This window comes from Phaeobacter gallaeciensis, from assembly GCF_001678945.1.
Lineage (GTDB): Bacteria > Pseudomonadota > Alphaproteobacteria > Rhodobacterales > Rhodobacteraceae > Phycobacter > Phycobacter gallaeciensis_A.
The window spans coordinates 3,821,356-3,936,698 of record NZ_CP015124.1; the positions used below are offsets into that span (position 1 = coordinate 3,821,356).

Annotated in this window: 88 protein-coding genes, 2 tRNA genes and 2 riboswitches (2 of these 92 only partly in view); of the genes, 44 read left to right on the forward strand and 46 right to left on the reverse strand. The window is 62.4% G+C overall.

The genetic code is table 11. The annotated features are described in order from the left end of the window. The 3 genes from speB (JL2886_RS18075) to JL2886_RS18085 form a co-directional block, all read left to right on the forward strand. Positions 1-458: the 3' end of an agmatinase gene (gene speB / locus JL2886_RS18075; RefSeq protein ID WP_065273268.1), read on the forward strand. The gene continues 514 nt to the left of window position 1, outside the view; 458 of the gene's 972 nt are visible here — the last part of the coding sequence; its start codon lies beyond the left edge, outside the window; the stop codon is at positions 456-458. Between the two features lie 7 nt (positions 459-465). Then, a complete protein-coding gene (gene speB, locus JL2886_RS18080) occupies positions 466-1,413 on the forward strand; it encodes an agmatinase (protein ID WP_065273269.1) in 948 nt (315 codons plus the stop codon). Between the two features lie 67 nt (positions 1,414-1,480). Next, on the forward strand, positions 1,481-1,918 hold the full coding sequence (locus JL2886_RS18085) for a DUF1499 domain-containing protein (RefSeq protein ID WP_065273270.1): 438 nt from the start codon (positions 1,481-1,483) through the stop codon (positions 1,916-1,918). A 151-nt stretch (positions 1,919-2,069) separates the two neighbouring features. Here the strand turns inward: JL2886_RS18085 and JL2886_RS18090 are convergent, their stop codons facing one another. Next, the gene (locus JL2886_RS18090; protein ID WP_065273271.1) at positions 2,070-2,372 is read right to left on the reverse strand and encodes a hypothetical protein; all 303 of its coding nucleotides are present in this window, start codon (positions 2,370-2,372) and stop codon (positions 2,070-2,072) included. An 87-nt stretch (positions 2,373-2,459) separates the two neighbouring features. Here JL2886_RS18090 and prfA point away from each other — a divergent pair, with 87 nt between their 5' ends. The 3 genes from prfA (at position 2,460) to JL2886_RS18105 (ending at position 5,273) form a co-directional block, all read left to right on the forward strand. Further along, positions 2,460-3,515 (forward strand): peptide chain release factor 1, encoded by a 1,056-nt coding sequence (gene prfA / locus JL2886_RS18095; RefSeq protein WP_065273272.1) that lies wholly within the window; start codon positions 2,460-2,462, stop codon positions 3,513-3,515. A gap of 34 nt (positions 3,516-3,549) precedes the next feature. After that, positions 3,550-4,365: a peptide chain release factor N(5)-glutamine methyltransferase gene (gene prmC, locus JL2886_RS18100; protein ID WP_082996180.1), complete on the forward strand. Its 816-nt coding sequence runs from the start codon at positions 3,550-3,552 to the stop codon at positions 4,363-4,365. 221 nt (positions 4,366-4,586) lie between these two features. Continuing rightward, positions 4,587-5,273 (forward strand): DUF4167 domain-containing protein, encoded by a 687-nt coding sequence (locus JL2886_RS18105; protein ID WP_065273274.1) that lies wholly within the window; start codon positions 4,587-4,589, stop codon positions 5,271-5,273. A gap of 177 nt (positions 5,274-5,450) precedes the next feature. On the opposite strand, the gene rsmA is transcribed toward JL2886_RS18105, so the two are convergent. The 6 genes from rsmA to lptF all read right to left on the reverse strand — a co-directional run bounded on the left by rsmA (position 5,451) and on the right by lptF (position 13,027). Next, positions 5,451-6,296: a 16S rRNA (adenine(1518)-N(6)/adenine(1519)-N(6))-dimethyltransferase RsmA gene (gene rsmA, locus JL2886_RS18110; RefSeq protein WP_065273275.1), complete on the reverse strand. Its 846-nt coding sequence runs from the start codon at positions 6,294-6,296 to the stop codon at positions 5,451-5,453. A gap of 70 nt (positions 6,297-6,366) precedes the next feature. After that, positions 6,367-7,344 (reverse strand): 4-hydroxythreonine-4-phosphate dehydrogenase PdxA, encoded by a 978-nt coding sequence (gene pdxA / locus JL2886_RS18115; RefSeq protein ID WP_065273276.1) that lies wholly within the window; start codon positions 7,342-7,344, stop codon positions 6,367-6,369. Next, the gene (locus tag JL2886_RS18120; RefSeq protein WP_065273277.1) at positions 7,341-8,609 is read right to left on the reverse strand and encodes a peptidylprolyl isomerase; all 1,269 of its coding nucleotides are present in this window, start codon (positions 8,607-8,609) and stop codon (positions 7,341-7,343) included. The genes pdxA and JL2886_RS18120 overlap by 4 nt, the downstream gene beginning before the upstream one ends. Next, a complete protein-coding gene (locus JL2886_RS18125; protein WP_065273278.1) occupies positions 8,594-10,756 on the reverse strand; it encodes an LPS-assembly protein LptD in 2,163 nt (720 codons plus the stop codon). The genes JL2886_RS18120 and JL2886_RS18125 overlap by 16 nt, the downstream gene beginning before the upstream one ends. Before the next feature lies 1 nt (position 10,757). Next, positions 10,758-11,891: an LPS export ABC transporter permease LptG gene (lptG, locus tag JL2886_RS18130; protein WP_065273279.1), complete on the reverse strand. Its 1,134-nt coding sequence runs from the start codon at positions 11,889-11,891 to the stop codon at positions 10,758-10,760. After that, entirely contained in the window at positions 11,888-13,027 is a 1,140-nt protein-coding gene (gene lptF / locus JL2886_RS18135; RefSeq protein WP_065273811.1) for an LPS export ABC transporter permease LptF, read from the reverse strand. The genes lptG and lptF overlap by 4 nt, the downstream gene beginning before the upstream one ends. Before the next feature lie 195 nt (positions 13,028-13,222). Here lptF and JL2886_RS18140 point away from each other — a divergent pair, with 195 nt between their 5' ends. Next, positions 13,223-14,698, forward strand: coding sequence for a leucyl aminopeptidase (locus tag JL2886_RS18140; RefSeq protein WP_065273280.1), 1,476 nt, complete (start codon positions 13,223-13,225; stop codon positions 14,696-14,698). A 7-nt stretch (positions 14,699-14,705) separates the two neighbouring features. After that, on the forward strand, positions 14,706-15,164 hold the full coding sequence (locus JL2886_RS18145; RefSeq protein ID WP_065273281.1) for a DNA polymerase III subunit chi: 459 nt from the start codon (positions 14,706-14,708) through the stop codon (positions 15,162-15,164). A gap of 25 nt (positions 15,165-15,189) precedes the next feature. Here the strand turns inward: JL2886_RS18145 and JL2886_RS18150 are convergent, their stop codons facing one another. Both JL2886_RS18150 and JL2886_RS18155 read right to left on the reverse strand, forming a co-directional pair. Continuing rightward, complete coding sequence (locus JL2886_RS18150) at positions 15,190-17,274, reverse strand: putative bifunctional diguanylate cyclase/phosphodiesterase (protein WP_133245345.1); 2,085 nt, start codon at positions 17,272-17,274, stop codon at positions 15,190-15,192. Between the two features lie 273 nt (positions 17,275-17,547). Further along, positions 17,548-19,821, reverse strand: coding sequence for an NADP-dependent malic enzyme (locus tag JL2886_RS18155; RefSeq protein ID WP_065273283.1), 2,274 nt, complete (start codon positions 19,819-19,821; stop codon positions 17,548-17,550). A gap of 161 nt (positions 19,822-19,982) precedes the next feature. Here JL2886_RS18155 and JL2886_RS18160 point away from each other — a divergent pair, with 161 nt between their 5' ends. From JL2886_RS18160 to JL2886_RS18185, 6 genes are all read left to right on the forward strand, one after another. Beyond that, on the forward strand, positions 19,983-21,086 hold the full coding sequence (locus tag JL2886_RS18160; protein ID WP_065273284.1) for a cupin domain-containing protein: 1,104 nt from the start codon (positions 19,983-19,985) through the stop codon (positions 21,084-21,086). Beyond that, positions 21,083-21,475 carry a cytidine deaminase gene (locus JL2886_RS18165; protein WP_065273285.1) on the forward strand — a complete coding sequence of 131 codons (393 nt, stop codon included), beginning with the start codon at positions 21,083-21,085 and terminating at the stop codon, positions 21,473-21,475. Before JL2886_RS18160 ends, JL2886_RS18165 begins: the two co-directional genes overlap by 4 nt. Positions 21,476-21,481: 6 nt before the next feature. Continuing rightward, complete coding sequence (locus JL2886_RS18170) at positions 21,482-22,786, forward strand: thymidine phosphorylase (RefSeq protein WP_065273286.1); 1,305 nt, start codon at positions 21,482-21,484, stop codon at positions 22,784-22,786. Beyond that, on the forward strand, positions 22,786-24,021 hold the full coding sequence (locus JL2886_RS18175; RefSeq protein ID WP_065273287.1) for a phosphopentomutase: 1,236 nt from the start codon (positions 22,786-22,788) through the stop codon (positions 24,019-24,021). The genes JL2886_RS18170 and JL2886_RS18175 overlap by 1 nt, the downstream gene beginning before the upstream one ends. Before the next feature lie 79 nt (positions 24,022-24,100). Beyond that, the gene (gene upp / locus JL2886_RS18180) at positions 24,101-24,733 is read left to right on the forward strand and encodes a uracil phosphoribosyltransferase (protein WP_065273288.1); all 633 of its coding nucleotides are present in this window, start codon (positions 24,101-24,103) and stop codon (positions 24,731-24,733) included. A 150-nt stretch (positions 24,734-24,883) separates the two neighbouring features. Continuing rightward, the gene (locus JL2886_RS18185) at positions 24,884-26,257 is read left to right on the forward strand and encodes an SPOR domain-containing protein (protein ID WP_065273289.1); all 1,374 of its coding nucleotides are present in this window, start codon (positions 24,884-24,886) and stop codon (positions 26,255-26,257) included. A 72-nt stretch (positions 26,258-26,329) separates the two neighbouring features. On the opposite strand, the gene JL2886_RS18190 is transcribed toward JL2886_RS18185, so the two are convergent. From JL2886_RS18190 to JL2886_RS18200, 3 genes are read right to left on the reverse strand one after another with little or no spacing between them, the layout of a single operon-like run. Beyond that, entirely contained in the window at positions 26,330-26,911 is a 582-nt protein-coding gene (locus JL2886_RS18190) for a retropepsin-like aspartic protease family protein (protein ID WP_065273290.1), read from the reverse strand. A gap of 45 nt (positions 26,912-26,956) precedes the next feature. Then, on the reverse strand, positions 26,957-27,583 hold the full coding sequence (locus JL2886_RS18195) for a MarC family protein (RefSeq protein ID WP_065273291.1): 627 nt from the start codon (positions 27,581-27,583) through the stop codon (positions 26,957-26,959). Next, positions 27,580-29,433, reverse strand: coding sequence for an ABC-F family ATP-binding cassette domain-containing protein (locus JL2886_RS18200; protein ID WP_065273812.1), 1,854 nt, complete (start codon positions 29,431-29,433; stop codon positions 27,580-27,582). Before JL2886_RS18200 ends, JL2886_RS18195 begins: the two co-directional genes overlap by 4 nt. Positions 29,434-29,578: 145 nt before the next feature. Here JL2886_RS18200 and JL2886_RS18205 point away from each other — a divergent pair, with 145 nt between their 5' ends. Together JL2886_RS18205 and ndk are read left to right on the forward strand one after the other, a co-directional pair. Then, positions 29,579-30,781, forward strand: coding sequence for a multidrug effflux MFS transporter (locus JL2886_RS18205; RefSeq protein ID WP_065273292.1), 1,203 nt, complete (start codon positions 29,579-29,581; stop codon positions 30,779-30,781). 140 nt (positions 30,782-30,921) lie between these two features. Next, a complete protein-coding gene (ndk, locus tag JL2886_RS18210) occupies positions 30,922-31,344 on the forward strand; it encodes a nucleoside-diphosphate kinase (RefSeq protein ID WP_065273293.1) in 423 nt (140 codons plus the stop codon). A 95-nt stretch (positions 31,345-31,439) separates the two neighbouring features. Here the strand turns inward: ndk and JL2886_RS18215 are convergent, their stop codons facing one another. After that, positions 31,440-31,787: a TfoX/Sxy family protein gene (locus JL2886_RS18215; RefSeq protein WP_065273294.1), complete on the reverse strand. Its 348-nt coding sequence runs from the start codon at positions 31,785-31,787 to the stop codon at positions 31,440-31,442. 123 nt (positions 31,788-31,910) lie between these two features. Here JL2886_RS18215 and JL2886_RS18220 point away from each other — a divergent pair, with 123 nt between their 5' ends. Both JL2886_RS18220 and JL2886_RS18225 read left to right on the forward strand, forming a co-directional pair. Then, positions 31,911-33,137 (forward strand): cytochrome P450, encoded by a 1,227-nt coding sequence (locus JL2886_RS18220; protein ID WP_065273295.1) that lies wholly within the window; start codon positions 31,911-31,913, stop codon positions 33,135-33,137. Between the two features lie 149 nt (positions 33,138-33,286). Further along, positions 33,287-34,147 carry a hypothetical protein gene (locus JL2886_RS18225; RefSeq protein ID WP_065273296.1) on the forward strand — a complete coding sequence of 287 codons (861 nt, stop codon included), beginning with the start codon at positions 33,287-33,289 and terminating at the stop codon, positions 34,145-34,147. Between the two features lie 91 nt (positions 34,148-34,238). On the opposite strand, the gene JL2886_RS18230 is transcribed toward JL2886_RS18225, so the two are convergent. Continuing rightward, the gene (locus JL2886_RS18230) at positions 34,239-34,853 is read right to left on the reverse strand and encodes a response regulator (protein ID WP_065273297.1); all 615 of its coding nucleotides are present in this window, start codon (positions 34,851-34,853) and stop codon (positions 34,239-34,241) included. Between the two features lie 327 nt (positions 34,854-35,180). On the opposite strand from JL2886_RS18230, the gene JL2886_RS18235 reads away from it, so the two are divergent. The 3 genes from JL2886_RS18235 to JL2886_RS18245 all read left to right on the forward strand — a co-directional run bounded on the left by JL2886_RS18235 (position 35,181) and on the right by JL2886_RS18245 (position 38,597). Beyond that, positions 35,181-35,690, forward strand: a complete 510-nt coding sequence (locus JL2886_RS18235; RefSeq protein WP_082996126.1) for a molybdopterin-dependent oxidoreductase — start codon at positions 35,181-35,183, stop codon at positions 35,688-35,690. 12 nt (positions 35,691-35,702) lie between these two features. Continuing rightward, complete coding sequence (locus JL2886_RS18240) at positions 35,703-38,201, forward strand: hybrid sensor histidine kinase/response regulator (protein WP_065273298.1); 2,499 nt, start codon at positions 35,703-35,705, stop codon at positions 38,199-38,201. 321 nt (positions 38,202-38,522) lie between these two features. Continuing rightward, a tRNA-Asn gene (locus tag JL2886_RS18245) sits at positions 38,523-38,597 on the forward strand. A gap of 572 nt (positions 38,598-39,169) precedes the next feature. Here JL2886_RS18245 and JL2886_RS18250 read toward each other — a convergent pair. Beyond that, positions 39,170-39,244 (reverse strand) — tRNA-Asn (locus JL2886_RS18250). A gap of 124 nt (positions 39,245-39,368) precedes the next feature. After that, positions 39,369-40,283 carry an MBL fold metallo-hydrolase gene (locus tag JL2886_RS18255; RefSeq protein WP_065273299.1) on the reverse strand — a complete coding sequence of 305 codons (915 nt, stop codon included), beginning with the start codon at positions 40,281-40,283 and terminating at the stop codon, positions 39,369-39,371. A gap of 89 nt (positions 40,284-40,372) precedes the next feature. On the opposite strand from JL2886_RS18255, the gene JL2886_RS18260 reads away from it, so the two are divergent. Then, the gene (locus JL2886_RS18260; RefSeq protein WP_065273300.1) at positions 40,373-41,692 is read left to right on the forward strand and encodes an ATP-binding protein; all 1,320 of its coding nucleotides are present in this window, start codon (positions 40,373-40,375) and stop codon (positions 41,690-41,692) included. A gap of 120 nt (positions 41,693-41,812) precedes the next feature. Here the strand turns inward: JL2886_RS18260 and JL2886_RS18265 are convergent, their stop codons facing one another. From JL2886_RS18265 to JL2886_RS18275, 3 genes are all read right to left on the reverse strand, one after another. Then, a complete protein-coding gene (locus JL2886_RS18265; protein WP_065273301.1) occupies positions 41,813-43,423 on the reverse strand; it encodes a calcium-binding protein in 1,611 nt (536 codons plus the stop codon). A 150-nt stretch (positions 43,424-43,573) separates the two neighbouring features. Next, positions 43,574-44,359, reverse strand: a complete 786-nt coding sequence (locus JL2886_RS18270) for an EAL domain-containing protein (protein ID WP_237028397.1) — start codon at positions 44,357-44,359, stop codon at positions 43,574-43,576. Between the two features lie 207 nt (positions 44,360-44,566). Further along, positions 44,567-45,871, reverse strand: coding sequence for a hypothetical protein (locus JL2886_RS18275; RefSeq protein ID WP_065273302.1), 1,305 nt, complete (start codon positions 45,869-45,871; stop codon positions 44,567-44,569). A 328-nt stretch (positions 45,872-46,199) separates the two neighbouring features. Here JL2886_RS18275 and JL2886_RS18280 point away from each other — a divergent pair, with 328 nt between their 5' ends. Then, complete coding sequence (locus tag JL2886_RS18280; RefSeq protein ID WP_065273303.1) at positions 46,200-47,207, forward strand: hypothetical protein; 1,008 nt, start codon at positions 46,200-46,202, stop codon at positions 47,205-47,207. Between the two features lie 15 nt (positions 47,208-47,222). Here the strand turns inward: JL2886_RS18280 and JL2886_RS18285 are convergent, their stop codons facing one another. Further along, positions 47,223-48,365, reverse strand: coding sequence for an acyl-CoA dehydrogenase family protein (locus JL2886_RS18285; RefSeq protein WP_065273304.1), 1,143 nt, complete (start codon positions 48,363-48,365; stop codon positions 47,223-47,225). A gap of 5 nt (positions 48,366-48,370) precedes the next feature. Continuing rightward, entirely contained in the window at positions 48,371-49,042 is a 672-nt protein-coding gene (locus JL2886_RS18290; protein ID WP_165832661.1) for a TetR/AcrR family transcriptional regulator, read from the reverse strand. 101 nt (positions 49,043-49,143) lie between these two features. Here JL2886_RS18290 and JL2886_RS18295 point away from each other — a divergent pair, with 101 nt between their 5' ends. Then, entirely contained in the window at positions 49,144-49,938 is a 795-nt protein-coding gene (locus tag JL2886_RS18295) for a TIGR03084 family metal-binding protein (protein ID WP_065273305.1), read from the forward strand. Between the two features lie 64 nt (positions 49,939-50,002). Here JL2886_RS18295 and JL2886_RS18300 read toward each other — a convergent pair whose 3' ends face one another. Continuing rightward, positions 50,003-50,893: a 2-dehydro-3-deoxygalactonokinase gene (locus JL2886_RS18300; RefSeq protein WP_065273816.1), complete on the reverse strand. Its 891-nt coding sequence runs from the start codon at positions 50,891-50,893 to the stop codon at positions 50,003-50,005. Positions 50,894-51,311: 418 nt separating this feature from the next. On the opposite strand from JL2886_RS18300, the gene JL2886_RS18305 reads away from it, so the two are divergent. The 4 genes from JL2886_RS18305 to JL2886_RS18320 all read left to right on the forward strand — a co-directional run bounded on the left by JL2886_RS18305 (position 51,312) and on the right by JL2886_RS18320 (position 56,074). Then, complete coding sequence (locus tag JL2886_RS18305) at positions 51,312-52,391, forward strand: AraC family transcriptional regulator (protein ID WP_065273306.1); 1,080 nt, start codon at positions 51,312-51,314, stop codon at positions 52,389-52,391. Positions 52,392-53,025: 634 nt separating this feature from the next. Further along, positions 53,026-53,661 carry a sugar transferase gene (locus JL2886_RS18310; protein ID WP_065273817.1) on the forward strand — a complete coding sequence of 212 codons (636 nt, stop codon included), beginning with the start codon at positions 53,026-53,028 and terminating at the stop codon, positions 53,659-53,661. Between the two features lie 193 nt (positions 53,662-53,854). After that, a complete protein-coding gene (locus JL2886_RS18315; protein WP_065273307.1) occupies positions 53,855-54,718 on the forward strand; it encodes a CpsD/CapB family tyrosine-protein kinase in 864 nt (287 codons plus the stop codon). Positions 54,719-54,829: 111 nt separating this feature from the next. Next, positions 54,830-56,074: a DUF874 domain-containing protein gene (locus tag JL2886_RS18320; protein WP_065273308.1), complete on the forward strand. Its 1,245-nt coding sequence runs from the start codon at positions 54,830-54,832 to the stop codon at positions 56,072-56,074. A 93-nt stretch (positions 56,075-56,167) separates the two neighbouring features. Here JL2886_RS18320 and JL2886_RS18325 read toward each other — a convergent pair whose 3' ends face one another. From JL2886_RS18325 to JL2886_RS18365, 9 genes are all read right to left on the reverse strand, one after another. After that, positions 56,168-57,535 (reverse strand): oligosaccharide flippase family protein, encoded by a 1,368-nt coding sequence (locus JL2886_RS18325; protein WP_065273309.1) that lies wholly within the window; start codon positions 57,533-57,535, stop codon positions 56,168-56,170. Between the two features lie 295 nt (positions 57,536-57,830). Beyond that, a complete protein-coding gene (locus JL2886_RS18330; RefSeq protein WP_065273310.1) occupies positions 57,831-58,661 on the reverse strand; it encodes a glycosyltransferase family 2 protein in 831 nt (276 codons plus the stop codon). Then, positions 58,658-61,177, reverse strand: a complete 2,520-nt coding sequence (locus JL2886_RS18335) for a hypothetical protein (protein ID WP_065273311.1) — start codon at positions 61,175-61,177, stop codon at positions 58,658-58,660. The genes JL2886_RS18330 and JL2886_RS18335 overlap by 4 nt, the downstream gene beginning before the upstream one ends. After that, positions 61,174-62,106: a hypothetical protein gene (locus JL2886_RS18340; RefSeq protein WP_065273312.1), complete on the reverse strand. Its 933-nt coding sequence runs from the start codon at positions 62,104-62,106 to the stop codon at positions 61,174-61,176. Before JL2886_RS18340 ends, JL2886_RS18335 begins: the two co-directional genes overlap by 4 nt. A gap of 3 nt (positions 62,107-62,109) precedes the next feature. After that, positions 62,110-62,829 (reverse strand): 4'-phosphopantetheinyl transferase family protein, encoded by a 720-nt coding sequence (locus JL2886_RS18345; protein ID WP_065273313.1) that lies wholly within the window; start codon positions 62,827-62,829, stop codon positions 62,110-62,112. After that, positions 62,826-67,415, reverse strand: coding sequence for a MupA/Atu3671 family FMN-dependent luciferase-like monooxygenase (locus JL2886_RS18350; RefSeq protein WP_065273314.1), 4,590 nt, complete (start codon positions 67,413-67,415; stop codon positions 62,826-62,828). Before JL2886_RS18350 ends, JL2886_RS18345 begins: the two co-directional genes overlap by 4 nt. Further along, the gene (locus JL2886_RS18355; RefSeq protein WP_065273818.1) at positions 67,412-68,443 is read right to left on the reverse strand and encodes a glycosyltransferase family 2 protein; all 1,032 of its coding nucleotides are present in this window, start codon (positions 68,441-68,443) and stop codon (positions 67,412-67,414) included. Before JL2886_RS18355 ends, JL2886_RS18350 begins: the two co-directional genes overlap by 4 nt. Before the next feature lie 6 nt (positions 68,444-68,449). Next, entirely contained in the window at positions 68,450-74,971 is a 6,522-nt protein-coding gene (locus tag JL2886_RS18360; RefSeq protein ID WP_082996130.1) for a type I polyketide synthase, read from the reverse strand. Between the two features lie 356 nt (positions 74,972-75,327). After that, the gene (locus JL2886_RS18365; protein ID WP_065273316.1) at positions 75,328-76,791 is read right to left on the reverse strand and encodes a hypothetical protein; all 1,464 of its coding nucleotides are present in this window, start codon (positions 76,789-76,791) and stop codon (positions 75,328-75,330) included. 257 nt (positions 76,792-77,048) lie between these two features. Between JL2886_RS18365 and JL2886_RS18370 the strand changes: the two genes are divergently transcribed. After that, positions 77,049-77,801 (forward strand): WecB/TagA/CpsF family glycosyltransferase, encoded by a 753-nt coding sequence (locus JL2886_RS18370; RefSeq protein ID WP_065273317.1) that lies wholly within the window; start codon positions 77,049-77,051, stop codon positions 77,799-77,801. Here JL2886_RS18370 and JL2886_RS18375 read toward each other — a convergent pair. Beyond that, positions 77,798-78,865, reverse strand: a complete 1,068-nt coding sequence (locus JL2886_RS18375) for a glycosyltransferase family 2 protein (RefSeq protein ID WP_065273318.1) — start codon at positions 78,863-78,865, stop codon at positions 77,798-77,800. The two genes, JL2886_RS18370 and JL2886_RS18375, sit on opposite strands and share 4 nt — an antisense overlap. Positions 78,866-79,047: 182 nt before the next feature. Between JL2886_RS18375 and JL2886_RS18380 the strand changes: the two genes are divergently transcribed. Next, entirely contained in the window at positions 79,048-80,016 is a 969-nt protein-coding gene (locus JL2886_RS18380; protein ID WP_065273319.1) for a glucokinase, read from the forward strand. A gap of 54 nt (positions 80,017-80,070) precedes the next feature. Here the strand turns inward: JL2886_RS18380 and JL2886_RS18385 are convergent, their stop codons facing one another. The 3 genes from JL2886_RS18385 to JL2886_RS18395 form a co-directional block, all read right to left on the reverse strand. Then, positions 80,071-83,442 carry a translocation/assembly module TamB domain-containing protein gene (locus JL2886_RS18385; protein WP_082996182.1) on the reverse strand — a complete coding sequence of 1,124 codons (3,372 nt, stop codon included), beginning with the start codon at positions 83,440-83,442 and terminating at the stop codon, positions 80,071-80,073. A 107-nt stretch (positions 83,443-83,549) separates the two neighbouring features. Further along, complete coding sequence (locus tag JL2886_RS18390) at positions 83,550-85,361, reverse strand: autotransporter assembly complex protein TamA (protein ID WP_065273320.1); 1,812 nt, start codon at positions 85,359-85,361, stop codon at positions 83,550-83,552. A 167-nt stretch (positions 85,362-85,528) separates the two neighbouring features. After that, complete coding sequence (locus JL2886_RS18395; protein ID WP_065273321.1) at positions 85,529-86,758, reverse strand: urate hydroxylase PuuD; 1,230 nt, start codon at positions 86,756-86,758, stop codon at positions 85,529-85,531. A gap of 139 nt (positions 86,759-86,897) precedes the next feature. On the opposite strand from JL2886_RS18395, the gene JL2886_RS18400 reads away from it, so the two are divergent. Next, a complete protein-coding gene (locus tag JL2886_RS18400; protein ID WP_065273322.1) occupies positions 86,898-87,833 on the forward strand; it encodes a LysR family transcriptional regulator in 936 nt (311 codons plus the stop codon). Between the two features lie 12 nt (positions 87,834-87,845). On the opposite strand, the gene uraH is transcribed toward JL2886_RS18400, so the two are convergent. Further along, the gene (gene uraH, locus JL2886_RS18405) at positions 87,846-88,202 is read right to left on the reverse strand and encodes a hydroxyisourate hydrolase (protein ID WP_065273323.1); all 357 of its coding nucleotides are present in this window, start codon (positions 88,200-88,202) and stop codon (positions 87,846-87,848) included. Positions 88,203-88,384: 182 nt separating this feature from the next. Between uraH and puuE the strand changes: the two genes are divergently transcribed. The 3 genes from puuE (at position 88,385) to JL2886_RS18420 (ending at position 91,800) form a co-directional block, all read left to right on the forward strand. Beyond that, positions 88,385-89,800: an allantoinase PuuE gene (gene puuE, locus JL2886_RS18410; protein ID WP_065273324.1), complete on the forward strand. Its 1,416-nt coding sequence runs from the start codon at positions 88,385-88,387 to the stop codon at positions 89,798-89,800. Beyond that, entirely contained in the window at positions 89,797-90,285 is a 489-nt protein-coding gene (locus JL2886_RS18415) for an ureidoglycolate lyase (RefSeq protein ID WP_065273325.1), read from the forward strand. The genes puuE and JL2886_RS18415 overlap by 4 nt, the downstream gene beginning before the upstream one ends. Positions 90,286-90,372: 87 nt before the next feature. After that, entirely contained in the window at positions 90,373-91,800 is a 1,428-nt protein-coding gene (locus tag JL2886_RS18420; protein ID WP_065273326.1) for a uracil-xanthine permease family protein, read from the forward strand. Positions 91,801-92,077: 277 nt separating this feature from the next. On the opposite strand, the gene JL2886_RS18425 is transcribed toward JL2886_RS18420, so the two are convergent. The 4 genes from JL2886_RS18425 to JL2886_RS18440 form a co-directional block, all read right to left on the reverse strand. Further along, positions 92,078-93,064: a type I glyceraldehyde-3-phosphate dehydrogenase gene (locus tag JL2886_RS18425; RefSeq protein WP_082996131.1), complete on the reverse strand. Its 987-nt coding sequence runs from the start codon at positions 93,062-93,064 to the stop codon at positions 92,078-92,080. A gap of 121 nt (positions 93,065-93,185) precedes the next feature. Beyond that, complete coding sequence (locus tag JL2886_RS18430; protein WP_237028399.1) at positions 93,186-93,578, reverse strand: hypothetical protein; 393 nt, start codon at positions 93,576-93,578, stop codon at positions 93,186-93,188. Positions 93,579-93,673: 95 nt separating this feature from the next. Next, positions 93,674-94,504: a bifunctional allantoicase/(S)-ureidoglycine aminohydrolase gene (locus tag JL2886_RS18435; RefSeq protein ID WP_065273327.1), complete on the reverse strand. Its 831-nt coding sequence runs from the start codon at positions 94,502-94,504 to the stop codon at positions 93,674-93,676. 199 nt (positions 94,505-94,703) lie between these two features. Then, complete coding sequence (locus tag JL2886_RS18440; RefSeq protein WP_065273328.1) at positions 94,704-95,480, reverse strand: IclR family transcriptional regulator; 777 nt, start codon at positions 95,478-95,480, stop codon at positions 94,704-94,706. A 179-nt stretch (positions 95,481-95,659) separates the two neighbouring features. On the opposite strand from JL2886_RS18440, the gene JL2886_RS18445 reads away from it, so the two are divergent. From JL2886_RS18445 to JL2886_RS18475, 7 genes are all read left to right on the forward strand, one after another. Beyond that, the gene (locus JL2886_RS18445) at positions 95,660-96,976 is read left to right on the forward strand and encodes an aromatic ring-hydroxylating dioxygenase subunit alpha (protein WP_065273329.1); all 1,317 of its coding nucleotides are present in this window, start codon (positions 95,660-95,662) and stop codon (positions 96,974-96,976) included. 78 nt (positions 96,977-97,054) lie between these two features. Continuing rightward, positions 97,055-98,509 (forward strand): glutamine synthetase family protein, encoded by a 1,455-nt coding sequence (locus tag JL2886_RS18450; RefSeq protein WP_065273330.1) that lies wholly within the window; start codon positions 97,055-97,057, stop codon positions 98,507-98,509. An 82-nt stretch (positions 98,510-98,591) separates the two neighbouring features. Continuing rightward, positions 98,592-98,699: riboswitch (glycine riboswitch) on the forward strand. Positions 98,700-98,702: 3 nt separating this feature from the next. Beyond that, a riboswitch (glycine riboswitch) is annotated at positions 98,703-98,771 on the forward strand. Positions 98,772-98,870: 99 nt separating this feature from the next. Beyond that, entirely contained in the window at positions 98,871-100,010 is a 1,140-nt protein-coding gene (gene gcvT, locus JL2886_RS18455) for a glycine cleavage system aminomethyltransferase GcvT (protein WP_065273331.1), read from the forward strand. 40 nt (positions 100,011-100,050) lie between these two features. Next, complete coding sequence (gene gcvH, locus JL2886_RS18460) at positions 100,051-100,410, forward strand: glycine cleavage system protein GcvH (RefSeq protein ID WP_065273332.1); 360 nt, start codon at positions 100,051-100,053, stop codon at positions 100,408-100,410. Between the two features lie 110 nt (positions 100,411-100,520). Next, a complete protein-coding gene (gene gcvP, locus JL2886_RS18465) occupies positions 100,521-103,370 on the forward strand; it encodes an aminomethyl-transferring glycine dehydrogenase (RefSeq protein WP_065273333.1) in 2,850 nt (949 codons plus the stop codon). 324 nt (positions 103,371-103,694) lie between these two features. Beyond that, the gene (locus tag JL2886_RS18470; protein WP_065273334.1) at positions 103,695-104,471 is read left to right on the forward strand and encodes a transporter substrate-binding domain-containing protein; all 777 of its coding nucleotides are present in this window, start codon (positions 103,695-103,697) and stop codon (positions 104,469-104,471) included. Between the two features lie 254 nt (positions 104,472-104,725). Further along, positions 104,726-106,504: a methyl-accepting chemotaxis protein gene (locus JL2886_RS18475; protein ID WP_082996132.1), complete on the forward strand. Its 1,779-nt coding sequence runs from the start codon at positions 104,726-104,728 to the stop codon at positions 106,502-106,504. 72 nt (positions 106,505-106,576) lie between these two features. Here the strand turns inward: JL2886_RS18475 and JL2886_RS18480 are convergent, their stop codons facing one another. From JL2886_RS18480 to JL2886_RS18490, 3 genes are all read right to left on the reverse strand, one after another. After that, positions 106,577-107,587: a hypothetical protein gene (locus JL2886_RS18480; protein WP_065273336.1), complete on the reverse strand. Its 1,011-nt coding sequence runs from the start codon at positions 107,585-107,587 to the stop codon at positions 106,577-106,579. A 124-nt stretch (positions 107,588-107,711) separates the two neighbouring features. Beyond that, positions 107,712-107,903, reverse strand: a complete 192-nt coding sequence (locus tag JL2886_RS18485; protein ID WP_065273337.1) for a YgaP family membrane protein — start codon at positions 107,901-107,903, stop codon at positions 107,712-107,714. A 110-nt stretch (positions 107,904-108,013) separates the two neighbouring features. Then, on the reverse strand, positions 108,014-109,642 hold the full coding sequence (locus tag JL2886_RS18490) for an AMP-binding protein (protein ID WP_065273822.1): 1,629 nt from the start codon (positions 109,640-109,642) through the stop codon (positions 108,014-108,016). Positions 109,643-109,719: 77 nt separating this feature from the next. Here JL2886_RS18490 and JL2886_RS18495 point away from each other — a divergent pair, with 77 nt between their 5' ends. The 3 genes from JL2886_RS18495 to JL2886_RS18505 all read left to right on the forward strand — a co-directional run bounded on the left by JL2886_RS18495 (position 109,720) and on the right by JL2886_RS18505 (position 112,118). Beyond that, on the forward strand, positions 109,720-110,643 hold the full coding sequence (locus tag JL2886_RS18495) for a DMT family transporter (RefSeq protein ID WP_065273338.1): 924 nt from the start codon (positions 109,720-109,722) through the stop codon (positions 110,641-110,643). Positions 110,644-110,695: 52 nt separating this feature from the next. Continuing rightward, positions 110,696-111,346, forward strand: a complete 651-nt coding sequence (locus tag JL2886_RS18500; protein ID WP_065273339.1) for a sulfotransferase family 2 domain-containing protein — start codon at positions 110,696-110,698, stop codon at positions 111,344-111,346. Positions 111,347-111,455: 109 nt separating this feature from the next. Further along, entirely contained in the window at positions 111,456-112,118 is a 663-nt protein-coding gene (locus JL2886_RS18505; protein WP_065273340.1) for a Hint domain-containing protein, read from the forward strand. A 127-nt stretch (positions 112,119-112,245) separates the two neighbouring features. On the opposite strand, the gene JL2886_RS18510 is transcribed toward JL2886_RS18505, so the two are convergent. The 3 genes in view from JL2886_RS18510 to JL2886_RS18520 are tightly spaced (each overlapping or abutting the next) and all read right to left on the reverse strand, a layout consistent with a single transcriptional unit that may run on beyond the window. Next, positions 112,246-114,450, reverse strand: coding sequence for a 3-hydroxyacyl-CoA dehydrogenase NAD-binding domain-containing protein (locus JL2886_RS18510; RefSeq protein ID WP_065273341.1), 2,205 nt, complete (start codon positions 114,448-114,450; stop codon positions 112,246-112,248). After that, positions 114,447-114,932 (reverse strand): cupin domain-containing protein, encoded by a 486-nt coding sequence (locus JL2886_RS18515; protein WP_065273342.1) that lies wholly within the window; start codon positions 114,930-114,932, stop codon positions 114,447-114,449. The genes JL2886_RS18510 and JL2886_RS18515 overlap by 4 nt, the downstream gene beginning before the upstream one ends. Beyond that, positions 114,932-115,343: the 3' end of an acetyl-CoA C-acetyltransferase gene (locus JL2886_RS18520; protein ID WP_065273343.1), read on the reverse strand. 800 nt of this gene lie beyond the right edge of the window; 412 of the gene's 1,212 nt are visible here — the last part of the coding sequence; the start codon falls outside the window, past its right edge — the gene reads right to left on this strand; the stop codon is at positions 114,932-114,934. Before JL2886_RS18520 ends, JL2886_RS18515 begins: the two co-directional genes overlap by 1 nt.

The window sequence follows — 115,343 nt, forward strand, 5'->3', positions numbered from 1 at the left end:
TCTCGCGCGTGGATCACGGCACCATGTTCTATAAGGCGGTGAAATCGGGGATCGTGGACCCTGCGACCTCGGTTCAGGTGGGCATCCGCACCACCAACGAGGACACGCTGGGCGTCAATATCATCGACGCCCCCACCGTGCATGAGATCGGCCCGGCAGAGACTGCCCGCCGCATCAAGGACATCCTCGGCGACCGGCCCACCTATCTGACCTTTGACATCGACGGGCTGGACCCGGCTTATGCGCCCGGTACCGGCACTCCGGTCTGGGGCGGGCTGACCTCGGCGCAGGTGGCGCGGATCCTGCGTGATATCGCCGGGATCAACATCAAAGGCGGCGATGTGGTGGAGGTTTCGCCTCCGTTCGATACTACCGGCGCGACGGCGATTGCGGGGGCTCATGTGGCGATGGAAATCATCTGCCTTCTGGGCTGGAATATGACAAAGAAGAATGGCTGAGCAGAGAATGGCAGAGTTCAATCAACCCATCAGTGGCAACGATCTGGCGCGGTTCTCCGGGCCCAATACCTTTATGCGGCTGCCGCAGGCGACCTCGCTGACAGGGCTGGACGTGGCGGTGCTGGGCATTCCGATGGACATCGGCACCTCCTGGCGCTCGGGCACCCGGTTTGGCCCGAAACAGATCCGCTCCGAAAGCGCGATGCTGCGGCCCTATAACATGGCCACCGGCGCGGCGCCCTTTGACAGCCTGAACATCGCCGATATCGGCGATCTGGCGATCAATACCTTTTCGCTGAAGGATTCGCTGCGCATCATTCAGGACAGCTATGCGGCGATCCTGACCGGTTCGGCCATCCCCGTTGCCATGGGCGGTGATCATTCCATCACCCTGCCGATCCTGCGCGCCATCGCCGCGAAATTCGGTCCCGTGGCGCTGGTGCATGTGGATGCCCACGCTGACGTCAACGACGAGATGTTCGGCGAGAAGGAAACCCATGGCACCGTCTTCCGCCGCGCCTATGAAGAAGGGCTGATCGTGCCCGACAAGACCTATCAGATCGGCATTCGCGGCACCGGCTATTCGGCACAGGATTTTGCCGAGGCGCAGTCCTGGGGCTTCCAGCATTTCCCGGCGCAGGAGCTGTGGGGGCGGCAGCTGCATAACATGGGTGCGGAAATTCGTCGCGATATCGGCAATAGGCCGGTCTACGTGACCTATGATATTGATAGTCTTGATCCGGCCTATGCGCCGGGCACCGGCACGCCTGAAATCGGCGGGCTGACGACACCGCAGGCGCTGGAGCTGATCCGATCCCTGAAGGGGCTCAATATCGTGGGCTGCGATCTGGTCGAGGTGTCGCCGCCCTATGATGCATCGGGCAACACGGCGCTGACAGCGGCGAACCTGCTGTACGAATTGATGTGCGTGCTGCCGGGTGTGAAGACGAAATAGGCAACCTCAGCCGCGGCGCAGGGCACCGCGGTCTGCGGTGACAGCAAACGGGGCGGGGGGAGACCAGATGGGACGTGTTATGCTGCTTGGGTGGATCGTTCTTGCTGCTGTCGTTGTGGTGCTTGGCTTCATCCGGTTGGCGCCCTCTGATCCCTTGGACTGGAACACCCAGCCGGAACTGTCCGAGGACAAGGAATTTCGCGGTGGTATCTTCCGGGTGGTGAACACAGGCCCGGACGGGCTGCGCCGGTTCGACCGTATCGCCGGGCAGGCGCCGCGCACGCAATTGCTCGCTGGCTCGGTCGAGGACCAGATGGTGACTTATGTTACCCGGACCAAGCTGTTCGGATTTCCCGATTACACCACGGCCCGGCAGGATGGGGAGTTGCTGAAGGTCTACGCTCGGCTGCGCTTTGGCCGCTCCGATCTGGGCAGCAACAAGGCCCGGATCGACAATTGGTTGTCGCAGATGGAGATGGCGGGCGACACTGCTGCGGTGGACTAGGAAACCCGCAGTTTTTTCAACCGGCAGCGATGCTCAACAAGTAGGGGGAGGCGCTCCCGCCCGTCGCAGGCGCATTGTGAAATGCGCCGCTCCCGTTGGGCCGGGCGCCGCACCAAGGTGCGGCGTGCGCGCGATTTGGCTGGTCTTGCGCCTAAAGCCTTGGCAGCGGGTGGTCTGTTTCGGTTTGCGGCAACTGTGCGCCGTTCAGCGCGGCCGAAGGGCAGGCCGACTGGACCTCGCGCCACATGGGTACGTTCAGGGACATCTGGCATTGCGCCATGAAGCTGCGCCCATCGACCGAGAGACAGCGAAACTCGCCTAGCTCGACTCGGCTGCCGGATTTGTCGGTGCAATAGCAATCGAGCACCTTGCCGCCCGGACCGGTGACATCCGCATGCAGGGGCAGGGCGGTGCCGATCAGCGCGGTTGCGATAAGGAGACTGGTATAATGCATGCCCCTAGCATATCACAGGGCGCGGCCCGCGCCAAAGCGCCCCGGCGGCCCATGGCCCGTATGACAAGAACAAAATAGGCGTTCCCGATGGTACCCGAAGATCGGCTGGAGCAGATCCTGCAACGGTTTCAATACCTTGAAGCGGCGATGGCAGATGGTGCCAGCGGCGGCGATATTGCGACCCTGGCCAAGGAATATTCCGATCTGAAGCCGGTGGTTGAGCAGGTGCAGGCCTATCGCAAACTGGTGGCGGATCTGGCCGAGGCCGAAGCCATGCTGGCCGATCCCGATATGAAGGAACTGGCCGAAGAGGAAATCCCGGCGCTGAAGGCGGCGCTGCCCGAAGCGGAACATCAGCTGCAGCTGTCGCTGCTTCCCAAGGACAAGGCTGACGCGCGGCCCGCGATCCTGGAAATCCGTCCCGGCACCGGCGGCGACGAGGCGGCGCTTTTTGCGGGGGATCTGCTCCGCATGTATCAGCGCTATGCCGAGGCGCGCGGCTGGAAGTTCGAGATCCTGGAAGAACAGGCCACCGAACTGGGGGGCATCAAGGAAGTCGTGGCCCATATAAAGGGTGAGAATGTCTTTGCCCGGCTGAAGTATGAATCCGGCGTGCACCGGGTGCAACGGGTTCCCGTCACCGAATCCGGAGGTCGTATTCACACTTCGGCGGCCACCGTCGCGGTCCTGCCCGAAGCCGAGGACGTCGACATCAAAATTGATGCGAACGATCTGCGTATCGACACCATGCGGTCATCCGGCGCGGGGGGGCAGCACGTCAACACCACGGATTCTGCGGTGCGGATCACCCACTTGCCGACCGGCACGGTTGTCACCAGCTCGGAAAAATCCCAGCACCGCAACCGCGAGATTGCCATGCAGGTGCTGCGCACGCGGCTTTATGATCTGGAGCGCCAGCGCATCGACAGCGAACGTTCGGAAAGCCGCGCCAGCCAGGTCGGCTCGGGCGATCGCTCGGAGCGGATACGGACCTATAATTTCCCGCAGGGGCGGATGTCGGATCACCGGATCAACCTGACGCTCTATAAGCTGGATCAGATCATGCAGGGCGATCTGGATGAGATCATCGACGCGCTGACGGCGGATGATCAGGCGCGTCTTCTGGCCGAACTGGGGCAGTGACGTGACGCATTCGGGAAATACCGCAGCGCAGGCCATGGCTGCCGCAGCATCGCGGCTGCGGGCGGCCGGCGTGCCTGATCCTGCACGCGATGCACGGGTTCTTTTGGCGCATGCCGCGCGAATCGAAGCGAGTCGTGTTACACTGATAGCACCGGAAGAGTTGTCTTCTGAGATCGCCGACCGGTATGAGCAACTTGTGGCCCTGCGCGCCGTGCGCGTTCCTGTGTCGCATCTAATCGGCGAGCGGGAGTTCTACGGTCGCCGTTTCAAGGTCTCGGGCGAGGTTCTGGACCCGCGCCCGGAAACCGAAACCCTGATCGAAGCCGCGCTGTCGTGCCCCTTCAAACGGATACTGGATCTGGGCACCGGGTCGGGCTGCATTCTGGTGACGCTGCTCGCCGAACAGCAGGATGCCTCTGGGCTTGGCGTCGATCTCAGCGAGGCGGCCTGCCTGCAGGCCAGCGCCAATGCGGTGCTGCACCGGGTGGCGGAGCGCGCCGATATCCGCCAGTCGGATTGGTTGCAAAACGTGAGCGGGACATTCGATCTGATCGTTTCCAACCCGCCCTATATCGCCCGGTCTGAAATGGAGGCGTTGGACCCCGAGGTTCTGGACCATGAACCGCAGATGGCCTTGACCGATGGCGGCGATGGTCTGGGCGCCTATCGCAGTATTCTGGCCGGTGTCATGCAGCATCTTGTGCCGGGGGGGCGGCTGCTGGTCGAAATCGGCCCAAGTCAGGGCGCGGATGTCGCGGATCTGTTCCGCGCGGCAGGGTTGGAGGCGGTTCAGGTTCTTCCCGATCTTGATGGACGGGACCGGGTTGTTTGCGGGAATGCGCCTGCCTAGGCCGGATCGAATGGGAAAATTCGCACTTTAGAAAGAAAAAAGGTCGAAAAAGAAGCTGTGCCTCTTGTATGGGGGCGCTTAAAGTGGTTACTCAAACTGTCGCACAAAGGTGAGGGCGTTTTTCCTCCCGGCGACATCAAGCCCAAAAATGTCGATGACCCGGCGCTGAGGCGCGCTCGATTGGGTCTACGACGCTTACAATCAAGGCTGACGTTAGGCATATGAGATCGTCAAAATCACGTTCGCGTTCCAAGTCGAACCGAAATCGCCCTGCAAATGGCGCCAATGTTGTCAATCGTGTCTTTGACAGCTCTGGTCCCGAGGGCAAGGTGCGCGGAACTCCGCAGCAGATCATAGACAAGTACAACCAGCTGGCTCGCGATGCGCAGCTGAGCAATGACCGCGTTGCGGCTGAAAACTTTCAGCAGCATGCCGAGCATTACCTGCGCCTTCTGAACGAAGCGCAGCGGGAAATCGACGCGCGCCGTGAAGAGCAGGAGCGGCAGAACCGCGAACGCCAGGCCGAACGTGATCGCGAACGCGCCGAGCGGATGGAGCGTCAGGAACGCGAAGCGGCTCAGGCTAAACCCGCAGCTGATCCCGCCGATGCGCCGCAGCCCGAAGTGATCGACCCGCGCGAAGCTGGCGGTCAGGATCAGGACAGCGGTCTGGTTGAGACACCGGAAAGCGCGAGTTCCGAGGCCGCGCCGAAGAAATCTGCGCCGCGCAAACCCCGCGCGCCGCGCAAGCCCGCCGCCAAGAAGGCGCCCGAAGGGGCACAAGGCGAGGTCGTAGAACCGGCCGTAGCTGAAGGCAAAGAGGATGAGGCCAAGAAACCGGCCAAGAAGCCCACGCGCAGCCGCTCCAAGCCCAAACCGTCAGAAGACACTCCGGAAGCCGCTGAGTAAGGGCTGCAATGGGATTGGGGCAGATGTGTCCCGTTCCTGCGTCCACCCTGTGGTTCAGGTCTTTTGCGAACGAAATAGAGAACCCCGGTCGCCGATGGCGGGCCGGGGTTTTTCTTTTGCTCTGGGCTACAGGTTTGGAGCACCGTCAAATGAGGGCGTTGCCGCAGGGGCGGCGTTTTACGCGACTGGCTTCAGGCTGCGGGCCAGCGCGCAGAAGGCTTCCAGGCTCACTTGCTCGGCGCGTTCTGTTGGGGGGATGCCCGCTGCCTCCAGGTGCGCTTCGATATCCGGGGACACCCCTTTAAGGCTTGCACGCAGCATTTTTCGGCGCTGGTTGAAGGCCGCAGCCACAACACGCGACAGGGTCGCCGCATCCGCCGGGTAGCGCGGTTCGGGTAGCGCCTCCAGATGTACCACGGCGCTGCTCACCTTCGGCGGCGGGGTAAAGGCACCCGGCGGCAGCGACAGTACGATCTGCGCCTTGGCACGCCATTGCGCCAGAATGGCGAGCCGCCCATAGGCCTTGGAGCCGGGCTGCGCCACGATGCGTTCGGCCACCTCGCGCTGGAACATCAACGTCAGGCTTTGCCAGAACGGCGGCCAGTCTTTTGGCGTCAGCCAGCGCACCAGCAATTCGGTACCGACGTTGTAGGGCAGGTTGGCTACCACCCGCACCGGCGGCGTCAGGTATTGCAGCGGGTCAATCTCAAGCGCGTCGCCATTGATCACCTGCAAACGGTCGGGATAGGCGTCTGCGATCTTCTCCAGCACCGGCAGGCAGCGGCTGTCCTTTTCCACCGCCAGCACCCGGCGCGCGCCCTCGGCCAGCAGGCCACGGGTCAGGCCACCGGGACCGGGCCCGATCTCAAGCACATCACAACCAGTAAGGTCGCCGGCCTGGCGGGCGATCTTTGCTGTCAGGTTGAGATCCAGCAGAAAGTTCTGGCCCAGCGATTTACGGGCGGACAGCTGATGCGTCGCGATGACCTCGCGCAGGGGGGGGAGGGTGTCGATCTGGCTCATGCCCTTCCTATGCGGCGAAATACCGGGTCAAGGCAAGGGGCAGCAGGCGCAAAGGCTGGCGGGAGCAGGCTCAGCCAGAGGTCGCCAAGGCCATGCGCTGCGCCATTTTCAACGCTTCGATCATGCTCGACGGGTTCGCCTGACCGGTCCCTGCGATATCAAAGGCGGTGCCATGATCCGGAGAGGTGCGGATGAAGGGCAAGCCAAGGGTGACGTTGACGCCGCGGTCGAAATCCAGCGTCTTGATCGGGATCAGCGCCTGATCGTGATACATGCAGACCGCCGCATCATAGCGGGCGCGGGCGGTCGCATGAAACATCGTATCGGCCGGATGCGGCCCGGTCAGTGTCATGTCCGGCGATTGCAGCTCGGCGATCAGCGGCGCGATCCACTCCAGCTCCTCGCGGCCCATGGCGCCGCCTTCACCTGCATGCGGGTTGAGCCCGGCAACAGCGATGCGCGGCTTGGAAATGCCGAACTGACGCCGCAGGCCCTCGGCGGTGATGGCGATGGTTTCGCGCAGCAGATCCGGCGTCAGGGCGCGGGGGACCTCAGAGAGGGCAATATGGATGGTTGTCGGCACCACCCTCAGCTGGTCGCTGGCGAGCATCATCACCACCCTGTCGCGCCCTACCAAATGGGCCAGGAATTCGGTGTGGCCGGGATAGGCAAAGCTCGCGCCGTCGATCAGCGCCTTCTTGTGAATGGGGGCGGTGCAGACGGCCGAGGCCTCGCCTGCGCGCACCAGCGATATGGCGGTTTCGATTGCGGCGATCACACCGGATGCATTGCGTGGGTCCGGTGTTCCGGTATTGGCGTCCCCGGCGAAGGGCACCTTCAGCACCGGCAGCGCCTGCGGGCAGATCGCTGCGGCATCCTGCGGCTGCGCAACCTCCTGATAAGGCGTGCCTGCAGGAAGGTGGCGCGGATCGCCGAGCCACAGCATAGGACAGCTGGTCCGCAGCTCAGCCCAGGCCTTGGCCGCGATTTCAGGGCCGATACCGGCCGGTTCGCCGCAGCTGATCGCGACGGGGCGCGTATGGGTCATTTTTCTTTGATCTGGGCGTCGGCGCGCAGCTGTTCCAGATAGCTTTCGGACAGGGAATCAACCCGCTGCGCGGTCAGGGCATTGGCGACGGTTTCGCGGCTTTCACCTTCGCCGAGTTCGGCGGTGCGTCCGCACAAGCGCAGCAGAACCAAGGTGTTGCCGTTGTTGCGCGTCACTGCGGTCGAGGTTTCGCCGGGATCGAGTTTCGCAAGCTCGATCGCGATGTCGCGGTCAATCTCTGCCGGGGGCAGGCTGACACGATCCAGAACCGAAGGATCCTGACCCTTTGCCACCCCATAAAGATCGTCGCAGGTATCTGTCTGGGAGATGATGCTTTGCGCCTTGGCCAATGTCTCGGCACTGCGCCCTCCGGGCAGGTAATAGGCGGCGTAATCGATCGCGGCATAGCGTTGCGCACGTCCTGTGACCTCGCGCAGATCGCGCATCTGGAACAGGGCAACCGCGCCTTGCAACGGCAGCGGGTCGGTCACCTCGCCGGGGCTGAGGGCCAGCACGACCTCTTGCAGCTGGGGCGGCAGTTTGGTGATCGGCATCCAGTTCAGCTGGCCACCACGTTCGCGGCTTTGGGCAGCGGAATACTGGCTGGCGGCGGCGGAAAAGGAATCATAGCTGCGCAATTGCGAGACCTGACGCGCCAGATCCTCGACCTGTGCGGCGTTTTGTTCGTTGATCGGCAGGATCAGCTCGGACAGAAGAACCTGAACGCTGCCGGAGCCAGCCTGACCCATGGCGCGGTCGATCTCTGCCTCGGTCGGGCGGGCGCGTGACAAGAAGCGGGCACCGACCAGATCACGCCAGCCCAGCCCGACGCGGGAGAAATCGCGCACGGTTTCCGGATCGACGCCGCTTTCCTGCAGCGCCGACAGGAATTCGTTCAGCGACAGGTTGGCGCGCCCGGCCAGTTCAGTCATGCCTGCGGTGATCTCTTCTTCGCTGGGCTCAATGCCAGCCTCAGCCATGGCCGCCAGTTTCAGGCGGTCATTGATCAGCTCCTTGCGGGCCGCCTTCATCAGGTCGCCCGGAACCCGCAGCACCCCCATGAAACGGGCGCGCTGTTCGAGTTCGTAATATGTAATGACCGAGTCATCGACCGTGATGGCAGGCGAGAACAACCCCTGCGCGGCGCCAGGCACCGGCGTCAGAAGAACGGCGCAGAGCGTCAGGGCCGTGGCCGACTTGGCCGCAAACCGCAGGCCGCGATGGATCAGGGAGGCCGGAGTCCGGAGGGTCAGGTATTGCTGCATGATCGCCTGTACTTTTTGTTGCCGCTGTTCACGGAGAACCCGTTCAACGCGATGGTAAACCCAAAATCGGTCGAAGGCTCAACACTTGTTGTAGATGTATAACGCCGGTTGAGCGAAACGTCGACGGTGACGCATTCATTGCTGTAGGCAAGGCCGATACCAGCCCGCGTGGCCTGTGCATCAGAGATGTCATAGCGCAGGTTGGCGCTGGCGCGCCAGGCCGGTGAAATCTCGTAGGAGCCGTCGAACCACATTTCCGAGGTCTCTTCGCTGCGCCCTTCGGCCGGGTCGGTGCCAAGCCAGAGGTAGGTGCCTGACAACGACCCCTTTTCGTGGCGCCAATCGCCGCGGAATTCCGCCTTGGAAAAGTTCAGCGACCCGTTCAGCAGGCCGCGCGTGGTTAGCGACAGATCCTGGCTCAGCTTCAGCTGCCCTGCCATCAGGATATCTGAGGTGGTGCCGCCGAGGCCCGAGCTCTTGGTGAAGCGGGTGTCCGCATCCTGCCGAAAGATTTGTCCGACGGTGGCAAAGGCTTGCCATCCATTGACCGCGTAATGCGCCCAGTTGACCCCGTAGACCAGGGTCAGCCCGTCTTCGCGCGCATCGACAGCGGGGAAGCGAGACAGGGCCAGAAGATTGCCTTGATCGAATTCGACAAAGCCGCTTTCGTCGCCGGGCACCGCATCGCCGGTGACATCGCTCCAGCCCAGCTGGACGATGGGCTCCAGATAGCTGCGGTTGCCGGTGGCGCTGACCTTGCTCATCGGCAGGCGCAGGGTCAGGGCGCTGCGCGGCGTCAGCCGGGTTGCGGTGTTGTCAAACTTGGCGTCGTTGTAGATCGAAAACGCATCTGTCGCAGCGCCGGCCTGCCACTCGGCCACCAGGCCGCTCGCGAAATGCCATTGACGGCGCCAGTCGATATCGGCGGTCACACGGGCAATGTCCCGGCCCAGCGGCAAGGCGCCGGTACTGGTCTGATCCGACTGTCGACGGTGGCCATGGGCCTCCAGCGTCAGGCGCATTTCGCCACCGATATTCTGCGGGAAATAGCGGCGCTGGAAGGTGAGATCGGCGACGGCCGAGGGGATGAACTCCTGCTGTTCGCTGTCGCGCAGCGTCTTGTAGTGATAAAGACCAGCCCTAAACATCATGTCACGTTGCGCCTTGGTTAGCGTCAGATCCGAGCGGAGCCGGTCAAGATCGTCGAGGCCGTAGTCGGCAAGATAGGCGTCGTCCGAGACGGTTTTTACATCGAACCCCAGGCGGACATCATGGGGCAGATCGAAACTGCCGGTCCCGAAGAAATAGCCGCGACTGTCGCCGGGTTGCAGGTCATCGCGGGTATGGGCGCCCTCGAATGTAATCGTGCCGGTACGGAACGCCTGCCTGTAGCGTGCCTCCAGCGTGCGGGTCTTGCGCGAGACATAGGGCGACAGCGTCAGGTCCCGGTGGTCACCAAGCCGGAAGAAATACGGCACTTTGACCCCGGAGCCGAGGTTCGAGGTTGTGCGCAAAGAGGGGATCAGGAAACCGGTGGCTCGCTTCAGCGTCGGATCGGGCAGGCGGATTCCTGGGAAATAGAACACCGGCACATCCAGAACCCTCAGCTGGGCGTTCTCGAAATAAAGCTGGCGTTCGAGCTGGTCATGGGTCACGCGTTCAGCCCGGATCTGCCAGAGCGGCGGGCTTCCGTCCTCGCAGACGTGACACGAAGTGACGGCGGTCTTGTACAGTTGCGTATAGCGCCCGCTGACTCGCGTCATTTGCAGCGAGGCCAGCTGCAATTGCTGTTGGAACACCATGCGCGCACTGCTCAGAAGACCATTCCGCAGGTCCCGGTCCATTTCGGCAGCATTGGCAAGAATGACGATCTCGCCGCCCTGGTCAATCCGGATCGGCCCCTCGATTTCCAGCGTGCCGCTGCTTTGGTCATAGGTGATCTTTTGTGCCTTGAGGCGGACGTCACCCTGAAAGGCCTCGACATGGCCGCTGGCAACCAGCGTCCGGTCTGGGGCGATGAATACCCGGTCTGCAACCAGCATTGCAGGCTGTCGCGGCGCGTCAGCGGCATTGGTGTCCTGCGCTTGCACGGGGACGGTCAGGCCCAGCCACGGCAGCAGCACGGAAAGCAAAAGGGTGCGGCGCATATTAACCGTCCTCGGCATGCAAAAGCAGGCCCATAGTCAGCAGAATCGCGGCGACCGGTGGAGCCCAGGCGGCCAAGGCCACCGGGATCTGGCCGTTCTCGCCAAGAACCTGCGCAAAGTTTCGTATGAAGTGAAGGCCAAAGCCCAGCAAGACGGCAGTGAGTACCGCCAGACCTGTGCCGCCAAAGCGGGCATGGCGCATGGTAAAGGCCGCACCTACCAGCACCATGGCCACCAGGAACAGCGGCCGGGCCAGTTCGGCCTGATACCAAACCTCGTAGCGTTTGGTGGAGAACCCGGCTTCATCCAGATCGCGGATGGTGGCGGGTAGGTCATAAACCGAGATCCCGTCAGCGGTGCCAAGCGTGTCGCGGATCCGGTCGGTGGTCAGTGTGGTCGGCACCAGTAACACTTCGTGCTCAGCCGAGCTGGTTTCGGGATTCAATCCAGCGGCCAATGGCCAGACCTTGGCCTTGGTCAGCAGCCAGTCGCCGCCCTGCAGCCGGGCGCTTTCGGCGACGATCTGACGGATTGGTGTGCCGCCGGGGGCGTAGTCGAGAATGGTGATGTCGAACAGTTTGATACTGTCGGCATCGCCGTTTCCCAGGCTGGAGTCTTGCTGCTCGCCCGCGTAGCCCGACGCGTGAATCACCGATTGCCCCTGCGGGCTACCCTGACGTAGCCACAGCCCCTCGCCGGACAGCGACAGCGCCGAGGGGCCGCCGTTGCGATAGGTTTCCGAAAGGGTTTTGAAACGGTTGGTCGTCGCCGCGACGATGGGGTTCAGGGTGCTGAGGGCCAGAATGCCGATCAGCGCGGCTACCAGAACCGGCGCGGCCAGCGCCCGAATGCCAGAGCGACCGATGGCTCTGGTCACCACCAGCTCACTGCTGCGCGCGAGCCCAACGAACAGCACGATGGTGCTGAGGATCATGATCAGCGGCAGGAATTCGTCAAAGGCGGCGGGGGCGTTCAACAGTGTCAGACCGATCAACTTACCGGCGCCGAGGTCGAGGCTGTCAAACCGGCGGATCTGCTCGTTGAGGTCGATCAGCACCACCAACGTCATTAGGACGCCAGCGATAACGAGGAACCACTGCGCAAATCTGCGTGCATAATAGAGATCGAGTTTCACGCCAGCTGCTCTCCCGGTTCAGCCCGCCGCCGCCTGCGCAGCAGGCTAGGGTGGCTGGCCAGATGCAGAAACAGCAGCGCAATGGCAAGGCCGCTCAGTGCGGGGAGATAAATCAGCGGCCAAAGATCGGGGTTCTTCAGAACGGGTTCCGAGACGATACCGCGCAGGCCCTCGACCCCGATCAGCAGCGCAAAGGCTATCAGCGCCTGCCGCCAGACCCCAAAGCGCGAAAATGTTCCCAACATCAGCGCGGAAAACCCAATCAGGGCGACCGTGACGCAGACCAGGGCCCGGGCAAACCGCAGATGCAGTTCTTCAGTGAGGGCGCCCTGCGAATAGCCTTCGCTGTCGGTGATCGTCTCTTTTGCGGTCAGAAGCTCAAGGCTGGAAATGGCGCGGATATTGCGGGTCGTTTGACCAATCTTTTGAGTCAGAGAGCTGATATCATAGGAAAAGTCAGAAAAGACGGTGGTCGACATCGTCTGGGGCTTGTGATCCAGCCGCTGCGCCATGCCATCCACCATGATCAGGTGGGCCTTGTCGCCATCGCGCACGAGAAAGGCGCGGGCGCCTGTGTAGGTGACCGATTGCTCCGGATCGCGCCGGTCCGAAAGGAACACGTCGTTGAGAGTGCCGTCAGGGTCGATTTGCCGGATGTAGAAGGTGACGCCCTTGGCTGGGTGCAGGAATTTACCTTCGGTCAGCAGGCGGGCTGTGACATTGCGTGACACCTCCCGTTCGCGCAGCGCAAGCTGGTTGATCGAGGACGGCAACAGGAAATGCGTCAGCACTGACATCATCAGCGCGGTAATGATGCCAAAAGCCAGCGCCGGGCGGGCCATTTGCCAAGGGCTGGTTCCCGTCGCGCGCAGCACCGTCAGCTCGCTTTCATTGTGCAGCCGGTTGGTCACCCAGACCGAGGCGGCAAAGGCGGCGACTGGCAGCACCATGCGGATCAGATTCGGCAGCGTCAGGGCGGTGAATTCCAGGAAGACCAGCGCTGACTGCCCGTCTCCGATCAGCCGGTCGAACAGCACCACGGCCCGGTTCACCCAGAACACAGCTACAAGGATGAGCGCAAAGAAGCCGAAGAACAGCAGGTATTGCGACAGCACATATCTGTCGTAGCGTGACACCTGATCCCCCCAGATCTTGCGGTTGTGATTGCGCCGCAGCTTAAAGGATTTGTCCGGCGGGGAAAACTGCAATCTGCACAGCCGACAGGCAATGATCAAAGCCGGGCGCGGCGTGCAATCCGCAGGGCTGGTCAAGCCGTCAAGCACAGGGTAGCTGTTGCAAAACCATGTAAAAGACCGACAGGAGCCCATGCGATGAGCACTCTGACCCCGATCCGTTTTGATGACTATGATCCCAAGACCCTGGCCGAAATGACTGGCCATGTCGCGGTTCTGGTGACGCCGGAGGGGACAATGGATCAGGCGGCGCGTACCGCCAACCGTCTGGGCAAGGGTGGCATAGCCCGGCTGATCGAATCGGAAGGGTTCAAGAAGGCAAAAACCGGCTCGGTGATCACCATGGCCTGGCCTGCGGGTTTGGCCGCTGAGGCACTGCATGTACTGGTGCTGCCCAAACGCGCCAGCCAGACCGAGGCCCGAAAGGCCGGCGCTGAACTGGCAAAACGCGCAGGCGGCAAGGCGCTTACCGTGATGGCGGGGCCGATGCCTCGGGCGGCAGATCTTGCGTTGGGGCTGGCGCTGCGGGCCTATGAGTTTGATCAGCACAAGACCACTGCCGATGAGGCACCGAAGGGGGAAGTGGTGATCGCGCATAAATCACCGGAAGAGATGGCGACGGCTTTCGCTCCGCTCCTGGCGGTGGCTGAAGGCGTGCATATGACCCGCGATCTAATCAACGAGCCGGCGAACGTGCTGACCACCACCGAGTTCGCGCGCCGGATCGAAGAGCTTTCCGATATCGGTCTTGAGGTCGAGATCCTCGACGAGGCAGCGCTTGCAGAGCTGGGCATGCATTGCCTTCTGTCGGTGGGGCAGGGATCGGACAGCCCGTCCAAGGTCGCCGTCATGCAATGGAAGGGCGGCCCGAGCGATGCCGCGCCGCTGGCGCTGGTGGGCAAGGGGGTTGTGTTTGACACTGGTGGTATCTCGCTGAAACCGGCTGCAGGCATGGAAGACATGACCATGGATATGGGCGGCGCCGGGGTTGTCACCGGTACCATGAAGGCGCTGGCCCTGCGCAAGGCAAAGGCCAATGTGGTGGGTCTGGTTGGTCTGGTCGAGAACATGCCATCGGGCAACGCCACCCGGCCCGGCGATGTGGTGAAGACGATGAAGGGCGATACGGTTGAGGTCATCAATACCGATGCCGAAGGTCGTCTGGTTCTGTGCGACGTGCTCTGGTACGCGCAGGAGCGGTTCAAACCGGCGGGCGTGATCGATCTGGCCACCCTGACGGGTGCGATCATCATCGGTCTTGGCCACGAAAACGCTGGCGTCTTCTCCAATGATGACAGTCTGTGCAACGGTTTCCTGAAATCCGCCGCAGCCGAGGATGAAGGCGCATGGCGTCTGCCTCTGGGGCAAGCCTATGATGATCAGCTGAAATCGCGCATTGCCGATATGAAAAACGTCGGCGGCCGTCCTGCAGGTTCGATCACCGCCGCTCAGTTCCTGCAACGGTTCATTCAGGACGGCATGCCGTGGATCCATCTGGATATCGCGGGCGTCGCCTCGGTTAAGACCGAAACCGCCTATGCACCCAAAGGGGCGACGGGCTGGGGCGTCATGGCGCTGAACCGGCTGGTGCAGGATCGGTTTGAGGCCGAATGACACAGCCATGGGGGCCGCCTATTTCTATCATCTGACGCGCAGGCCACTGCAGGATACGTTGCCGGTGCTGCTGGATAAGGCGCGCGGCGCAGGCTGGCGTATTGCTGTGCGGGGCCAAAGCCCGGATCGCATGGCCTGGCTGGATGAACGCCTGTGGCTGGGGGGCGATGACGCCTTCCTGCCGCACGGGCTGGCGGGCGGTCCGCATGATGCGTTGCAGCCTATCCTGCTGACCACCGAAGCCGAGGCGGCAAACACGCCCAGCTGCGTCATGGCGGTGGATGGGGCAGCGGTTTCACCAGAAGAGGTGCAGGCGCTGGAGCGCGTTTGTATCCTGTTTGATGGTACCGACCCCGAGGCGGTGCAGCATGCCCGTGTGCAGTGGAAAACCCTGACCGATGCAGGCTGTTCGGCGCAATACTGGTCCGAAGAAAGTGGACGCTGGGAAAAGAAGGCCGAGAAGTGATACTTTCCCGCCGGGGCGACAGGATCTAGGAAGCGCGGGACTGTTTGTCCTTGGTCCAGAGCAGGAAGTCGGAGTGCACTGTCACTTCGGCAAAATGGGGCTTGGGTTTACCAAAGAGGTAGCCCTGCAGATAGGTGACGCCGATGGCGTGCAGCAGGCGGGCCTGTTCAACGGTTTCCACCCCTTCGGCCACGGTATGCACACCGAACCGTTCAGCAATCATGACGCTGCCTTCGATGATGGCGCAGCGTTGATCGTCGATCTGCTGAACAAAGGATTTGTCGATCTTAAGCGCCGAAATCGGCATTTCGTGCAAGCGTGACAGCGAGGAATAGCCGGTGCCGAAATCGTCGATGTGTACTTCGATGCCCTTGGCGTGCAGTGAATTTAGAACCGCGATGATCTGGTTTTGATTCCGGGCGTCAAAAATCGTTTCTGTCACCTCAAGGATCAGCGACCGGGCGGACAGGCCGTATTTTTCAAGGTAACCCAGAATGAAGTCTGCGAACCCGGGCACAACCAGCTGCCGCAGCGAGATATTGAGCGCCAGTTTCACATGTGAATCGCGTCCAAGTTCTTCGGTGTAGGTCGAGAGTGCCGTATCCAGCACATATTCGCCGATGCGGACGATCTCGCCGATGTCTTCGGCGATGGGAATAAACTCTTCCGGGCTGACACGGCCAAGGATCGGATTGTCCCAGCGCAGCAGAACCTCGTAGGAATGCAACGAGAAATCATCTGCATGCACGAGCGGTTGAAAGGCCAGGTGCATTTCATTGGCAGGCACCGCGTGTTTCAGGCGCTGGGCAATGATCAGGTGGCGCTCTTTTTCTTCAACCAGCTCTTTGGAGAACAGCAGCGTGTTGCCGCGTCCGGTCCGCTTGATCTCTCCGGCGGCCAGATCCGCAGATCTGATCGCCTCGCTGACGGCGACCGGACGGGGGCGCGAGACGGCGAGACCGGCGCTGAACCCCACGGTGACCTCCTGGCTGGAGAAGATGATGGGCTTTTCGATAATGGCGCGCAGTTGTTCGGTGAATTCATAGCCGATGTCGATGCAGCGCTCTTCAGGCACGGCAACCAATCCTACGAATTCGTCTCCGCCCCAACGACAGAAGGCCGCGTGTTCCGGCGCGGCGTCAGCCAGACGTTCGCCGATTTCTGCAAGGGCGCAGTCCCCGGTGGCATGGCCCATGCCGTCGTTGATCTGCTTGAACCGGTCCAGATCGATGAAGATCACCACAAAGGCATATCCGTCAGGGATATTGGGCTGCTGATCCTCCACCCATTGAATGATGCCACGGCGATTATACAGCTGGGTCAAGCTGTCATGTTCGGCCAGCCGTTTCAGGTCTCGGGTGCGTTTCTTGACCCGGTCTTCCAGCGTTGCATTGAGTTCGGTCAGGGCTTCCTGCTGGACGCGCAGGTCCTGCACCAGTTCGTGATTGCGCAGTTGCAGGCGGATCGAATGGCGTAGGATATTGTAGTTGCGTTGGTGTGTGACCAACATGACGGCCATGAAGACGGCAACCAAAGTGGCGAGAGCGAATTCCGGCACAGGCTGCAGGCACAGTTCAGCGATGATCAGCGTCAGCAGGGTGGCGATATAGATACGGCCCGTGTTTGCCATCGGCGCGAGCACCCCGGTCGCCCCGGAGGCCATGGCAGAGACCACGATGACGGTGAAATACTTCAGGTCCTGATTGCCGCTTTGCAGGGCAGCATGCAGCAGGCCCCCCCAGATCAGACTGCCAAGAAATGTGCCGAGGAAATAACGCCGACTGGCACCGACTGCCAGAGATGAGTCAGGATCGGTTTCCTGCGACAGGTGCCTTTCGTCCCGCGCTGCCAGGATCGTCCGGCCAATGGACAGCGTCAGCAGACAGGCGGTCAGAGTATCGACCAAGGTGCTGCCTTGCCCCGTGTACTGGAACTGGGCGTAGACGCCCAGGACGCAGGCGACGTTCACGAAGAGATTGGACAGATGGTTGCGATAGGCGTGCTTAAGGAGGCTCAGCCCGATCCGCTGTTCCTGCGCTTGACAGTCCCTTTCGGCTCCGGCGGCTCCACCGTCTCCTTCTGGGCTATGTTGCGGAAACTGTTCCGTCACCTCGTCCAACCTTCGCACTGCGCCTTGGCAGACCCTGCCTTGCGCCGGACAATTCCGGACCTGTTACGTCCTGAACCGCCTCCTGTGACCAGCCCGCGTCAATACCGCTTGGCACGGGCCATACCAATGTCTTGCTAAGTGTCGGGGGTTACTTTTGTGTTTATATTCAGCAATTCATATGCGGGGCAGAGCGCAGGCTCCGCATCTGACGTGACGGCACTGGCGCGCCGCTCACCGGGGGGGCGGCGCGCAAGCGCGCTAAATTGGTCGCTATCAGCCGTAGTGGGCGACGGGCGTACCCGCAATTGCCGCCATGTTCAAAAGCCCCCGTGCGGTGATCGACGGGCTGACGATATGGGCGCGGTTGCCCATGCCCATCAGGATGGGGCCGACCTCCAGCCCGTCCGAGCGCATTTTCAGGATGTTGCGCACGCCACTGGCAGCATCCGCATGGGCAAAGACCAGCACATTGGCCGCGCCTTCCAGCCGGGAATTGGGGAAGATCCGCCCGCGCAACTCAGGATCCAACGCGGTGTCGATGTTCATTTCGCCTTCGTAGATGAAATCGCGTGGCTTATCGTCCAGAATGTCTATGGCGTCGCGCAGCCGGGCACCGGTGTCGCAATCGATATTGCCGAACTGAGATTGCGAGCACAGGGCAATTTTGGGCTCGAGACCAAAGCGGCGTACGTGGCGCGCTGCGCCCATCACGGTCTGGGCGATCTGCTCGGGGGTGGGTTCGATCCGCACCTGGGTGTCGGCGATGAACAGCGGGCCGTCCTCAAGGATCATCATCGACAGCGCGCCATGCGGTGCATAGGTGCCGCCGCCCAGAACCTGGGTCACATAGTTAAGGTGCCAGCGGTATTCGCCAAAGGTGCCGCAGATCAGGCTGTCCGCCTCGCCGCGGTGCACCATGATGGCGCCGATGGCCGTGGTATTGGTGCGCATGATCGCCTTGGCCAGATCCGGGGTCACGCCCTTGCGCTGCATCAGCTTGTGATAGCTGTTCCAGTAATCGTAATAGCGCGGATCGTTCTCCGGGTTGACGATCTGGAAATCGCTGCCGGGTCGGATGCGCAGGCCCATCTTCTCGCAGCGTGCCTCGATCACATCGGGGCGGCCGATCAGGATCGGGGTTTCGGTGGTCTCTTCCAGCACCTCCTGCGCGGCGCGCAGCACCCGTTCATCCTCGCCCTCGGCAAAGACGATGCGGCGGGCGGCGGCGCGGGCGGCTTCGAACACCGGTTTCATCAACAGCGCCGATTTGAACACGGTCTGGTTCAGTTGGGCGCGATAGGCGGTCAGATCCGCGATCGGGCGGGTGGCAACGCCGCTTTTCATGGCGGCGCTGGCCACGGCAGAGGAGACAACCCCCACAAGGCGCGGATCAAAGGGTTTCGGGATCAGGTAGTCGGCGCCGAATGTCAGCTGTTCGCCCTGATAGGCCGCCGCCGCCTCGGCCGAGGTGGTCCGGCGCGCCAGTTCCGCGATGCCTTCGACGCAGGCGATCTGCATTTCGTCGTTGATCTCGGTCGCGCCGACGTCCAGCGCGCCGCGGAAGATGAACGGGAAACACAGGACGTTGTTGACCTGATTGGGGAAATCGCTGCGCCCGGTGGCGATGATGGCATCGGGCGCCACTTTGCGGGCCTCATCGGGCATGATTTCCGGCGTCGGGTTGGCAAGGGCAAAGATAATCGGTCGCTTGGCCATCTGGGCGACGTGATCCGGTTTCAGAACATTGGGACCGGAGAGGCCGAGGAACAGATCGGCGCCGTCGATCACATCCTCCAGTGTGCGCAGATCGGTTTTCTGGGCAAAGGCGGCTTTCATCGGGTTCATGTCTTCGGTGCGGCCTTCGTAGACCAGACCATGAAGGTCACAGAGCCAGATGTTTTCCCGTTTGACGCCCAGTTTCATCAGCATGTTGAGGCAGGCAATGCCCGCTGCGCCGCCGCCGGTCGAGACGACCTTGATGTCCTCGAAGGATTTCTTTGCCACATGCAGAGCGTTGCGGGCTGCCGCCCCCACCACGATGGCGGTGCCGTGCTGGTCGTCGTGGAACACCGGAATGCCCATCCGCTCGCGGCAGATCTTCTCGATGATGAAGCAATCGGGCGCCTTGATGTCTTCCAGGTTGATGGCGCCGAATGTCGGTTCCAGCGCGCAGACCAGATCGGCCAGCTTCTCCGGATTGCTTTCGTTCAGCTCCAGGTCGAAACAGTCGATGCCGGCGAAATTCTTGAACAGGACCGCCTTGCCTTCCATCACCGGTTTCGAGGCGAGCGGGCCGATATTGCCCAGCCCCAGAACCGCGGTGCCGTTGGTGACAACCGCCACCAGGTTGCCGCGCGAGGTATAGCGCGCGGCGGTGCCTGCCTCTGCTTTGATCTCAAGGCAGGCCTCGGCGACGCCGGGGGAGTAGGCCCGCGCCAGATCGCGGCCATTGGCCATCGGTTTGGTCGCACGGATCTCCAGCTTACCGGGGCGGGGGAATTCGTGATAGCGCAGCGCGGCGTCGCGCAGGTTCGGGGTATCGGACATGGGGCCCTCCAAAACTGATAGTTTAGCGTTAAACTATATTGCGCCGGAGGGGAACAGGGTTTTCGGGGCGGTCTTGGCGGCGGGCGGATCCTTGCATATTTTATCCAATCGGATCACTCTGCCGGGCAGAACCGCACCAGACCGTCTGAGGGAGAAGAGAGATGGCCGAGACCATCGCAGAAATGCGCCTGCCCACGCAGGAGCTACGCGACGATATTCCGTTTTATACTAAAACCTTGGGAATGAAGCTGGATATGATCTATCCGGCGGACGATCCGCGCATCGGTGTCTTCTCGGGGCATGGCCTGCGGCTGCGTATCGAACGGGGGGCCCCCGAGAGCCCCGGAACCCTGCGCATTCTGACCGAAGACCCCGAGGGATTCGCGGGCGGGGCGCGTAGTCTGACCGCCCCGAACGGCACCAAAATCGAAATCGAAGAGCGTCATCAACCAATTGTGATGCCGGACACGGTGCATTCCTTCGTGGTGCGCAGGCTGAAGGATCAGGCGCCCTGGATCATCGGGCGCGCGGGCATGCATTACCGTGATCTGGTGCCGGACCGCTTGGGCGGCTCGATCATCGCCAGCCACATCCGCATCCCCGATGGCGGGCCAGTGCCGGATATGGTGCATTTCCACCGGGTCGGCTTTCAGCTGATTTTCTGCATCCACGGCTGGGTCGATGTGGTCTATGAGGATCAGGGCGAGAAGATGCGCCTGACGGCGGGCGATTGTTTTATCCAGCCGCCTGAAATCCGTCACCGCGTGCTGGAGGCAAGCGACAACGTGCAGGTGATCGAGATCGGCGTTCCGGCGGAACATGTGACCGAGATCGACCACGAGATGACCCTGCCGACCCCGCATTACCGCCCTGATCGCGAATGGCAGGGCCAGCGGTTTGTCTACAATCAGGCGGCGGGCGCCGACTGGGTTCCTTTCCGTCTGCCGGGTTTTGTCTGCCGCGACACGACCATCAACGACAACACCAAGGGCGTCGCCTCGGTGCAGGTGGTACGCCGCGCGGAGGGCGCAGAGGCGGGCAACAGCCTTTGGGCCAGCCACGACACCGACATCCTCTTTACCTTCGTGATGGAGGGCAGCGTAACCCTGCACGGGGAAGGGCGTGATCCTTATGAGCTGGAAGCAGGCGATGCCTTCGTCATTCCGCCCGGCATGAAAACGCGGCTCAGCGATGGCTCTGCGGATCTGGAATTGCTTGAGGTCAGCCTGCCGGGTACCTTCAACACAAAGCTGGAGGAAGCATGAGACTGAAGGAAGCAGCCATTGCCGTGCGTGAGAACGCGCACGCGCCCTATTCCAACTTCAAGGTCGGGGCCGCCATTCGCGCGGCCTCGGGCACGGTCTACGTGGGCTGCAACGTAGAGAATGTCGCCTATCCCGAAGGCACCTGCGCCGAGGCCGGGGCGATTGCCGCCATGGTGGCAGCGGGCGAGACGCAGCTGGCAGAGGTCTATGTGATCGCCGACAGTCCCGACCCGGTGCCGCCCTGCGGCGGATGCCGTCAGAAACTGGCTGAATTCGGCAGCGGAGAAGTGTCTGTGACCATGGGCACCACCGCAGGGGCCGAGCGGCACGCCACCATTGCCGATCTGTTGCCCGGTGCCTTTGGTGCCGACCATATGGCCGGGGCCTGATCCCCTATGGATGCCCGTGCGATCAATGCTGCCCTGCGCCGGGGAGAGACCCCGGGTGACGCCGATCTGCGCTGGTTTGCCCAAGGGCTTGCCGATGGTACGGTCAGCGATGCCCAGGCCGGGGCCTTTGCCATGGCGGTCTGTCTGCAGGGGCTGAGCACGGATGGCCGCCGCGCGCTGACGCTTGCCATGCGCGACAGCGGTGATGTGCTGAGCTGGGATCTGGATGGGCCAGTGCTGGATAAGCATTCCACTGGCGGTGTCGGCGACTGCGTATCGCTGTTGCTGGCGCCCGCGCTGGCGGAATGCGGTGCCTATGTGCCGATGATCTCGGGGCGGGGCCTGGGCCATACCGGCGGGACACTGGACAAGATGGAGGCCATCCCCGGCGTTACCACCTCAGTGTCCGAGGATCGACTGGACGGTCTGATGCGCGATGTCGGCTGTGCCATCGTCGGGGCAACCGCGCAGATCGCCCCCGCAGATAAACGGCTCTATGCGATCCGCGATGTGACGGCCACGGTCGAAAGCCTGGATCTGATCACCGCCTCGATCCTGTCCAAGAAACTGGCCGCCAGCCCCGATGCGCTGGTGTTGGACGTAAAGACAGGTTCGGGCGCCTTCATGAAATCTGACGAGGAGGCCCGCGCGCTGGCGCGTTCGCTGGTGGACACCGCCAATGCGGCAGGCTGCCCGACCTCGGCGCTGATCACTGATATGAACCAGCCCTTGGCGCCCGCTCTGGGCAATGCGCTAGAGGTGGCTGAGGTGATGCGCGTGCTGACCGGCGATGCCACCGGGCCGCTGGCTGAGATCAGCATCGCACTTGGGGCGGTGCTGCTGGTGCAGGCGGGACTGGAAAAAACTCCGGAAGAGGCCGCCGCGCGCCTGTCGGCGGTATTGACCGATGGCCGGGCCGCCGCCCGGTTCGAAGCCATGGTGGCCGCAATGGGCGGGCCGCAGGGCTTTGCCAGCGACTGGCAGAGTGTTTTGCCTGAAGCCAGCGTCATCCGCGAAGTGACCGCGCCGCAGGCCGGCTATATCTCGGCCATCGACGGTGAGGCGCTGGGCCTTTGCGTGGTCGGCCTTGGCGGCGGGCGCATGGTCGAAAGCGATCTTGTCGATCCTGCTGTCGGCCTGTCGGATTTGTTGCCGCTGGGCGCGCGCGTTGCACGCGGAACGCCGCTGGTGCGCATTCATGCCGCCCGGGAAGAGGCCGCCGACCGCGCCGCGCAGGAGGTTCTGGCGGCGATCACCATCGCAGACGCGGCGCCGGAACTGCCGCCGCTCATTCACGAAAGGATCATCTGATGGCGCGCGCCTTTCTGGTGGTGATGGATTCCGTTGGAATCGGCGGTGCGCCGGATGCGGATCGCTTTTACAACGGCGACCTGCCGGACTTGGGTGCCAATACGCTCGCCCATATCGCGCAGGCCTGCGCCGAGGGCCGCGCCGAGGACGGGCGCAGTGGCCCGCTGCATCTGCCCAATCTGGAGCGGCTGGGACTGGGATCGGCCATGCGGCTGGCATCTGCTGTGCCGTTTCCGGGGTTGACCGCTGAACCTGAGGGGCTGTGGGGCTGCGCCGCTGAAATCAGCCCCGGCAAGGATACGCCTTCGGGCCATTGGGAGCTGGCAGGCCTTCCGGTGCCATGGAACTGGCATTTCTTTCCAGACGAGACACCTGCCTTTCCGGCAGATCTCAGCGCCTTTGTCGCAGAGGCCGCGGGGGCGCCGGGGATCTTGGGCGATTGTCACGCCTCGGGCACCGATATCATTGCCCGTTACGGGGCCGAGCATATGAAGACCGGTGCCCCGATCTGCTATACCTCTGCCGACAGTGTCTTTCAGATCGCTGCGCATGAAGAGAGCTTTGGCCTCAATCGTCTTCTGGACCTGTGCCAAGCGGTGGCGCCGCGCCTGCATGCGATGAAGGTGGGCCGGGTGATCGCGCGCCCGTTTGTAGGCACGCCAGAGAGTGGATTTACCCGCACCACCAACCGGAGGGATTTTGCGATCACGCCCCCGGCCAAGCTGCTGACCAACTGGGTGCAGGACGCCGGGCAGAAGGTCCACGCCATCGGCAAGATCGGCGACATCTTCACTATGAGCGGCATCGACACCCTGAAGAAAGGCCCCGACGCCGAATTGATGCAGCATCTGGCCGAGGCGGTGGAGACGGCAGAGGAAGGCAGCCTGACCTTTGCCAACTTTGTGGAGTTCGACAGTCTTTACGGTCATCGGCGCGATATTTCGGGCTATGCCCGGGCACTGGAATGGTTCGACCATGAAATCGGAAAGATCCTGCCACGGTTGCGGGTCGGGGATATTCTGGTGCTGACCGCAGATCATGGCAATGATCCCAGCTGGCCGGGGACCGACCACACCCGTGAACAGGTGCCGGTTCTGGTGGCCGCGCCGGGCCAGACACCGGGTCAGGCACCGGGCGCCGGATCGCTGGGCGCGCGGGCCTTTGCCGATGTCGGTGTCTCGGTTGCGCAGCATCTGGGCGTGGCCAGCAGCGGCCCGGGGCGCAGCTTTCTGTAGCGGAATGGGCAATCCGGCTTGCCTGCACCGGGCAAGGGCGCATAAGAGAGACCAAATTTATTCGCAGGAGAGTGCCGATATGTCCGAACATCTGACCGTTGTTGATCATCCGCTGGTCCAGCACAAACTGACCCTGATGCGGGACAAGGGCACATCGACTGCCGGGTTCCGGCGTCTGCTGCGCGAGATCACCCAGCTTCTGGCCTATGAGATCACTCGCGAAATGCCGCTGACCACCACCACTATCGACACCCCGATGGAGGAAATGGAAGCGCCGATCTTGGCGGGCAAGAAACTGGCGCTGGTGTCGATCCTGCGGGCGGGCAACGGCATGCTGGATGGCGTGCTGGAACTGATCCCTTCGGCCCGGGTTGGATTTGTGGGTCTCTACCGCGACGAGGAAACCCTGCAGCCGGTGCAATATTACTTCAAGGCGCCCGAAGGTCTGAAGGATCGTCTGGTGATCGCCGTCGATCCGATGCTGGCGACCGGCAACTCCTCGGCAGCGGCCATCGACCTCTTGAAAGAGGCCGGTGCCAACAACATCCGTTTCCTTTGTCTCTTGGCCGCGCCGGAAGGCGTTGCGCGCATGAAAGAGGCGCATCCGGATGTGCCGATCGTCACTGCCTCGCTGGATCGCGAGCTGAACGAAAAAGGCTATATCATGCCCGGTCTTGGCGATGCCGGCGACCGCATGTTCGGCACCAAGTAATTCGTATTTGGTGGCTCTGGGCCCGCTGCCTGCATTGGCAGCGGAGCCGGGGCAACAATTTGCCCGAACGCCGCCAGATTGTGCCCGGCGCCGGGTTTACTAAGATTTGGTTATCAGGCATCGTATGCCCATATGTTGTGGGGCTCTGGTATGAAGATAACAAGAATTGTCGCGCTCGCCATCATTGCAGGCACGCTGAGCGTTCAAGGCGTGGGTCAGGCCGTGGAGGCGCAGACGCTGCGGGCCTCCGGTCCCCCAGCAGAGGTGCCCCCGGCCTCTTACAAGGGTAAGCAATATGTCGACAGCCGCGGTTGTATCTATATCCGCGCCGGGATCGACGGCAATGTGAACTGGGTGCCCCGCGTAACCCGCAGCCGCAAGCAATTGTGCGGCTACAAGCCTACTACCATCGCAGGGGCTGCTAAACGCCAGCCGCAGGCGAACGCGGGGCCTGAAATCATCACCCTGCCGCAGGAACAGCAGCCTGCCGCGACCGCGGTTGCAACGGCTCCCGCCAAAAAGGCGACGCCCACGTCTCGGACGACGGCTCCTGCAAGCGCCCCTGCAGTTGCCGCAACCACCAAACCGCGCCGCACTGCGCAAAGCACCAGTGCCCGCCCCACGCGGGTCACCACCGCCGCGCCCCGGCGTGTCGTGAAACCGGCTCCGGTTGTTCCGGCGCCGCAGCCTGCACCGCAGCAAGTGCGCACGGCGCCGACGTCTGGCGGCTGCCCTGGGGCTTCGGCGATCAGCCAGCAGTACATCAACAAATCCGCAGGCGTCCGCTGTGGCCCGCAGGCCGAAGCGCCGGTGACTTATGGCCGGGACAGGGCGGGCGATCAGAACTCGTCGCTTCAACTGGCGCCCAACACCCGTATCCTGCCCGCACATGTCTATCAGCAGCGCAGACTGAGCACGGGGCTGACGGTGCCGCAAGGCTACCGCCCGGTCTGGGAGGATGATCGCCTGAACCCCCGGCGCGCCGAGCGTACGCTGACAGCGGCCACGCCGAATGGACAGACTGCGGTGCCGCCGGGTTACGTCCGGGTGGAACGGGATGACGACCGCATGAATACCATGCGCGGCGTGCGCAGCGCTGCAGGAGATGCGCAGATGGCCGAGGTCTGGACCGATGGCCTGCCGCGTAAACTGGTGCGCAAACCGCTGGACCGGCAGACGGTCACATTGTCGGGGCGTCATGCCCGCAGCGCCGCCGAGGCGCGCGAGCCGCTGGCATTGCGTCTGTCGACCAGGTCGGACCCCGAGGCGGGAGCGGCTGCATCTGAAGCCACACCGCGTCGCTACGTCCGTGCGGCGACCTTTGCCGATCCGGCGGCGGCGCGCGCTGCTGCGCGGGATCTGGCCCGCAGCACGGGCTTGCCGGTCCGTCTCGGCACGCTCACCCGCAAGGGCAAGACCTACAAAGTTGTTTTGGCAGGGCCTTTCACTGCCACTGGGGCAGGTGATGAAGCCCTGAACGCCGTGCGCGGCGCGGGGTATCCCAAGGCGCGGCTCAGCAAGTAAGCCCAGCAATAAAAATGGGCGTTCAGACTATGGGGCAGCGCGCATCTCTGCCCCGTTGCGTTGCTCCGTAACTTAACGGGTCAGCACAAGGGCGCGGTTCTGGATCTCGATCCGTGACCAGCGTTGCAGATAGCCCATGCCAAGCAGGGATTTATCCATCTCACCGGCGTTGACCCAAACCCGCACATCGCTGTCGGTGATCCCGCCAAGCGACATCTCATCCACCCAGAAAGAGGCGGTGCGCACTTCGCCATTGGCGGTCTGCGCGCGGCCCAGATAGGCCAGTTTGTCGGTGTCGATCCCGGCGCGCTCAGCGTCCGCGTGGCTCAGCACCACCTGACTGGCGCCGGTATCCACCAGGAAATTGACTGGCGTGCCGTTGACCGACAGGGTCAGGTAGTAGTGACCATCCGGCGCCATTGGCACCTCCACCCGGCCTTGTTCGGTGATCACGCTTTGCTGTGGCATTACCGTGCTGCGGATATCACCCCACAGACCATAGGCAGCGATCACCCCAAGGAAGATAAACGCCCAAACGGCGAGCATCTGCACCGTCTTGCCCAGCGACTGCCGGTTCTGCACGAAGACCCAGGATCCTACCGCCACCAGCAGCAGGACAAGATAAATCACCCGGGCATAGTCCATATCGGTCATCAGCGCGCCTCCTGCTTTCTGATGTAGGAAGTTCGCGCCGCGATACTAGCCTGCGGCAAAGCCAAAGGCGCGCAGACCGTCCAGAATGAACTGCACCGAAAGCGCCGCCAGTAGCATGCCCAGAAGCCGGGTCACCACGTTGATCCCGGTCTTGCCCAGAAGCCGCTCCAGCACGCCGGAGACAAGGAACATCACCAGCATCAGCGACAACACCGCCAGAACGATGCTCATCACCAGGGCAAAGCCTTCGATGCCCGGTTTCTGACCGGCGAGCAGGATCACGGTTGCAATCGAGCCGGGGCCTGCGATCAGCGGGATGGAGATGGGAAAGACGGAGGGGTCCTCGACCTCGGTGGCTTCCTCGCCCTGATGCTCGCGGCGTTTGGTGCGCCGTTCGAACAGCATGTCGAGCGCAGTGAGGAACAGCAGCGCGCCACCTGCGACGCGGAAGGCGGGCATTGAGATGCCGACAAAGGCCAGAACCGCCTCTCCGAACAGGGTGAAAAGCGCGAGGATGAAGGTCGCGGTCAGCGACGCGCGAATGGCCACGCCACGCCGCTCGGACGCGGTCATGCCTTGTGTCAGCGCCAGAAAGATCGGGGTCAGGCCAATAGGATCAATAATCACGAAAAGCGTGACAAAAGAGGTGATCATAAAGGCCGTATCGATCATAGGGCTTCGGCTTTTTCCAGTTTCTCCAGCGCCCGCATCCACAGCAGTTCGGCGCGGTCCAGCGCCTCGATGACTTCGGCGTGCTTGCCTTGCCAGACGCGGGCTTCGTCCTTCTTCTCTGCCTCGTAGAGTTCCGGGTCCGCTAGCTTGATGTCAAGCTTGTCCTTCATTGCGGTCAGTTTGCTGACGCGTTCCTCGGCTTTACGGGCCTCCGCGCGCAGCGCCAGCATGGCATCGCGCGTGGGGCGTTTCGGCTTTGGCTTGGCAGCGGCCGGTTTCAACGCCGGTTTGTCCTTTTCCAGCAGCAGCGACCGGTAAGAGGTCAGATCGCCCTCATAGGGTTTCACCGTACCTTGCGACACCAGCCACAGCCGGTCGGCCACAAGGCTCAGAAGGTGCATGTCGTGGCTGACAAGGATCACCGCCCCGGTATAGGCGGTCAGCGCTTCCACCAGCGCTTCGCGGCTTTCGATATCAAGGTGGTTGGTCGGCTCGTCGAGGATCAGAAGATGCGGCGCATCCAGTGTTGCCAGAAGCAGTGACAGGCGCGCCTTTTGCCCGCCCGACAGGCGTCCGACCTCGGTATCCGCCTGCGCGGCGCCAAGGCCAAAGCCCGCAAGGCGTGCCCGCAGTTTCGCCTGACCTTCTTCGGGGCGCTCGCGCTGCAGGTGCTGCAGCGGGGTTTCGTCGATATAAAGCTCGTCGACCTGATGCTGGGCAAAGAAACCGATGCGCAGCTTGCTCGATTGCGTCATCTTGCCGGACATCGGTGCAAGACGGCCCGAGAGCATTTTCGACAGGGTGGATTTGCCTTCGCCGTTCTTGCCCAGCAGCGCAATCCGGTCGTCCTGATCGATGCGCAGGTCCAGTTTGCTGAGGATTACCGTGTCGCCATAGCCCACCGAAACGCCCTCGGTGGCGATGATCGGCGGCGACAGTTCTTCGGGCTCCGGGAAGGTGAAGACTGTGCGTGCTGCGTCTTCGGGCGCGCGGATGGTTTCCATCTTTTCCAGCATCTTCACGCGGCTTTGCGCCTGCTTGGCCTTGCTGGCCTTGGCCTTGAACCGGTCCACGAATGCCTGCAGGTGGGCGCGCTGCGCCTCTTGTTTCTTGGCGGCTGCGGCCTGATTGGCGCGGTTGGCGGCACGCTGGCGGGCGAACTGGTCGTAGTTGCCGCCGTAGTAGATGAGGCCGCGATCCTCCAGATGCAGGATCCCCCCGACCGAGCGGTTCAGAAGTTCGCGGTCGTGGCTGATGATGATGACCGTATGAGGGTATTTCACCAGATAGGCCTCAAGCCAGAGCGCGCCTTCGAGGTCGAGATAGTTGGTCGGCTCGTCGAGCAGCAGCAGATCGGGCTCAGAGAACAACACAGCGGCAAGCGCCACCCGCATCCGCCAGCCACCCGAGAAATCGGCGCAGGGGCGCTGTTGCGCCTCTTCGTCAAAGCCAAGCCCCTTGAGGATGGAGGCCGCGCGGGCCTCGGCGGACCAGGCGTCGATGTCGGCGAGCCGGGTCTGCACCTCGGCGATGCGATCAGGATCGGTTGTGGTTTCGGCTTCGGCCATCAGTTCGGCCCGTTCGAGGTCGGCGGCCAGAACCGTGTTGATCAGCGACACGTCCGAGGCGGGTGCCTCTTGTGCGATGCCGCCGATGCGCGCACGGGACGGCAGCGAGATGCTGCCTCCTTCCAGTGCAAGCTCGCCCTTGATCAGGCGGAAGAGGGTGGTCTTCCCGGTGCCGTTGCGCCCCACAAGGCCAACCTTGTGGCCGGTGGGAATGGTGGCGCTGGCCCCGTCGAACAGGGGGCGGCCTTCGACCGAATAGGTGATGTCCGAAATACGTAGCATGGCCGCGCTCATAGCAGAGGGTATCGCGCCCGACCAGCGCCTTTGCACGCTGCGTCTCAACTGGGTATCAACTGGCCCATCCCCGGAGCACGTGATAGCCAAGGCGGGAATTCGTCTTTCTCCCGTTCTACGTCCGGTGACTGCCATGCGAGCTGCGCAAACGGCCCCTCATATTGCCACGCTGATCTTCGGCACCGCCCTTTCGGTGCTGTCGCTCAACATGTTCCTGCCGTCGCTGGCACGGATCGGAGAGGATTTTCAGGCCGACTATGGTCTGGTGAACCTGTCCATCGCCGGTTACCTGGCGATTTCTGCAGTATTGCAGCTGGTTATGGGGCCTTTGTCGGACCGCTTCGGACGTCGCCCGGTGGTGCTGGTGTCGCTGCTGGTCTTTGCCCTTGCCTCAATCGGCTGCGCGCTGGCGCAATCGATCTGGGTGTTCCTTGGCTTTCGCTTGCTGCAAGGGGCCGTGGTGGCGGGGCAGGTGGTCTCCCGCGCTGCGATCCGCGACATGCACAGCGCCGAAGAGGCCGCCAGCAAGATGGGCTATGTCTCCATGGCGATGGCGCTGGCGCCGATGCTGGGGCCGATGCTGGGCGGTTTTCTCGAAATGGCCTTTGGCTGGCGGGCGGGATTCATCCTTTATACCGTGATGGGCCTTGCGATGCTGGCGCTGGCCTGGGGCGACTGGGGCGAGACGAACGACAACCGCTCGGCCACCTTTGGCGCCCAGATGCGCACCTATCCTGAGCTGTTGGCCTCGCGCCGGTTCTGGGGGTACAGCCTTTGTGTGGCCTTTTCGGTCGGCGGGTTCTTCTCTTTCATCACCGGGGCGCCGCTGGTGGCAGCGGCCTGGTTCGACCTCAGCCCTGCCATGGTGGGGCTGGGCATCGGCATCATCACGAGTGGTTTCATGGTGGGCAATTTCATCACCGGACGAGTGGCGGGGCGGGTGTCGCTGCTGACGCTGATCCTGATTGGCCGTATCAGCGCGACGCTCGGCCCGCTTGGGGGTTTGATCCTGTTCGCGCTGGGGCAGGGCTCGGTTCCGGTGTTTTTCGGCGCCGCGATCTGCGTCGGATTTGGCAACGGTCTCACCATCGCCAATGCCAGCGCCGGGCTGATGTCGGTGCGCCCGCATCTGGCGGGCAGCGCTTCGGGGTTGTCGGGGGCCTTGTCGGTGGCGCTGGGGGCGGTTCTGACCTCTCTGACCGGTGCTTTGGTGGCGCCTGAAAACGCGCCCTTCATGGTGCTGGGAATCATCCTGTGCGCCAGTATCCTGGCGCTGGCCTCGGCGCTGTATGTGCGCTGGGTCGATATACGCGAACCTTTGCCCGAAGCGGGCTGATCGCAGGCCGTGTTGACAGCGTGGATTTGAGCGCCAGGGAGCAACTCAGCCCTTCCCAAGCGAGCGCAGGCATGTTACCCGGCGCGCGATATATCCGGCGCGGGGATTTGCCCCGGCCGAACACTAATGGAGAACGCCCGATGGCACTGGAACGCACCTTTTCGATCATCAAGCCCGATGCAACCCGCCGTAACCTGACCGGCGCAATCAACGCCAAATTCGAAGAAGCAGGTCTGCGCATCGTCGCGCAAAAGCGCATCCACCTGACCAAGGAACAGGCCGGCAAGTTCTACGAAGTGCACGCCGAGCGTCCCTTCTATGACGAACTGTGCGAATTCATGTCCTCCGAGCCGATCGTGTGTCAGGTTCTGGAAGGTGAAAACGCCATCGCGAAAAACCGCGAAATCATGGGCGCCACCAACCCGGCAGACGCTGCTCCCGGCACCATCCGCGCCGAGTTCGCGGAATCGGTTGGCGAAAACTCGGTTCACGGCTCCGACGCGCCGGAAACCGCAGCGGTTGAAATCGCATACTTCTTCTCCGGTCTGGAACTGGTCGGCTAAGCCTGACTTTCCGTGACCCGGATTTCAGGGCCGCCTCGGGATACCGGGGCGGCCTTTTTCGTTCGTCCGTTTCCTTCGGAAGGGGGGAGGAGCGCTTATCCCCGACGGGGAATGACGCCTATGGCGTCTAGTTCGCGCTCCAGTCGCGACAGACCGGCGGCCTCGCTCTTGGCCGTGGTGTTTTCCGTCTTGATCTGGTCGAACCGCTTGCGCAGGGCTTTTTTCTCTTCGCCCTTGCAATCGTTCCACGGACGCCCCTGAAGCCCCATCACCAGCACATAGTACCCGATGAAATGAGGGCGGCTGCCCGCCTGCAGCAGCCGCGCATAGGCCGCATCCGCGCCAAGCTCGCGCAGCTCTTCGGCGGAGTGGATGCCTGCACGGGCAAAGGACTCTTCCGAGGCCGGGCCAAGGTTGCGGATGGATGAGATAGGCGTGGACATAGGGCGAACATATCCGGGGCGCCGGGGGCTGTCACGCTGGTTTCGCAGCGGAATTTTGCGCCGCAGCGATTGACAGTCTCAAAACGACAGCGGACGTTACGGCACGTTCTGGGAGGAGACGACGTGACACAACCGCAAACCGCACCCGATATTCTGAATTTTGATCTGGCAAACCCGCCCGAGGGTTTTGTGGAGGATCCGTTTCCCTTCTACGACGCCCTGCTGGCTGAAGCCCCCATTCTGCAGCAACCCGATGGCTCGGTGCTGATCTGCCGACATGAGGATCTGGACCGGATCTATCGGGACACCACGTCTTTCTCTTCGGATAAGAAGGCCGCCTTTGCGCCCAAGTTCGGCGAAGGCTCACCGCTGTTCGAACATCACACCACATCGCTGGTGTTTTCCGACCCGCCGCTGCACACACGCGTGCGCAAGATCATGACCTCGGCCTTGACGCCGCGCGCCATCGGGCGGATGGAGGCAGGGCTGGTGGAGACTGTTGATCATCTGCTGGACGCCATGGAAGGGCGCGAGGAGGTTGATCTGATCGAGGATTTCGCCTCGACCATTCCGATCCAGATCATCGGCAACCTGCTGGACGTGCCGATGGAGGAACGCGGGCCGCTGCGCGATTGGTCGCTGGCGATCCTCGGGGCGCTGGAACCTGCGCTCAGCGATGAGGAGCTGAAGCGCGGGCATAAGGCGGTGGAAGAGTTCAAGGACTACCTGACCGACCTTATTGCCCGGCGCCGGGCCCAGCCGGGCGATCCGGAAACCGACGTGCTGACCCGGCTGATCCGGGGTGAGGGCGCAGATGAGCAGCTGAGCGAGATCGAGCTGATCCAGAATTGTATCTTTATCCTCAACGCGGGCCATGAGACCACAACCAACCTGATTGGCAATGGTCTGGCGCTCTTGAATGATCACCCGGACCAGCGCGCACGGCTGCAGGCGGATCCGGAGCTGATCAAACCGGCGGTGGAGGAGATGCTGCGGATGCGGTCCCCGAACCAGCTGGGCAACCGGGAAACCACGCGGATGGTGGAGATCGGCGGGCTTGAGATCCCGCGGGGCACCAACCTGCATCTGGTGATCGGCGCCGCCAACCGTGATCCGGAGGTGTTCGACCACCCCGAGCGCTTCGACATCTCGCGCAAGCCGAACCGGCATCTGGCCTTTGCCGGTGGCCCGCACGTCTGCGTCGGGCTGACTCTGGCGCGGCTGGAAGGCAAGATCGCTATTGAACGCTTCCTCAGTCGCTTTCCGAATTACCATCTGCTGCCGGGGCGGGTCTCCGGCGGTCGGATGCGGTTTCGGGGCTATGCGCATCTGCCTGCCTCCTTAGGCTGACCGCCGCCTGGCCTAGCGCTGCCCGCATGGGGTGCGCCTTTGCGCGCGACCTATCCTTTTGGGCGCGCTGCGCAGCCCCATGGATAGGCGCTTTTTGTGTGAAGTTTCTGTAAACCTGTCGGCATCAGTTTACTCCGGCGAGGGTTGTTATGATTTTTCCAGTGGTGATGGCAGGGCAGGCAAATTCTGTGGTTCCGGCAGGGGAAGAGCGCGTTCCGGCGCATTTCTTCGCGGAAGCGATGATCGAAAGCCGGTTCCAATCGGTTATCCGCTGTCTGGATCATCCGATGTTTGCCGCTCCGACGGTGGTCACCTGCGAAGCCAATCAAGGTCTGGCAGCGCAGCAGATGTGCGCGGTGGGCGTAAAGGGCTCCCTGCTGGTCGAGCCGGGGCTGTCGAAATCCGCTGCGGCTCTCGCGGCCGTTGCGCTGCGGTTCCGCGATGTGCCGGATGCGCTGTTGCTGATCATGCCTGCCAGCCATTCCTGCGCCTCCGAAGGCCGTTTGCTTCAGACGCTGGACGCGGCACTGCCTGCGGCCAAACAGGGCGGTATCGTGGCGGTGGCAACCCGTGATCACGGGCCTTATGGTCGTCTCAGAACCTTGTCGCGGCGCCGGGGACAGGAGCCGATGCAGGCATTGTATAGCGCCGGAGTGGGGGGGGATGAGGCCGATCCTGATGTCCTGTGGAATTCCGGCATCTATCTGGTGCGGGCGGGCAGTCTCCTTGCAGCAATCAAACGCCATGCGCCGCGTATCCTTCATGCCACCAAGGCCGCTGTTGCCGGTATCGCGCAGACCGAGATCGTTCGGCGGCTTGTGCCCGATGCCTATGGCAAGGTGAAACAGGAAAGCTTTGAGGCTGCGGTTCTGGGACGGGTGGAGATTGTCGACAGTGTCCAACTGGACCACAACCGGTCGATCTGGGAGGACTGGATCCAGGACATGGCGAATGAAAAGGCCGAAGCCGGTGCGGCCCGCCGACGTGCGAAACGGCAGAGGGCGGCCTGATCAAGAGGCCGCACGGCCGGAGAGGAGGAATGCCGCCTCTTGCCAAAGAACAGCTGAATGCGACCAGTGCGGCGCAGTCTGCGGGCGCGGTTCAGAAAAGACCGGCTTCCTTGGCGGTCAGGGCAGCTTGGGTACGGTTCTTGGCGTCAAGCTTGCGGCAGAGGGTGCGCACATGCAGTTTAATGGTGACCTCTTGCAAGTCCAACTCGCGGGCGATTTCCTTGTTCGACAGGCCGCGGCAAAGGCCGTTCAGGACTTCCAGCTCCCGTGGGCTCAGCCGTTCGGCCAGGGGGTGCGTATTTGCGCTCTCTTCCGCGCGCATCAACTCGACCGGAGCATAGATTTCCCCCGCGCTCATGAAGCGGACCGCGTTCAAAAGCGACTGCGCGCCCATGGTCTTGGGAATGAACCCGATGGCCCCGGCATCGAGCGCCGCCCGGGCAGTATTGGCCGGAGCGCTGCCAGAGAGGATCGCAACGCCCTTGCCGCCATTGGCCGCAAGCGCCTCAGTCAGGCCATCCAGTCCCGTCATTCCGGGCATCTGGTAGTCCAGCAACACCAGGTCAAACGGGCCTTCCGCGGAGATCAGCTCCATCGCGCCCGGCAGATCGGTGGCGAGCAACACCTCTGCGCCCCCCTCGGATTTGAGGTAGGCGGAAATGGTCTCGCGAACCATGTCATGATCATCTGCCAAAAGAATACGCATAGAATTCCTAGAGTCTGTTAGCGACAGCGAAGGTCAATCAAAGTCGACACCTACACGACAAGGGTTTCATAAGTATCAATCCCCGGCTGGACGTGTCTTCCCTCTTGCAGACAATAGTGCCCCGGGCCGGTTTTCAATAAAACATTTAGAAAGATAACTGAATTAAGCTGGAGAAGGACAGCTGAAAAGGTTGGGTTTTAATAACCCATCCGGGAGGCGTCCTATCCTTTGGGATAGGCGCATATCCCGAGGCGTTGGTGCCAGAGGGGGCACAATCTGTCAGTGTCCGACGCGGTGAAATTGGGTATTTTCAAAAGGAGTGTTGTGATGATCCGCTGGATGAATGTTTTGGGCGCGCTGGTTCTGGCGCTGGGGGTGGGCCTGATGCTCGGGCTTGGGTCGTCGGCGCAGGCCGCCAGCGACGACACCGTGCTGCTGACGGTTCAGATCGAAGGGGATGATGCTTCGACGACGACCTTCACCCGCGATCAGCTAATGTCGCTGGGCCAGACCTCCTTTGAAACGGAAACCATCTGGACCTCTGGCACGCAGGCCTTCACCGGCGTATCCCTGAAGGATCTCATGGCCCATCTCGGGGTGACCTCTGGTGTCCTGCAAGCGCGGGCGATCAACGATTACATGGTCGAGGTGCCTCTGTCCGATGCGATCGAAGGGGGGCCGATCATCGCCTATGAACGCAATGGCAAGACCATGTCGGTCCGCTCCAAGGGGCCTTTGTGGATCGTTTACCCTTACGATAGCAATCCCTCGTATAAAACCGAAGCGATCTACTCCAGAAGCATCTGGCAGCTGGAGGGGATCAACGTCCAACGGTAAAGGTGTGGCCCGGTGACCAAAGAAACGGACTGGCGATTTCCACTAGCGTCGCGCTGGGTTTTGGTCGCGGCCCTGATCGTTCTGCCTTTGCTGGTGGTACAGTCCGTGCGCCTGGGTCAACAGGTTCTCCTCAGGCTCGAGGGCCTATCGACGGCCGCGACGGACAACATGCAATGGGTCATGTCGCAGGCCGAGGTCGAGCATCTTAAACTGGATGCAGCAGCCGGTGCAGCGCGGCAGGCAAAGGACCTGCCCCTGCTGCGCCGTCGCTTTGACATTTATTACAGCCGTATTGCGACCTTTCAGGAAAGCCCGCTGTTTCAGGAGCTGCGCGACAACGAGGCGGGCAGCAAGTTACTGTCCGATCTCAGTGCGCGGCTGGATCGCTTGGCCGATCTGATCGATGTCAGCGACGAGCAGTTGATTGAAAACATCTCTCAGGTCCGTTCGGAACTGAATCAGAACGGCGACAAGGTGCGTGAACTTGCCCTGTTCGGGGTGGTGATGCAGGTCGAGGGAACCGAGGCCAAGCGCCTACAGCTGTTCGATATCCTCTACCAGTTGGGTTGGGTCATTCTGGCGTTATTCGCGGCCATTGCGATCACCGCGCTAATGCTGGCGCAGATGTACCGGCGCGGGCGCCAGCTGGCCGAAGAGCGCAGCCGCGCCGCCGCGCAGATGGAGGCGATGATTTCCTCCTCTCTCGACGCCATTCTGGTGGTCGACACCGAAGGCCGTATCCAGGCGTTCAACGGCGCGGCCGAAACGATTTTTGGCTACAACAGCGCCGAAGTCATCGGGCAGAAGATGCAGGAGCTGATCATTCCGATGCACCTGCGCGAAGCGCATGCCCGGGGCATGGCGCGTTTCCTCAATACCGGCCAGACCAAAGTGATCGGCGCCGGCCGGGTCCAGCTTGAAGGGTTGCGCAAGTCCGGTGAAATTTTTCCGGTCGAACTCTCGGTCTCGCTCAGTCAGTCGGGGCAGGATATGGTCTTTGTCAGCTTCATGCGTGACATTTCGGACCGGATGCAGGCCGAAGAAGAGTTGCGCACCGCCCGCGATGATGCCCTTGCAGGTGAACGTGCCAAGGCCAATCTGCTCACCGTCATGAGCCACGAAATGCGTACCCCTCTGACCGGGGTGCTGGGGGCGATCGACCTTCTGGAAGACACCGATCCCTCGGGAGAACAGATGCGCTATCTCCAGGCAATGCGAGTGTCGGGGGAGCTTCTGCTGCATCATGTGAATGACGTGTTGCAGCTGTCGCGGCTCGAAGCAGGGGTGGACCCGGAAAAGATTCGTGTCTTCGACCTCAAGGAGCTGGCCGAAGGTTTGATCGAAAGCCAGCAGGCCACCGCAAAGAGCCGGGGAATCGATCTGTCGCTGCATTGCAGCCTTGGCCCATCCTCGGTGGTGGCAGGGCGGCCCCGCGCCATTCAGCAAGCGCTTCTCAACCTGATCGCAAATGCCGTGAAATTCACCAATGAAGGCGCCGTTTCTGTCGATATCCAGCGCCTGCCGGAGACGGATGTGGTGGACTTCCATGTCGCCGATACCGGCCCCGGTATCCCGCAGGAGGATCTGCAGCGCATCTTTGAAGAGTTCACCATGCTCGATTCCAGCTATCGGCGCGGCAATGAGGGCACCGGGCTTGGCCTGGCGATCACCCGCCGCATCGTGCAGGCGATGGATGGTGAAATCACCTGCGAAAGCGAACTTGGCGAAGGCAGCCTGTTCTCGATGTCGCTGCCGCTGCCAGTGGCCAGCGCGCCCATGGTCAAGGCCGAGGCGCAATCGGATCAGGAACAGGAGACCAGTGCCGTCCTGATCGTCGAGGACAATGACATCAATCGCCTGCTCTTGGAGAAGATGCTGATCCAGCAGGGCCAACGGGTGACCACGGCCGCAGGCGGGCTGGAGGCGGTCAACTGCGCCGAAGCGGGCAGTTTCGATCTGATCCTGATGGATATCAGCATGCCAGAGGTGGACGGGATCGAGGCAATTCGCCGGATCCGCGCGCGGAAACTGGCGGAAGGTACCGACATCGTAGCCCTTACAGCGCATGCCGCCGCCGAAGATCACGCCCGCATTCTGGACGCGGGATTCGCCGAGGTCATCACCAAGCCGATCAGCAAACAGGAACTTGCCGATGTGATCGCTCGTCGGGCAGGGCGAACCCCGGTGCTGCCGGAGGTTAATCAGGACGAAAACATCGTGCAGTTCTTCGATGCGCTTGGCCCGGAACGCGCCCGCGGCTTCCTCGCGACGTATTGCGAGGACGTGGAGCGGCTGAAGGCAGCTTTGGCTGAGGCCGAGGAGCTGACGACAGAGCTGCGCCAGGAGGCACACCGCCTGGCGGGATCGGCAGCGGTCCTGGGCCTGACCCGGTTCCGCGAGCTGATGCTGGAGATCGAACACGCAGAAGGCTGCGACATCACCCAGATCGAACTGCTCGATGAGATCTGGTGCGAGGCCGAGAGCTTTCTGTCCGTCCATATGTGCGCCTGAAGTCGGCGCACCGCGGCACAGGCTCTCCGTGCTGTTGACCAATAACGGGGGAGGGGGCTGGCTTCGGCGCTGAGCCTGACAACGTGGCAATCCGGTCGGGCTTTTGGGCCGCCTTGCTGCTGAAAATGCGTGGACAGAGGTCGGTTCCACAGCGGACCTATCAAGGTGACAGGAGATATCGGCGCGGAGACGAAAGAGGGCTTAAGACCAATATGTTAGGCAGAAAACGCGCTCTGACTTTAGGAGCTGAAAAAAAACTGCAACTAGGAGAGAATTTTCTCTGGACGCGGCACAATGGAACTTCTATACCACGCCTCACATTCCGGCGTAGCTCAGCGGTAGAGCAGTTGACTGTTAATCAATTGGTCGTAGGTTCGATCCCTACCGCCGGAGCCATAAAAAGCCCTCAGGTCGCGCAGACCTGAGGGCTTTTTGGGTGTCGGAGAGTTTGACGCAATAGCTCCATCCTTTTGATGAAAGCCTGCGCTTGGGGGAAGGCACTGCACCTACCTTAAGGGTGGCCAAGCAACCTGAGTTACCAACTGATTACCTCTGGCGTCTGGACTTCCAGATGCACAGATAATTCTTTCCTCTTTATTGGAAATCAAAACGTCTGTCTTTGGGTTTGAGCTCAAAAAGCATGGCGCAAAGGCAGTGCCCCACTGCACTCTCTTTCACATCTCGGAGGACGGCAAGGAACACAAAAAGCTGTCGCATTAAATGGACTAATTGATGGCCTCAAAGGCCACATCCACGGACACAGGGTTCGGACCGCAGAACGCGGACGTGGCGCTTCGCCATTCTGACCTCTAGCGCTCAACTGGAGACCAGAATGTAACTTAGAAGGCCAGCAGGTTCAGAAAAAAGGAGGGGAGTGCACCTCTTGCGCCGATACCCCCGCATCCAATAGCACTCCAGATTCTGGAACCAAAAAAGCCCTCAGGTCGTAAAGACCTGAGGGCTTTTTATGGCTCCGGCGGTAGGGATCGAACCTACGACCAATTGATTAACAGTCAACTGCTCTACCGCTGAGCTACGCCGGAACGGTCCGCGCCGTATAGCGGCCCTGCGTGGGGGCGTCCAGAGGGAGAGGCGAAAAAAATGCAAATAACATCGGATCGCACAATCCGGGACCGAAAACCGCTCTGGGGCAGGGTCGTCCAGGGATCAGCCCAGCAGCCTGAATTCTGCGGTTGCGCTCAGGTCACCGACCGGGGCTACGCGGGATTTTCCCATTAGGTCAATGAGATGGGCCAGAACGTTGCGCTCGGCAGCGAGCAATAGGGCCGCCGGGGTTTCGGTATAGATCCGGGCGGCCAGATCGCCCGGGCGGGCCGGGCCGGAGCGCAGCGCATCAATGATGGCGGCTTCGCGGGCTTCGCGGTGGGCGATCAGCCAGTCGAGACGTCCGGCAGGGTCAGTGATCGGGGCGCCGTGGCCGGGATAGAAGATCCGCCAGTCGCGGGCGCGCAGCTTGCGGCAGGAAGCCATGAAGTCGGTCAGATCGCCATCGGGCGGCGAGACCAGCGAACTGGCCCAGCCCATCACGTGATCGGCGGTGAAACAGGCATCCCCAAAAGCCAGCGCGATGTGGTTGCCCAGATGCCCGGGCGTGTGCAGCACCTCAAGGTTCCAGCCCTCGCCGGAGATCACATCGCCATCTGCCACCGGGATGTCAGGCGTAAACTCGGTGTCGATGCCTTCGCCGCCGCCTGTCATGCCCTGCGCGACCAGTTGCTGCATCGCCGGGCTCCGGCCTGCGCTGGCCGGGCCAAAACCATAGACTGGCGCGCTGGTACGCTGGCTGAGCTCGTCGGCAAGGGGGGAGTGATCCACATGGGCATGGGTGACGATGATATGACCGATACGTTGATCAGGGCCCACTGCGGCCAAAATCGCTTCCAGATGATCTGGCAGCACCGGACCTGGGTCGATCACCGCCAGATCCCGGGTTCCGATCAGATAGGTGTTGGTGCCGCGATAGGTCATTGGCGAGGGGTTCGGGGCCAGAATGCGGCGCACACCCGGTTGCAGCTCTTCGGCACGACCGGGGGCGGGATTGAAATCGTCTGGAGCCTGCATTCGGGTATCCGTTCCTTTTGTTGCTGGCGCGGGGGCAAAAGCCTGCCGGGTGCCTTCACAGCCATGGGGCGACCCTGTAGGCTTAGCGCATGTTCTTGCAAAGGCTCAAACAATATTCTCCACGGAGCCTTTATGGCCGGGCGGCGCTGATCTTGATCGTGCCTATCGTGTCGATGCAGCTTGTGGTCTCCATCGTCTTTATCAAACGAGATCTGGAGGATGTGACCACCCAGATGACGGCCACGGTGATGCAGCAGGTCGCATTGCTGCAACAGCAGGGCGCAGGCGCGGAAAGCCAACAGGACATGCTGGTGCGGATTGCTCCGTTCCTGCAGCCTCTGCAGATGGGGGCACGGTTCCTTGAGGAGGGTGAACCTGACCCGCAGGATCTAGTGGGGTGGTACGAATTCTCTGGCCGCGTTGTCCGGGACAAGTTGCAGCAGGATCTGCCGGGTTTTGTCGCGGCGCAGTTTCCCGATAACCGCGAGGTCAAGGTGTTCCTGGATACCGACCTTGGCAGGATAGAACTGCGGGTGGACAGGCGGCGGTTGACGGCGGCAGCGCCGCATCAGCTGATCGTAACGATGGTTTTCTTCGGCCTTTTCATGGCTTTGATTTCTTTCATCTACCTGCGCAATCAGCTGCGCCCGATCAAGCGGCTTGCAGATGCGGCGCAGGCCTTTGGCCGGGGACGGATGATCCCTTATTCGCCGCGTGGCGCGACAGAGGTACGGGCCGCTGGCAGCGCCTTCGTGGATATGCGCGCCCGGATCGAGCGGCAGATCGAGCAGCGGACCCTGATGCTGTCGGGGGTGAGCCACGATCTGCGCACGCCGCTGACTCGGCTGAAGTTGGGGCTGGCGATGTTGGACGAAGAGGAAGCGGAACCGCTGTTACGTGATGTCGATGAAATGCAGGCGCTTCTGGATGCCTTTCTGGATTTCTCCCGCGGTGCGTCAACAGGCGAGCCTGAACCGGTGGATCCGATGCAAATGGCGCATGCCATTGTCGAGGATTGGCAGCGGCAAGGCAAGGATGTGATGCTGGGAGAGCTGAGCGGGTCTGGCACCGTGATGCTACGCCAGCAATCGATACGCCGGGCGGTGGAAAATCTGGTCTCGAACGCGGTACGATATGGCAGCCGGGCGCGGGTCTCTGTGACTTTGACGGAAAAATCCCTGCGCATCCGAGTCGAGGATGACGGTCCCGGTATCGACCCTGAGCAGCGCGGTGATGCGATACGTCCCTTTACTCGGCTGGATGCTGCGCGCAATCAGAACCTTGGAACCGGGGTTGGACTGGGGCTTGCCATCGTTGTGGATGTGGCGCGGGCGCATGGCGGCACGCTGCGCCTGACCGAAAGCGCCGAACTGGGCGGGTTGCAGGCCGATATCGTGATCGCACGCTGAGGAATTGCAGCTATACCCTGAGGGGCCGCGAAACGGTTGAACGGGCAGGGTACCTGCTGGTCAATATCAGACCAGTCGGGCCTGCGCGATGCAGGCCCGGTGGAAAATCCGATTACACGATCAGAAGATGAAATCGCCCACACCTAGGTCGGCTATATCGACGTCCAGCAGCGTGATCGAATTGCCGTTACCATCCTGAATGAGCACGTCGTCGCCTTCCTGGCTCATGTGATTGTTGCGCAGATCCCGCATGCCGGTGATGCTTTCCACCCCGCTCAGATCAATGTCCTCACCGTTGCGTGTGGCGTTGAAATCGCGGATCTTGTCATTGCCAAAGTCGCCGGAGAACACGAACACATCCAGACCACGACCACCGGTCAGAATATCGTTGCCGCCCTGACCGTCCAGGATGTCGGCATCACTGCCACCGAACAGCCGGTCACGGGCGCCGCCGCCCAGCAGTTTGTCATCGCCGTCGCCGCCGAACAGCTTGTCCCGACCGGTGCCGCCCAGAAGTTTGTCGTTGCCAGTGTCTCCGTCCAGCGTGTCGCGGCCAGCACCGCCCTTCAGGGTATCGCGTCTGCCGAGGCCGGAAATTTCATCATCGCCCGCAAGGCCCAAAATGCGGTCTTTTCCATCGGTGCCGACCAGAACGTCGTCGCCCGCAGTTGGGGTGTTGCTCAGCTCGCTGACAAAGCTCTCTGAGGCGAGGAAACCCTGGTCGATCCCGGCACCACGAATTTCCGCAATATCACCGACAAAGATCGTGTCTTCTGAGTAATCTGCACTGCTGCCTACCGGGACGGTGACGTTCACATAGGTCTGGCCTGCCTCCAGCGTGAAGGCGGCGTCGAAACTGTTGACCGTCTTAGAGTAATCCGCGTCCACTGCGGTGACAGAGACGGTTCCCGTGATATCGCTTTCGGGGGCCTCGGCGATATCAACGCGCAGGGTAACCATTGTGGAGCCACCGCTTTCGGTGGCGGAAATCGTGCCGAGGCTGGCCAGATTGGTCGGTGCGGCGTCCGTATAGCTGCTGATCGTATAGGCGCCGGAGTAGCCGAAATAGGTCCAGGCGGCGAGGTAATAGGTGCCGGAAAGCTCTGGCGAGAAGGTCTTCACTGATCCGTCCCAGGCGCTGGCGCCGCCGGACACACCGTCGACCGGCTCTCCATCCGCGTCGAGGATTTCCAGCCAGCCGCCGGACGTGGCCCCAAAAGGCGAGTCAGCCTGCGCCATGGAGAACCCGTAGTCCATTCCGCCAATCGCGTGGAAGGCATAGTAGTCGGTCTCTCCGGTGCGGGCGCTGCCATTGATGACGCCCGTTATGCTGGATCCGATCTCAAGAGTTGGCGCGCCGCTCATGTCGCCTGCGTCCTCGTCCTCCAGATAATCCGCAGGAAGGCCCTGCATGGTGACGGTGTAGCTGCCGCTGCCAGTGACGCGGATGTTATAATAGTCCGAGGGGTGCTCGGCCGTGTAGGTCATCGTGTTGCCGTCGATTGTTGCCCCGGCATCGGTGCCGTCATCCAGCATCTCAAAGGAAACCCCGTCGCCCTCCAGAGTAAACGTGTAGGGCTGATCATAGGCCAGTGAGACCCGGATCAGATCGCCCGCATCGGCGCCGCCTACGGTACCGCTGACGCTGTGACCGGGTTGGATGTCTGCGACGTTCGTCTGAGTGTAGTCAAAATCGTTGGTCCAGTCGCCGTCTTCGGTCAGTTGATACATGGGAAACCTCCTTCACCGTGCCCGTAAATACAGCGCAATTTTAAGGCCGGGCGTACGCGTGGAACGTGACCAGGATCAAATAGGAGCGGGCGGAGGTGGGAGAATTCGCTCAAAAAGAGGATGACGTGACGGTAACTTTTGGCGTGTGCCTCAGCGTAGCATGCTTTGCTCCATGGACAGGCTGCTGTGGACAGGCCATTGCGGCGCAGGGAGGGACTCAAATCCCGGCTTGGCGAACAGATACCCCTGCATCAGGTCCACACCCAGATCATATAGCGCATCGTATTCGCCCTGGGTTTCAATCCCTTCGCAGACGATCAGGATACCCATTTCCTCAAGCATCCTGATAGTGTTGCGAACAATCGTCTGTTTCGCCGATGAGACATCGATATTGCGGATCAGCCCGGCGTCCAGTTTCACCACATCCGGCTGGAACATCGTCAGCAGTTTCAGGCCGGAATAGCCGGCGCCGAAATCATCGATGGAGGTCTTGAAGCCAAGGCGGCGATAGGTGGTCAGGATTTCGATCAGCTTGTCCGTGTTCACCCGTTCGGTTTCGGTGAACTCAAACATGATCTGGTCCACCGGAAATCCAGTGCGTTTCGCTGTTTCAAGCGTCAGCCGGATGCAGGCCTTTGGATCGTAAACCGCATTGGGCAGGAAGTTCATCGACAGGAGTGCGCCGGTGTCGGCAAGGTTCAGCTTTGCTGCCAGTTCGATCGAGGTGGTGCGGCACTTCTGGTCAAAGGCGTAAAGCGTATCAGAAGTGACATGCGAGAACACTTCGCGCGGACCAGCGCCGTCCTTGCCGCGCAGCAGCGCCTCGTAGGCAAAGATCTTTTCCGCGCCAAGGGCGACCATGGGCTGGAACGCCATGGTGATGGGCAGGTCGAACTTTGCGCCATTCCGGCAGGCCTGACATTTTTCCTGTTTCACCGCTGCACCTCCTGAGGATCCGTCGGCCAGCTGTGTAACCTTTCTTCCTAAAGAAAGGTTTATGCATCAGCGGGATGCACCCTCCTTTTTCGGTGAACGGTTGATCGTCGAAGGGGCTCGGTAATGCTGCTCCTAAAAATCGCCGGAGGCCCCCGTTTGGGGGCCTCCGGTCAATGTCTTCTCGGTCCATGGTGAGGCAGCGTGGCCTCAGACAGCCTCGGCCATCATGTCGTCTTCCGTGTCAGCCGGGTCTTCCGGCATCATGTCATCCTCCGGCGGTAGGGTCATGAGAGACATGACATCCGGTTCGGTTGCGGGTTGGCTAAAGGCGACCGGAAGGGTTTCGGACCAGCTGTCCAGCGTCATGCCATTCACCGCTGCCGGGTCGGTTTCGACCTGCGCCTGCGCTTCATCAGTCAGACCACCGTGCAGCTCCTGCGGATCCCGACCGTCGCTGTTGACCACAATCGACACATTGGTGAGGTCCAAGTCCTGCAGCGTCAGCGCGCCATCTTCGGACCACAGGGTGAAGTTGAGGTTGTTGACGGTCCCTTCGGTGCTGTCCGGTACCTGTCCGAATTGCACGTGGGCGTCATAGTTTTCGGAGACAGTGGCGCCGTTATCCAGCGTGTTCTCAGAATTGGCGGATGCACTGTGGCGGGTCACCGGCAACGCGTTTTCATCCGGGTAGAAGTGCAGTGCATCGGTGCGGCCGTCGTCGCTCAGGTTGAAGAACATGCCGTCGAGATCAGCCTCCTGGCCGTCAAAGGTGGTTGGATCCAGTTTCACGAACAGCTCACCGCCGGGCGTCTGCGTGACGGACACGTCCACCTGGCTGCCGCCTTCTTCGCCTAGGGTGAAAGTGATGGTGGTCTTGCCATCGTCGGTGTTTTCGCCGCCGCCCCCTGTACCACCGGTGCCGCCGGTTCCGCCCGTGCCTCCGGAGCCGCAATGGCCACCGCTGCCCCATCCGCTGGTTCCACCAGAACCGTGAGTCCCGCCAGAACCGTGGGTGCCAACAGAACCATGCGTTCCGCCAGAGCCGCGGGTTCCTCCAGAGCCATCGGACGCGCAATCGTCATCTTCGTTGCGACCATGGTCCCACCAGTTCTTGCCACCGTGGTTCCACCAATCCTTGCCGCCGTGATGGCCTTTCGAGCCGCCACCGGTGCCGCCGCCTGATCCGCGACCTGTGCCTTCTCCCGTGCCGCAGCCGTCCTTGCCACCCGATCCCCGGGCGCCGCCAGAGCCTTTGGTTCCGCCGGAGCCCTTACTGCCACCGGTCCCCTTGCTGCCGCCCGTGCCGTGATCGTCCTTTTCGTCGCGGTCCCACCAGTTTTTATGGCCTTTGCCGCCGTGGCCAAACCGGTCGGACAGATGTCCGTCATACCAGCGCGCGAAGTGTTCGCCGCGCACGCCGCCATTGTGGTAGCTGTTGCTGCCGCAGGCGTCCTTGCCGCTGCTTTTTCCCCAACCGGACCAGCCTTTGTGCGAAAAATGTCCCCAAGTCATATTGTCACCCCTACGATCTGAAATGATGCGTTTCGGCAGGCGCAAAATGGGAGGCGTGCCGCTCAACGGTGAACATATGAAACACGCTGGGGTGGAACAAATTTTCGTCTCATTTTAGTCAAATTCGCGCGTGCATCAGATATTTCAGGAAACAAAGCCATCCTGAGGGCTCTTATTGTTCTGCGAATGAAGTGGTTCAAATATTCAATCATAGCGAGTGGCGCCCGAATCGGTCCGTTTTCCGGGCCTTTGCCCTTGTTTGTCCCGAAAACCGCCGTTTTCTGCTGTCAGGACAGGTGCAAAGTCGCTGAGGTGAAGAGGGACAGACGTGGCGGACGGCAGTTTTGAGGATCGCAAGGCCTATATCTCGGCCAAGGCCGAGGTGGTTCTGGGCGCGGCCCCCGAACGGATTTCTGCACCAGGAGGCAATTCACGCTCATCCTTGCGGCTGCATTATCCAGATCACAACGTGATTGCCACGCTGCGGCCCGATTTCCGCCGCACCCACTTAGAGGCCCATGTACTTGAGGAACTAGCGCCCCATTGTGACGATATTCCGCAGGTTCTGGGGGTCAGCGATGATGTGATGTTCCAATCCGACACCGGCGAGATGCGTCTGAATGCAGAGATCATGGAACAGGACCCAGTGGATCAGGTCGAACTGGCCGCCGAGGCGGTGGCGGCGATCTTCCGGATCCAGGCCGCCGGGCGGCAAACCAACCTGGCGGAAATGCTGCCGCATCTGGGATCGAACACGGATTGGGTCACCTCCTTTGTCGGTTCGGTGACCGCGATGGAGCCCTATTCGGTGGGCATCTCCCGCCAGTTCGATATGGCGGCTGTGGCAGAGCGGATGGATTACCCCGGTGTGCAGTTCCTGAAATGGGATTGCCGGTCGGGCAATGCCGCCATCGGCGACGACGGATACCTGCGCTGGTTCGATTTCGAATACGCCGGACTACGCCACGGGGCCGAGGATCTGGCCTGGCTGATTGCCGATGAAACCTGGCCAATCGCCCCCGATGTGATGGCCGATATCGTGATCGAGAATTTCGACCCCGACTGTGGTCACGACATCGCCGACTACATGGATTACCTGTCGGTCTACACGACGCTGCATTGCGTACAGCGCCTGAAGCTGATCGAGCAGGAGGTTAAACGCCGCGGCTGGCTACGCAAGGAGCGGGTGCGCAAATACGATGATGCGGGCGTGCACCCTGATTTCGCGGTGCAGCTGTGCCGGGTCGGGGCCTATTACTCGGCGCAATCGCCGTTGACGGCGCCGCTGACCCGTAATTTCGAGGCAGCTGAGCGCAGCTTTTCCTCGGCGGTTTGACGCGCCGCTGCGCGGTTACAGTCCCATCTGCCGCACCGCCAGATCGCGCATGATTTCCTCGGATCCGCCTCCGATGGCCATCACCTTGACCTCTCGGTAGATACGTTCGATCCGGTTGCCGCGCAGATAGCCCGCACCACCGAGTATCTGCATCGCTTCGGAGGCGCAGAACTCGCAGGCTTTGGAGGTGAACACCTTCGCCTTGCAGATTTCGGCCACCGGCATCCGCCCCTCGTTCACCTGCCAGCAGATCGTGTTGAGCGTGGCCTCTACCGCGTCGATCCGGGCCGAGATATCGGCGATCTTGTGGCGGATCACCTGATGGCGGATCAGCGGCTTGCCAAAGGTCTGCCGCTCCTGTGCCCAGGCGATACTGTCCTCAAGGCAGGTTTTCATCATGCCCAGCATACCGGCGATCAGCCCGACCCGTTCGAGGTTGAAATTCTCCATCACCGCCAGAAAGCCATGATTTTCCGGCCCCATCATCCGGTCGGCGGGCAGGCGGACGTCATCGAGGAACAGCGTTGCCTGATCCGAGCACCACCAGCCCATTTTCCGGCTCAGCGCGCTGCGGGTGAACCCCGGGGTGTCCGCTTCGACAAAGAACAGCGAAATCCCCTCCAGCCCCGGCCCACCAGTGCGGGCAGGAATGACGAAATACTCCGACGTCATGCCGCCGGTGATGAAGGTCTTGCTGCCGCTCAGCACCCAGTGATTGCCATCCCGCCGCGCCGTGGTCGTGATATTGGCGACGTCCGATCCGCCGCCCGGCTCCGTCACCGCAAGCGAAGACCCTTTGCGCCCCGCGATCACCTCCGGCAGCACCTGCATCTTGATTTCTTCGCTGGCCAGCCGGGCAATGGGATCAAGCGAGATCTGACGCCCACCCATGGCCGCCGCGACACCGCCCGCGCCGCAGCGGGCGATTTCCTCGCTGTAGGCGGCACGCATGAAGCAGTCGTCAAAGCCAAGCCCGCCGTATTTCTCGTCGATGCCAAAACCCCATACGCCCAGCGCCCCGGTTTTCTGGTGCAGCTCCCAGGGGATTTTCCCGGCTTCGTCCCAGTCATCGCAGAAGGGAGTGATTTCCTGCGCCACAAAGCTCCGCAGGCTCTCGCGGAAGGCACGGCGCTCTTCGGTGTCAAAGGGGCTTTGCATGCGGTTTACTCCTTGGGGCCGGGGCGGGTCGCCAGATGCGGCGACACGATGCGGGCGAACAGATCGACCATCTTGGTGATGATCTCGGGGTCGCGTTCGTAGGGTGCCTGACTGTGCAGCCCGCGCATAAAGCTGCGGCAGATCGACCAGAGCAACGCCAGATCCTCGCCCGAGGACGCGGTGTATAGATTGGCAATATTGCGGTTGAAGGCGTCGTTATAATCCCAGAGCGAGGGGGTGATGCGCGTGCGCAGGGTTTCATCCGTGCGCGAGGCGACGAGGATTTCCATCACCGCGCGCCCTTCACGGGTGTTGATCACCCGGGCCCACAGACGGTGCAGCTCGGCGGGCAAATCCTGTGCCGCGCCGCCCTTGCGCAGCATATGGCCGCTTTCGCTCGCCTGTTCCGGGCCGCGCACCGGCGCCAGAAGATGTTCCAGCGTGCGCACCATCATTTCCTCTTTCGAAGGAAAGTGATGGGTCAGCGCCCCGCGTGACACACCAGCGGCGGTCTGTACCCGGTTGATCGAGGTTTCCGCGTATCCCGACTGGTCCAGACAGTCCGTGACCGCATCGAAAATCCGCTGCCGGGTCTTGTCTGCCCGCGTTTCGGTTCGCGTTGTGCCCGCAGCGCCGGGCGCGGTGACGTCGGGTTGGTCTTCGGTTTTCTGTGTCATGCGCCTATCCTTTGAGGAATCGTAAAACAGAACGTTCGGTCGGTTCAATCGTGGAAGGGCTCGCCGGACGTAGCGGAATTTCAATTGGGAGGAGGGCATCCATGCAGCAGGCAGAGGATTTTCGTGCCGAAAGCCGGGCGCTGGCGGCGATACTGGAGGATCTGCCGGAAGAGGCGTTTCACAGGCCGACGCAGTTCAAAGACTGGACCATCGATCACGTGCTGGGCCACCTGCACCTGTTCAACGTGGCGGCAGAAACCTCGCTCAAGGGGGAGGAGGCCTTTGCCGCATTCATCGGCCCGATCGTGCAGGACATGCAATCGGGCAAGACGATCCTGCAGTGCCAGTTCCCTTGGCTCGACGGGTTGTCGGGACGGGCGCTGTTCGAGGCCTGGAAGGCTGGCGCGGAAACCTGCGCCGATGCTTTTGCTGTGGCCGATCCCAAGGCGCGGGTGAAATGGGTCGGCCCGGACATGAGCGCGCTGTCCTCGATCACCGCACGGCAGATGGAAACCTGGGCGCATGGTCAGGAGGTTTTTGACCTTCTAGGGCTGGAGCGGGTGGAGCAGGACCGGATCCGCAATATCGCCCATCTTGGCGTTGCGACTTATGGCTGGACCTTCCTAAACCGGGGAGAAGAGGTGCCCGACCCCGCGCCATTCGTGCAGCTAACCGGACCGTCTTCGGCGGTCTGGGAATGGAACACGCCGCAAGAGGACAACCGGGTTGTCGGATCTGCGGTGGAGTTCGCGCAGGTGGTCACGCAGGTGCGCAATATCGAAGACACCGCGCTGGAGGTGACAGGGGCGACCGCGACGCGCTGGATGGAGATCGCCCAGTGTTTTGCTGGCCCGCCCGAAATGCCCCCCTCAAAAGGGGCTCGTCACAAGGTCTGATCGCTTGCCGCGCCCTCGGCCCTTTGTTCTGTGAGCGGGCAGGGGGCTGGCGCGACGGTGGAGGCTAGTCGTCTTCTTTGCGCAAGCTGCGCCAGGCCCGGGTCAACCCGGCCAATGTCATGCGTTCCGCGTCTGCAATGGTGACCGGCAGCCCCTGCATTTCCAATGCAGCGGCATAGGGGCGGGCGGTCTCCTTTTCACCGATCAGCGCCAGATTTTGCCCTAGCCAGTAAGGGCGGGCGGCGGCCAGTTCGGCGCCCAGCACGGCGCCCCAGATCCGCCCGGTGGCCTCTTCCGGGGTGCAGCTGCCGCCATGCATGGCTGCCTTGGCTTCGGCCAATCGCGCGGCCATCAGTTCCGGCTTTGACATGGTGTCGGCTACGGTTCCGGTCAGCTCACTCGCTGCCCAGTCCTGCACCTGCAATCCAGCCATGGCGCAGGCGGATTCGGCCAGTTCCACGGTCAGGAAGCTTTGAAAACTGACGACTTCATCTGCGCTGATCAGAGCCCAGTGAGTGGTCTTGCCGGGTAGACAAAGAACCCCGTCCCAGGACGGATTGAGCGCCAGAAACCCGGCGATGCAGGTTTCGGCGCCCTGCATGATGGCAGGCGGCGCCTTTTGCGCCAGCCCGGGCAGTGTGATGAGCACGGTTTCCGGGGGCAGGGCGCTGCCTTGTGGGGCCAATGGCATCTGGTCCGGGCGCGTCGGGACGGCCTGCGGTGCGGCCAGGCCGGTGCCACAGGCGACAATTGGCAGTTGCGATGCAGTCAGCTCGCCGCACAGCGCGGCATGGATCTCGGACAAGCCCGGATCGTTGCTGCCCTGCGGCAGATGTGCCTTGCGGCGAGCGCCGGGCGTGTCCCCGGACATGGCCCAGAAAGTCCACTCCGTGCCCTGCGCCTCGGCAGCGATCCAGTTGTCGGACTGAAAAAGAGACGATCTATCTGCAGCCATGGTCATCCGCGCCTTCCGTCTGTTTTGGAATGGCGCGCATAAAGACGCGATTCCCGCCAACAGGCAAGCAGGCGACCATCAATGTTGCTGGCGCGGCGTTTGATCGCCCCGAAAAGCGGCCACACCTATCCGCAGGTCTTGGGGTACTATCCAAAAGGTGAGGGGGGGATGACCGGAAGAGACGCCAAGCGGTGGCCGGTTTCCGCTGGACAGAGTTGGGAAATATTCAAATCAGGCTATATTGTAAAAGCAGCCTGCAGCGTTTCGTAGGGCTGCCTGGCCAAGCGGCGCACCCGCGTACAACGCACGGATGAAATGCCGGGACGCTCTGCCCGGATGCACCACAGAGGCCATGTCAGGGGCCAAGACAATGCCCTCTGACTGTGGTGTTGAGTGTGTTTTGAGTGGGGCTTGTGTTATGACCCGGCATCTGAACCTTGAAAATGCAATTTTCGTCCAATATGCCGCGCAAAGGCTGGCCGAGCTTGGGCATTCTTCGGCAGAGATCTTTCGTGCGGTGCCTTTTGGCCAGAGTCTTGTTGGCCAAGAAGAGCCCTATACCGACAGCCGTTCGATCGCATCGTTCTTTCAGCATGCGGCGAAAATCAGCGAGATTGATCTCTTCGGACTACGGTTCGGGCAGCAGACCGATCTGCGCAAGGCCGGGCTTCTGGGGTATCTGGCCCTGTGTGCGCCGCAGGTGCTGGGGTTTCTGTCGAACCTGTCGGACTACGCCCGCCTATTCGGAGAGGCCCTGCATTTCGATCGCTCCCAGCTTGCTGAAACCGGTGCGCTGACCTGGACCTATGCGGTGGATGCAGGCACTCGCCCCGAGATCCGCGGAGGAGAGAGCCGAGTGCGCACATCTGCTCCAGACACGGCGGGGATCGAGCTAAGCGGACAATACGTGGAATTCCTCGTGGCACTGATCCTGTCGAACCTGCGCCGGTCCAGCCAGACCCGTATCCGGCTGCGGCAGGTGGCGTTCTGCCATCACCGTTTGTCCGGCGCCGCCGAGATGGAAGAGTTCTTTGGCTGCCGTGTCCAGTTTGGTGCGCCTGAAAACCTGTTACGGTTCGAAACCGATGATCTGACGCGGGAGCTTGCGACAGGTGACCCGATCCTGTTGCGCATCTTGCTGCAATGCGCCGCGTCGCAGATGAAGACCATGATGGCCGGGGAGAGAGATATCGCATCGCAAGTTGAGCAGAGCATTTCGCGTCGACTTGCCTCAGGGACGGCTGCGCTGGAGACCGTGGCGCAGGACCTTGGCATGAGTCCCCGTACCTTGTCGCGCAAGCTGGGCGATCAGGGTACCAGTTATTTCGAAATTCTGGAAAAGCTGCGCGAGGAAATGGCCACGCAATATCTGTTGCACAGCGAGCTGGTTCTGGCAGAGATCGCGCATTTGCTGGGCTATCGCGGGCTCAGCTCGTTCAACGATGCCTTCAAGCGTTGGACAGGAAAAAGCCCCGGAAAATTCCGCAGCGGCTCCTGAAACGGCCGTGATCCTGTCGAATCTCATTCTGTTGCAGGCTGATAGCGTGCACGCTTAGCCCGGACCCAATGTGGGGGCTGAGGTGCGCTGCGCCACCGATTCCGGGTCTATATTCCCCAGTTCCCCAACAGTGTGAGCATATTTTGGATTATTGTTTCCCAAATGCGCTGGAATTCAGGTGAAAATGTGGCTGGTTAACCTTTTTTCATTTACTCGCAGCAATTTAGATAAAAATATATTAAAAAGAATGTGTCGATAATTTGAACTTCTTTCGCCCTAAATGCGGAGAAGTGGGTGCAGGGAAGACGCGTGGGGGCGCGTCCTATCAGACCCTTCAATTACAGACGTGTGTTGCCGGCTGCTGCCATGCCGGACCTGTGCAAATTAAACGGTTCCGCAGGATGCGGTGTGCCCGACCCATGGGGTCTGGTGAGGAATGGGGATTTTGATGACGGACCTGTTGCGTAAGAATAAAGTTCCGATGCTGTCATTTGCTTCAGTCGATACTGCTGGGCAGGGAACCTTGGTTTTGAAACGGCTCAAGGATGAAGCTCTGCGACAGGCGATGACAGCGCAGGCCGCCAATGCCAACGTGGCCCAATGGATCGGTCCATCACACTATGAACCGCTGCAGATGCCGCACCGCCGGTCCTCGCGTCCGGAGCTGTATCGTCGGGCTGGAAAACGGACCCTAGATTTGCTGCTAACCCTATTATCCTTGCCTGTCACTCTGCCTGTCGTGTTGTTCTGCGCGCTGGCGCTTGCACTTGAAGGCGGCAGCCCGTTTTACACGCAGGAGCGCCTGGGCCGGAATGGCAGACGCTTCCGAATCCTGAAGCTGCGCACCATGGTGCGGGATGCGGATGCCCGTCTGGCCGAATGCCTTGCGCGGGACCCGGCCTTGCGGCGGGAATGGGACGCAACGCAGAAACTGAAGAACGATCCCCGCATCACCCGTGTTGGCCGTATCCTACGAGTCACCTCCATGGATGAGCTTCCGCAGCTGTGGAACGTGGTGAAAGGCGAGATGAGCCTTGTGGGTCCGCGTCCGATGATGCCCGAGCAGCTGGCGATTTACGGTGATCCGCGCGATTATTTTGATCTCAAACCCGGTTTGACGGGGCTGTGGCAGGTGTCGGCTCGCAACGAAAGCACCTTTGCCTTTCGCGCTGCCGCGGATTCCGAATACTGTCGCGCGCTAAGCCTTGGCTGTGACATCGGTCTGATCTGGCGCACTATCGGCGTGGTTCTGAAAGGTACAGGATATTAATCCCTGTCTGGTTCAATGCAGTCGCGAAGAGGACCCGCGCCGTGCATCTCATTTTTGGTGCGGGCGCTGCCTTGCGGCCATGGCCGGAGCAAGGCGCGTTGCGGGCTTCTTTCGCAGGGGCAAGTTGATATGATCCTGAAGTTGGCAAAGCTGCGGCCACGTGGCAAGGCTGTGATGACAATATGAGCAAGGCATGACGCAACAGGGTTTTAAGAAATTTCGGCGGCGCGCGCAGGTTCAGCCCGAGGTGCAGGAACAGGTGCGCCCGGAACCGGATGAGGCTGTGCTGGAGAACGTACCAACCGGCCTGCAGTCCGAACCTGCCGAAATCCTCCCCACCACCTTGCCAAGCCCATGGGAACGGTTGGCCAGAATTTCCTTTGATCCTGACCGGGGGGGGCGTGATGGTGCGCCGCTGGCTTCAGCCGTGCGGACCGACCCGGCCGGGCGCGCATTTGATCTGCTGCGCACGCGGCTGTTGCAAACCTTGAAGGCCCGCGGCTGGAACCGGGTTGCGGTCACTGCGCCCACCGGGGGCTGTGGAGCCACATTCTGTGCGGTCAATCTGGCGCTTAGCCTGGCGCGGGTGCCGTCTAGCCGGACCATCTTGATGGATCTCAACTTTCGCAGCCCTGGGGTGGGCCCTGCGATGGGGCTGGCGGCGGCGGGCGACATGGCGTCCTTCCTGTCCGGCACCCGCCCTGTAGAAGAGGCGTTGGTGCGCCCGCTCGATACGCTCGCGGTCGGGTTGAACGCGACGCCGGACCTGAACGCGGCAGAAATCCTGCATGACAGCCGTAGCGCCGCGGTACTGGACCACATGGTGGCGGACCTCGACCCGGAAACGGTTGTCTTCGACCTACCACCGATGCTGGAGTACGATGATGCGGCGGCCTTCCTGCCGCAGGTCGACGGGGTGCTGGTGATCTCGGACGGGACGCAGACAACGGCGGCGCATCTGGCCGCTTGCGAGAGGATCCTCAATGGAAACGCGCCGTTGCTGGGGGTGGTCCTGAACCGAGGGCGCGCGACGGCCGACATCGGGCCTGTCGCATAACTTCCGCCAACCGGTCAAAGTTTTGCCTGCTTGCCATGGTGTGTATGGCACAGCACACTTTGCACGTTAATCTGCCCAGCGGCGCGACCGCGGCAAACCAAGAGATGTTGAATGGGTCCTATCTACTCCTTGCCGGATCTTCTGGACATGCTGCGCCGCCGCGCGTTGGTGATCCTTGCGATTGCCGTTCTGGGCAGTCTGGTGTCGCTGTTTCTGGCCGCCCGACAGCAGCATTTCTACGAAAGCTCCGAGGTCATTCAGGTCGCACAGCCGACAATCGCGGATGATCTGGCCAAATCAACGGTCGAAGGATCCACCGCGCGTCGCATGCAGCTGATCGAACAGCGGCTGATGGCGCGCAGCTCTGTACTAGAGATTGTCGAGGCGTTCGATCTATATAGCGATATGCCGGATCTTAGACCTTCGGACCTGGTTACGCTGGTGCGCGAAAACGTCTCGATTACCGGGGTGGCTGCGGTGCGCGAAGGCTTTGCCGATGATGGTACCATCGCTGTTTTGACCATCACCGCCCGCATGCCCAGCCCTGAACAGGCCCAGGCGGTTGCAGCGGAATTTGGGCGCCGGACGATCGAGCTCAGCGTCAGTACCCGTATCGAGCAGGCGCGGGAAACGCTGAATTTCTTTACCGCAAAGGAAACGGCCGTGGCCAAGGAACTGGCGGCGCTGGACGATGAGATCGCCTCCTACCGGACCGAGCACGACGTTGCTCAGCCGGGGGCGTTGGAAATCCGCCAAGGGGAAATCGCCACGCTGAACGAGGCGCTGCTGGATATTGACCGGGAGCAGATCCAGATCCGTCGGGCGGCAGATCAGGCGATGTCCAATGAACGCCCGGCAACAGCGCAGCGCATGCTTGAAGAATTCGAAGAGCAGCTTGCCACCCTGACCGCGCAGCGCGATCTTCTGACCCGGCGCAAGGCAGAAATCGAAGCGTCACTAGAAACCTCTCCTGAGGTCGAGCGTCAGCTCGCTGCCTATGACCGCAGGCTGCAACAGCTGCAGAGCGAACTGGAGACGACCCGTGCTCGCCGCAACGAGGCCGAGATCGGATTCCGTCTGGAAACCGCGCGCCAGTCCGAGCGACTGACAGTGCTGGAACCAGCTGCCTTGCCCGATTACCCGGTAACAGGGGGACGCAAGCGCACGGCGCTTTTGGGCGCCGCCGCCAGCCTGCTCGCCGCTTTGGTGATTGCCTTCCTTCTGGAGTTACGAAAGCCGGTGCTGCGCTCGGTCGCGCAGATGAAGCGGGAAACTGGGCTAATGCCGGTTGTCACCATTCCGGAAATGAAGTCCCCCGGCGGAAAACGGCGCTCAGGCAAAGGGCGGCGCAGCTGATCGTTTGCCTTGTGAGGGGACCGTCACGACCAAAAGCCGGGCGTGCAGTCCCAGTTGTCCTGCCGCAGGGGCGGCTGTAGGGCAGGCGGTGGATCAGGGGGCTAGCGCCTTGATCAGGGTCAGCACCGCATCTTGATGCCACCATAGGGCGCTGCCTCCGACCAGAACAACCAGAAAGCCAGAGACCAGATCGTGCAGGGGATCCCAGGCGCCGTGTCGGCGGGCCAGCCAGATCAGCACCGGATAGGCGCCGAGCATCGCCAATCCCAGCGCTGCAATACCGCCGGGCAACCCGAACCAGTAGGTGCCGAGTAAGAAAAGTGCTGTTTGCAGCAGGGCGCGGCTGGCGGTGAAGACAAAGAACGCCCGGCTGTCTCCGGCGGCCAATGCGGCCTGATCGTAGGTCATGGTGATGACGGCCGGGGCCAGAGCCAGTGAGATCAGCACGATCATCGCACCCGCCTGCTGATAGCGCGCATCATAGAGCAGATCTGTCAGCCAGGGGCCGATCCAGGCCATGATCAACAGCAGCGACAGGATCACGGCGCTCAGACCTGCGCGCAGCAGGCGGTGTTTGCGCCGGTTTTCCGGCGGGCCATCGGCGGGCTTGTCGCGGTACACCGGAATCATCAGCCTCTGGTTCACCGCATGGCCCAGCAGCATCGGGAAACTCGCTAGAAAGTAGCCGATATTATAGACGCCCAGCACATCCAGCGGCACAAAGCGGCCCAAGATAGCCCGGTCCCCCTGCGAGGTCAGGAACCAGAAGGCCGTGGAGAGGAATATCCACTTGCCAAAGCGGATCAGCTCCTGCGCGGCGCGGAGTTCCCAGCGAAACCGGTTTGTCTGCCCTGGCAGGCCAAAATGGGTCAGCGCCAGTTTCGCCGCGGCCTGAATGACCCCGCCCAGAACCAGCGCCAGAACCGATCCGTTTGCCCATGCCAAAAGCACCATAGCGCCGATGCCAAGGGCCTGCGCCGCGAGATCCAGTGCAGTGAGGCGCCCGACCAGCAAGTGCCGGTGCGCAGTTTCAATGCGGGTCGGGTTGAAGCCTGCGATGGCGAGGCCAATGCCGGCGATCGGCAAGTAGAGCAGCAGATCCGGGGCCTGATAGAGCCAGGAAACAGGCCAGGCCAGCAGCAGAGTCATCCCCCAGAGACCGAACCCGCGGACAACTTGAATGGTCCAGGCGGTGTTGAGAAAGTCAGGATCATCGCCACGTTCATTCTGCGCAATGGACGGGCCGATCCCGACATCGGAAAACAGCGAAAGGCCAACGGTCACCACGCTGACCAGTGCCATCAGGCCAAAGGCCTCGGGGAACAGCAGCCGGGCCAGGACCAGATTGGCGCCAAGCCGCAGTGCCTGGCTGCCGCCATAGCCGATCATCAGCCAGGAGGCCGAGCGCAGCACCCGCGCCAGCAGACCCTGGCCGGAAAACAGCGCGGCTTGCTTAAGCATCTGACCTCCTGATGGTTTTCTGCACGCTAGGCAGGGCGGCGCGGCGCGTCAATCGACATGCAACTTTCGGCGCTGCCTAAGCACGAAACCCGGCAGTTGCTTGCGACAATCCGTTGGCTGGGCAATGATTGATGCGCCGTCGTGACAGGCAGTGAAGCAGCGCGACGGCGGCAACATCTGCTGCCAACGGCGCGCTCCCGCCCATCTTGCCCACGGCAGAGCCGCGTGTGTGACGGTTGGGCCTGGCGCCGCGCAAGCGCGGCGCGGTGGCGTCAGTCCGCAGGCGTCAGGAACCCTAGCGACCTCTCGCCCAGCGTGTCTTGGTCCTGAACAGTGGCGTTTTTACCGTCAGGCTGACCAGCGCATAGGCGGCAAACCCCAGCGGGGCGCGCAGGAAGAGACGCATCAGACCCGATGCACCGAGGCTGCGTTTGTCATCGTTTTCCAACAAATGCGGAAATCGCTCGGCGATTTCCTCGACGCCGACATTCTGCCGCCTGCGCACCCGCACAAGATTGGCAAAGCCTTCGACCATCGGCCAGTCATAGCGGGCGGGCACACGAAAGCGCTCGGCAGGGGCAAAGGACAACCGTGCGAATGTGTCGTCCGAGATGATGTCGGGCCAAGCCTGCCAGCGCTCACGCCCGGTGCGGGTCATGGCGAAAAGGCCAAAACCGGGGGCGCCATCCGTGACAAAGGGCAGTCTGGACCAGAACTGCCCATAGGCGCGGGTCAGGGCAGAGCGGGCCGGGTCGACACGGGGGCTGCCGCTGGCATAAAGTGGCTGCTCCGGCGTCAGAACTCCGGCAAGTTGCGCTAAAAGGGGCGGGGTGACCGTGACATCGGCATCCAGATAAACCAGCACCGCGCCGCGAGCCCGGGCATCCCCGGCATTGAGCGCGGCCAGCTTGCCCCCCTGCGGGAGGTCGATCACCTTGCGGCTCCAGCCTTGGGGAAGGGTGACAGAACGGGCAATTTCAGCGGTGTCATCGGTGCAGCCATTGGCCAGCACCAGAACCTCGACCGGGCCGGGCAGCGGATCAGAGGCAAAAAGTGCCTCAAGACAGGGGCGGATATACGCCGCCTCGTTATGGGCCGGGATCAGCACGGATATCATCGGTGTCATTTCACCGCCTCCAGCACCCGCCAGCGCGGGTTGTCGTCGCTGAGCGTGCGCCGCGCACCCCAGCTGCCCCATTTGCCGGGCACAGCCACATCGGCATAGGCCGCGAACAGGGTGCCGCCATGCTCGGCCCAGCCGGTCAGCATCTTCGTATAAAGCGCGGCCATTTCTTCGGTGTAATTGAAGTGGGTGAAAAAGCCGGTTAGCTCTGCGTCCTCGACCATCTGGCCGACACCCACCACATGGCTGCCGCCCTCGTACATGATTAGGTCCAGCCCGTATTCGTCGGCGACAGATTTGTGATAGGGCAGCTCCTTGTCCAGAAAACCGGCCATAGCGCCATTGCCGTCCTCGCTGAGGAGGCCATCCTCGATTTCCAGCATAGCCTGCGCCGTTGCCACATCGTACTGATGCGCCTCTATATAGGCCGCAGCCTCGGCGCCCTGCAGCCCCAGATCGGCGGCGGCAGAGCGGGCCCGGTCGCGGCTGTCGGCGATCCAGGCGCGCACCATGGGGGCGTTGTCGCGCAGGCCAAGCGTGCCGCCGAAATAGCCGGTAATCGCATAGGCATCGAAATAGCGCGCCGGGGGCAGGCGGTCTGGCGCCCCGGCCACCCAGAGCGGTGCGTTCAGCACCTGTTCCTCAAGGCCCGGCCAGCCGGTCTGAGTTGAAATCACCCGCACCAGTCGCTGGTCGGCGTCTGCGCCAAAGACATCGGTCCAGATCCGCGACATTTCCGCAGCGCGTCCGCCGTAGAACTGCATCCAGAGGTCACTGCCGCCCCAGAGGCTGCGGGCCTGCTCGTCTGCCCATTGGGCCTGTGCAAATTGCCAGTTCCAGACCTCGTTGGAGTATTCCACATAGGCACGTAGATCCTCGTCCAGGCCGCCATCCACCAGCTGGGCGAAATTGCGCAGATAGCTGTCGTCGGCCATATGGGGCATGTTGAACCAGGGATCGGCGCCCAGCGTATTGGCCAGCGCCAGCAGGATCTCGGCCGGGACACCCTTGCGCGCCCAGGTGTAATCGGAGACCTCCGGGCGGTCTTCCCAGCCAACCTGTTCGGAATCGTTGGTCTGCATCCAGTCCATGAACCGTAGCACGTCAAACCCATCCAGCATGTCGAGCCAGAGTGGGTTGAACAGGGCGCCATCTGCATAGGCCTTCAGCTGATCGGCGCGCACCACGGTGATGTTGCGTACATAATCTGTCCCGCGCCCGGTGCGCTGAATGCGGATTTCGACCGGACCGGGGCCGGGGGTATAGTCAAATGTGACCTGGCCCTTGCCATAGCGGACGTTTTCGGCGCGGCCTGAGACCTCGACAATGCCGGAGCCGTCAAAGCGCAGCACATAACGCCCGGCAAGCGAGTGCGCCGAGGCGGGCAGATCGGTCAGAATGACGGTGCCGATGGAGCCAAGCTCGGGCGGCATGGCGGTGGGCCAGCCTTGCGGATCCAGATAGCCTGCAGCGGCAAGATCGTCATGGCCGACACCGCCCCAGCGCCCAGGCAGGTGGCCGATCCACGGGCGGGCGGTTTTGAAATGGTCAAGGAAAGGCGCCTGCGGGCTCCAGTCGGCGACCTCCATCAGGTTCATGGCGATCGGCTGGCGCGGCGGTCCCTTTGCGGTGATTTCCGGCGCGGGGGCAGAGGCCGCAACCTCGGCGTTGAGGCGTGGCGCAGCGGGGTCGGAGGGCAGCGGCGGCGGGTCGGGCGGCAGGGCGGCGGTGCGTACCTCCTCGCCTTGGGCCGCGGCCCAGGCGATCTCCTGCAGCCGCCGGGCCAGTGCGGGCTCAGGCGCCGGATAGGCTTTGCCCCAACGATCCTGTAGCCGGTGCGGCAGACCCACCGGGCTGTGTCCGGTCAGAACCGCATATTGTAGCGCGCTGATATAGTAGAACCCGGTGGAATTTGGGTGGATGTCATCGGAAAAGACTTCAGAAATCTCGGTGAGGCCCGGCACCGTTCCGGCCCGGATGGCATCGTCCAGACGCGCCATGGCCTGCCCGGCGGGAAGTAGGCGCATATCACCACCGACGCTGTCGTTGACTTCATCCACCACAGCCTGCCAGCGGGGCAGGTCCTGCTCCAGCCGGTCACGCCAGGCGATATCGGCGCCTTCGTCAAACGGCACCTCGGTGCCGGTTCCGCTGCTGAGGCTGTGCCAGGTTTCCTGCAGATAGACAGCGGCATCGGGATTGGCATCCTTGGCCAGCTGGTAGTAGCGGGTGACGGTCTCTTCGGTATTGCTCCACTTCAGGTGATTGGCTAGCGGGATCGCCTCGGTCAGGATGACAGCATCGACCGGGGTCTGGAGACGCGCGCGGGCGTTCACCCCTTCGGCGCTGTCGCCGTGCTCCCAGTTGTAGCTGAGCGGCGCGCCATTGATGATCTGCGCTTCGACGGTGGCACTGCTACTGGACTGGCGCAACAGCTGTTCCAGCATGGCGGGATTGTCCTGGCCAAACAGCGAATGGCCCACCATCAGGACCGAGGTGATCAGTGTTTCAAGGTTCATCCGTTCTGGCCTGCGTCAGAGAGACCCGTGCGGGGGATCCCTGTCACCACCTGCCAGACGATTTGCTGCACCGTCTCGGCAGCGGCCGGTGACAGCGCCGTCGCTGCCTCTCCATCCGGACGCGACAGCTGGTGCGGCAGGCCAACAGGGGAGCGGTGATAGAGCACGGCATAGTGGGCGAGGGCGACAATGTATGTGCCCAAGTCGTTGATATGGATAGTGTCCTGTGCGCCTTCCGGTGTCTTGGCGAAAAGATCCGAAACATCCCTCAGCCCGTCGATCTGGCCTGCATCAATGGCCCGTGCGACAGCGGCCATGACCTGTCCGGCAGGGATCAGGTAGACCGGGCGTTTGGGATTGCGACGCGTGTCTGATCCGAGCACCTTGCCCAGCCAGAGCCGGTCCAGATCGCTTGCGATGCGCGCCTGCCAGCCGTCCGGGTCATCAAGGTGATGCCAGGTCTCATAAAGATAGAGCCGCGTGTCAGGCGAAGCATCACGGGCCAGCGCGGCCCAGCGGCGCATGTATTTGGCGGAGCCGAAATACTTCACCGCGTCGCGCAGCTCGACCATTTCTGTCAGCACCACCGCATCATAATCGCCGGAACCGATGGCCTCTTTGGCGTCGCGCCAGATGGGGGCCTGATTCACCAGATCGAAATGAAGGATCGTCTCCTCCGGCTCCCAGTGCTGCTTTAGCGATGTGCCCGACCCGAGCTGGCTGTTCCAGCTGTGCCCCTTGGGGGCAAGTTGCGCCAGCATATGAGGCATCACAGGGCCGACCAGAGAGTGGCCAAGGTGATAGACCTTCATTGGCTGCTCTGGTGGGGGCAGCACCGGCACCGGAAACGGCGCGGCCTGCAGGGGCAGGCTGGCCCAAATCCCATGCAGGCAGGTCGTCAGCGCCAGAAGCAGAGATCGTTTTCCCATTGCTCACGCCTCCAGGCTTGCTGCGGTGAAAATGATACCTTCCCCGATGACATAGGCGCCGTTGATCCGGGCGCCAGTGCGAAACGGCGGGCGGTCGGCAGTGAAGGCGGCTACGAAACGCCCGCGCCGGACCGTTTCACTCACGTCTTCTGGTTCGATCTCCAACTCCATGCCGTCAAAGCCGAAAAACTGTTCACTGACAGTATACTGGCACTTATAGGCGGCTTCCTTGGCGGAGAAGATCAGCTTGGCCATCTGGCCGGGGTTGTCCTGCGAGGTCAGCCAATCCTGTTCGCGGGCAGAGCAGATCGCCGGGCGCAGGTCATCTTTCAGGGGCGTGTCTTCCTCGACGTCAATGCCAATGGCGCGCCGGGTCAGTGTCGAGGCCACGGCGGCAAGGGCGCAGCTGCGGGTGTGGGTGATCGATCCGGTCAGCCCTGCGGGCCAGATGGGCGCGCGGGATTTGGCAATCACGATGGGGCAGGGCGCCCGGCCAAGATCCTGCATCGCCCGGTGCGCCGCCGCCCGCCCGGCGGCAAATTCGCGGTGGCGTTTCTCCACGGCGCTGGGCGACAGGCAGGCGCGTTCCTGCGGAAATGGATCGGGCAGCGCCCCCAGCGGGTTGGCCGCCCCCAGCGATATGCCCGCGCCAAAGAGCGGCCGGACCATGGCCAGCCGCGCATCGGTTGTCTGATCAAGGGGGGCGGGGCTGGCTGTTATCATCCGGTCCGGGCTTTGCGGCTGGCGCGCATCGCCCGCCGTTTCGACATGGTTTCCGATTTGGCCGCCTCGGCTGCGGCGGCCTGTTCTGCGCCCGCGGGATCATCTGGCGATTCCGCGCCACCTGCAAGCCCTTCGATATGGGCGGCAAGACCGGCCAGCGTCGGGAAGCGGAAGATGTCGGTGATCGACAGTTTCGGCACCTCAAGCGCCGTGCGGATGTCCCTGTGCGCCTGCACCGCCAGCAGGGAGTGACCGCCAAGGACAAAGAAATTGTCCTGCGCGCCGATCCCGTCAAGACCAAGAATCTGCCCCCAGATCGCGGCGATCTTGCCCTGCGCGCCGCCCTTGGGCGGTGTTGCTGCTGTAGGCGCGGCAATCCGCGCCGGTTTCGGATCCGGCAGCGCCTTGCGGTCGATCTTCTTGTTGGGGGTCAGCGGGAAGGCATCCAGCGTCACGATATGCGATGGCACCATCACCTCGGCCAGCCGGGCCGAAAGCGCCTGTTTCAACGCAGCCTCCTGCACCGGAGCAGAGGTGGTGATATAGCCGACCAGCTGTTCTCCCGCGCCGATCTTGCGCGGCATGACAACCGCGCCGGTGACGCCGGGCTGGACAGCCAGGGCCGCTTCAATCTCCCCAAGTTCAATACGTTGGCCGCGGATCTTCACCTGATGGTCTGTGCGTCCCAAGAAATCGAGCCGCCCATCCGCGCGCCAGCGCACCAGATCGCCGGTGCGATACATCAACCCGCTGCCAAAGGGATCGGGGACAAACCGCTCCGCTGTCAGTTCGGGCCGTTGCCAGTAACCTGCGGTCACGCCGTGTCCGGCGATGAACAACTCCCCCGGCGCCCCGATGGGCTGCGGCGCGCCCGCAGCATCCAGCACGTAAACTTGGGTATTGGCGATGGGCCCGCCGATATCGGCAACGCCTGCCGGGACGCCATCAAGGGTCTGCATGGTCGACCAGATGGTAGTTTCGGTCGGGCCGTACATGTTGTGGATCTGCCCCGGTCCAGCCTCGCGCAGATCACCGGCCAGATCGCCGGGCAGGGCTTCGCCCCCGACCAGAAGATGCTTAAGGTGCGGCAGCACCATGCGGGCCTCGTCGTTCTGCACCATCATGCGCGCCATGGAGGGCGTACATTGCATATGGCTGATGTCATGGCGCAGGATCTGCGCCGCAAGTGAAAAGTCGTCCGCGGCCAGTTCTTGCGGGGCGTTGGACAGGCGCAGCACCTCGGCCAGCGGTTTCAGCCCCTCGAGCACCACGTCAGGCGCGATGCCATAGTCGATGAGGCAGGCAATCTCGTCCACGCCGATGCGCTTCAGTTGCTCGACCCGGGCGACGCCATCCTGCACGGTGCCGAACAGTCCTGAGTCCTCGAAATAGCGTTCGAAGGCAAAGTCGAGGATCGCATCCAGTTCTTCCTCGGACAGGATGCCAAGATCCATTTCAAAGGGATTGTTGACGCCTTTGGGTTTCTTAAAGGCGGGGAAGGCCCAGGCGTATTGCTTGATCAGACCCGCGGCCGAGCGCAGGTAATCCTTCATCGGCTCGCGTGCGGTCTGGCGGGCCTCTTCGCGGGTGTCGGCCAGGTAGGTATGCAACATCAGGGTCACGGTGAAATCCGCCGGATCATGCCCGGCGCCGCGCAGGGCGTCGTGGTAGATGCGGATCTTGCCCGCGACCTCATCGATGCTTTGCCCCAGAAGGTGGGTCAGGACATTGGCGCCGATCTCGCCTGCCTCGCGCCAGGTGTCGGGGTTGCCAGCCGTAGTGACCCAGACCGGCAGTTCGCTGGACACAGGGCGAGGCTGAGTGAGCACCGCATGGGTGCCGCCATCCTTGCGCGGGAAGGCGACCTCTTCGCCGCGCCAGAGTTTGCGCACGGTTTCGATGGCTTCGTACATCGCCGGTTTGTTGGCCGGAGGCGTATTCTCGGGGCGCAGGATGAAATCATCCGGTTGCCAGCCTGCGGCAAAACCGATACCGGCGCGCCCCGCCGTCAGGTTGTCGATCACCGCCCATTCCTCGGCGATGCGGGCGGGATGGTGCAGCGGCGCCACGCAAGAGCCCGAGCGCACACCGATATTCTGCGTCACCGCCGCGACGGCTGCCCCGGTGACCGAGGGGTTCGGGTAGGGACCGCCAAAGGCGTGAAAGTGCCGCTCGGGCGTCCAGACCGCGTTAAAGCCGTGCTGATCGGCAAATCTCGCGCCCTCCAGCAGCAGGTTGTATTTGCGTGGGCCGGGGCCATCATCATTGCCCCAGTAGAAGAGGTTGAAGTCCATCTTCCGGTCCGAGATGGCAATTGGCCCGTTGGATAACTGCAGGCGGCTTTCATCGCTGGAGAGCACCAGTTTGAAGCCGCGCGCGAGGGTCCAGAACAGCTCCAGCACCGAGATATCAAAGGAGAGGCTGGTCACCGCGAGCCAGGCATCGCCGGGCTGATGGGGAATGCGCGCATCCATGGCGGCAAAGAAATTCGCCACATTGGCGTGGCGCACCATCACCCCCTTGGGCAGGCCGGTAGAGCCGGAGGTATAGATCACATAGGCCAGATCCTGTCCGGTGGCGCCGCCATCGACAGGCGCGACACTCGGGGCGGGGGCATCCGCGCCATCCAGTACCAGCAGCTGCGCGCTTGAGGCGGGCAGGCTGCCTTGCAGGGCGTCTTGTGTCACGATGACATCGGCGCCGCTGTCCTTGATGAAATGGGCAATCCGATCCGCAGGATAGGCGGGGTCGAGCGGCACATAGGCGCCGCCTGCCTTCATCACCGCAAGGGCGGCCACCACCAGATCCGGGCTGCGGGAGACGTAGATCCCCACATGGCTGCCGGGTTTGACGCCCATGTCCTGTAGTCTGGCCGCGACCCCGTTGGCGCGGGCATTGAGGTCTGCGTAGCTGAGGCTCTGATCCTCGAACACCAGAGCGGTGGCCTCGGGTGTGCGGGACACCTGCGCGGCAAATGCGGCGTGGATGGTCTGATCCGGGCCGGTGTCTGCCGCTGTCTGGTTCCAGTCGTTGAGCAACACCCGGCGCTCTTCCTCGGGCAGGACCGGCAGATCGGCGAGAGGGCTATCTGCCTGATCCGGGGCGGAAATGGCGCCCAGCAGCAGCTCCAGCCGCGCGGCGAGCAGCTCCGCGGCCTTTGGTGTCAGCTGGGCACCATCCACATGGAGCGCAAGCACTCCATCCGCCCATGACACGGTGGCGACGCAGCCTGGCAGAGCTGCATCCCGTCCCATGGACAAACCAATGCCGGGCTGTGCCTGCGGTGCCAGTTCCGGCGCGCGGGCAATCAGATCCTCGGCAAACCCGCCTGTCGCGCGGGCCTTTTCAATCTCTTTGGCGATGCGGTCCTGCAGATCCGCCAGGCTGTCGTCGCGCTGTCCCTGCACCGGAACCCAGCCAGAGACAAGCCCCGCCAGCGGTGTCATGGTCTCAAGGCTGAGGGCAATATCGGCAGTCTCTTCCCCCGCGCTGCGCAGGGCCCAGGTCAAGACTGCGGCGGCGATCTGTGTCTCTGTCAGGCCATCCGGTGCTGCAATGGGACGGCGGGCGAGGCCGCTGTCACCGGTCGGTTCCGCCAGGGGAACAGTGACTGGGCGCATCGCAGCCAGCGCGCGGCGCCAATGGCTTTCGCCTTTCTGTGTCTTGGCAAGGGCTTCGGTGATCGCGTGCTTTTCCGCCGCATCCAGGACCGGCAGCGCATCGCCCGGCTTGCACAGATCGACAGGCGCCCGTTTGCGTCCTGCAGGATCGGTCAGACCGCTGAGCCGCACCGCGCCATCGCCGCAGGCCACGGTCAGGCTGTCCTTGCTGACCTCAATCACACTGCCGGGCGCGCCTGCGCCCTCGACCGCCTCTGCGCTGCCGACCAGCAGGATATTCTCGCCAATGGCGCATTTCGAGGAGCAAAGCGGGTTCCAGTAGCCGCCAAAGTCAAGCGCACGCACCAGACGGGTGATCGCGGCTGCTGGGGCGATAAAATCGATCAGCGCGCCTGCCGCGGGCCGGTCGCTGCGGGCGTAATAACTGCGCTGGCTCAGGTCCTGTGGCTGGCGGTTGAGTGTGCCTGCCTCCAGCTGGTCTATCACCGTGCCAAAGCTATCCATCGCGGCGGCATAGCATTTGGAGTTGAGGCTGAAGGCGGTGTCATCCGCTGCCACATCGAACAGGCGCTGGGCGAGGATATCGCCCTCGTCGATGCCGCCTTCGATCATGTGCCAGGTGATGCCATAGCTGTCGGCGCCCTCAATCAGCGCCCAGTTCGGCGCGTTGAGGCCGGCGTAACGTGGCAGCGGCCCGTCGTGAAAGTTCACCGCGCCCTTGGCCGCCAGCGTCAGCACCCGGTCGGGAATGACCCGCAGGTTGGCAATGGAGAGCAACCAGTCAAAGCCTTCGGTCAGCGCATCCGGGCTGGCGTGCACTGGGATTCCGTGTTTTTCGGCCCAACTGCGAATACCATCATCCTGCGACACGACGGCAGAGATTTGATGCCCGCGCGCCAGCAGCGCATCGCCGCATCCCACCGCGAGGGATTCATTGCCGATGATGACTGAGGAAAATTGGCTCATTTCTGTTCCTCCGGAACATGACTGTGAGGGCGCGTTTCACGTATTGCTGTCTTGGGGCGGATCGCCGACCGCAGTGCGTGGGTCAGCAGGTCGCGCAGGAAATGCGGCGCATCCGCGGCTGGCTTTTTCTGGAGCAGTCGCCGCAGCCCATAAAGGCCGCAGCCGAGGACGCGCGCCCAGGTGGCGAGGGCGGCGTAGATTACCCCGTGCGTCTTGACGAAATAATGCATGCGGGAATCGAACCAGTAGGTCGGTGTGCGGTCCCAGGACTTCATCCCGGTCGAGGCCGAGCCGAGATGCGCCACGGTGCTGGTCGGTACGTAATGCGTGCGCCACCCGGCCTGCGCGGCGCGCTTGCACAGATCCGTTTCCTCGAAATAAAGGAAAAAACTTTCGTCAAAGCCACCGATATCCTCGATCACTTCGCGGCGGATCATCAGGCTGGCGCCGGCGGTCCAGTCGACCTGGGTCTCCTGCTGCGGCATATCCATCGCCACCACTGCATGGGACAGCAGCCGGGTCACGATACCGGTGCGGGCGGCCATTTCGAACTCTCCCGCGATCGAGGGGAAGCGGAAGGCGGTGCGGTGGGGCACATCATCCGTGCCATGCACAAAGGATCCGGCGAGGCCAGCACCGGGGCTGGAAAGGAGAAATTCCCGCAGCCGGGAAATCGTCGTGCCCTCCACGAAGGCATCGGAGTTCAGCAGATAATAGAACCCCGGCGCGCTGCCGTCGGGCAGACCGGCCTCCATGCCGATGTTCATGCCCGCGCCAAAGCCACCGTTGACGGGCGAACGGATCAGCCGCAGTTTGCCGCTGTCCAGCCAGCCCCGGCTGGCGGCGCCTGCTTGCAACTCTTCCCACGAGTTATCGCCCGATCCGTTTTCCACGATCACCACGGCGCCGGACAGATCTTCCATTTCCGCCAGCGCCGCCTCTGCCGCCTGCAGCGTCATCTGCGGGGTGCGGTAGTTCAGGATGATGGTCAGAACGCTGTCGCTTTGTGACGGTGGGGGAGGGGCCATGGACATCTACTCCGCCGCCTGATTACGCACTTGCCCGGCATGCACCGGTACTGGCGCAGTATAGCCAGCCTCGGCCCGGTCCAGCCGCGCTTTGACCTCAGCCGCCAGAACGCTGACGTTGGGTACCAGCACCATGCTGTCGTGGTCACCGGGCACTTCGATCACCTCGATCTCCGGCGCCCAGCGGGTCCAGTCGTTGTCGGCAAAGACATACTCCCGCTCGGCGCTGACCCAATTGCCCCCCGAGACCTGCCAGTGCTGGTCCAGTGGCGGACGGAACAGCGACATGGCGCCGTCCCAGGGCTGCAATTCATAGCTGGCAACAGCGGCGCGGAAGCCCATTTCGATCTGCCGGTTGTTAAAGGCAGGCGCGGCTCCTGCATCGTTGCTGCCCTGGCGGCGTTGGCGTTTTGCGATCTCCCAGGCAACGCGGTTGCGCGCCCATTCCGCCAGATAGGACGGTCCCTTGCGGCGCAACTCCTGCAGTTTGATCAGCGCCTTGTCCTGTCGGCTCAGCGGTGGGCGCAGTGGCAGCGGTGTGTCGAGCAGGACCAGCGCTGCGGTTTCCTCTCCGGCAGCCTTCAGCTGCTGCGCCATTTCATAGGCCGTGATGCCACCGCCCGAGAAACCGCCCAGAAGATAGGGGCCCTGCGGCTGGATCTGCCGCACCTCGTGCAGGTAATCGGCGGCGGCCTCGGCAATGTTGTCGTGGGGCGCAACGTCCCCGATCAACCCGCGCGCCTGAAGGCCGTAGACCGGGCGGTCGCTGCCCAGCATCTGGGCCAGATGCCGCAGGTTCAGCACGTTGCCAAACATGCCGGCCACCAGGAAGAACGGACGCCGCCCGGTGCCATCACCGGCGTGAAGCTTGACCAGATGGGTAAAGGGTTCTGGCCCTGCGTCATCGGTAGTGTTCGGGGACTGCGCGCTGCCTTCGGTGGTCACGCCGCCGCCTGTTCGGGCGATAATCCTGGTCGCCAGATCAGCAACGCTTGGGGCTTCGAAGAGGACTGACAGGGGGAACTCGACGCCAAAATCCCGCTTGATCTGGGCAAACAGCCGCACCGCGATCAGGGAATGCCCACCCAGATCGAAGAAGCTGTCGCGGGTGCCGACCTCGCCCACACCCAGAAGGGTCTGGAAATATCCCGCCAGGACCTCCTCAACCGCGTTTTCCGGCGCTACGTAATCAGTGTCGAGCTGCGGGCGCTCAAAACTTTGGCTGTCCGATGGGGCCTCGGAACTGGTCATCTTGGCCTGTTCGATCAGGGCAGGCAGATCAAGGGCTGAGACCACGACCTGCGACAGGCCGCCGGAGGTTGCCGCGGCAAGGGCGCGCGTCAGGGCCTCGCCCCCGTCTTCGGCGCGGATGCCGTTTGCGATATTGTGGTGAAGGCGGCGTTCCTCGGGCGACAGGGGCTGAGCGCTGCCACCTTTGCCCATGGCAATACCGGCGGCGCTGACATCAGCCGCCGCAGTTGCAGCGGGAGCCAGAGCCTGCGTCATCCGCTGCATGCGGAAGCCTTCGATCTCGACCAGAACCCGCCCTGTATCATCGCATAGCGTCACGTCGAATACGGCGGTCCCTTCGCCAGCCGCGTCGGCGGCTTGCGCGGACAGGCGTATGTGGCTGTGGATTGTCTCGGTCAGTGGCGCATGGATGCGGATTGCCCGGTACGACAGGGGCACCCAAAGGTGGTCAGGGCTATAGCCCGGCGCCAGCGCGATGGCCCAGCCGGTTGCCAGATCCAGCAGCCCCGGGTGCAGAAGCGTTCCGTCGGATTTGGCCGCATCGGCCAGTTGTAGTGTCGCGATCCCTTCGCCGCTGCCAAAGGCCATGCGCTGCAGCACATGCCAGCGCGGGCCAAAAAGCAGGTTGGCCTCCTGCGGGGATTTCAGCCGCGCGCCATCGGTTTCGGTCTGCGACGGGCAGCGGGCGGCAAGAGCGCTGAGGTCAACAGGCGCCGCCGTGGTCTGTGTTTCTGCAAATGTCACCTTTGCCTCTGCATGCAGGGCGTAGCCTTCGCCGCTGGCGGTGTAGAAGGACAGCGCGTAGCCGTCTTCCTCGGCCAGCAGCCGGATCAGCAGATCTGCCGGGCTGTCATCGGCGACCACAAGCGGGCGCAGGAAGTAAAGGTCGTGCAGTTCAAAGGCTGGGAGCGCGCCATCCTCGGCCATGCCAAGGGCCGTCATCGCCTCTGCAGCCAGTTCGATGTAACCGGTGCCGGGCATCACTGCGGTGCCATCGGCGGTGCGGTGTTCATTCAGCAGCCAGTGTCGGCCCGCGTCGAGCCGGGTGCGATAGATCCGGTTGCCGCTGCCATCAAATCCTTCGCTGTCCAGCAGGGCCTGTGCGCAGGGCACAGGGTCCGAGGGGCCGTCACTGCCCTGCCGCGCGGCCATCGCTTCGGAGGCCATGCCGGTATCGGCCCAGACGCCCCAATCCACCGCCACGACGCGGGTCTTGCCGCCCCGGCGATGCGCCGCCCAGGCGTTGAGGTATTCGTTGGCGGCGATGTAATCCACCTGTCCCGCCGGTCCCGTCACCGTCGAGGATGAGGAGAACAGCACCATCAGATCAAGGCTGCCATCGGGAAACAGGCTGTCCAGTACACGCAACCCGCTGACCTTGGGTGCCAGGACCTTGGCGATCTGTTCGTCCGATTTCGCCAGCAATGGCCCGTCATCGATACTGCCCGCGCCATGGATCACCCCGGTGAGGGGGCCAAAGCGGTCCTCGGCGGTCTTCAGAGCGGCGCGCATCTGGCCGGAGTTGCAGACATCGGCGGCCAGCGGCAGCACCGCGCCCTTGCCGATCTCCTCAAGCGCCTCGACCGCGCGGATGCGCGTGGCGGTGCGGTTGGCGGGGCTGTGACTACGCAGATATTGCGCCCATCCGCCGCGCTCTGGCAGGCCCTCGCGCGAAATCAGGATGACATTTGCGGCGTATTCTTCCAGCAGGTGCCGGGCGATTGAGAGGCCAATGCCACCATAGCCACCGGTGATCAGATAGGTTCCGCCTTTTTTGAAGGTGGGCAGCGCGGCAGGCGGCAGTTCGACCGGGCGCCAGTCCAGCTCATAACGTTTTTCACCGCGCCAGGCAGCGGCTGTGCTGGTCGGCTCGGCCAGAAGTTCCTCAAGTAGTCGAGAGGAGATATCTGGCGCCGCCGCGCCCTTGATCCGGGCCAGCAGACCTGTTTCTGCGCGGGGCAGTTCGATGTCCACCGTGGCGCAGGAGAATCCAGGCAACTCGCGCGGGATCACCCGGGCAGGACCCGCGATCATCGCCTTTTCCGGATCCGGCAGGGCTTCGTCCCGCAACTGCACGGCGCCGGTGGTGAAGACGGTGATGTGCGGCGGCTGGGGCAGATCGGCGCTGCCAAGCTCCTGCGCCAGCGCGGTCAGGGCGTAAAACCCGGTTTCCAGATTGCGGTCAAAGAACGAACTGCCGGGGCGGAAGGTCTCGCCTTCGGTCGCTAGCCAGAAATGCGCAATCCGGGTTGGCAGCATCTCGGTCCGGGCCAGATCCGCTAGCAGTGCAGCATAGCCCGCGCGGCCCTGTTCGGGCGCCAAGATGTAAGAGGTCGGCGATAGCTGCGCGTAGGTATCCCCGGTGCGCAGGCGCACCACGGCGTGCCCTGCCGCCACCAGCCTGTCCGCCACCTGAGAGGCAAGGCCGATGTCGTCTTCGAAGATCAGCCAGCATTGCGGGTCCTGATCCAGTTCGGTGTCCACATCCAGCGCGCAATCGGCAAGGCGCGGGCGCCACGCCGCACGGTAACCCCAGTTGTCGATGTCATCGTGGCGGGCGGGCAGGGGAGCCTCTTCGACCTGCGCGGCGGTGCCGGGTTCGATGAAATAGCGGCTGCGCTGAAAGGCATAAGTGGGCAGCGGCAGGCGATGGCGCTTTGCCTCGCCCCAGATCTGATCCCAGTCGGCGTCATAGCCGCAGGCCCAGAGCCGACCTATGACGCCAAAGAAATAGGTATCATCCATCACATCCTGTTCGGGATGGCGCAATGAGCTGAGCGCCTGTCCGGGGGCGACCGCCGGGGCCATTTGCGCCAGCGCGCTGAGCGCCTTGCCCGGGCCGACCTCCAGATAGATGCGGCCCGGCACCTCGGCCAAGCTGTCGATGCAGGCGCCAAATTGCACAGTGCCGCGCAGCTGGCTGACCCAATAGTCGGGGTCTGTGGCTTGCTCTGGCGTCAGCTGTTTTCCGCTGCGGTTGGACATCACCGGGATCTGCGGCGCCGACAGGGTCAGACCGCGCAGGAAGGCGCCATATTGCTCAAGGATCCCGTCCAGCATCCTCGAATGGGCCGCAATATCGATCTGGATCCGCTGATGGTCGATGTCGCGTGCGCTCAGTTCCTTGGCCAGCCGGTCCAGCGCCGCTTGCGGACCCGAAACTGCGGTCAGGCGCGGCGCGTTGACGCTGGCGATATCGAGATCGTCACCGATCAGTGCCTCCACCTCGGCCAGCGGCAGGGAGACGGACAGCATGCCGCCCGCGGGCACGGTGTCAAAGAGCCGACCGCGCAATAGCACCAGATCGATGCAATCCTCGAATGAGATCACGCCTGCCAGACAGGCGGCGGTGTTTTCGCCCATGGAATGGCCGACCAGCGCAGCGGGGCGCACGCCCCAGCTGATCCAGAGCTGCGCCAGCGCGTATTCCACGATCATGATCAGCGGCAGCTGCACCGAGGGCTTTTGCAGGGCTGCATTCGCGGCCTCCTCCTGCCCCTCTTCGGGGAGCCACAGAGCGCGGATGTCATAGTCGAGGCTGGCCTGCAGGTGATCAATCCCCCGGTCCATCCAGTCGGCAAAGACCGGTTCGGTTTCGTAAAGGTCGCGCGCCATGCCCGCGTATTGTGCACCGCCGCCCGGGAACATGAAGACGACCTCGGGCGCATCGCCCAGATGGTCGTGTGTAAAGACCTTGCGTGGATCGCCAGTCTCCAAAAGATCGGCGGCCTCGCTTGCGGTTTCGGCCACCAGCACCCGACGCTTGGCAAAACCGCGCCGCCCTTCCTTCAGAGTATAGGCCACATCGGCCAGATCCACCTCGGGGTTCTGGCGCAGCCACGCGGCCAGCGCGGCGCTGTTGTCGTCAAGCGCCGCCTTGGACCGGCCCGAGATGCAGAGCACATGGAAGGGGAAATCGCTTTCGTCGGAGGCGCCGCGGTCTGGCGCTTCCTCCAAAATGACATGGGCGTTGGTGCCGCCAACCCCCAGCGCGTTCACCGCGGCACGTCGCGGTCCGGAATGGGACTGCCAGTCGCTGAGAGCGGCGTTGACCTTGAACGGTGAGCCGTCGAAATCAATGGCCGGGTTTGGTGCCTCGTAGCCAAGCGAGGCCGGGATCTGCTGATGTTTCAGCGCCAGCGCGGTCTTGGCCAGCCCCGCGACCCCTGCGGCCGTATCGAGATGGCCGATGTTGGTCTTGACCGAGCCGATGCGGCAAAAGCCGCTTTCCTCGGTGCTGTCGCGGTAGGCTTCTGTGAGGGCGGTGACCTCGATTGGATCACCTAGGTAGGTTCCGGTGCCATGGCATTCCACATAGTCGATGGTCTCAGCCGCCACATCCGCTGCCGCCAGCGCTTTGCGTACGGCAGTGGCCTGTCCTCCGACCGAAGGCGCCAGATAGCCAGCCTTGTCGGCGCCGTCGTTGTTGATGGCGGAGCCCTTGATCACGGCCCAGATATGGTCGCCATCGGCGATGGCATCCTCCAGCCGTCTGAGCGCCACCGCCCCAGCACCAGAGCCGAAGACGGTGCCCTGCGCCCGGTGGTCAAAAGCATGACAATGGCCGTCGGGCGACAGGATCTCGTTTTCCTTGTAAAGGTATCCACGCCCCTGCGGCAGCTCGATGGTGACGCCGCCTGCCAGCGCCATGCCGCACTCCCCTTCGCGCAGCGCCTTGCAGGCGTAGTGCACCGCTACCAGAGAAGTCGAGCAGGCGGTCTGAATGTTGACCGATGGCCCTTTCAGATCAAAGACATGGCTGACGCGGGTCGACAGGAAGTCCTTGTCGTTGCCGGTGTGGCGCAGCAGGAACATGCCGACCTCGTCCACCAGGGTCGGGTTCGAGCAGATGTTGAAATAGAAATAGCTGCCCATGCCGCAGCCAGCATAGACCCCGATGGGTTCATCCAGGCTTTCGGGCGGGTGGCCGGCATCCTCCATGGCGCCCCAGGCGACCTCAAGGAACTTTCGGTGCTGGGGGTCCAGAATGGCGGCTTCCTTGGGGCTGAAGCCAAAGAAATCGGCGTCGAATTCGTCATAGCCCTCAAGACGCGCGGCGGCAGGCACATAGTTTGGATCGCTGAGGACAGAGGTGCGTTCACCGGCTTCCAGCAGGCTCGCCTCGTCCAGCACCTCGATGGATTCAATGCCGTCACGCAGGTTGCGCCAGAACGCCGCAGCGGACTCGGCGCCAGGCAGGCAGACGGACAGTCCGACGATGGCGATGTCACCGGAGTAGGCGTCGGCGCGTGTTTGGCTCTCGTCTTTGTTTCCCAACTTAGTCTTCACCTTTTACGCGTTTTACGCATCAACCCTGAACCGAAACCCGCAGCGCCGTGAAAGTGGAACGGGCCGGTCGTCTTTTGTCAATCCCTTCAACCCCTTGTCGCGCCCGGTTAACCCCTGTTCCGAAATAGGAAAAGCCCCCGGGAAAGCGGGGTCCTAGGAATAATAAACCGAGATGCGGCTGGGCTGAATTCAGTCAAAACCTCGGAAATAAGACTTCCGAAATCCTGATTGCCCAAGGCCAGAGTGATCGCCATATGCGGCCAAGCTATGAACGGATGGTGACCAATTACGCCGGAAACGCGATAAAATTGAGGCAGCAAGGGCAAAAGCTTGCAAAGCGTCTGTCACAAGACACTGCGTGGCCCCGGAGCCTGTTCCGACGTTCCAATGGCTTGCTGTCGGTCAAACAGGCTGCGCTTACTGCGAAACACGTCCGGATTGCGCAGGCGTTCGGCATATCCCAGCACAGAGCCTGCACAAAGCCAGGTGATCGGGATGAGTGTGTCATTCAACAGCATATCGGCCAATGTGGCGGCTAGGATCAGGGCGATCGGTGTTGCATAGGGGGAGAACGCGTGGCCCCGGTGGCGGCGCATTTCCCAAGCGAGGAGAAAAATCGGCAAGGTCAGCATGCCCATTTCGGCAATGTAACCGAGCCAGCCAAATGCGCCGAAAGTGATGATCCAGCGCCCGTCGGGCACAGATATGATCCGGCCGGTTTCCATGTCGCGCACCAGATTGCGCCCCCAGCCCCCCCAGCCGAACCAGGGCTTTTCGGCGGCCCGCTCCAGCATCATCGCCTCGTTGTGGAACCGGTAACCTAGGGACTGTGCCCGCTCGGTGCTGATTGCCTCTGCCTGTGCCAGAATGGCGTCGGTTGGAATAAGACCCTGGTTGCGCAGCATCGGATAGGTCACCGCGATCACCGCAATTACCATCGCCAGACGCATTTGCCAGCGGGCCGGGGCCAGGGCCACAACCGGCACGATGGAAAGCCCGTAGGCAAGCGAAGCCAGGCTCTTGCACAGGTAGAGCACCCCAAAGAGATAGACAGCGGCGAGGGCGAATTTGGTCCGTTCCCGCTCCTGTGCGGCCCGGGCAAGTGCGACAGCTGCAACAATGGAGGTAAAGATGAAGAAGGCCAGCCACAGCGCATGCGGCAGGAACACGATGGGACGAAATCCGCCCTGCCGCATCATCTGGCCGAAATCGTGCTGAAAAAATCCATAGATCCAGATGTTGAGCTGGGGACTCAAGCGGATCTCGAACAGCGACGGAATACTATAGGCCAGACCGGCCAGGCAGAGGGCCAGCAACAGTTCCTTCTGTCCCGCTTCGCAGGACAGATAGCGTCGGGCCAGCAAAAACGGCATCAGCACTATGATCTGATTGATGATCACTGATCCCAGATCACGCCAGCGCAGTCCAGGTAGCATATCGGTCAGAAAGACGATCGGGCCGGCCCCTTCAAGCACCTGAAACAGAACGGGATCTTTATTCGTCATGACCGTCGGGATGACGCATAGGACAAACAGGATTGTCAGCGCACGAGCCAGCGGATGGCGCGGCCACAGCGGCACAGGCTTGCGCAACAGCCAGACGCAGAGGCCAAAAGCGACGACCGAAGGGATCGTGAACTTGTCCATGTCCGGTACCAGCGGCAGGTCGAACTCGGCCAGGGGCGGCAGCACAAGATAGCCACCGATGAAACACCACAGGATTGCCCGTTCCAGCGGCAGCCGCAGGAACAGCAGCAGGCTGACCAGCGGCCAGATCAGCAGCATCATATTGGCCAGGGCGTTGGGCATCGGCGTTCGGGACTCTCGATGGTGACGATCACAAACGATCAGTAATGGCCTGTTTTATAGACCTTACCTGTCAAAGTTTACGTAAACTTGGACCTCGTGTCCCGCTGAAATGCGAAATCGGGTAAACGGATGGCAACAATGCCACGTTTACCTATGCGCACCCCTGCCGGACTGGTCTAGACGCGGGCAGACGGGTAATCAGTCCTTTGCAGACTGGATTTATAGGCAGGGTTTGCAGACAGGGATGAGGCGGACTGGTGTATTTCGAGTTTCAAGGCACACGGATTGAGGTCAACATCGCGGACCGGCCCCGGTTGGAGGATGAGGTCCTGTCGCGGTTTGCAAGTGGCGAGGGCTTTGCCCTTGCTACGGTCAATCTGGATCATCTGGTCAAACTGGAAACAAGTGCCGATTTCCTTGCCGCCTATGCGGCGCAGGATCTGGTTGTTGCCGATGGGCGTCCGGTGGTCTGGCTGTCACAGCTGGCGGGCAGACCGGTTGAGCTGATGCCGGGATCGGACATGGTGCTTCCCCTGTGCAGGCTGGCCGCAAAGGCTGGGGTGCCGGTGGCGTTGGTCGGCAGCACTGCCGAGGCGCTTTCGGATGCCTCCGCTGCGCTGACAGCCAAGGTGCCGGGACTTGATCTGGCATGGTGCCATGCGCCCTCTGGCGTGTTCGATCCGGCGGGCCCCGAGGCGGCAGAGATCCTGCGCAACTTGGATCAAAAGGGAATTCGCCTGTGTTTCCTTGCGCTTGGTGCGCCAAAGCAGGAGCTGCTGGCGGCGCGCGGGCGCGAACTAGCCCCGGGCGTCGGGTTTGCTTCGGTCGGTGCGGGTTTGGATTTTCTCGGCGGGCACCAGCAACGCGCGCCACTGTGGATGCGCAAACTGGCACTTGAGTGGCTTTGGCGGGCGCTCAGCAGTCCGGGTCGGATGGTGCCCCGTTATCTGAAATGCTTTGCCATCCTGCCCCGCCAGATCCGGCGCGCCCTGCGCATCAGACGCAGCTAGTCGCCCTCAGCCGAGGCCCGGATGTGTTGACTATAGTCCTCTGACGCGATCAGAAACCCCTTGTCCTGCAGAGTGGCGATATCGGGTGCCTGCAGTGCCGCCTCGGACCACAGCGACAGATCGGGGTTGCTGGACAGAACCGACAGGCGCAATTGGTCCTCACCATGGGCGATGGCCGCCTCGGCAACGGACTTGCGGTCGCGCGCCAGGCTGTCGTTGGCGAATTTATAGTGCCTAAGCAGCCCCGTCATCGGCGCCAGTGTCACCCCGGTGGCGGCATGGGGATGCACGCCCGCCTCAACCCCGGGACCGACAAAGACCAACGGGTGTTTCGTCAGGCAGCAATGCTCGGAAAACACCTTGGCCCGCACGCCGCCAAACAGCACTCGCAGCGGCTGCGAACCGCCCGCGGCGATCCGGTTCTGGTTCAGGAAGTAGGACAGCCCGGTGTCCGGCGCGTCATAGTTATAGGAGGTAATCGCGCTGAGGTCGCACCAGCTGAACCGGCGCAGCACCTCGGGGTAGGGCATGTCCGCAACCTCGGCCAAAGGCTCTTTGGGGAACATTTCCAGCATCTGCGCCATCATGGCAGTATATCCGCGCGTGGACATGTAGCGGGTCAGCCCCTGAAGCCCGACCTCGGCGCGCCCTTCGAAATCAAAGATCTCGTCCATATCCACGATCAGGCACCAGCGGTTGTGCGCATAGCGCTGTGCGGCATAGCTGCGGAACATGTTCTCGAACTGGCCCCAGGGCAGGCGCGATTGCAGGATGGCGGTGCCCGGTCTTTCGCGGATCCGCGCAATGGTGTCATCCTCCGAGCCGTTGTCGAAGAACACGAAATGGCGGATGCCAAGGCTGCTGTAGTGATCGAAAAACGCGTCGAGGTAATAACTCCCGTCACGCACAAGGGCGATCAGGGTGACCTCATCCGGGGCTGCAAAGACGCCGCGCGGCCCGTGCAAGTGACGCAGCGAGGACAGGAACCGCATCCGCTGATAGGTTCGGCCGAGCCGTTTGCGCAGCCGTACAGAGACGGAGCTTGGTTCGGCACTGTCCTTCATTTGCATCTGTTTCCTTCAGCTTAGGTGCGGCCAACCTAAGGCGAGGGCCGTATCTGCGGCAAGATGTGTTTGCCGATCCCGGCACGGGCAATGGTTGCGCCAACATTTGCATTTTGCTATTCGATGCGGCAGCTTAAAATAACAGCACCCGACAACCGGGGCGCCCGAGGAGGCTGACAGGAATGGCATCGGATCTGACCGTATTGGTGGGGGATGTTGGGGGCAGTAATACGCGGCTGGCTCTTGCGGGGCCGGAAATCGGCGTGACAGGGCTAAAACATTTCCCGAACGACAGCTATTCCAGCCTGGATGAGGTTCTGGCCGCCTATTGCGCGCAGCCGGGTTTGCCGCCGTTGCAGGGCTGCTGCCTTGCTGTGGCTGGGCCGGTCTACGGTGGAACCTATCGGCTGACCAACCGAGACTGGCATGGCACGGCGGCGGGGCTGGCTGAGAGATTGCCGCTGGAGCCCGGTGGCAGGGTCGATGTGGTGAATGACCTAGCCGCCCTTGGTCATGCGCTGCCGGTGCTGATCCCCGGACAGCTGTCCTCGCTGCGCGCTGGGCGCCAGCAGGGAGAGCAGGCACTGGTGGCCGGTGTCGGCACCGGCTTCAATGTCTCGCTTTCGGCCGGTGGGAACACGATCGAGGCGGAACTGGGTCACGCCAGCCTGCCGGATCCGCTGGCGCAGGAGTTGGCACGTCTTCTGGGGCGTAGTCCGGAGGAATTCCCCAGCGTGGAAGAGCTGTTTTCCGGTCGCGGACTCGTGCGGCTGCACCGCGCCCTTGGCGGCGATCCCTCCGAAGGCGGGGCAGAGATCGTTGCCGCCTTTCAGGATGGCGAAGAACACGTCGCGCAGCGCAGCGTGCCTGCCTGGGCGCGGCTGCTTGGGCTGTTGGCCCGCGAACTGGTGCCTGCCTATATGCCGGGACAGGGGATCTTCTTTGCCGGTAGCGTCGCCCGCGGGGTGCTTGGCACCGGTGCGCGCGGTGATTTTCTGGCGGCCTTTGCCGAACCGGGGGGCAAACTTGCCGCGCAATGCGCCACCACGCCCCTGTGGCTGATCACCGATGATGCTGCTGGCGTCAGCGGCACCGCCCGCTATGCCATCGAAGCAGCGCAGCGCCGGGGTGCCGCACCCGTTCGGGCGTAATCGGTCGGCTACCAACGCGGAGCGGAGAGTGTTGCCGGGCGCGGCACCTGCCTGTCAGTAATCACGTTTGAAAAACAGGCCCAGACCGGATTCGCCTTCACTGTCGACCTTTCCGCTCACCGTCAGGCTTTTGGACAGGTCAAGATTGATGCTCAGCTCGCTATCGCCGCGGGTGTTCACATCCACATCGGTATAGACGTTCTCGGAGATATAACCGCCCAGACCCAGTCGCCCGGCGCCAAGGCTGTCCAGGCCGACTTCGGCATCATCCGCGCCGGTGCTTTGGCGCAGAGTGTCCTGAGTTTGCCCGCCCCGACCGCTCAGCTGCAGGGCCGAGGCCGCCAGCCGGGCCAGTGCCAGCGGCGACAGATCCTTGATGTTATCCCCAAAGAGCAGCAACGCCAGGGCTTCTTCGCTGGGGCGGGGCGGCTCGGAGGTGACCTTGATTTCCGGTGCATCGATCAGGCCCGAAATCTCCAGCGTGGCGCTGCCCTGTTCCGTCTGCGCCGAGGAGCGGAATTCAAGATAAGGAACCAGGTTGCCCAGCAGGGTGATCTGTCCTTCGTCCAGATCCAGACGCCGCCCCAGAATGTCGAAGGTGCCGCGGATCAGGCCGATTTGACCGGCGGGTGAGATCCGCGCTGTGCTGCCCCGCAGGTGAATGCGTCCGCCCAGTTCGGCGCGCAGGCCGCGCCCACGGGCAAAGATTTTGCCCGGAGCATCGATCACTACGTCCAGCGCAATGTTCGAACGGCCCGCGCTGCCGCCCGTGCTTTGCGCCGATGTGATCAGCCCGGCGCGGGCGCGGGTGGCATTCACGGCGCCAGAGGCCCCGATATGAGAGATCGGCGGGATTGGCGCCGCAGTGACCGAACCGCCAGTGGCGTTGAGGTTGATATTGGTTTCACCCACGTCGATGCGCCCGGACAGGCGGCTGTTGCCGGTGAGCGCGCCGGTGAGGGCCAAGCGGCCGTTCAACTGGCTGTCGTAGCTCAGATGATCGCTCATCAGCAGATCAAGGATCTCAATGCTGAGGTCTGCATTGAACGGCGCCGCCAGAGCCACCGGCCCGGAGACGCGCAGGCTGCCGCTGTCGCCGGGGCTGGCGGAAAGTTGCAGCAAGGCGCGCGCCTGCTGCAGGGTCACGGTGGCGTTGATATCATCGACGCGCTGTCCCGCCGATGGCAGGGCCAGCGTTGCCCCAGACGTGGTGATCGTGCCCGTAATGCTTTCCAGTGCGGGCGGGCCTTTCATGGCCAGATCGAAGCGGGCCGCGCCCTTGGTAAGGTTGGGCTTGATGAAGGGGTTCGCCCCCTCCAGACGCAGCTGACCGGTGGCGGCGATATCGGCCGCGCCGCTGGCCTCGCTAAAGGTGCCGGAGAGATCGGCGCGGGCCTCTGCAGGGGCTGTGGCACTGGCATTGATGCTCCAGACCCCGTCTTTGCGCTGCGCCTCGCCCTTGGCGGCCAGGACGCCCGGCAATTCCGGTACGAACCGCTGCAATTCGTTGAGCGCCGCATCAAATGTCAGATCGGCGCTGCCATCCAGCTGCACGGACCCTTCCAGATCCGCACGGGAGGAATGCGGTCCCTTGAGCCGTGCCTGGCCCGACAGGATGTCGCCATCGCGGGTCAGGTACGCCGCAAGTTCCAGCGTTCCGGGCACCTCTGGCACCAGCTGTTCCAGCTCCAGCAGGCGGGCGGTGAGGGAGAGCCGTCCGGCGGCGCTGTCCAGACTGCCGCTGGCAGTGGCAGACAGGGCGCGGCTATCTAGGTTGAAATCGTCAATCCGCAATCCGTCTGCGCCGCGCGCGGCTACAAGTTTCAGCGTGGTAGGACCGGTCATCAGCGCATCCAGCTGGGCGATATCCGCGCTCAGGTCCTGCGCCTGCAGGTTCAGATCCACGTCAAAGGCGCCGGAAAGAGGCGTGAACTGCCCGGTGAACAATGCCTGCACCGCGCCGCCCAGCGGGCGGCCCGCCAGAGCAGAGAACCGTGACAGGTCGCCAGCACCTGCACTGAGGTCCGCCGACACCCGGAGACCGCTATCGAGGCCGGAAAACTTGGCGTCGCCTGCGGCGCGGTAGTCGGAGCCGCTCAGCGTCAGGCCGGTCAGCGACAGCGCATCCGGCCCGTCTGTGGTGAGAGTGGTGACAAGCTCCAGTTCGCTACCGGTTGCCTGTGCCAGCGCCGGATCGCGCGGCGCGAAATCGCGCAGGGCCAGACGTAGATCTCCGACAAGACCTGCCGGGCCGGTGTCATCTGCTGCGCTCTTGAGGGTGCCGGAGCCGTCAAGGCGGAGTTCCCCAAGGCGCATCTGCGGATGGCTGAGTTGGCTCACCGTTCCGGCGACGCTCCAGGCGCCATCGGTGGTCTTGCGCGCGGTGAGATCTGCCCCGGCAAGGGTCGTTGCCGCGCCGGGGACGGGCAGGACGACGGCGGCTTCTCCTGACGGGGGCCGGATTTGGACCTTCAGGTTGGCGGTATCAAGGTTGCCGGTGGCGCCGGTGGCAAGCGCGCCGGTCACGCGCAGGGCACGGGTGCTGAGCGCGAGCGTATCAAGCGCGACACCGCCTTCGGCCCCGGTCTGACCACGTGTCACCAACCGCAGGCCCGGACCAAAGAAGGGGCGGTAGTCGGGCAAGAGAAGCGGATCGATATCGCCGCCCAGATCAGCCGAGAAGGCGATCCCGCTGGGGCCTGCGTCCGGTTCGCTCTCGGCATCCTGCAGCGCAGCCAGAACGACCTGACCCGAAAGACGTTCCTGTCCGTTGCTGCTGAGCGCGATATCCGCTTTGAAATCAGTGACCGGGCCACTGCCCTTTGCGGTGAGGCCAAGGGTCGGGCGACCGGGAAGAGCCAGAACGGTGGAGAGCAAACCGCCTGCGGCCTCGGTCAGGGACAGGTCCAGATCAATTTGGCGGGTCTGATCGGAATAGCCCGCCACCAGCGACAGCCGGTCGCCGGGCTTGTCCAGCCGCGCCGTTTCCAGCCGGGTCTGCAGCGCGCCATCGGCCAGGCTCAGTGCCCCCGTGACGGAGAGGCTGGCGGATTGGCCCAGCAGGTCTTCGCCCAGATCCACCCGGCCTGCGCGGATCTCGCCCAGTTCAATCGCGACGGGCAATTCGGGCAGGCGGAGTGGGGTGGCTTCCGGGGTGGGCAGCTCCGGGTCTGCGGGCACCGGTGTCGGGCTGCGAACCACGGTGATGCTCTCGGCGCTGAGGCTGTTGACCGAAAACCGCCCCTGCAGAAGGGCCAGCCGGTTCCAGTCCAGTTTTGCCTCTTCGATGGTGAGCCAGATGCCATCATCATCCGCGACGGTCAGCCGTTCGATCGTGGCTTGTGAGGACAGGGCGCCAGTGAGGCCGGTCACGGTGATATAGCGACTGTCGGCAGACAGGGTGTCTTCGAGGAACCCCACCAGCATGCCGCCGCTGTCGCTTTCTGTTTCCTGAGCGCCGGAGGGACCGACAGCAGCGGTGAGCGACAGGGCCGCAGCCAGGCAGCTGCCGCGCGTGAGGGTGCGGGTACTGGTCAAAACGCCTGTCCTATGCCGATGTAGAGTTGTGGCCCGTCGTCGCTGCCGCCGGTCACGGGATAGGCGAGGTCGACCCGGATCGAGCCGATGCCCGACACGTTGTAGCGCAGGCCCAGCCCGGCGCCCGAGTGGCTGGCCGAGTCCGACGACACGAAGCTATCCGCATCGACATAGGCGTGGTCGTAAAAGCCGACGAGTGAGATTTTCTCTGTGATGCGGCCGCGCAGTTCCGCGGACAGGGCCAGATAGCCCCGGCCGCCTGCGGTCTTTCCTGCGACGGGCACGCCGAGGGATTGATATTCATGCCCGCGCACCGACCCGCCACCGCCGGAGAAGAACAGCAGCGTCGGAGAGACCCCACTGTGCGAAGGACCAATGACCGACCCGAGTTGCGCCCGCCCGGCCAGCACGATCCGGTCATCGGCGCCAAACCCATGATAGGTCCGGGCATCCAGCGTGATCTGCGCCCCGGGATCGCTGCCATCGACACCAAAGAAGGGCGTAAAGCGGCCACTCAGGAACCGGCCCCGGGTGGGATCCACCGTGCTGTCGCGTCCGTCGTATTCGGCCCGCAGGCTGGCGAAAGCATATTTGAAACGCCGTTTGCCAAAGGCGTCCGTGGCGAGGATGGAATCGAAGCCGACGGTTGCTTCGGCGAAGAGCGTGTCGGAAAACACCCGCCGAACCCCGATGCCGCCCATGCCATGGGTGGCGGTGAAATGCTCCTGATCCAGACGCTCGGCTTCGGCCAGGTAGAAAATATTGTCATCGGGGCCGAGCGTGGCAGGCCTGTCCAGACGCACAGCGATGCGCCCGTCGATATCGCTGCTGCCGCCGATGCCGCTGACGCGGGCCTCGAAGCGTAGTTTTTCGGCAGCGCCGAACAGGTTGCGGTGCATCCAGCTGGTGGTGAGCGTCACCCCCTCGGTGGTGCTCAGCTCGGCGCCGAAGGTCAGCCTGCGGGGCGGCATGTCTTCCAGCGTTACGTTCAGATCAAGCGTGCCATCGGTGTTGGCGCGCTCGGCCTCTTGCAGCGAGACCGAGGAGAAGGCCCCGGTGCGGCGAAGGCGCGTCGCGGATTTCGACATCAGATCGGGGTGATAGACTTCGCCTTGCGGGAAACCTGCGATCTTGCGGATGGCGTCTTCGCGGACGGCGCTGGGGCTGAGAATCGTGGTCTTGCCGAACCGCAGCTGCGGACCGGGCTGCAGCCGCAGCCGGGCGTTCAGCGTGGCGCTGCGATGATCTGCGGTGATGTCCTGCCCGCCAAGGGCGACCTTGGCATGCCCCTGTCGCCGCCAGGCACGGATCCCGGCATTGGCTGCATCGCGGATGGCACCGGTGCTGGCGGGGGCGCCGCTGGTGAACTCGTCCGACAGGTCCACATCGCTGGTCTTGGGCCAGGGACGAACCTCGGCCGCGCCAAAGGTGAATCTGCGCCCCGGTTTGACCGAAATCTCGATCCGGTCGATGCGGCTGGGCGGTGTTACGGGATCAATCGCCGCTGCCTCGCGCCCATCAAGGCGAATATTAACCACCGGCGCGAAATAGCCCGCATCATACAGAACCTGCACCATGGTGCGGTAATCCGACAGCGCTGCCGCCAGAAGATCCTGAACGTCGCTCTGATCCCCGGTGGCCAGAACCGCAGAGGCGCCTTGCAGACGCGCGGTCAGATCATCCGGCGCACCGGGAGCGACCAGCAGGGTTTCGGCGGCCTCAGCAGGAGCGGACAGCAGGCAGCCGCAGACCAGCAGGCCCGACGCCAAACGCCGCAAGGCAAAGCGTGATTTCGGTTTTGAGTACATCAAGGCTCCGGGCAGCGGCAGGGGGCGGGCGTGCCCCCCTGTCGGCGGAAAACCTAGCACAGCAACAGCCGAGGTAAAGCCGGGATAGGTATCATCGCAGGAGCGGATCGGGCAGGTGGCGGATTGGTGCGCACATATGCATGCCGCCCGCCATCAGAAGGCGCGGATCACATCTGCGCGGCCCGGAACCAGCGGCGGATCGCGGCACGGTCTTCGGGTTCCATATAGGTGATATTGGCCGGGGGCATGGCATGAGTGACGCCTGCCTGCAGGTAGATTTCGCGGGCGCGGCGGGCCACGTCGCGCTCGGTTTCCAGAACCACGCCCTTGGGCGCTGTGCGGATGCCGTCCCAGAAAGGTTCGCGCGCGTGGCACATGCTACAGCGGCCCATGACGATCTCATGCACCTCTTCGAACCCTGCGGCCTCTGCCATCACCAGGGCGGTGCCTTGGAGTGCCGCCTCTTCCTCAGCATCGCCTTCGTGCTCCAGCCCGGCAGTGGACAGGATGATCACCCCGAGGAACAGCAGGAACGTGGCCAGCCAGGTCCAGGTCGGGTTGCCTGCATTGGCGTGGCGGGTGTTGAAATAATGCCGGATCGTCACCCCCATCAAGAATACCAGCGCCGCGATCAGCCAGTTGTATTCACTGGCAAAGGCCAGCGGATAGTGGTTCGACAGCATCAGGAAGATGACTGGCAGGGTCAGGTAGTTGTTATGGGTCGAGCGCAGTTTGGCGATCTTGCCGTATTTGGCATCGGGGGTGCGCCCTTCCTGCAGGTCCTTCACCACGATGCGCTGGTTCGGCATGATGATGAAAAAGACATTCGCGGTCATGATGGTGGCGGTAAAGGCCCCCAGATGCAGCATCATGGCGCGGCCGGTGAAGACCTGATTGAGCCCCCAACCCATGGCCACCAGCAGTACGAACAGCAGTACCATCAGCAGGGTAGGGCGTTCGGCCAGGCCGGATTTGCACAGGCGGTCGTAGACGAGCCAGCCAATCGACAAGGTGGCGGCAGAGATCGCGATGCCCTGCCACAGGGAAAGATCCGCCTTGGACTGGTCGATAAGGTAAAGCTCACCCCCGGCCCAGTAAACCACCATCAGCAGCGCAAAGCCGGAGAGCCAGGTGGAATAGCTCTCCCATTTGAACCAGATCAGATGCTCCGGCATCTCGGCCGGGGCCACCAGGTATTTGCGGATATGGTAGAAACCGCCGCCGTGCACCTGCCATTCCTCGCCATGGGCGCCGGGGGGCAGATCCGCCGCCTTGCGCAGGCCCAGGTCCAGCGCGATGAAGTAGAACGATGAACCGATCCAGGCGATCGCGGTGATCACATGCAGCCAGCGGATGGCAAAACCCAGCCAATCCCACATCATCACGAGTTCATACATGCGCAAACGCCCCTGTTGTCATAGTTCTCTGGTCTCAGTCCGGTCACTGGCCCTTACCCTAGGCAAGGGCGACATTCTTCGGTATTGCAGATAAAATCCAAGCTGTATCAAAAATTCTGGAATAATATCGGCCCCGTCCATGTCTTACCTCGACAATATCCGCACCTTCGTGCGTGTCTACGAACTTGGCTCCATGTCGGCGGCGGGGCGGGATCTGCGGATCTCTCCGGCTGTTACTTCGGCACGGATTTCCCAGCTTGAGGATTATCTGGGCGTTCGTCTGTTCCAGCGCACCACCCGCAACCTGACCGCGACCGAGCAGGGGCAGGTGTTCTATAGCGGCGCGGTCACAGTGCTGGACGCGGTGGACCAGGCCGAGGCGAAGGTGATGCACCTAACGGATGCGCCGCGCGGCACGCTGTTCGTAGCGGCGCCTCTGGGAGTGGGGCGGCGACTGGTTGCGCCTGCGGTGCCGGAATTCCTGGCGAGCTATCCTGAAATCAACCTGCGCCTGCGACTATCGGACCGGGCGGTGGATCTGACCACCGAAGGGCTGGATCTGGCGTTTTTTCTGGGGCAACCCGAAGACAGCACCCTGCGGATCCGCAAGATCGCCGATTGCCGCCGGGTTCTAGTTGCGGCGCCGGAGTATATTGCTCGCTGTGGCATGCCAAAGGACGGGGCGGCACTGATCCGAGAGGGGCACAATTGTCTCAACCTGCGCTATCCCGGCGCCAGTGAGTTTCAGTGGATGCTGCAAACTCCGGAGGGGCCGCAGCGTTTTGCCGTCTCCGGGCGCTATGAATGCGATGATGGCGATGTGCTGACCGACTGGGCTCTGGCTGGTAAGGGGATCGCCCTCAAACCCGTGTTCGAGGTGGCGCCGCATCTGGAGGCCGGGCGGCTGGTGCCGGTTGCAACCGCGACGCCGCCGGTACCGGTGCAGATGGCCTGTCTCTACACCCACCGGCGCCATCAGGATCCGAAAACCCGGCTGTTCATGGATTTCATGACCGAGCGTATGGCGCGGGCGATGCGCCAGACCGAAACGGGCGCCGAGGATCCCGGCGCCTGACCGATGCGGCGTTCAGCTGCCACGGTAGGTGGAATAGCCATAGGGCGATAGCAGCAGCGGCACGTGGTAATGGGCCTCTGGATCGCTGATGCCAAACCGGATCGGCACGACGTCGAGGAACAGCGGCTCCTCCGTGGTCTGACCGGTGGCGCGCAGATAGCCGCCTGCGTCGAACTCCAACTCGTAAGTGCCGGTCGCAAACTCCCCCTGTGGCAGGATCGGGCTGTCGGTGCGTCCATCCGCGTTGGTCTGCATCTGCGCCAGCTCGGTCCGGGTGCCACCCTCGACACGATAAAGCGTGATCGAAAGCCCCTCGGCCGGGCAGCCGCGGGCGGTATCCAGAACATGGGTGGTAAGGTATCCGGTCATTGGCAGTTCCTTCGCTATGTCTGTTCTTCCTGCACTAAGCGCGAGAGTTGAGCAAATGGCGCCGGATTGACAGTGTTTTCGGGAAATTTTGATAAAAGGGCCAGGTCTTCTGCCATTATAGAGGTTATGCTTGCGGTTGCCTGCCAAAGTGGCGGGCGACATCAACAAAGAGACAGCAGACCATGAACAGATACCCGCGCAATATGATCGGCTATGGCGCCACCCCTCCGGATGCAGCCTGGCCGGGCGGTGCGAAGGTCGCGGTGCAATTCGTGCTGAACTACGAAGAAGGCGGCGAGAATTGCGTGCTGCACGGGGATGCCGGGTCTGAAGCCTTCCTGTCGGATATCGCCGGGGCCGCACCCTGGCCGGGGCAGCGGCACTGGAACATGGAGTCGATCTACGAATACGGCGCCCGCGCCGGGTTCTGGCGGCTGCACCGGATGTTCACCGGCGCGGATATCCCGGTTACCGTCTATGGCGTAGCCTCCGCGCTGGCCCGCTCCCCGGAGCAGGTGGCTGCGATGAAGTCCGCCGGGTGGGAGATCGCCAGCCATGGGCTGAAATGGGTTGAGCACAAGGACATGCCCGAGGCGGAGGAACGCGCCGCCATCGCCGAGGCGGTGCGCCTTCATACCGAGGTGGTCGGAACCCGCCCGCGCGGCTGGTACACCGGCCGCTGCAGCGCCAACACCGTGCGACTGGTCGCCGAAGAAGGCGGGTTCGACTATATCTCGGATACCTATGACGACGATCTGCCCTATTGGCTCGAGGTCGGCGAGCGGGACCAGCTGATCATTCCCTATACGCTGGAAGCCAACGACATGCGCTTTGCCACCGCGCCGGGCTACATCACGGGCGAGCAGTTCTTTCAGTATCTGAAGGACGCCTTTGACGTGCTCTATGCCGAAGGAGAGGCCGGAGCGCCCAAGATGATGTCGGTGGGTCTGCATTGCCGTCTGATAGGCAGGCCCGGCAAGGCCGCAGGGCTGAAGCGGTTCCTTGATTATATCCAAGGGTTTGAGGGCGTCTGGTGTCCGCGCCGGGCCGATATCGCCGATCACTGGGCAGAGACCCACCCGCACAAGCGCTACACACGTCCGAGCCAGATGGAGCGGGAAAGCTTTGTCGCGGCCTATGGCGGCATCTTCGAACATTCCCCCTGGATCGCCGAGCGCGCCTTTGATCTGGAGCTGGGACCGGCGCATGACACGGCACTGGGGCTGCACAATGCCTTGTGCCGGATGTTTCGCTCCGCCAGTGAGGCTGAGCGTCTGGGCGTGTTGACCGCCCACCCGGATCTGGCCGGAAAGCTGGCCGCCGCGAAACGCCTGACCGCAGAAAGCACTTCAGAACAGGCCAGCGCCGGGCTGGACGCGTTGACTGACGCTGAGCGGGAGAGCTTCACGCAGCTCAACACTGCTTATGTGGAAAAACACGGTTTCCCCTTCATCATCGCCGTGCGCGATCACGACAAGGCATCAATCCTGGCGGCCTTTGAACGGCGGATCGAAAACGACCGGGATACCGAATTTGCCGAGGCCTGCCGTCAGGTTGAACGGATTGCCGAATTTCGCCTGAAGGATCTCCTGCCATGAGTGAGATCATCGAGATCACGCCGATCAGCGCCGAGGCCTTTGCACCGTTCGGGGATCTGATCGACATTTCCGGCGCGCCCGACAAGATCATCAATCAGGGCCTCTGCGGGCGTTATCACGACCGGGCAAAGATGGATTTTGCGGACGGGCGCGCGGGCCTCAGCCTGTTCAACGCCGAGCCGCGCACCCTGCCGATGCGGCTGGAAATGGTGGAGCGCCACCCGGAGGGAAGCCAGGCCTTTATCCCCATGGGGGGGCAGGGTTTCCTTGTGGTTGTTGCCCAAGATTTGGGCGATGCGCCGGGCAGGCCGCTGGCTTTTGAGACAGAACCGGGTCAGGCCATCAATTTCCACCGTGGCACCTGGCACGGCGTGTTGACGCCGCTGTGCGAACCCGGCCTCTTTGCCGTGGTGGACCGGATCGGTCCCGGCGCAAATCTGCAGGAACACTGGTTCGATACCGCATATGAGGTGAGGCGCCCCTGACGGGCGCCTCGTCTGTTTTCAAGCCCACCCGATAAGAGGTGGCACCGATAACAACACCAACAGATCCAACAGAAGAGGGAAATGAAAATGGCAGATGGTTCCATCGGAACGGCAGCAGAGCTGCGCGATCCGAATTACACGCCGCCGCTGACCCAGGCGATACCGCTGGGGATCCAGCATGTGCTTGCGATGTTCGTGTCCAATGTGACGCCTGCGATCATCGTCGCCGGGGCGGCGGGGTTCGGGTTTGGTTCGAACTCACCCGACTTTCCCGAGCTGTTGTACATGATCCAGATGTCGATGCTGTTTGCCGGGGTGGCGACGCTGCTGCAGACGATCACCCTCGGCCCTGTTGGCGCCGCGCTTCCGATCGTGCAGGGCACCAGCTTTGCCTTTCTGCCGATCATGATCCCGCTGGTCGCGGGCAAGGGCGTCGATGCGCTGGGCGCGCTATATGGCGGCGTTTTGATCGGCGGTCTGTTTCATGCGGCGCTGGGCATGGTGATCGGCAAGATCCGCTTTGCCCTGCCGCCGCTGGTGACCGGGCTGGTGGTGACGATGATTGGTCTGGCGCTGGTCAAGGTCGGCATCCAGTACGCGGCAGGCGGCGTGCCTGCCATCGGCAAGCCGGAATACGGCTCGCTCTTGAACTGGTCGGCCGCGTTGATCGTGATCTTTGCCACCTTGGGGCTGAAATTCTTTGCCCGTGGCATGCTGTCGATCTCGGCGGTACTCCTGGGGCTGATCGTGGGCTATATCTATGCGCTGATGGTCGGCATGGTGAGCTTTGAGGCCATCGGAACCAGCTGGACCCGCGCGTCGGCCTTTGCTTTGCCGGTGCCGTTCAAATACGGGTTCGAGTTCTCCTTTGCCGCGATCCTGGGTTTCTGCCTGATGGCCTTTGTCTCGGCTGTTGAGACCGTGGGTGATGTCAGCGGCATCACTCAGGGTGGCGCCGGGCGCGAGGCCACCGACAAGGAGATCGCCGGAGCGACCTATGCCGATGGTCTGGGCACGGCGGTTGCGGGGATCTTTGGCGGGCTGCCGAATACATCTTTCAGCCAGAACGTCGGCCTTATCGCCATGACCGGCGTGATGAGCCGCCATGTGGTGACCTGCGGCGCGATCTTTCTGATCATTTGCGGTCTGGTGCCCAAGGTCGGCGCCATTATCCGCACCATTCCGATCGAGGTGCTGGGTGGCGGCGTCATCGTCATGTTCGGCATGGTGGTCGCAGCGGGCATTTCGATGCTGTCCGATGTGGACTGGAACCGGCGTAACATGGTGATCTTTGCAATCTCCTTGTCGGTGGGACTGGGGCTGCAGCTGGAACCCGGTGCGGTGCAGTATCTGCCCGATACGCTGCGGATCCTGATGACCAGCGGCCTACTGCCTGCGGCGGTAATCGCCATCGTGCTGAACCTGGTGCTGCCCATGGAACTGCCCGGCAGCGCCACCGAGGAGGTCTCGGGCGGCATGTCGGGGCATGGTCAGGGCAGCCTCGGGCACGACTGATCCAAGTCACAAGGATTGGCGGGGGCTCTCCCGCCCGTCCTGCGATCATCCCGTGATGATCTGGTCCCGTTGGGCCTAGCGCCGCGCTGCCGCGCGGCGCTTTTCTTTTTGCTGAGAGGTGCCTGAAGGGCAGGTCTGCCTTCAGGCACCTGCGCCATTCTATCGGTCTGGTTTCGGCCTCAAGGGGAGCCCGCGCCAAGGCGCGGCAGCTGCGCTGCCCTTGACCCCGAAGCCAGACCTTGAGAGCGGGGCGAGAGTGTCTGCGGCTCGCAGAGCGTCAGCTTTGCGCCATCAGCCGGGCCACATCCAGCATGCGGGCGGAAAAGCCCCATTCGTTGTCATACCAGCCGAAGATACGGATCTGTCTGTCGCCGCACATCCGGGTTTCCGGCGCTGCGATCACCAGTGATTCCGGCCGGGCCCGCAGATCCGAGGAAACCAGCGGCAGATCGGTCCAGCCCAGCACCGGAGAGCCTTCGACGGCTTCCTTCAGCGCGCTGAGGGCGTCAGTTTCGCTGAACGGGGTTTCAAGGCTAGCCACCAGATCGACGGCGGAAACACTGGCGGCAGGCACCCTGACGGCAGCGCCGCTGATCCGGCCCTTCAGCTGCGGCAGGACCTCGTCGATCAGGTGAGTGGCCGAGCTGGTGGTTGGCACCATCGACATTGCCGCCGCACGCGAGCGTGCGAAATCGCCGCGGGGCGCATCTACCAGCGGCTGCGAATTGGTGTAGCAGTGGATCGTGGTCATATGGGCCGAAGCAATGCCCGCGAGTTCATCAAGCAGGCGTACCAGCGGCGCCAGGGCATTGGTGGTGCAGGAGGCGTTGGAGACGATGCGGGCGTCTGTCAGCCTATCCTCGTTGGCGCCCAGAACCACGGTGCGTTCGGCGGCGGGGGAGGGGCCGGAGATCAGCACCTTGCGCGCGCCGGCCTGCAGGCCGCGTTGCGCCACGTCGGAGGTTCGGGCGATGCCGGTGCATTCGAGAACCACATCGACACCGGACAGATCGACCTCAGTCAGGTCCGCTGCATGGCTGACCGGGATAGTGCGCCCCATCACGTGCAGGCTGGCTTCTCCTGTCTCCACCGGCGCGGGGAAGGGGCCGAATGTGCTGTCGTATTGGAACAGGTATGCACAGATATCGAGCGGTGCGATATCGTTGATCCGGGCGATCTCGATGCTTTCGGATCCGGGCAGTGTCAGGATCTGGCGCAGGATGGTGCGGCCAATGCGGCCAAATCCGTTGATGGCAATTTTCATGAATTGTTCTCCGGCCCCGGAAATGGAGCGGCGCAGCCGGTCCGGATTGGGGCGATGAATATCTGAATGGGAAGGCAAAAGGGAGCGAGTGGCAGGCGCCGTGCGGCGTCGCGGTGCGCGGTTACCGCGACCGGCAGACCAGATCGGCGTAGTAGACGCCGGAAATCGTGCGCAGCATGCTGTCGCGGCGGACGGTGCAGCCGGTGGCGGCCTTGTAGGCGCGCGCAGCCTGACGGGCGCTGATCATTGCAGGCGGGCGGAAGGCTTCCAGCTTGCGGTTCAGCCGCTCGGCCCGGTAGCGACCGGTGCCATCGCCGACAGGGCTGACGATCCAGGTGCGGCCCAGAATTGTAACCTGACTTCCCTGCACCTTCTCCCCGGCCGCGGCGGGTGTGGGGGGCAGCGTCAGCATACCCGCGCCGAGCGTCGCGCAAAGCGCCAGAGCGGGGGCCGTTGTGCGGCGGCTGAAAACAAGGCGGGCAAGGGTGCGGGCCGGGGCAAAAGCAAAAGTCATCGGACTGCTCCTGAAGGCAAAGACGTACTCGCAGCCTAGCGTCGCGGCTGCGGTTTGCAATGGGGCGTCCGAGGAAAAGCCGCCGACCCGGCCGTTCAGCGAAGGGGCGTGAGCGGCATATGGCGGTTCACATCCTTGTAAAGCAGGTAGCGGAACCGGCCCGGTCCACCCGCATAGCAGGCCTGTGGGCAGAAAGCGCGGAGCCACATGAAATCACCGGCTTCCACCTCGACCCAGTCCTGATTGAGCCGGTAGACCGCCTTACCCTCTAGCACATAAAGCCCGTGCTCCATCACATGGGTTTCGGCAAAAGGAATGGTGCCGCCGGGTTCAAAGGTAACGATGGTCACATGCATGTCATGGGAGAGGTCTTCGGGATCCATGAAGCGCGTGGTGCCCCAGCGCCCCTCGGTTCCAGGCATCATATGGGGCGACAGATCCTTTTCATTGACGGTGAAAAAGACGGGTGCGGTCAGGCCCGGTGCGGACTGCCACTGTTTGCGGATCCAGTGGAAGGAGGCGGTGTCTGCGGCGGGATTGCGCAGCGACCAGTCGCTGCCCGGGGGCACATAGGCAAACCCGCCTTCCTCCAGCACATGCGCGATGCCGTCGATGCTGAGCTCGACCTGGCCAGCGGTAACAAACAGGCTGCCCTGCGCAGCCGGATCGGTTTCCGGGGTGTCAGAGCCGCCGCCCGGTTGCAGCTCGACGATATACTGAGAGAAGGTTTCGGCAAACCCGCTGAGCGGGCGCGCGATCACCCACATGCGCATGCCCTGCCAGCCCGGCAGCACCGAGGTGACGATGTCCCGCATGGTGCCCTTGGGAATGACCGCATAGGCATCGGTGAACATGGCTCGGTCTGTCAGCAGCTGGTCCTGCCCGGGGTGCCCGCCTGTTGGGGTAAAATAGCTGCGCTCTGTCATGGTGCCGCCGTCCTTTGTGAGGCTCTGATGGTGCGCGGACTGTCCCGCCTGGCATTATTTGGGCAGGCGGTTACCGCGCGTCAGGAGCGACTATGAGCCGATGCGCGCGCGGGTCCAAGGTGCGGCGTGGTAAAAACATTGTTCAATAATTTTTGAATATGCCCCGGAGCCGGCGCCCCGGGGTGCGAGCGGGCAACGATCAGAGGCAGTCCACGGCTTTGGACTGGCGCAGATCAGCGGCGCAGAGTTGTAATCCCTGCAGCAGATCGCCAGTGTCGGCCTCGGGGTTGTTTCCGCGCGGGACGGAGGCGCCAACCACGATCGGAGTTTGTCCCGGAACGGAGACGGGCACCGCAAGGCCAAGGATGCCTGGTTCGAATTCGCTGTCGGTCAGGCACCATCCCTGACGACGGGCGAGGTCGACCTGATTGGTGATGTCTTCGGGGTGGGTCAGGGACTGCTCCGTATGGCGCGGTTTATCCGCGCGCGCGACGGCTTCGCCCGCCTCCTCGGGCGGTAGGCAGGCCAGAAGCATCCGTCCGAGACTGGTGTGCAGCAGCGGGATATGCGCCCCCGCAGTAAAGCCGTAGGTGACCGGTCCTTGATCGACGGTGGATTGTGCCAACAGCAGAACCCGGTCCTGATCCAGAATGCAAAGGGTGATGCCGACCTCCAGCTTGCGGGCATGCTGGTTCAGCACCGGCTGAACCCGGTGGCCGAACTGGTTGGCCTGCAGGAAACCGCCCGCGAGCGCCAGAACCCGCGGCGTCAACGATAGCATGCGGCCGTCCTGCCGCAGATACCCGGCTTGCACCAGTGTCAGGGCCCCCCGGCGCGCAGTTGCCCGGTCCTGTCCGCTGCGGCGCGCGATTTCGGCCAGGGTGAGGCTGGGTGTTTCGGCGTCAAAGGTCGCCATGACGGCCAGACCCTTGGCAAAGCTGGATGAAATGTTCCGGTCCTGAGGAGGTTTGTTCATTCGAAGTCCCAAAGAAGCCGCTCGCCATAAGGGGAACAGGTCTTGACACCGATCCTCAGGCTGCGCAGTAATTGTGCGTATCAACATATATTGGTGCGTATTTCGAACTTCGTCAAGTCACTCGTTGCAGCCTGTTACCTTCGGTTCGAATTATTGCAGACAGGAATAAGGATCCCGCCATGATCAGCCAGGAACTCAACGACAGTCTGACACGCGTCGGAAAGGGGAGCGATGCCGGAGAGGTGCTGCGCCGCTATTGGCAGCCTGCGGCGCTCTCGGATGAATTGCAGCAGGGGCGCCCGGTGGTGCCGGTGCGTCTGCTGGGCGAGGATCTGGTGCTGTTCCGCGATACCGAAGGCAAGCTCGGCCTCATCGGGCGGCACTGTCCGCACCGGGGCGCAGACATGTGCTATGGGCGGCTTGAGGATAACGGTCTGCGCTGCCCCTTCCATGGCTGGCATTTCAACCGTTCTGGGCAATGCGTCGAGCAGCCGGGTGAGCCGGAAGGCAGCCGGATGCACGAGAAGATCCAGACCGCGTCTTATCCCGTCGTTGAAAAGAACGGCATCGTCTGGGCCTACATGGGGCCGGGTGAGCCGCCGGAATTCCCCAACTTTGACTGTTTCCGGGCACCTGATACGCATGTTTTTGCCTTCAAGGGTCTGTGGGAGTGCAACTGGCTGCAGGCGATGGAAGTGGGGATCGACCCGGCGCATGCCTCTTTCCTGCACCGGTTCCTGCAGGACGAAGATCCCGCCGACAGCTATGGCAAGCAGTTCCGCGATAAGGCGGGCAACACCGAAATTCCGATGACCAAGCTGCTGCGCGACTATCCGCGCCCGGAAATTCAGGTGGAAGAGGCCGATCACGGGCTGAAAATCACCGCCCTGCGTCATATGGAGGATGGCCGCAGCCACGTGCGGGTCACCAACCAGATCTTCCCCGAGGCGATCTGCATTCCGATGAGCCGGGAAATGACGATCACCCAGTGGCACGTGCCGATCGATGACGAGAATTGTTATTGGTATTCGATGTTCACCAGCTTCGACAAACCGGTGAACAAGGAGCTGATGCGCGAACAGCGCCTGAAGGAACACGTGCTGCCCAGCTATGCGCCCAAGAAGAACAAGCGCAACGAATACGGCTATAACCCGGCCGAGCAGGAAAGCGAGACCTATACGGGCATGGGGCTCGACATCAACGTGCACGATCAATGGGCAGTTGAGAGCATGGGCGCCATTCAGGACCGCACGCAGGAGCATCTGGGCAAGTCGGATGTGGCCATCATCCGCTACCGCCGTATGCTGCGGGCAGCGATTGCGGCCGTGAAGGAGGGCCGCGAAGCGGATCTTCCGATGGCGGGCGGACTGGACCTTGGCAGCATTTTCGGGCCTATTTCCAATGACTCGATCGCCCAGGACGGCGATTGGCAAAAGGCGGCGGAAGAGGCTGACGATGCGCGCCGCGGCCAGTGCTCCTGGGATGCGAGCGTCTGAACCGTCCCGGAAGCAACGCAACACCACAGCCAGCACCGGCCCCGGTAGGGCCGGATGCATAGCGATGAAAGAGGCGAGATGGCCGAAGATATTTCCACAGGCAAGCTGGCCCGTCTTGGCCTCTTGTCCGATGCATGCCGCGCTGAGGCGGCGGATCTGCTGCAAAGGGTCAGGTCAGAGGGTATAGAAACCGTCCGGGTTCTGTTTGCCGATCAGCACGGCATCCTGCGTGGCAAAACCATCGTGGCCGACGCCTTTGACAGCCTGTTCTCTGCGGGGCTCAATGTGCCTTCGACCCTGCTGTTGAAAGATACCTCGCATCGCACCGCCTTTCCCGTCTGGAGCGAGGCAGATGACGGTCCTGCCAGCCTGATGCAGGGGGCGAGTGATGTGCTGCTGGTGCCGCGTCCGGAGACTTTCCGCGTACTGCCGTGGTCGCCGCATTCGGCCTGGATCCTCTGCACGCCGGTGATGCGCGATGGCAGCCCGGTTCCCTTTGCCTCGCAAGCCGTGCTGCAGACGGCGGTGGATCGGCTGGCCGGGCAGGGCATGGCTGCAACATTGGGGCTGGAGGTGGAATTTCAGGTCTTTGAGCGGACCAGCGATGCCCGCGATCACGGGCAGTCGGGCATGCCTGGCGCGCCGGTTGAGACCCGCAATCTGGCGCAGGGGTACCAGTATCTGACCGAAACCCGTTATGGCGAAATGGAAAGCGTGCTGGATCTCATCCGCCGCAACGCGCAGGGGCTGGGTCTGCATGTGCGCTCGGTCGAAATCGAAATGGGGCCAAGCCAGGTCGAGCTGACCTTTGCCCCTGCCGATCCGGTGACACAGGCCGACGCGATGGTGATGTTCCGTACCATGGTCAAGGAGGTATGTGCCCGCGAAGGATTGCACGCCAGCTTCATGGCCAAGCCACGGCTGGAGAACGCGATGGCCAACGGCTGGCACGTGCATCAGTCGCTGCAGGATATCGCCACGCGCCGCAACCTGTTCATGCCGCAGGCGGATGGCAGCCTTAGCGCCGAGGCGTCGGGCTGGATCGCCGGGCTGCTGACCCATGCGGAGGCTTCGTCGCTGATGATCGCACCGACGGTCAACAGCTACAAACGCTATATGCCGTTCCAGCTGGCGCCGAACCGGATCCAGTGGGGCGCCGACAACCGCGGCGCCATGCTGCGCGGGCTGATGGCGCCCGGCGATCCCGCGAGCCGGATCGAAAACCGCGCGCCGGACAGTTCCGCAAACCCCTATTACGCCTTTGCCGCGCAGCTGATTGCGGGCGGCGCTGGAATTGCGGCGGGGCTCAAGGCGCCGTTGCCCACGACCTCTCCCTATGGTGAGGGGGCGCAGGAATTGCCGAAATCGCTGGGCGCGGCGCTGGCGGCATTCGAGGCAGGGAGCGATCTGTTCAGTGGCGTTCTGGGGGAGGGCTTCACCGGGTATCTGTCCCATCTCAAACGGTTCGAATGGGATCGTTACCTGAACACCATCAGCGAATGGGAACAGGCCGAATATTTCAACCTGTTCTGAAATCGGCATCAAACTTCCTTGAAAGCGACAGTATTGCTGCCGTTTGCGTCTTGAACGGCAGGCGGCGCGCTGTTAGCTTCGGGGCGCGCAGACGGGAGAACCGCAGCGGAGCGGAATCACCTCGCTCCAACCGGTGCCGAAGGAGCAACCGCCCCGGAAACTCTCAGGCCAAAGGGACCGCCTGCGCAGTAAACTCTGGAGAGACCCCGGCGTAGGTACCGGGGCGCCGAAGGGATAGCGATCTCAGGCGCAAGGGACAGAGGGGGCATCGAAGTGTGCAGGCGAAATCTGCGCAGAACTTGGATGCCGGACCCATTCGAACAGATGGATCGGACCGGCCGTGACAACGGGACGGACACGCATGTCTGATGAAACCACGTCTGATTTGAAAAAGACGCCTTTGTTTGCCCTGCATGAAGAGCTGGGTGGCAAGATGGTGCCTTTTGCCGGGTATCTGATGCCGGTGCAGTATCCCATGGGCATTATGGGCGAGCACAAGCACACCCGCGCCAAGGCGGGCCTTTTTGATGTCAGCCACATGGGGCAGGTGATCCTGACCGGGGAGAGCTATGCGGCGGTGGCCGAGGCATTCGAAAGGCTGGTGCCGATGGACGTGCTGGGCCTCAAGGAAGGGCGCCAGCGCTACGGTCTGTTCACCAACGATCAGGGCGGCATCGAGGACGATCTGATGTTCGCCAATCGCGGTGATCACCTGTTCGTGGTCGTGAATGCTGCCTGTAAAGAGGCCGATATCGCCCGCATGAAGGCGGCGCTGGAACCGGCTGTGACTGTTACCCCCATTATTGACCGCGCGCTGCTGGCGCTGCAGGGTCCTGCGGCCGAGGCGGTTCTTTCGGCGATTGCGCCTGCCGCCGCGGACATGAAATTCATGGATGTGGCTACCCTGGATGCAGATGGGGTCGAAATCTGGGTCTCCCGCTCGGGCTACACGGGCGAGGATGGCTATGAGATCTCCGTACCTGCAAACCAGGCCGAAGCGTTTGCCCGCCGCCTGCTGGCGCGCGCTGATGTAGAGCCGATTGGCCTTGGCGCGCGGGACTCCCTGCGCCTTGAAGGCGGTCTGTGCCTTTACGGCCATGACATTGACGCAGAGACCCGCCCGGCGGCGGCCTCGCTCACCTGGGCCATCCAGAAGGTGCGTCGCCCCGGCGGCGACCGCGAAGGTGGTTTTCCGGGCGCGGCGCATGTCTTTGCCGAGATGGCAGAGGGGCCGACTGTGCGCCGTGTGGGCCTGAAACCCGAAGGCCGCGCGCCGATGCGCGAAGGTGTGGAGCTGTTTGCCGAACCCGAGGGCGGCGCGCCCATCGGCAAGATCACCTCTGGCGGCTTTGGCCCCACCGAGGGCGGCCCGGTGGCGATGGGATATGTCCCTGCGGACATGGCCACGCCCGGCACCCGTATCTATGGCGAGCTGCGCGGTAAACGCGCGCCTGTCACCGTTGCAATGCTGCCTTTCGTGGCGGCCAACTTCAAGCGCTGAAACAGAAAAACAGGCGCGTTTGTTCAAAGGGAAAGTGGACATGAAATATACCGAAGAACACGAGTGGCTGCAGGCCGAAGGCGAGATCATCACCGTGGGCATCACCGCCCATGCTGCTGAACAGCTGGGCGATGTGGTGTTCGTCGAACTGCCCGAGGTCGGCAGCGAAGTGACCAAGGACGAAGAGATCGTGGTGATCGAATCCGTCAAGGCCGCCTCGGACATCCTGTCGCCGCTGGACGGCGAGATCGTCGAGATCAACGAAGCCATCGCGGATGAGCCGGGTAAGGTCAACGAAGACCCCGAAGGCGAAGCCTGGTTCTTCAAGATCAAACCGTCCGATCTGTCTCCGATGGACGATTATATGGACGAAGCCGGTTACAAGGCGTTCATCGGCTGATTTCTCATTCCCCGCCGCCAGATCCGGGGGCGGGGAACCACTGCGCTGTGCGAACGGGCCTGCCCGAACGATAGGGTTGTGCCTGAAACATGAACCTGAAGGGGTGCCTCATGTCTTTTGAACCGACGGACTACCTGCCGTATGACTTTGCCAACCGCCGCCACATCGGCCCGTCTCCCGAGGAGATGGACGAGATGCTGCGCGTGGTGGGCGCCGACAGTCTGGATGCGCTGATCGACGACACCGTTCCGGCGTCGATCCGGCAAAAGGCTGCGCTGGATTTTGGTCGCCCGCTGTCCGAGCGCGAGCTGCTGTTCCACATGCGCGAAGTCGCACAAAAGAACAAGGTGATGACCTCGCTGATCGGGCAGGGCTATCATGGCACGGTGACCCCGCCCGCGATCCAGCGCAACATTCTGGAAAACCCGGCCTGGTACACGGCCTACACCCCCTATCAGCCGGAAATCTCGCAGGGTCGTCTTGAGGCGCTGTTGAATTTCCAGACGATGATTTCCGATCTGACCGGTCTGGAAATTGCGAATGCCTCGCTTCTGGATGAGGCGACTGCCGCCGCCGAAGCGATGACCATGGCGCAGCGGGTTGCCAAATCCAAGGCCAAGGCGTTTTTCGTCGACCGCGACTGCCACCCGCAGAACATCGCCGTGATCAAGACCCGCGCCGAACCGCTGGGCATCGAGGTGATCGTCGGCAATCCGGAGAAGATGGACCCCGAGCAGGTGTTTGGCGCCATCTTCCAGTATCCCGGCACCTATGGTCACGTGACCGATTTCACCCCCCATATCGAAAAGCTGCACGCGCACAAGGCAATCGCCGTGGTCACTGCCGATCCGCTGGCGCTGACGCTGCTGAAAGAGCCCGGTGCCATGGGCGCCGATATCGCTGTCGGCTCGACCCAGCGGTTTGGCGTACCGATGGGGGCAGGCGGGCCGCACGCGGCCTATATGGCGACCAAGGACGCCTACAAGCGCGCGATGCCGGGCCGGATCGTCGGCGTCTCGGTCGATGCCCATGGCAACAAGGCATACCGCCTTTCGCTGCAGACCCGCGAACAGCACATCCGCCGCGAAAAGGCGACCTCGAACGTTTGTACCGCGCAGGCGCTGCTGGCTGTGATGGCCTCGATGTACGGCGTCTTCCATGGTCCCAAGGGGCTGAAGGCGATTGCGCAGCGTATCCACCGCAAGACCGTGCGTCTGGCCAAAGGGCTGGAAGAGGCGAACTTCAAGGTCGATCCCAAGGTGTTCTTTGACACCATCACCGTCGATGTGGGCCCGCTGCAGGCGGCAGTTCTGAAATCCGCTGTCGATGAAGGTATCAACCTGCGCCGCGTTGGTGAGACCCGGGTTGGCATCACGCTGGATGAAACCACCCGTCCGGAAACCATCGAAGCCGTCTGGCGCGCCTTTGGGATTGTCCGCAAGGATGATGATTTCACCCCGGAATACCGGGTGCCAGAGAACCTGCATCGGACCTCGGACTACCTGACCCATCCGATCTTCCACATGAACCGGGCCGAGACTGAGATGATGCGCTATATGCGTCGTCTTGCGGATCGCGATCTGGCGCTGGACCGGGCGATGATCCCGCTGGGTTCCTGCACTATGAAGCTGAACGCTGCAGCCGAAATGATGCCGCTCAGCTGGCCCGAGTTCGCCCATATCCACCCCTTTGCACCGTCTGATCAGACCGAAGGCTATGGCGAGATGGTGACGGATCTGTCCGACAAGCTGTGCCAGATCACCGGGTATGATGCGATTTCGATGCAGCCCAATTCCGGCGCGCAGGGTGAATACGCCGGTCTTCTGACCATTGCAGCCTATCACCGGGCGCGCGGCGAAGGGCACCGCAACATTTGCCTGATCCCGGTCTCGGCGCATGGCACCAACCCGGCCTCGGCGCAGATGGTCGGCTGGAAGGTCGTGGTGGTGAAATCGGCCGAGAACGGCGATATTGACCTCGACGATTTCCGGGCCAAGGCGGAAAAGCACCGCGACAACCTTGCGGGCTGCATGATTACCTATCCCTCGACCCACGGCGTGTTCGAGGAAACCGTGCATGAGGTCTGCAAGATTACCCATGATCTGGGCGGTCAGGTCTATATCGACGGCGCCAATATGAACGCCATGGTCGGCCTGTCCCGTCCCGGTGATCTGGGCGGCGATGTCAGCCACCTGAACCTGCACAAGACCTTTGCCATCCCGCATGGCGGCGGCGGCCCGGGCATGGGACCGATCGGTGTGAAATCGCACCTGGTCTCGCACCTGCCGGGCCATCCCGAAACCGGCGGCGAAGAAGGTCCGGTGTCGGGTGCGCCCTTCGGCTCGGCTTCGATCCTGACCATCAGCTGGGCCTATTGCCTGATGATGGGGGGCGCCGGTCTGACCCAGGCGACGCGGGTGGCGATCCTCAACGCCAACTACATCGCCAAGCGGCTCGAAGGGGCCTACGACGTCTTGTATAAAGGTCCCTCGGGCCGCGTCGCGCATGAGTGTATCCTAGATACTCGCCCCTATGCGGACAGTGCTCATGTCACCGTGGACGATGTTGCCAAACGTCTGATGGACAGCGGTTTTCACGCCCCGACGATGAGCTGGCCGGTGGCAGGTACCCTGATGGTGGAGCCAACGGAGTCCGAAACCAAGGCCGAACTGGACCGGTTCTGTGAGGCCATGCTGTCGATCCGCGAAGAGATCCGCGACATCGAGGAAGGCCGTATCGACGGGGAGAACAACCCGCTGAAACACGCACCGCACACGATGGAGGATCTGGTCAAGGATTGGGACCGTCCCTACAGCCGCGAACAGGGCTGCTTCCCGCCGGGCGCCTTCCGCGTCGACAAATACTGGCCACCGGTCAACCGGGTCGACAATGTCTATGGCGACCGCCATCTGATCTGCACCTGCCCGCCGCTGGAGGACTACGCCGAAGCGGCAGAGTAAGGCGCGGTCTCAATTGAAGAAGGACAGCGGGCCCCATTCGGGGCCCGTTTTCTATTGGCGGATTGCCTTCGGCGGCCGACTATCTCTGTTTGCGCGGGAATACGTTGACCCTCCAGAGAGACGTAAGTGTTCAAAGCGTGGATTGTCTTGGAAATAATATTTCGCGCCGCTTTCGAGGCGCTTCCACATTGATGCACATTTTATGTGCAGGTCAATTTTTCGCGAAGTTATGACCTTTTTTGCAACCTACAGGCGCGTGAGTGATAAGCACCCGTTAAGACGAATCGACTTCTTTGGCTTGGTACTCAATACCAGGAGCGAAGTATGAAGTTCGGAATTGCAGCATGTGTGTCTGCGTCTCTTCTCGTCTTTTCCAATTCCGCGGTAGCGGCCGAAATTACAGTCATGGCTGGTGATCTACCTCCGATGATCAATCAGGATGGCACCGGGCGCGAGGCCGAGATCATCTCGGCTGTTCTGGGCCACTGCGGCCACAGCGCTGTGTTCAAGATCCAGCCCTTCACCCGCCACTGGCAGTCCTTCGAAAAAGGCTCGGGTGATGCGGTGGCCACCGTGCCGCTGGGCATGCCCACGGCCGGCACCCAGACCAAAACCTACATCAACTATCAGAATGGTGTTTCGTTCCTGACCTCTTCAGAGCAGCAGGCCGATGCGCTGTCGGATCTGGATGGCTGGGACGTCGTGGCCTTTGAGGGCGCGAGCAACATCATCCCCGGTCTGGATGGTGCGACCGCAGGCTTCAAATCTTACCGCGAAATGGCGGACCAGAAGACCCAGAGCAAGCTGCTCTATGGCAAGCGGGTCGATGGCATTCTGGGCGATGGTATGCTCTTCGCTGAATTCAGCCGCCAGCTGCAGGAAGCTGGTTCTTCCGCTGGTGTCGACGCCAGCCAGCCGCTCGAATTCCGCGCCATCTTTGAACCCAGCCCCTATGTCATGAGCTTCCGGGATCCGGCGATTGCTGCTGATTTCGACCGCTGCTTTGGTGAGCTGGAAGCAGATGGGACCATCCAGGAGATCAACACCCGGTGGACCGACAAATACCGGGACGCGCTGGAAGACAACTACATGTCCTTCTGATCCGCAGCGGTGGCAGGCGTGTTGGTCTAACCCGGCCCGCGCCTACCACCCTGTGCAATCTGCCTTCGCGGGGGAACGACCCTTTGCGTGCGGCAGGCGCATAACCTCTCCTTCGGGAAAACGGGGCGCCATGCGTGGCGCCTCCAAAAAGAATTTTTGAACCCGGAACCCTGCTTGCCGGGGGTGTACGCAGCTCTGCATGCAGCCTGGCCTCAAGATCACTGACACGTTCGTCACCAAACCGGAGCACCATAATGAAACGCCAGCTTTCACGTTTCTTGGGCATGTCCATCAAGAAGAAACTGCTGCTGCCCATCCTCGCCTGCATTGTTGTATCGAACATTGCTTACACCGTCTTCTGGGCGTCCAAGCACAGCAGCGCCTTGATTGACGCCTTCGAGGATGAGGTCGGGCTGGCGCAACGGTTTGTCGGGCCTCCGGTCGCTGCGGCGGTCTGGGATTTCAACAGTGATGCGGCGCAGGGGGTAATCCAGGGCGTGGCGGATATGGAAAACGCTCTGTTCGCGCAGGTCGTGGTCGATGGTGAGACCTTTACCGAGGTGTTCGTAAGCGAGGACCGGCGCGCGGAAGTTACCGGGGCGGTGGAAACCCTGCTGGCGGATCCGCAGGAAGAGAAGACCACCGAGGTCAATCAAGTGGTCTACGTCAAGTTTCCGATCTCCCTCACCGATGGCACCGTTGTGGGGGAAATGGTGATGGGCTTTGACAACAGCGCGATCCAGGACACCGTCTCTGCGCTCTATCTGCAGTCTGCGGTCATCGGTCTTGCGATCTGTCTTGCAATTGGCCTGATCGTCTATTTCTCCGCGGCCTCGGTCACGCGTCCGCTGGACCGGATCGTTGATCGTATCGATGCGCTGCGCAATGGCGATACTGACAGCGCGGTGCCTGAAAAATCGCGTGGCGACGAGCTGGGCCGTCTGGCCGCTGCGGTTGTCGAATTCGTCGAGGCGATGCGCGCCAATGCCGAGCTGGAGGGGCAGTCCCGCGCTGCCGCGAAGGAGCAGGCGGATGTGGTTAAGGAACTGGCAAACGGTCTGAACAACCTGTCCAAGGGCAACCTCGGGTACCGGATCACCAAGGAAATGAGCGCCGAATATGCCGCGCTGCGCTCCGATTTCAACCAGACGGCCGAAGCATTGGATGACGTGATCGGGCGGGTGCTGAGCACGGTCGGAGATATTGAAGGTCAGATCGGCGAGATGGCGGTTGGCACGGACGAGCTGTCCCGCCGCACCGAAAATCAGGCGGCGACCCTGGAAGAAACTGCGGCTGCACTGGACAATATCACCTCCAATGTTCAATCCGCCACCGAACAGACCAAAGCGGTCGAAGGCACTATTGCCGAAACCACCAGCGAGGCGATGCGCAGCGGCGATATCGTGAAGCGGACCGTCGTGGCCATGCAGGAGATCAATGAGGCCTCGGGCAAGATTTCGGAGATCAACAGCGTGATCGACGATATCTCGTTCCAGACCAATCTGCTGGCGCTGAATGCTGGGGTTGAGGCGGCGCGCGCAGGTGAGGCCGGCCGTGGTTTTGCCGTGGTGGCCTCCGAAGTGCGGTCGCTGGCGCTGAAGTCGGCCAATTCGGCGAATGAAATCCGGGAACTGATCCAGAGCAGCTCGGAAAAGGTCAAGATCGGCGTAGAACTGGTTGATGAGGCTGGTAAATCTCTGGACGAGATTATCACCAAGATCCAGTCGGTGTCGACCCTGGCCAGCCAGATCGCCGAGTCTTCCGGTGAGCAGGCCTCGACCATCTCCGAGATCAACTCGGGTATGACCGAGCTGGACCGGGTGACGCAGCAGAACGCGAGCATGGTTCTGAAATCCAGTGAGCAGGGCAAGTCGTTGCAGCAGGCCGCGACCGAGCTGGCGCAACTGGTGGCGCAGTTCAAACCCTCGTCTTCGTCTTTCGCTTCGGCTCCAACGCCCAGTGCCCATGGTGATTGGGATCTCTCGGGGCAGGGCTATGACGATGATTTTGGTCAGGAGCTCATGGCGGGCTAACTCGCTTTTTACGCGAAGGGAAATCCATTGCGCCCGGGCCGTTGGTCCGGGCGATTTTGTGTCTTCCTGGGGTTAGCTGCAGATGTTCTGTAGGCGCACCCAGTCGCGGTCATTGAGAACCGGTTCCAGAACCCGGCCTGCCATCGGATCGGCCTCGATCAGCCCGATGGTGGTCTCTCCGGTGATATCCAGCGCATAGGCGTAAGGAGTGGACGGGATCGCGGTGCGGGCAAATTCGGCCAGCAGCGTCTCATCCGCAACCTCGGGGCGCGGTGTGCTGAGAACCGTTTCAACATAGTGATCGAGTGTCTCGCGTTTCAGCTGTCCCGTGGTCAAAAGCCGGAAGGAGGCCAGCACACCGCCTGATGCCAGCAGTTCTGCCAGCGGGTCCTGCGCCTCGGCCCGGGCCCGTTCGGCCAAAACGGCTCCTGCTGCCACGGCAGGGTCTTCGTGATCCTCGACAAACGTCCGGTTCAAAAGAACGATACCACCCGGCAGGTGCAGGCTGGTGGCGAGGCCGGAGCGGAACACAACAAGACGGCGCACGCCTGTGCGTAGCGCGAGTTTTTCCAGAATGGGCACCGTGTCCGCCGTGCTGCAGGCCTGACCGGTAACCCGCTCAATCCGGCCAAGCAGCGCCTGACCCAGCGCCTTGCGCTTGATATCGGGCACAACGCTGACGGCGTGGTTCTGCAGCGCGCTCGGCAGCCATAGAAATACCACCAGCGCAAGGACGACCAGACTGGCAAGGACGCTTGCCGCGCGCAGGCGCCCGGGATGCGGACGGCGCCTATCAATGGCGGCCCGCACCTTGTCGATCGCCTCGAGCATGGTGGTTTCATCTTCTGCGATCTCCAGCGTTTCACCGGGATCGCCATCGGGATGAAAGATCGCCGGGAATTCGCCGGGGTTGGCACGTTCGACCGCCGCCAAGGACCAATGCGCCAGGGGGCGGTCGCTCATGTCGGTGATGGTCAGCGTCGCATCCCCAACCGAGATGATCACATCCCGGCGCTGCGCATCAGGAGCTGCGCGCCACAAACCCGCAGCCTCCAGCCGTTCGAAGTCCCTGAGTGCGGTCATTCAGCCTGCCCGTATCATTGCGGTTGTTCTGTTTGCCGCAGGATAGCATGCCTCACGGCACAGCAGCAAACCGCTTTGCCGCAGATTTCACAACTCAGTGGGGCGCCTTAGCGACCGCCGTGCCTCACGCGGGTTTCAAACCCATACGGGCAAAGATCATCGCTGCCGGGCAAAACCCGGTAAAGGCCGATTGAAACAGGTTGGCGCCGACAAAGACCGTCAGCCAGACCCAGTTGGGCGACACGAATTGCGTCAGCACCACGGACAGCAATACCATGAAACCGGCAAGCGCCATAACCGCTTTGTTGATCGTCATGTCTTATCCTTTCTGATACGCGCGCCCTGCGGCGCCTTCATATTCAAAAATAAGAATAAGACTTGGTGAATGCAAGAGGCAACCGACGGGCAGGCCCGCCGGTGCCGATATTATTGACCGTTTGCGATCTTGCGCAGCTCAAATTTCTGGATTTTCCCGGTCGATGTCTTGGGCAACTCCTGGAACACCACCTTTTTGGGCGCCTTGAACCCAGCCAGAGTCTCGCGGGAGAAGGCGATCAGCCCGGCCTCATCCACAGATGCGCCTTCTTTCAGTTCGACAAAGGCGCAGGGAACCTCTCCCCATTTCTCGTCCTGCTTGGCCACAACGGCAGCCAGATTGACATCCGGGTGGGCCATCAGCACGCCCTCTACCTCGACCGAGGAGATATTCTCGCCGCCGGAAATGATGATGTCCTTGGCACGGTCGGCGATCTGGATATAGCCATCGGGGTGCTGGATCGCGATATCGCCCGAATGGAAGTAGCCACCTTTGAAGCTCTCGGCTGTTGCCTCAGGGTTTTTCAGATACCCCTTCATCACCGAATTGCCGCGCATGACGATTTCGCCCTGATCCTTGGCATTCATCGGGATCTGATGCATGTCGTCATCCACGACGGTGATATGGTCCATCATCGGGAAGGCAACGCCCTGACGCGCCTTGATCGCGGCGCGGCCCTGCTGGTCCAGCGTGTCCCAGCTGCCGCCTTTCCACAGGCATTCGGTGACATGGCCATAGGTCTCGGTGAGGCCATAGACCTGCGTCACGTGAAAGCCGAGCTTTTCGATTTTCTCCAGCGTTGCCGGGGCAGGCGGGGCTCCGGCGGTAAAGACCTCGACCGTGTGGTCAAAGGCACGGCGGTCCTCTTCCTTGGCGTTGACGATGGTGTTGAGCACAATGGGCGCGCCGCCGAAATGGGTGACGCCTTCATCCGCAATCGCGTTATAGACAGCAGACGCGGTAATGTTGCGGCAGCAGACCAGCGTGCCGCCCAGAACCGGCATCATCCATGTGTGGTTCCAGCCGTTGCAGTGAAACAGTGGCACGATGGTCAGGTAGACCGGGTGCATCACCATGCGCCAGGAGATCACCGTGCCCATGGTCATCAGATAGGCGCCGCGGTGATGGTAGACGACCCCCTTGGGACGTCCCGTGGTGCCTGAGGTATAGTTCAGCGCCAGGCTTTCCCATTCGTCCTCGGGCATGATCCAGTCGAAATCATGCGCTGCATTGCCTAGCACGTCCTCATAAATGGAATAGCGGCCAGAAGCGGTGAAACCAGCCTCGATGTCCGGCACTTCGATCAGGATCGGTCCGTCGCCCTCCATCCGCTCCTTGGCCGCTTCGGCGAGGGCCAGGAATTCGCTGTCCACCAGTGCGACCTTGGCCTCGCCATGCTCAAAGATATAGGCCACCGTGTCCACATCCAGGCGGGTGTTGATGGTGTTGAGGACGGCGCCGCAGGCGGGCACGCCAAAATGCGCTTCGGCCTGGGCGGGCAGGTTGGGGATCAGCGTTGCGACCACATCGCCCGGTTTCACGCCCATCCCCGCCAGCGCCGAGGCCAGCCGGGTGCAGCGGTCGTAATAGGCGGCATAGGTCTTGCGGTGCTTGCCATAGACCACCGCCGGAACGTCGGAAAACACATGCGCGGCCCGGCGCAGATGCGACAGCGGGGTCAGCGGAACATAGTTTGCCGCATTTTTTTCCAGTCCCGTTTCATCCTGCATCCAGCCCATGAATTTTCCTCCCATGATTCTGCGCCGTGTCGCTTAGAGGACAGATATTGCCGAAAGTTACTTTCATTGAAAGAGATATGAAACAATTGACCATTCCCCCCGGCGTGGCAGGCAGTCAGACCACAGCCGCGCAGGCGATGCTGGCCGCCATGGCCATCATCGGTATCAGTGACAATGCCGTGCCGCTCATGGCGGAGCAGATCGGAATCTGGCAGTTCTACTTGTTGCGTACGGTCATCACCCTGCCGTTGATCTGGGTCATGATGCGTGCCGGCCTGGGCGGGCTACGGCCGCAGCGGCTGGGGCCGGTGGCGCTGCGGGGCTTTCTGGTGGCGGTGTCGATGGTGTTCTACTTTTCAGCCGTCGCGCTGATGCCGCTGGCGCAGGCGCTGGCCGGGCTTTTCACCTCGCCGATCCTGATCGTGCTGATCTCGGTGCTGTTTCTGAAGCATCGTATCGGCCCGGTCCGTATCGGGGCGGTGGTGCTGGGGTTTGTCGGTGTGCTGTGCGTGTTGCAGCCGGACCTGTTCGATTTCGACTGGCTGATCCTGCTGCCGATCTGTGGCGGGCTGTTCTACGCGCTGGGATCTATGGCGACCGGGCTGATGTGCCGGGGCGAAAGCACGGTGTCGATGTTGTTTGCCATGCTGCTGGCGCAGGCGGTGATCGGGGCTGTGGCCCTAGGCGGGCTGGCGGTCTGGCCGTTGCCGGTGGCCGAGGGCGCCGATGGGTTTGTCACCCGGGGCTGGGTCTGGCCAGTGTGGGAGATTTCGCATTGGCTGCTGCTGCAGGGTATGGCTTCGGTCGTCGGGGTGTTCCTGATCACCAAGGCCTATCAGCAGGGCGAGGCGTCTTATGTTGCAGTCTTCGAATATTCGGTGATCATCGTCGGACCCGCCTTTGCCTGGCTTGTGTTCGGTCAGACGCTGAATCTGCTGCAAATGGCGGGAATCGGCCTGATTGTTCTGGCCGGGGCGACACTGGCCCTGCGCGGATCGTAAACCGCAGCGGTCCGCCGTTTTCTTTTCCCGCGGGACTGCATAGGCTGGCGTCATGATCCTGTCCCCCGGCCGCAACTTCGTTTTTATCCATATCCCAAAAACCGGGGGCACCTCTCTGTCGTTGGCGCTGGAGGCGCGGGCGATGAAGGACGACATGATGCTGGGGGATACGCCCAAGGCGCGCAACCGGCGGCGGCGGCTGAAGGAGGTGCAGACGCGGGGTAGGTTGTGGAAACATTCCACCCTCGCAGATATCGAAGGGCTGCTGCCGGAGGACCAGATGAGGGGGCTTTTTGCCTTTACTCTGGTGCGCAATCCCTTTGATCGGGCGGTCAGCTATTACCACTGGCTGCGGGACCAGACGTTCGATCATCCTGCAGTCACGCGATCCAAGGCCTTGGATTTCCGCGAATTTATCCTGCATTCCGATACACTTTCGGCGTTTCGTGCGCATCCGCCGCGTTCCTACATGCGCCATGCGGACGGGAGCGAACAGTGTCAGGCCTATATCCGGATTGAGTATTTTGAGAAGGATGCTGAGCCGCTGTTTGATCATCTCGGCTTTCGGCTGAACCTAGAGCGGGCCAATGCTTCGGTCCGGGCGCGGGATTGGCGGGAATATTACGATCTGCAAAGTCGCGCCGCACTGGCGGCAAGCTGCGCTGAAGAAATTGAACAATTTGAATATTCTTTTAACGTTTAACCTTTACCTCTGTTTAAGACGGGCAAAACCGCCCGCGCGAAACGGATGTAACAGGCTAAACGGCGCAGGGGACAGGCACCCCGGACCGAAAGGCCGGAAAGGATCGCAGATGCTTGATTGGTTCCAGAAACGCAGCAACCCTTTTTCCGAGGGCGCGGCGCCGATGGTGTCGGTTGGGCAGGGTGGTTTTCTGGCCGGAACCCATGCGGCGTCGAACCTGGGCTGGCGCCCGGTCGAGGCGTTGACTGTCGGCGACCAGCTTTTGACCTTTGATCATGGCATGCAGCCACTGGTCGAAGTGCGGCGCGAAACGGTGCTGGTGGGTGAAGGCGACGTGGACCCGGTGTTCTGCCCACTGCTGGTGCCGCAGGACGCGCTGAACAACCGCGTGCCGATGTATCTGATGCCGGATCAGGGCGTTCTGATGGAAAGTGATCTGGTCGAGGACGCCCATGGCGATCCCTTTGCCGTGGTTCCCGCCTGTGCGCTGGACGGCTATCGCGGTATCCGCCGCCTGCATCCAGGCGAGCGGATGGAGTTGATCATCCCCCGCTTTGCCCGGGACGAGGTGATCTATTTGGAGGCTGGCTTCCTTGGCTTTGCACCGATGCAAGGCGATCTGCTGAATGGCGCCGCCGCACCTGAGTTCTACAATGTACTGTCGGCAGCCGAGGCGCGTGATCTTGTGCTGGCCATGGCTGCAGCAGAGCAACTTGGGGGTTTTGGTGCTGGCCCCACGATTGACCCTTCGGGAGCTCCGTCCCTGATCTGAGGTTCCGCCCGGTAAAAGAAACTGGGTGAGCCGGTCAGGGTTTTGGTTTTACTACAGAGCCTTACCAAGAAACAAAAATGGCCGACCCGGTTTGGGGTCGGCCATTTCGTTTGTTGAGTGCCCAATCTTAAGCAGCGGCGGCTGCATCCGGATTGAACCGGCCATAGAAGGTCTGACCCTTCTCCGCCATCTCCCGCAGCAGCGCCGGGCAGGTGAAGCGCTCACCGTAGGCTTCGGTCAGCTGATCGCAGCGTTCGGCAGCATAGGGCGTGCCGATGATGTCGAGCCAGCTGAGCGGGCCGCCGGACCAAGGCGCAAAGCCCCAGGCCAGGATTGCCCCCACGTCGCCTTCGCGGATATCCATCAGAACGCCTTCTTCCAGCGCGCGCACGGCTTCCAGCACCTGCGCAAACATCAGGCGTTCCTGCACTTCGATCAGATCGGGCTGGTCTTCGGCCAGCGGGTATTTCTCCTGCATGCCTTTCCAGTATTCGACCCGCTTGCCCTTTTCGTCATAGTCGAAGAAGCCGGCATTGGATTTGCGGCCCAGACGACCCAGATCTTCCATCCAGAAGATCAGATCATCCGCCGGGCTGTCGGGATAGGCATCGCCCATGGCAGCCTTGGTTGCGCGGGCGATCTTGGCACCCAGGTCGATCGAGGTCTCGTCGTTGAGCTGAATCGGACCCACCGGGAAGCCCAGCTGACGCGCTGCATTGTCGATCAGCACGGGCGACACGCCCTCGGTGATCATGCGCAGACCTTCGTTGATATAGGGAATGATGCAGCGGTTGGCGTAGAAGAAACGCGCATCATTCACCACGATCGGGGTCTTGCGGATCTGACGGACATAGTCGAGCGCCTTGGCCACGGCACGGTCACCGGTTTCCTTGCCCTTGATGATCTCAACCAGCAGCATCTTCTCAACCGGGGAGAAGAAGTGGATGCCGATGAACTGCTCAGGACGGCTCGACGCCTTGGCCAGATCGGTTATCGGCAGGGTCGAGGTGTTGGAGGCGAAGATGCAATCCTCGGGGATGATCGCCTCGACCTTTTGGGTCATCTCGGCCTTGACGGCAGGATCTTCAAACACCGCTTCGATGATCAGATCGCAGCCTTTCAGCGCGTCCAGATCCGGCGTTGCGTTGATCAGGCCCAGCATCGCCTCTTTCTTCTCGGCCGTGACCTTGCCGCGTTTGATGCCCTTGTCCAGGTAAGCTTCGGTATAGGCCTTGCCCTTGTCGGCGGCGGCCTGATCGCGGTCCACCAGAACCACTTCCATACCGGCCTGCGCCGAAACCAGCGCGATGCCTGCGCCCATCATGCCCGCACCGAGAACACCCAGTTTCTTCACCCGCTGATCCGGCACGTCCTTGGGCCGCACGGCGCCTTTTTCCAGGGCTTCCTTGTTGAGGAACAGCGAACGGATCATCGCGCCGGAGGAGGGGTTCATGATCACGGAGGTGAACCAGCGGGCCTCGATCTTGAGCGCGGTGTCGAAATCGACGAGCGCGCCTTCATAGACCGCCGACAGAAGCGCCTTGGCCGCCGGGAAGGCGCCCTGTGTCTTGCCGTTGATCATCGCTGAGGCGCCGACGAAGTTCATGAAACCAGCCGGGTGATAGGGCGCGCCGCCGGGCATCTTGTAGCCTTTTGCGTCCCAGGGTTTCACTAGGTCTGCGGGTTTGGCATTCAGCACCCATTCTTTCGCGGCGGCGACGGGATCGGCTGCGATCTCATCGATATAACCGGCACTCTTGGCCTTTTTCGCGTCCAGCATCTTGCCTTCGAGCAACAGCGGCGCGGCTGCGATGGCGCCCACCTTGCGTACCATGCGGGTGGTGCCGCCGGCGCCGGGGAAGATACCGATCAGGATTTCCGGAAGACCATACTTCGCCTTAGGGTTTTCCGCGGCAAAGATGCGATGCGTGGACAGCGGCAACTCCATACCGATCCCCGCAGCGGTGCCGGGCAGGGCGGTGGCAATCGGCTTGCCGCCCTTCTTGGACTTGGGGTCCATGCCTGCCAGCTCGATCTTGCGCAGCAGGGCATGCATTTTCATGATGCCGTCAAAGACGCCGCGTGCGGGATCGTCTCCGGCTTCTTCCTTCATCACCGCCAGCAGGTTCAGGTCCATGCCGCCGGCAAAGGAGCCTTCCTTGCCCGAGGTGATCACGATGCCTTTGACCGCGTCGTCGGCTAGGGCGTCGTCGATGGCGGCTTCCAGTTCCATGAGCCCGTCAAAGGACATCACGTTCATGGTCTTGCCCGGCACATCCCAGGTGATGGTTGCGACGCCGTCAGCGTCCTTGGAAAGCGTAAACTCAGTCATGTTTCGTCTCCGATCTGGTCAGCCGTCAGCGGGCTGCCGTCCTTGCGGGTGAACACGGACCCGTTGGAGTCCTGTTTCACCATCATGTCCATATCGCTGTAATAAGCTGTCTCTGTTTCGGTGCGCGTGCCCACCACCAGGAAGGTGGCCGGCGCGTCGGTGCTGTTTTTCAGGTGATGGCCGTTGGCATCTCCTGCAGGAAAAGTGGCGCAGTCGCCGGGGTGTAGCTCGGTTTCCCCGTGATCATCGATCAGGGTGCAGACCCCGGCGGTGACCATCAGGAATTCGTCCTGGTCCATGTGGTAATGGCGCAAGGACGACAGGCCACCCGGTTCCAGCTGAACGAGGTTCACGCCAAACTGCGTGAGGCCACCCGCATCGCCCAAGCGCTGGCTGGAGCGGCCCGCGACCGCCTCGGCCAGTTTGCCGGGGTAGGCGGAGCCGGTCCGCCAGGGGATATCGGCCAGGTTCAGCTTGGGCATCAGACGCGCTCGATGATCGTGGCCGCGCCCATGCCGGATGCGATGCAGAGCGTCGCGAGACCAACTTCCTTGTCGGTGCGCTCCAACTCGTCCAGCAGCGTGCCGATGATCATCGCGCCGGTGGCGCCCAGCGGGTGGCCCATCGCGATGGAGCCGCCGTTGGGGTTCACGATGGCAGGGTCCACGTCAAACGCCTGCTGGAAGCGCAGCACGACCGAGGCAAAGGCTTCGTTGACTTCGAACAGGTCGATATCACTGATCGCCATGCCGTTGTCGGCAAGGATCTTCTGCGTTGCGGGCACAGGGCCGGTCAGCATGATGGTGGGATCGGTGCCGATCTTGGTGGTCGCCTTGATGCGGGCGCGGGGTTTCAGACCGTATTCCTCGCCGAACTCCTTGTTGCCGATCAGA

Coding starts and splice junctions, on each gene's coding strand:
- speB (WP_065273269.1), top strand. CDS start 466: ATGGCAGAGTTCAATCAACCCATCAGTGGCAACGATCTGGCGCGGTTC.
- JL2886_RS18085 (WP_065273270.1), top strand. CDS start 1,481: ATGGGACGTGTTATGCTGCTTGGGTGGATCGTTCTTGCTGCTGTCGTT.
- JL2886_RS18090 (WP_065273271.1), bottom strand. CDS start 2,372: ATGCATTATACCAGTCTCCTTATCGCAACCGCGCTGATCGGCACCGCC.
- prfA (WP_065273272.1), top strand. CDS start 2,460: ATGGTACCCGAAGATCGGCTGGAGCAGATCCTGCAACGGTTTCAATAC.
- prmC (WP_082996180.1), top strand. CDS start 3,550: ATGGCTGCCGCAGCATCGCGGCTGCGGGCGGCCGGCGTGCCTGATCCT.
- JL2886_RS18105 (WP_065273274.1), top strand. CDS start 4,587: ATGAGATCGTCAAAATCACGTTCGCGTTCCAAGTCGAACCGAAATCGC.
- rsmA (WP_065273275.1), bottom strand. CDS start 6,296: ATGAGCCAGATCGACACCCTCCCCCCCCTGCGCGAGGTCATCGCGACG.
- pdxA (WP_065273276.1), bottom strand. CDS start 7,344: ATGACCCATACGCGCCCCGTCGCGATCAGCTGCGGCGAACCGGCCGGT.
- JL2886_RS18120 (WP_065273277.1), bottom strand. CDS start 8,609: ATGCAGCAATACCTGACCCTCCGGACTCCGGCCTCCCTGATCCATCGC.
- JL2886_RS18125 (WP_065273278.1), bottom strand. CDS start 10,756: ATGCGCCGCACCCTTTTGCTTTCCGTGCTGCTGCCGTGGCTGGGCCTG.
- JL2886_RS18140 (WP_065273280.1), top strand. CDS start 13,223: ATGAGCACTCTGACCCCGATCCGTTTTGATGACTATGATCCCAAGACC.
- JL2886_RS18145 (WP_065273281.1), top strand. CDS start 14,706: ATGGGGGCCGCCTATTTCTATCATCTGACGCGCAGGCCACTGCAGGAT.
- JL2886_RS18155 (WP_065273283.1), bottom strand. CDS start 19,821: ATGTCCGATACCCCGAACCTGCGCGACGCCGCGCTGCGCTATCACGAA.
- JL2886_RS18160 (WP_065273284.1), top strand. CDS start 19,983: ATGGCCGAGACCATCGCAGAAATGCGCCTGCCCACGCAGGAGCTACGC.
- JL2886_RS18165 (WP_065273285.1), top strand. CDS start 21,083: ATGAGACTGAAGGAAGCAGCCATTGCCGTGCGTGAGAACGCGCACGCG.
- JL2886_RS18170 (WP_065273286.1), top strand. CDS start 21,482: ATGGATGCCCGTGCGATCAATGCTGCCCTGCGCCGGGGAGAGACCCCG.
- JL2886_RS18175 (WP_065273287.1), top strand. CDS start 22,786: ATGGCGCGCGCCTTTCTGGTGGTGATGGATTCCGTTGGAATCGGCGGT.
- upp (WP_065273288.1), top strand. CDS start 24,101: ATGTCCGAACATCTGACCGTTGTTGATCATCCGCTGGTCCAGCACAAA.
- JL2886_RS18185 (WP_065273289.1), top strand. CDS start 24,884: ATGAAGATAACAAGAATTGTCGCGCTCGCCATCATTGCAGGCACGCTG.
- JL2886_RS18190 (WP_065273290.1), bottom strand. CDS start 26,911: ATGACCGATATGGACTATGCCCGGGTGATTTATCTTGTCCTGCTGCTG.
- JL2886_RS18195 (WP_065273291.1), bottom strand. CDS start 27,583: ATGATCGATACGGCCTTTATGATCACCTCTTTTGTCACGCTTTTCGTG.
- JL2886_RS18200 (WP_065273812.1), bottom strand. CDS start 29,433: ATGCTACGTATTTCGGACATCACCTATTCGGTCGAAGGCCGCCCCCTG.
- JL2886_RS18205 (WP_065273292.1), top strand. CDS start 29,579: ATGCGAGCTGCGCAAACGGCCCCTCATATTGCCACGCTGATCTTCGGC.
- ndk (WP_065273293.1), top strand. CDS start 30,922: ATGGCACTGGAACGCACCTTTTCGATCATCAAGCCCGATGCAACCCGC.
- JL2886_RS18215 (WP_065273294.1), bottom strand. CDS start 31,787: ATGTCCACGCCTATCTCATCCATCCGCAACCTTGGCCCGGCCTCGGAA.
- JL2886_RS18225 (WP_065273296.1), top strand. CDS start 33,287: ATGATTTTTCCAGTGGTGATGGCAGGGCAGGCAAATTCTGTGGTTCCG.
- JL2886_RS18230 (WP_065273297.1), bottom strand. CDS start 34,853: ATGCGTATTCTTTTGGCAGATGATCATGACATGGTTCGCGAGACCATT.
- JL2886_RS18235 (WP_082996126.1), top strand. CDS start 35,181: ATGATCCGCTGGATGAATGTTTTGGGCGCGCTGGTTCTGGCGCTGGGG.
- JL2886_RS18255 (WP_065273299.1), bottom strand. CDS start 40,283: ATGCAGGCTCCAGACGATTTCAATCCCGCCCCCGGTCGTGCCGAAGAG.
- JL2886_RS18260 (WP_065273300.1), top strand. CDS start 40,373: ATGTTCTTGCAAAGGCTCAAACAATATTCTCCACGGAGCCTTTATGGC.
- JL2886_RS18265 (WP_065273301.1), bottom strand. CDS start 43,423: ATGTATCAACTGACCGAAGACGGCGACTGGACCAACGATTTTGACTAC.
- JL2886_RS18275 (WP_065273302.1), bottom strand. CDS start 45,871: ATGACTTGGGGACATTTTTCGCACAAAGGCTGGTCCGGTTGGGGAAAA.
- JL2886_RS18285 (WP_065273304.1), bottom strand. CDS start 48,365: ATGCAAAGCCCCTTTGACACCGAAGAGCGCCGTGCCTTCCGCGAGAGC.
- JL2886_RS18290 (WP_165832661.1), bottom strand. CDS start 49,042: ATGACACAGAAAACCGAAGACCAACCCGACGTCACCGCGCCCGGCGCT.
- JL2886_RS18295 (WP_065273305.1), top strand. CDS start 49,144: ATGCAGCAGGCAGAGGATTTTCGTGCCGAAAGCCGGGCGCTGGCGGCG.
- JL2886_RS18300 (WP_065273816.1), bottom strand. CDS start 50,893: ATGGCTGCAGATAGATCGTCTCTTTTTCAGTCCGACAACTGGATCGCT.
- JL2886_RS18305 (WP_065273306.1), top strand. CDS start 51,312: ATGACCCGGCATCTGAACCTTGAAAATGCAATTTTCGTCCAATATGCC.
- JL2886_RS18310 (WP_065273817.1), top strand. CDS start 53,026: ATGCCGCACCGCCGGTCCTCGCGTCCGGAGCTGTATCGTCGGGCTGGA.
- JL2886_RS18315 (WP_065273307.1), top strand. CDS start 53,855: ATGACGCAACAGGGTTTTAAGAAATTTCGGCGGCGCGCGCAGGTTCAG.
- JL2886_RS18320 (WP_065273308.1), top strand. CDS start 54,830: ATGGGTCCTATCTACTCCTTGCCGGATCTTCTGGACATGCTGCGCCGC.
- JL2886_RS18325 (WP_065273309.1), bottom strand. CDS start 57,535: ATGCTTAAGCAAGCCGCGCTGTTTTCCGGCCAGGGTCTGCTGGCGCGG.
- JL2886_RS18330 (WP_065273310.1), bottom strand. CDS start 58,661: ATGACACCGATGATATCCGTGCTGATCCCGGCCCATAACGAGGCGGCG.
- JL2886_RS18335 (WP_065273311.1), bottom strand. CDS start 61,177: ATGAACCTTGAAACACTGATCACCTCGGTCCTGATGGTGGGCCATTCG.
- JL2886_RS18340 (WP_065273312.1), bottom strand. CDS start 62,106: ATGGGAAAACGATCTCTGCTTCTGGCGCTGACGACCTGCCTGCATGGG.
- JL2886_RS18345 (WP_065273313.1), bottom strand. CDS start 62,829: ATGATAACAGCCAGCCCCGCCCCCCTTGATCAGACAACCGATGCGCGG.
- JL2886_RS18350 (WP_065273314.1), bottom strand. CDS start 67,415: ATGAGCCAATTTTCCTCAGTCATCATCGGCAATGAATCCCTCGCGGTG.
- JL2886_RS18355 (WP_065273818.1), bottom strand. CDS start 68,443: ATGGCCCCTCCCCCACCGTCACAAAGCGACAGCGTTCTGACCATCATC.
- JL2886_RS18365 (WP_065273316.1), bottom strand. CDS start 76,791: ATGCCCAACGCCCTGGCCAATATGATGCTGCTGATCTGGCCGCTGGTC.
- JL2886_RS18375 (WP_065273318.1), bottom strand. CDS start 78,865: ATGAAGGACAGTGCCGAACCAAGCTCCGTCTCTGTACGGCTGCGCAAA.
- JL2886_RS18380 (WP_065273319.1), top strand. CDS start 79,048: ATGGCATCGGATCTGACCGTATTGGTGGGGGATGTTGGGGGCAGTAAT.
- JL2886_RS18385 (WP_082996182.1), bottom strand. CDS start 83,442: ATGCTGGTGGGGTTCCTCGAAGACACCCTGTCTGCCGACAGTCGCTAT.
- JL2886_RS18390 (WP_065273320.1), bottom strand. CDS start 85,361: ATGTACTCAAAACCGAAATCACGCTTTGCCTTGCGGCGTTTGGCGTCG.
- JL2886_RS18395 (WP_065273321.1), bottom strand. CDS start 86,758: ATGTATGAACTCGTGATGATGTGGGATTGGCTGGGTTTTGCCATCCGC.
- JL2886_RS18400 (WP_065273322.1), top strand. CDS start 86,898: ATGTCTTACCTCGACAATATCCGCACCTTCGTGCGTGTCTACGAACTT.
- uraH (WP_065273323.1), bottom strand. CDS start 88,202: ATGACCGGATACCTTACCACCCATGTTCTGGATACCGCCCGCGGCTGC.
- puuE (WP_065273324.1), top strand. CDS start 88,385: ATGAACAGATACCCGCGCAATATGATCGGCTATGGCGCCACCCCTCCG.
- JL2886_RS18415 (WP_065273325.1), top strand. CDS start 89,797: ATGAGTGAGATCATCGAGATCACGCCGATCAGCGCCGAGGCCTTTGCA.
- JL2886_RS18420 (WP_065273326.1), top strand. CDS start 90,373: ATGGCAGATGGTTCCATCGGAACGGCAGCAGAGCTGCGCGATCCGAAT.
- JL2886_RS18425 (WP_082996131.1), bottom strand. CDS start 93,064: ATGAAAATTGCCATCAACGGATTTGGCCGCATTGGCCGCACCATCCTG.
- JL2886_RS18430 (WP_237028399.1), bottom strand. CDS start 93,578: ATGACTTTTGCTTTTGCCCCGGCCCGCACCCTTGCCCGCCTTGTTTTC.
- JL2886_RS18435 (WP_065273327.1), bottom strand. CDS start 94,504: ATGACAGAGCGCAGCTATTTTACCCCAACAGGCGGGCACCCCGGGCAG.
- JL2886_RS18440 (WP_065273328.1), bottom strand. CDS start 95,480: ATGAACAAACCTCCTCAGGACCGGAACATTTCATCCAGCTTTGCCAAG.
- JL2886_RS18445 (WP_065273329.1), top strand. CDS start 95,660: ATGATCAGCCAGGAACTCAACGACAGTCTGACACGCGTCGGAAAGGGG.
- JL2886_RS18450 (WP_065273330.1), top strand. CDS start 97,055: ATGGCCGAAGATATTTCCACAGGCAAGCTGGCCCGTCTTGGCCTCTTG.
- gcvT (WP_065273331.1), top strand. CDS start 98,871: ATGTCTGATGAAACCACGTCTGATTTGAAAAAGACGCCTTTGTTTGCC.
- gcvH (WP_065273332.1), top strand. CDS start 100,051: ATGAAATATACCGAAGAACACGAGTGGCTGCAGGCCGAAGGCGAGATC.
- gcvP (WP_065273333.1), top strand. CDS start 100,521: ATGTCTTTTGAACCGACGGACTACCTGCCGTATGACTTTGCCAACCGC.
- JL2886_RS18470 (WP_065273334.1), top strand. CDS start 103,695: ATGAAGTTCGGAATTGCAGCATGTGTGTCTGCGTCTCTTCTCGTCTTT.
- JL2886_RS18475 (WP_082996132.1), top strand. CDS start 104,726: ATGAAACGCCAGCTTTCACGTTTCTTGGGCATGTCCATCAAGAAGAAA.
- JL2886_RS18480 (WP_065273336.1), bottom strand. CDS start 107,587: ATGACCGCACTCAGGGACTTCGAACGGCTGGAGGCTGCGGGTTTGTGG.
- JL2886_RS18485 (WP_065273337.1), bottom strand. CDS start 107,903: ATGACGATCAACAAAGCGGTTATGGCGCTTGCCGGTTTCATGGTATTG.
- JL2886_RS18490 (WP_065273822.1), bottom strand. CDS start 109,642: ATGGGCTGGATGCAGGATGAAACGGGACTGGAAAAAAATGCGGCAAAC.
- JL2886_RS18495 (WP_065273338.1), top strand. CDS start 109,720: ATGAAACAATTGACCATTCCCCCCGGCGTGGCAGGCAGTCAGACCACA.
- JL2886_RS18500 (WP_065273339.1), top strand. CDS start 110,696: ATGATCCTGTCCCCCGGCCGCAACTTCGTTTTTATCCATATCCCAAAA.
- JL2886_RS18505 (WP_065273340.1), top strand. CDS start 111,456: ATGCTTGATTGGTTCCAGAAACGCAGCAACCCTTTTTCCGAGGGCGCG.
- JL2886_RS18510 (WP_065273341.1), bottom strand. CDS start 114,450: ATGACTGAGTTTACGCTTTCCAAGGACGCTGACGGCGTCGCAACCATC.
- JL2886_RS18515 (WP_065273342.1), bottom strand. CDS start 114,932: ATGCCCAAGCTGAACCTGGCCGATATCCCCTGGCGGACCGGCTCCGCC.